Annotated in this window: 100 protein-coding genes, 3 pseudogenes and 1 riboswitch (2 of these 104 only partly in view); of the genes and pseudogenes, 48 read left to right on the top strand and 55 right to left on the bottom strand. The window is 64.0% G+C overall.

The genetic code is table 11. The features are described 5' to 3' along the window. From trpB to QQZ18_RS18640, 3 genes are all read right to left on the bottom strand, one after another. Window positions 1-569, bottom strand: partial view of a tryptophan synthase subunit beta gene (gene trpB / locus QQZ18_RS18650; protein WP_284542458.1) — the start only. 655 nt of this gene lie to the left of the window's left edge; 569 of the gene's 1224 nt are visible here — the first part of the coding sequence; the start codon lies at window positions 567-569; its stop codon lies off the left edge, out of view. Next, a complete protein-coding gene (locus QQZ18_RS18645) occupies window positions 566-1222 on the bottom strand; it encodes a phosphoribosylanthranilate isomerase (RefSeq protein ID WP_284542579.1) in 657 nt (218 codons plus the stop codon). The genes trpB and QQZ18_RS18645 overlap by 4 nt, the downstream gene beginning before the upstream one ends. 69 nt (window positions 1223-1291) lie before the next feature. Then, window positions 1292-2548 carry a penicillin-binding protein activator gene (locus QQZ18_RS18640; RefSeq protein WP_284542457.1) on the bottom strand — a complete coding sequence of 419 codons (1257 nt, stop codon included), beginning with the start codon at window positions 2546-2548 and terminating at the stop codon, window positions 1292-1294. A 182-nt stretch (window positions 2549-2730) separates the two neighbouring features. Between QQZ18_RS18640 and QQZ18_RS18635 the strand changes: the two genes are divergently transcribed. From QQZ18_RS18635 to gshB, 5 genes are all read left to right on the top strand, one after another. Next, window positions 2731-3036, top strand: a complete 306-nt coding sequence (locus tag QQZ18_RS18635) for a Dabb family protein (RefSeq protein ID WP_284542456.1) — start codon at window positions 2731-2733, stop codon at window positions 3034-3036. Further along, the gene (rsmI, locus tag QQZ18_RS18630; RefSeq protein WP_284542455.1) at window positions 3033-3980 is read left to right on the top strand and encodes a 16S rRNA (cytidine(1402)-2'-O)-methyltransferase; all 948 of its coding nucleotides are present in this window, start codon (window positions 3033-3035) and stop codon (window positions 3978-3980) included. Before QQZ18_RS18635 ends, rsmI begins: the two co-directional genes overlap by 4 nt. A gap of 18 nt (window positions 3981-3998) precedes the next feature. Further along, window positions 3999-4628, top strand: a complete 630-nt coding sequence (locus QQZ18_RS18625) for a LysE family translocator (protein ID WP_284542454.1) — start codon at window positions 3999-4001, stop codon at window positions 4626-4628. A gap of 2 nt (window positions 4629-4630) precedes the next feature. Beyond that, on the top strand, window positions 4631-4987 hold the full coding sequence (locus QQZ18_RS18620; protein ID WP_284542453.1) for a YraN family protein: 357 nt from the start codon (window positions 4631-4633) through the stop codon (window positions 4985-4987). Window positions 4988-5062: 75 nt separating this feature from the next. After that, window positions 5063-6001, top strand: coding sequence for a glutathione synthase (gene gshB, locus QQZ18_RS18615; RefSeq protein WP_284542452.1), 939 nt, complete (start codon window positions 5063-5065; stop codon window positions 5999-6001). Window positions 6002-6012: 11 nt separating this feature from the next. Here the strand turns inward: gshB and QQZ18_RS18610 are convergent, their stop codons facing one another. Then, window positions 6013-6480, bottom strand: a complete 468-nt coding sequence (locus tag QQZ18_RS18610; protein WP_284542451.1) for an SH3 domain-containing protein — start codon at window positions 6478-6480, stop codon at window positions 6013-6015. Between the two features lie 259 nt (window positions 6481-6739). Here QQZ18_RS18610 and QQZ18_RS18605 point away from each other — a divergent pair, with 259 nt between their 5' ends. After that, a complete protein-coding gene (locus QQZ18_RS18605; RefSeq protein ID WP_284542450.1) occupies window positions 6740-7726 on the top strand; it encodes a 2-hydroxyacid dehydrogenase in 987 nt (328 codons plus the stop codon). Between the two features lie 423 nt (window positions 7727-8149). Here the strand turns inward: QQZ18_RS18605 and QQZ18_RS18600 are convergent, their stop codons facing one another. Next, entirely contained in the window at window positions 8150-9154 is a 1005-nt protein-coding gene (locus tag QQZ18_RS18600) for an adenosine kinase (protein WP_284542449.1), read from the bottom strand. A gap of 116 nt (window positions 9155-9270) precedes the next feature. On the opposite strand from QQZ18_RS18600, the gene QQZ18_RS18595 reads away from it, so the two are divergent. After that, a complete protein-coding gene (locus tag QQZ18_RS18595) occupies window positions 9271-9939 on the top strand; it encodes a sulfate transporter family protein (protein WP_284542448.1) in 669 nt (222 codons plus the stop codon). A gap of 7 nt (window positions 9940-9946) precedes the next feature. On the opposite strand, the gene QQZ18_RS18590 is transcribed toward QQZ18_RS18595, so the two are convergent. Together QQZ18_RS18590 and accD are read right to left on the bottom strand one after the other, a co-directional pair. After that, the gene (locus QQZ18_RS18590; RefSeq protein ID WP_284542447.1) at window positions 9947-11269 is read right to left on the bottom strand and encodes a bifunctional folylpolyglutamate synthase/dihydrofolate synthase; all 1323 of its coding nucleotides are present in this window, start codon (window positions 11267-11269) and stop codon (window positions 9947-9949) included. An 87-nt stretch (window positions 11270-11356) separates the two neighbouring features. Next, on the bottom strand, window positions 11357-12232 hold the full coding sequence (gene accD / locus QQZ18_RS18585) for an acetyl-CoA carboxylase, carboxyltransferase subunit beta (protein WP_284542446.1): 876 nt from the start codon (window positions 12230-12232) through the stop codon (window positions 11357-11359). Between the two features lie 236 nt (window positions 12233-12468). On the opposite strand from accD, the gene QQZ18_RS18580 reads away from it, so the two are divergent. The 5 genes from QQZ18_RS18580 (at window position 12469) to QQZ18_RS18560 (ending at window position 18275) form a co-directional block, all read left to right on the top strand. After that, window positions 12469-12939 (top strand): L-2-amino-thiazoline-4-carboxylic acid hydrolase, encoded by a 471-nt coding sequence (locus QQZ18_RS18580; protein WP_284542445.1) that lies wholly within the window; start codon window positions 12469-12471, stop codon window positions 12937-12939. A 243-nt stretch (window positions 12940-13182) separates the two neighbouring features. Continuing rightward, window positions 13183-14319, top strand: a complete 1137-nt coding sequence (locus QQZ18_RS18575; protein WP_284542444.1) for a LacI family DNA-binding transcriptional regulator — start codon at window positions 13183-13185, stop codon at window positions 14317-14319. Beyond that, window positions 14288-15775, top strand: coding sequence for a glucosamine inositolphosphorylceramide transferase family protein (locus tag QQZ18_RS18570; protein WP_284542443.1), 1488 nt, complete (start codon window positions 14288-14290; stop codon window positions 15773-15775). Before QQZ18_RS18575 ends, QQZ18_RS18570 begins: the two co-directional genes overlap by 32 nt. Before the next feature lie 533 nt (window positions 15776-16308). Next, window positions 16309-17253, top strand: a complete 945-nt coding sequence (locus tag QQZ18_RS18565) for a tyrosine recombinase XerC (RefSeq protein WP_284542442.1) — start codon at window positions 16309-16311, stop codon at window positions 17251-17253. A 104-nt stretch (window positions 17254-17357) separates the two neighbouring features. Beyond that, a complete protein-coding gene (locus tag QQZ18_RS18560) occupies window positions 17358-18275 on the top strand; it encodes a DMT family transporter (protein WP_284542441.1) in 918 nt (305 codons plus the stop codon). A gap of 3 nt (window positions 18276-18278) precedes the next feature. On the opposite strand, the gene lpdA is transcribed toward QQZ18_RS18560, so the two are convergent. The 9 genes from lpdA to QQZ18_RS18515 all read right to left on the bottom strand — a co-directional run bounded on the left by lpdA (window position 18279) and on the right by QQZ18_RS18515 (window position 29889). Next, window positions 18279-19667, bottom strand: coding sequence for a dihydrolipoyl dehydrogenase (gene lpdA, locus QQZ18_RS18555; RefSeq protein ID WP_284542440.1), 1389 nt, complete (start codon window positions 19665-19667; stop codon window positions 18279-18281). 56 nt (window positions 19668-19723) lie between these two features. Further along, window positions 19724-20356: a LysE family transporter gene (locus QQZ18_RS18550; protein ID WP_284542439.1), complete on the bottom strand. Its 633-nt coding sequence runs from the start codon at window positions 20354-20356 to the stop codon at window positions 19724-19726. 112 nt (window positions 20357-20468) lie between these two features. Then, complete coding sequence (gene odhB, locus QQZ18_RS18545) at window positions 20469-21689, bottom strand: 2-oxoglutarate dehydrogenase complex dihydrolipoyllysine-residue succinyltransferase (protein WP_284542438.1); 1221 nt, start codon at window positions 21687-21689, stop codon at window positions 20469-20471. Between the two features lie 61 nt (window positions 21690-21750). After that, on the bottom strand, window positions 21751-24720 hold the full coding sequence (locus tag QQZ18_RS18540) for a 2-oxoglutarate dehydrogenase E1 component (RefSeq protein WP_284542437.1): 2970 nt from the start codon (window positions 24718-24720) through the stop codon (window positions 21751-21753). Between the two features lie 135 nt (window positions 24721-24855). Continuing rightward, on the bottom strand, window positions 24856-25770 hold the full coding sequence (sucD, locus tag QQZ18_RS18535; protein ID WP_284542436.1) for a succinate--CoA ligase subunit alpha: 915 nt from the start codon (window positions 25768-25770) through the stop codon (window positions 24856-24858). Between the two features lie 4 nt (window positions 25771-25774). Continuing rightward, a complete protein-coding gene (gene sucC / locus QQZ18_RS18530) occupies window positions 25775-26971 on the bottom strand; it encodes an ADP-forming succinate--CoA ligase subunit beta (RefSeq protein ID WP_284542435.1) in 1197 nt (398 codons plus the stop codon). Between the two features lie 114 nt (window positions 26972-27085). Continuing rightward, window positions 27086-28048 carry a malate dehydrogenase gene (gene mdh, locus QQZ18_RS18525; RefSeq protein WP_284542434.1) on the bottom strand — a complete coding sequence of 321 codons (963 nt, stop codon included), beginning with the start codon at window positions 28046-28048 and terminating at the stop codon, window positions 27086-27088. A 147-nt stretch (window positions 28049-28195) separates the two neighbouring features. Further along, window positions 28196-29368, bottom strand: coding sequence for a cell division protein ZapE (zapE, locus tag QQZ18_RS18520; RefSeq protein WP_284542433.1), 1173 nt, complete (start codon window positions 29366-29368; stop codon window positions 28196-28198). 8 nt (window positions 29369-29376) lie between these two features. Beyond that, window positions 29377-29889, bottom strand: a complete 513-nt coding sequence (locus QQZ18_RS18515) for a protease inhibitor Inh/omp19 family protein (RefSeq protein ID WP_284542432.1) — start codon at window positions 29887-29889, stop codon at window positions 29377-29379. Window positions 29890-30100: 211 nt separating this feature from the next. Between QQZ18_RS18515 and QQZ18_RS18510 the strand changes: the two genes are divergently transcribed. After that, window positions 30101-30433, top strand: a complete 333-nt coding sequence (locus QQZ18_RS18510; protein ID WP_284542431.1) for a hypothetical protein — start codon at window positions 30101-30103, stop codon at window positions 30431-30433. A 7-nt stretch (window positions 30434-30440) separates the two neighbouring features. After that, complete coding sequence (locus QQZ18_RS18505; protein ID WP_284542430.1) at window positions 30441-31208, top strand: DUF429 domain-containing protein; 768 nt, start codon at window positions 30441-30443, stop codon at window positions 31206-31208. A 489-nt stretch (window positions 31209-31697) separates the two neighbouring features. Here the strand turns inward: QQZ18_RS18505 and gyrB are convergent, their stop codons facing one another. From gyrB to mutM, 7 genes are all read right to left on the bottom strand, one after another. Then, window positions 31698-34127, bottom strand: coding sequence for a DNA topoisomerase (ATP-hydrolyzing) subunit B (gyrB, locus tag QQZ18_RS18500; RefSeq protein WP_284542429.1), 2430 nt, complete (start codon window positions 34125-34127; stop codon window positions 31698-31700). A gap of 193 nt (window positions 34128-34320) precedes the next feature. Further along, window positions 34321-35472 (bottom strand): DNA replication/repair protein RecF, encoded by a 1152-nt coding sequence (recF, locus tag QQZ18_RS18495; protein ID WP_284542428.1) that lies wholly within the window; start codon window positions 35470-35472, stop codon window positions 34321-34323. A gap of 20 nt (window positions 35473-35492) precedes the next feature. Then, complete coding sequence (gene dnaN, locus QQZ18_RS18490) at window positions 35493-36611, bottom strand: DNA polymerase III subunit beta (RefSeq protein WP_284542427.1); 1119 nt, start codon at window positions 36609-36611, stop codon at window positions 35493-35495. 325 nt (window positions 36612-36936) lie between these two features. Continuing rightward, on the bottom strand, window positions 36937-38400 hold the full coding sequence (dnaA, locus tag QQZ18_RS18485; RefSeq protein WP_284542426.1) for a chromosomal replication initiator protein DnaA: 1464 nt from the start codon (window positions 38398-38400) through the stop codon (window positions 36937-36939). A gap of 331 nt (window positions 38401-38731) precedes the next feature. Next, window positions 38732-39229 carry a rhodanese-like domain-containing protein gene (locus QQZ18_RS18480; protein WP_342398932.1) on the bottom strand — a complete coding sequence of 166 codons (498 nt, stop codon included), beginning with the start codon at window positions 39227-39229 and terminating at the stop codon, window positions 38732-38734. Window positions 39230-39802: 573 nt separating this feature from the next. Next, on the bottom strand, window positions 39803-40069 hold the full coding sequence (rpsT, locus tag QQZ18_RS18475; protein WP_284542577.1) for a 30S ribosomal protein S20: 267 nt from the start codon (window positions 40067-40069) through the stop codon (window positions 39803-39805). Window positions 40070-40234: 165 nt separating this feature from the next. Further along, entirely contained in the window at window positions 40235-41110 is an 876-nt protein-coding gene (gene mutM / locus QQZ18_RS18470; RefSeq protein ID WP_284542425.1) for a bifunctional DNA-formamidopyrimidine glycosylase/DNA-(apurinic or apyrimidinic site) lyase, read from the bottom strand. A gap of 89 nt (window positions 41111-41199) precedes the next feature. Between mutM and ubiE the strand changes: the two genes are divergently transcribed. Beyond that, complete coding sequence (gene ubiE, locus QQZ18_RS18465; protein ID WP_446728680.1) at window positions 41200-41988, top strand: bifunctional demethylmenaquinone methyltransferase/2-methoxy-6-polyprenyl-1,4-benzoquinol methylase UbiE; 789 nt, start codon at window positions 41200-41202, stop codon at window positions 41986-41988. A gap of 138 nt (window positions 41989-42126) precedes the next feature. Continuing rightward, window positions 42127-43659, top strand: a complete 1533-nt coding sequence (gene ubiB, locus QQZ18_RS18460; RefSeq protein ID WP_284542423.1) for a 2-polyprenylphenol 6-hydroxylase — start codon at window positions 42127-42129, stop codon at window positions 43657-43659. A gap of 15 nt (window positions 43660-43674) precedes the next feature. Here ubiB and QQZ18_RS18455 read toward each other — a convergent pair whose 3' ends face one another. Further along, window positions 43675-44373 (bottom strand): Crp/Fnr family transcriptional regulator, encoded by a 699-nt coding sequence (locus tag QQZ18_RS18455; RefSeq protein ID WP_284542422.1) that lies wholly within the window; start codon window positions 44371-44373, stop codon window positions 43675-43677. Between the two features lie 152 nt (window positions 44374-44525). On the opposite strand from QQZ18_RS18455, the gene msrA reads away from it, so the two are divergent. After that, window positions 44526-45194: a peptide-methionine (S)-S-oxide reductase MsrA gene (gene msrA, locus QQZ18_RS18450; protein ID WP_284542421.1), complete on the top strand. Its 669-nt coding sequence runs from the start codon at window positions 44526-44528 to the stop codon at window positions 45192-45194. Next, window positions 45191-45769 (top strand): NADPH-dependent FMN reductase, encoded by a 579-nt coding sequence (locus tag QQZ18_RS18445; protein ID WP_284542420.1) that lies wholly within the window; start codon window positions 45191-45193, stop codon window positions 45767-45769. The genes msrA and QQZ18_RS18445 overlap by 4 nt, the downstream gene beginning before the upstream one ends. A 3-nt stretch (window positions 45770-45772) precedes the next feature. On the opposite strand, the gene QQZ18_RS18440 is transcribed toward QQZ18_RS18445, so the two are convergent. Continuing rightward, entirely contained in the window at window positions 45773-47086 is a 1314-nt protein-coding gene (locus tag QQZ18_RS18440) for a cobyrinate a,c-diamide synthase (protein WP_284542576.1), read from the bottom strand. Window positions 47087-47159: 73 nt separating this feature from the next. Between QQZ18_RS18440 and QQZ18_RS18435 the strand changes: the two genes are divergently transcribed. Further along, window positions 47160-48275, top strand: coding sequence for a cobalt-precorrin-5B (C(1))-methyltransferase (locus QQZ18_RS18435; protein WP_284542418.1), 1116 nt, complete (start codon window positions 47160-47162; stop codon window positions 48273-48275). Here QQZ18_RS18435 and cobM read toward each other — a convergent pair. The 3 genes from cobM to cbiE are packed head-to-tail and all read right to left on the bottom strand — an operon-like array spanning window position 48272 to window position 50648. After that, window positions 48272-49054 carry a precorrin-4 C(11)-methyltransferase gene (gene cobM / locus QQZ18_RS18430; RefSeq protein WP_284542416.1) on the bottom strand — a complete coding sequence of 261 codons (783 nt, stop codon included), beginning with the start codon at window positions 49052-49054 and terminating at the stop codon, window positions 48272-48274. The two genes, QQZ18_RS18435 and cobM, sit on opposite strands and share 4 nt — an antisense overlap. Continuing rightward, window positions 49051-49431, bottom strand: a complete 381-nt coding sequence (locus tag QQZ18_RS18425; RefSeq protein WP_284542415.1) for a cobalamin biosynthesis protein — start codon at window positions 49429-49431, stop codon at window positions 49051-49053. Before QQZ18_RS18425 ends, cobM begins: the two co-directional genes overlap by 4 nt. Next, window positions 49428-50648, bottom strand: coding sequence for a precorrin-6y C5,15-methyltransferase (decarboxylating) subunit CbiE (gene cbiE, locus QQZ18_RS18420; RefSeq protein ID WP_284542414.1), 1221 nt, complete (start codon window positions 50646-50648; stop codon window positions 49428-49430). Before cbiE ends, QQZ18_RS18425 begins: the two co-directional genes overlap by 4 nt. On the opposite strand from cbiE, the gene QQZ18_RS18415 reads away from it, so the two are divergent. Then, window positions 50647-51426 carry a cobalt-precorrin-6A reductase gene (locus QQZ18_RS18415; protein WP_284542413.1) on the top strand — a complete coding sequence of 260 codons (780 nt, stop codon included), beginning with the start codon at window positions 50647-50649 and terminating at the stop codon, window positions 51424-51426. The two genes, cbiE and QQZ18_RS18415, sit on opposite strands and share 2 nt — an antisense overlap. Here the strand turns inward: QQZ18_RS18415 and cobJ are convergent. From cobJ to QQZ18_RS18380, 7 genes are all read right to left on the bottom strand, one after another. Then, window positions 51402-52169, bottom strand: coding sequence for a precorrin-3B C(17)-methyltransferase (gene cobJ / locus QQZ18_RS18410; RefSeq protein WP_284542412.1), 768 nt, complete (start codon window positions 52167-52169; stop codon window positions 51402-51404). The genes QQZ18_RS18415 and cobJ overlap by 25 nt on opposite strands. Next, window positions 52166-52897, bottom strand: coding sequence for a precorrin-2 C(20)-methyltransferase (locus QQZ18_RS18405; protein ID WP_284542411.1), 732 nt, complete (start codon window positions 52895-52897; stop codon window positions 52166-52168). The genes cobJ and QQZ18_RS18405 overlap by 4 nt, the downstream gene beginning before the upstream one ends. Beyond that, complete coding sequence (locus QQZ18_RS18400) at window positions 52894-53520, bottom strand: precorrin-8X methylmutase (protein ID WP_284542410.1); 627 nt, start codon at window positions 53518-53520, stop codon at window positions 52894-52896. Before QQZ18_RS18400 ends, QQZ18_RS18405 begins: the two co-directional genes overlap by 4 nt. A gap of 2 nt (window positions 53521-53522) precedes the next feature. Then, window positions 53523-54734 (bottom strand): precorrin-3B synthase, encoded by a 1212-nt coding sequence (gene cobG, locus QQZ18_RS18395; protein WP_284542409.1) that lies wholly within the window; start codon window positions 54732-54734, stop codon window positions 53523-53525. Continuing rightward, window positions 54731-58057, bottom strand: a complete 3327-nt coding sequence (cobN, locus tag QQZ18_RS18390) for a cobaltochelatase subunit CobN (protein ID WP_284542408.1) — start codon at window positions 58055-58057, stop codon at window positions 54731-54733. The genes cobG and cobN overlap by 4 nt, the downstream gene beginning before the upstream one ends. Window positions 58058-58119: 62 nt before the next feature. Next, on the bottom strand, window positions 58120-59148 hold the full coding sequence (cobW, locus tag QQZ18_RS18385) for a cobalamin biosynthesis protein CobW (RefSeq protein ID WP_284542407.1): 1029 nt from the start codon (window positions 59146-59148) through the stop codon (window positions 58120-58122). Further along, complete coding sequence (locus QQZ18_RS18380) at window positions 59145-59510, bottom strand: DUF1636 domain-containing protein (RefSeq protein ID WP_284542406.1); 366 nt, start codon at window positions 59508-59510, stop codon at window positions 59145-59147. Before QQZ18_RS18380 ends, cobW begins: the two co-directional genes overlap by 4 nt. A 91-nt stretch (window positions 59511-59601) precedes the next feature. Then, window positions 59602-59803, bottom strand: a riboswitch (cobalamin riboswitch). Between the two features lie 458 nt (window positions 59804-60261). Here QQZ18_RS18380 and QQZ18_RS18375 point away from each other — a divergent pair. Beyond that, window positions 60262-62280 (top strand): transglycosylase domain-containing protein, encoded by a 2019-nt coding sequence (locus tag QQZ18_RS18375; protein ID WP_284542405.1) that lies wholly within the window; start codon window positions 60262-60264, stop codon window positions 62278-62280. Window positions 62281-62287: 7 nt separating this feature from the next. Here QQZ18_RS18375 and QQZ18_RS18370 read toward each other — a convergent pair whose 3' ends face one another. Both QQZ18_RS18370 and QQZ18_RS18365 read right to left on the bottom strand, forming a co-directional pair. Then, window positions 62288-63064: a M48 family metallopeptidase gene (locus tag QQZ18_RS18370; protein ID WP_284542404.1), complete on the bottom strand. Its 777-nt coding sequence runs from the start codon at window positions 63062-63064 to the stop codon at window positions 62288-62290. Window positions 63065-63150: 86 nt separating this feature from the next. Further along, a complete protein-coding gene (locus tag QQZ18_RS18365) occupies window positions 63151-63549 on the bottom strand; it encodes a DUF2852 domain-containing protein (RefSeq protein ID WP_446728679.1) in 399 nt (132 codons plus the stop codon). Window positions 63550-64085: 536 nt separating this feature from the next. Between QQZ18_RS18365 and QQZ18_RS18360 the strand changes: the two genes are divergently transcribed. After that, window positions 64086-64856 (top strand): cold-shock protein, encoded by a 771-nt coding sequence (locus QQZ18_RS18360; protein WP_284542402.1) that lies wholly within the window; start codon window positions 64086-64088, stop codon window positions 64854-64856. 147 nt (window positions 64857-65003) lie between these two features. Here QQZ18_RS18360 and QQZ18_RS18355 read toward each other — a convergent pair whose 3' ends face one another. Together QQZ18_RS18355 and QQZ18_RS18350 are read right to left on the bottom strand one after the other, a co-directional pair. Further along, the gene (locus QQZ18_RS18355; protein ID WP_284542401.1) at window positions 65004-65366 is read right to left on the bottom strand and encodes a cupin domain-containing protein; all 363 of its coding nucleotides are present in this window, start codon (window positions 65364-65366) and stop codon (window positions 65004-65006) included. Window positions 65367-65413: 47 nt separating this feature from the next. Next, window positions 65414-66271: an amidohydrolase family protein gene (locus QQZ18_RS18350; protein ID WP_284542400.1), complete on the bottom strand. Its 858-nt coding sequence runs from the start codon at window positions 66269-66271 to the stop codon at window positions 65414-65416. Window positions 66272-66453: 182 nt separating this feature from the next. On the opposite strand from QQZ18_RS18350, the gene QQZ18_RS18345 reads away from it, so the two are divergent. Beyond that, the gene (locus tag QQZ18_RS18345; RefSeq protein WP_284542399.1) at window positions 66454-67296 is read left to right on the top strand and encodes a fumarylacetoacetate hydrolase family protein; all 843 of its coding nucleotides are present in this window, start codon (window positions 66454-66456) and stop codon (window positions 67294-67296) included. A 14-nt stretch (window positions 67297-67310) separates the two neighbouring features. On the opposite strand, the gene QQZ18_RS18340 is transcribed toward QQZ18_RS18345, so the two are convergent. Then, entirely contained in the window at window positions 67311-68198 is an 888-nt protein-coding gene (locus QQZ18_RS18340; protein ID WP_284542398.1) for a GntR family transcriptional regulator, read from the bottom strand. Between the two features lie 721 nt (window positions 68199-68919). On the opposite strand from QQZ18_RS18340, the gene QQZ18_RS18335 reads away from it, so the two are divergent. The 3 genes from QQZ18_RS18335 (at window position 68920) to QQZ18_RS18325 (ending at window position 72622) form a co-directional block, all read left to right on the top strand. Next, complete coding sequence (locus QQZ18_RS18335) at window positions 68920-69906, top strand: ABC transporter substrate-binding protein (protein WP_284542397.1); 987 nt, start codon at window positions 68920-68922, stop codon at window positions 69904-69906. A 184-nt stretch (window positions 69907-70090) separates the two neighbouring features. Continuing rightward, on the top strand, window positions 70091-71623 hold the full coding sequence (locus QQZ18_RS18330) for a sugar ABC transporter ATP-binding protein (protein WP_284542396.1): 1533 nt from the start codon (window positions 70091-70093) through the stop codon (window positions 71621-71623). 30 nt (window positions 71624-71653) lie between these two features. After that, window positions 71654-72622 carry an ABC transporter permease gene (locus QQZ18_RS18325; RefSeq protein WP_284542395.1) on the top strand — a complete coding sequence of 323 codons (969 nt, stop codon included), beginning with the start codon at window positions 71654-71656 and terminating at the stop codon, window positions 72620-72622. Window positions 72623-72704: 82 nt separating this feature from the next. Here the strand turns inward: QQZ18_RS18325 and QQZ18_RS18320 are convergent, their stop codons facing one another. The 3 genes and pseudogenes from QQZ18_RS18320 to QQZ18_RS18310 form a co-directional block, all read right to left on the bottom strand. Further along, complete coding sequence (locus QQZ18_RS18320) at window positions 72705-75068, bottom strand: ATP-binding protein (protein WP_284542394.1); 2364 nt, start codon at window positions 75066-75068, stop codon at window positions 72705-72707. A 409-nt stretch (window positions 75069-75477) separates the two neighbouring features. Continuing rightward, window positions 75478-76383 (bottom strand): annotated as a pseudogene (locus QQZ18_RS18315) (YifB family Mg chelatase-like AAA ATPase); the annotation flags it as partial. A 312-nt stretch (window positions 76384-76695) separates the two neighbouring features. Further along, window positions 76696-77163: a very short patch repair endonuclease gene (locus QQZ18_RS18310; protein ID WP_284542393.1), complete on the bottom strand. Its 468-nt coding sequence runs from the start codon at window positions 77161-77163 to the stop codon at window positions 76696-76698. A gap of 65 nt (window positions 77164-77228) precedes the next feature. Between QQZ18_RS18310 and QQZ18_RS18305 the strand changes: the two genes are divergently transcribed. The 6 genes from QQZ18_RS18305 (at window position 77229) to QQZ18_RS18280 (ending at window position 86639) form a co-directional block, all read left to right on the top strand. Beyond that, complete coding sequence (locus QQZ18_RS18305; RefSeq protein WP_284542392.1) at window positions 77229-78770, top strand: DNA cytosine methyltransferase; 1542 nt, start codon at window positions 77229-77231, stop codon at window positions 78768-78770. 66 nt (window positions 78771-78836) lie between these two features. Next, the gene (locus tag QQZ18_RS18300) at window positions 78837-80330 is read left to right on the top strand and encodes an ATP-binding protein (RefSeq protein ID WP_284542391.1); all 1494 of its coding nucleotides are present in this window, start codon (window positions 78837-78839) and stop codon (window positions 80328-80330) included. Continuing rightward, entirely contained in the window at window positions 80327-83071 is a 2745-nt protein-coding gene (locus QQZ18_RS18295; RefSeq protein WP_284542390.1) for a Z1 domain-containing protein, read from the top strand. Before QQZ18_RS18300 ends, QQZ18_RS18295 begins: the two co-directional genes overlap by 4 nt. After that, window positions 83058-84035: a PD-(D/E)XK motif protein gene (locus QQZ18_RS18290; RefSeq protein ID WP_284542389.1), complete on the top strand. Its 978-nt coding sequence runs from the start codon at window positions 83058-83060 to the stop codon at window positions 84033-84035. Before QQZ18_RS18295 ends, QQZ18_RS18290 begins: the two co-directional genes overlap by 14 nt. Beyond that, window positions 84032-86101: an AIPR family protein gene (locus QQZ18_RS18285; protein ID WP_284542388.1), complete on the top strand. Its 2070-nt coding sequence runs from the start codon at window positions 84032-84034 to the stop codon at window positions 86099-86101. Before QQZ18_RS18290 ends, QQZ18_RS18285 begins: the two co-directional genes overlap by 4 nt. A 7-nt stretch (window positions 86102-86108) precedes the next feature. Then, a complete protein-coding gene (locus tag QQZ18_RS18280) occupies window positions 86109-86639 on the top strand; it encodes a thermonuclease family protein (protein ID WP_342398931.1) in 531 nt (176 codons plus the stop codon). 120 nt (window positions 86640-86759) lie between these two features. On the opposite strand, the gene QQZ18_RS18275 is transcribed toward QQZ18_RS18280, so the two are convergent. From QQZ18_RS18275 to dcm, 3 genes are all read right to left on the bottom strand, one after another. Then, window positions 86760-87017, bottom strand: a complete 258-nt coding sequence (locus QQZ18_RS18275) for a hypothetical protein (RefSeq protein WP_284542386.1) — start codon at window positions 87015-87017, stop codon at window positions 86760-86762. Next, a complete protein-coding gene (locus QQZ18_RS18270) occupies window positions 87017-88285 on the bottom strand; it encodes a Y-family DNA polymerase (protein WP_284542385.1) in 1269 nt (422 codons plus the stop codon). The genes QQZ18_RS18275 and QQZ18_RS18270 overlap by 1 nt, the downstream gene beginning before the upstream one ends. A gap of 300 nt (window positions 88286-88585) precedes the next feature. Continuing rightward, window positions 88586-89896 (bottom strand): DNA (cytosine-5-)-methyltransferase, encoded by a 1311-nt coding sequence (gene dcm / locus QQZ18_RS18265; RefSeq protein ID WP_284542384.1) that lies wholly within the window; start codon window positions 89894-89896, stop codon window positions 88586-88588. A 395-nt stretch (window positions 89897-90291) separates the two neighbouring features. Between dcm and QQZ18_RS18260 the strand changes: the two genes are divergently transcribed. From QQZ18_RS18260 to QQZ18_RS18250, 3 genes are all read left to right on the top strand, one after another. Continuing rightward, window positions 90292-92328, top strand: coding sequence for a hypothetical protein (locus tag QQZ18_RS18260; RefSeq protein ID WP_284542383.1), 2037 nt, complete (start codon window positions 90292-90294; stop codon window positions 92326-92328). Window positions 92329-93273: 945 nt separating this feature from the next. Beyond that, window positions 93274-93735: a hypothetical protein gene (locus QQZ18_RS18255; protein WP_284542382.1), complete on the top strand. Its 462-nt coding sequence runs from the start codon at window positions 93274-93276 to the stop codon at window positions 93733-93735. 69 nt (window positions 93736-93804) lie between these two features. Beyond that, window positions 93805-94101 carry a hypothetical protein gene (locus QQZ18_RS18250; protein ID WP_284542381.1) on the top strand — a complete coding sequence of 99 codons (297 nt, stop codon included), beginning with the start codon at window positions 93805-93807 and terminating at the stop codon, window positions 94099-94101. Window positions 94102-94922: 821 nt separating this feature from the next. On the opposite strand, the gene QQZ18_RS18245 is transcribed toward QQZ18_RS18250, so the two are convergent. Both QQZ18_RS18245 and QQZ18_RS18240 read right to left on the bottom strand, forming a co-directional pair. Then, a complete protein-coding gene (locus tag QQZ18_RS18245) occupies window positions 94923-97052 on the bottom strand; it encodes a DotA/TraY family protein (protein ID WP_284542380.1) in 2130 nt (709 codons plus the stop codon). Continuing rightward, complete coding sequence (locus QQZ18_RS18240; protein WP_284542379.1) at window positions 97049-97186, bottom strand: hypothetical protein; 138 nt, start codon at window positions 97184-97186, stop codon at window positions 97049-97051. Before QQZ18_RS18240 ends, QQZ18_RS18245 begins: the two co-directional genes overlap by 4 nt. A gap of 62 nt (window positions 97187-97248) precedes the next feature. Here QQZ18_RS18240 and QQZ18_RS18235 point away from each other — a divergent pair, with 62 nt between their 5' ends. The 5 genes and pseudogenes from QQZ18_RS18235 (at window position 97249) to QQZ18_RS18220 (ending at window position 100181) form a co-directional block, all read left to right on the top strand. Then, window positions 97249-97398, top strand: a complete 150-nt coding sequence (locus tag QQZ18_RS18235) for a hypothetical protein (protein ID WP_284542378.1) — start codon at window positions 97249-97251, stop codon at window positions 97396-97398. A gap of 463 nt (window positions 97399-97861) precedes the next feature. Then, on the top strand, window positions 97862-99190 hold the full coding sequence (locus QQZ18_RS18230) for a MobA/MobL family protein (RefSeq protein WP_284542377.1): 1329 nt from the start codon (window positions 97862-97864) through the stop codon (window positions 99188-99190). After that, window positions 99160-99255: pseudogene (locus tag QQZ18_RS23835) on the top strand (hypothetical protein); the annotation flags it as partial. The gene QQZ18_RS18230 and the pseudogene QQZ18_RS23835, both read left to right, overlap by 31 nt. A gap of 33 nt (window positions 99256-99288) precedes the next feature. Further along, window positions 99289-99663 (top strand): hypothetical protein, encoded by a 375-nt coding sequence (locus QQZ18_RS18225; protein WP_284542376.1) that lies wholly within the window; start codon window positions 99289-99291, stop codon window positions 99661-99663. Further along, the gene (locus QQZ18_RS18220) at window positions 99660-100181 is read left to right on the top strand and encodes a hypothetical protein (protein WP_284542375.1); all 522 of its coding nucleotides are present in this window, start codon (window positions 99660-99662) and stop codon (window positions 100179-100181) included. The genes QQZ18_RS18225 and QQZ18_RS18220 overlap by 4 nt, the downstream gene beginning before the upstream one ends. 11 nt (window positions 100182-100192) lie before the next feature. Here QQZ18_RS18220 and QQZ18_RS18215 read toward each other — a convergent pair whose 3' ends face one another. Together QQZ18_RS18215 and QQZ18_RS18210 are read right to left on the bottom strand one after the other, a co-directional pair. Continuing rightward, window positions 100193-101875 carry a recombinase family protein gene (locus QQZ18_RS18215; RefSeq protein WP_284542374.1) on the bottom strand — a complete coding sequence of 561 codons (1683 nt, stop codon included), beginning with the start codon at window positions 101873-101875 and terminating at the stop codon, window positions 100193-100195. Between the two features lie 49 nt (window positions 101876-101924). Next, window positions 101925-102572 (bottom strand): annotated as a pseudogene (locus QQZ18_RS18210) (magnesium chelatase domain-containing protein); the annotation flags it as partial. A 429-nt stretch (window positions 102573-103001) separates the two neighbouring features. Here QQZ18_RS18210 and QQZ18_RS18205 point away from each other — a divergent pair. The 3 genes from QQZ18_RS18205 to QQZ18_RS18195 all read left to right on the top strand — a co-directional run bounded on the left by QQZ18_RS18205 (window position 103002) and on the right by QQZ18_RS18195 (window position 105543). Then, entirely contained in the window at window positions 103002-104357 is a 1356-nt protein-coding gene (locus tag QQZ18_RS18205) for an MFS transporter (RefSeq protein WP_284542373.1), read from the top strand. A 90-nt stretch (window positions 104358-104447) separates the two neighbouring features. Next, window positions 104448-105014 carry a helix-turn-helix domain-containing protein gene (locus QQZ18_RS18200; protein WP_284542372.1) on the top strand — a complete coding sequence of 189 codons (567 nt, stop codon included), beginning with the start codon at window positions 104448-104450 and terminating at the stop codon, window positions 105012-105014. Window position 105015: 1 nt separating this feature from the next. Next, entirely contained in the window at window positions 105016-105543 is a 528-nt protein-coding gene (locus QQZ18_RS18195; RefSeq protein WP_284542371.1) for a GNAT family N-acetyltransferase, read from the top strand. Here QQZ18_RS18195 and QQZ18_RS18190 read toward each other — a convergent pair. Beyond that, on the bottom strand, window positions 105531-106358 hold the full coding sequence (locus tag QQZ18_RS18190) for a TrmH family RNA methyltransferase (RefSeq protein ID WP_284542370.1): 828 nt from the start codon (window positions 106356-106358) through the stop codon (window positions 105531-105533). The two genes, QQZ18_RS18195 and QQZ18_RS18190, sit on opposite strands and share 13 nt — an antisense overlap. A gap of 3 nt (window positions 106359-106361) precedes the next feature. Continuing rightward, window positions 106362-107297 carry a class I SAM-dependent methyltransferase gene (locus QQZ18_RS18185; RefSeq protein ID WP_284542369.1) on the bottom strand — a complete coding sequence of 312 codons (936 nt, stop codon included), beginning with the start codon at window positions 107295-107297 and terminating at the stop codon, window positions 106362-106364. 351 nt (window positions 107298-107648) lie between these two features. On the opposite strand from QQZ18_RS18185, the gene rph reads away from it, so the two are divergent. The 3 genes from rph to hemW are packed head-to-tail and all read left to right on the top strand — an operon-like array spanning window position 107649 to window position 110255. After that, window positions 107649-108371 carry a ribonuclease PH gene (gene rph / locus QQZ18_RS18180; RefSeq protein WP_284542368.1) on the top strand — a complete coding sequence of 241 codons (723 nt, stop codon included), beginning with the start codon at window positions 107649-107651 and terminating at the stop codon, window positions 108369-108371. A gap of 11 nt (window positions 108372-108382) precedes the next feature. Further along, a complete protein-coding gene (locus tag QQZ18_RS18175; protein ID WP_284542367.1) occupies window positions 108383-109048 on the top strand; it encodes a non-canonical purine NTP pyrophosphatase in 666 nt (221 codons plus the stop codon). Window positions 109049-109052: 4 nt separating this feature from the next. Continuing rightward, window positions 109053-110255 carry a radical SAM family heme chaperone HemW gene (hemW, locus tag QQZ18_RS18170; RefSeq protein WP_284542366.1) on the top strand — a complete coding sequence of 401 codons (1203 nt, stop codon included), beginning with the start codon at window positions 109053-109055 and terminating at the stop codon, window positions 110253-110255. A 53-nt stretch (window positions 110256-110308) separates the two neighbouring features. Here the strand turns inward: hemW and QQZ18_RS18165 are convergent, their stop codons facing one another. Beyond that, on the bottom strand, window positions 110309-111598 hold the full coding sequence (locus QQZ18_RS18165) for an NAD(P)/FAD-dependent oxidoreductase (protein ID WP_284542365.1): 1290 nt from the start codon (window positions 111596-111598) through the stop codon (window positions 110309-110311). A gap of 232 nt (window positions 111599-111830) precedes the next feature. On the opposite strand from QQZ18_RS18165, the gene QQZ18_RS18160 reads away from it, so the two are divergent. Next, window positions 111831-112616: a carbon-nitrogen hydrolase family protein gene (locus QQZ18_RS18160; RefSeq protein ID WP_284542364.1), complete on the top strand. Its 786-nt coding sequence runs from the start codon at window positions 111831-111833 to the stop codon at window positions 112614-112616. Between the two features lie 60 nt (window positions 112617-112676). Here the strand turns inward: QQZ18_RS18160 and secB are convergent, their stop codons facing one another. Together secB and QQZ18_RS18150 are read right to left on the bottom strand one after the other, a co-directional pair. Further along, on the bottom strand, window positions 112677-113168 hold the full coding sequence (gene secB, locus QQZ18_RS18155) for a protein-export chaperone SecB (protein WP_446728678.1): 492 nt from the start codon (window positions 113166-113168) through the stop codon (window positions 112677-112679). Window positions 113169-113303: 135 nt separating this feature from the next. Beyond that, the gene (locus tag QQZ18_RS18150) at window positions 113304-113846 is read right to left on the bottom strand and encodes an FxsA family protein (protein WP_284542362.1); all 543 of its coding nucleotides are present in this window, start codon (window positions 113844-113846) and stop codon (window positions 113304-113306) included. A 209-nt stretch (window positions 113847-114055) separates the two neighbouring features. Between QQZ18_RS18150 and QQZ18_RS18145 the strand changes: the two genes are divergently transcribed. Further along, on the top strand, window positions 114056-114462 hold the 5' portion of the coding sequence (locus QQZ18_RS18145; RefSeq protein WP_284542361.1) for a Tim44/TimA family putative adaptor protein. 295 nt of this gene lie beyond the right edge of the window; 407 of the gene's 702 nt are visible here — the first part of the coding sequence; it begins with the start codon at window positions 114056-114058; its stop codon lies off the right edge, out of view.

Below are 114462 nucleotides of genomic sequence, written 5' to 3'. Positions count from 1 at the left end.
ACCCAGTCGCGCAACGCCTCGTTCATGGCGTCCTTCAGCGTGCCGTTGCCCGCCGTCACCGGATGAACCTCCGCCCCCAGGAGCTCCATGCGGAAGACGTTGGGCTTCTGCCGCTCGACGTCGGTGGCGCCCATGTAGACTTCGCAAGGGTAGCCGAAGCGGGCGCAGACGGTGGCCGAGGCGACGCCATGCTGGCCGGCGCCGGTTTCGGCGATGATCCGCGTCTTGCCCATGCGGCGGGCGAGCAGGATCTGGCCGAGACAGTTGTTGATCTTGTGGCTGCCGGTGTGGTTGAGCTCTTCGCGCTTCAGGTAGATCTTGGCGCCACCGAGATGGGCGGAAAGCCGCTCGGCGAAATAGAGCGGGCTCGGCCTGCCGGTATATGTGGCGTGCAGCGCCTTGAGCTCGCCCTGAAAGGCCGGATCGGCCTTGGCGGCCCCGTAGGCTTGATCGAGCTCGAGGATCAGCGGCATCAGCGTCTCGGCGACGTAGCGACCGCCGAAGATGCCGAAATGGCCGCGCTCGTCCGGGCCGGTCCGGTAGGAATTCAGCGGCGTCGCCTCACTCATCGTTGCCCCTCTTCATTCGCTGCGCGTGCCGCTGCCACAAAGGCGCGGATGCGAGCCTCGTTTTTCTGGCCCGGTGCGCTCTCGACGCCCGACGAAACATCGACGCCGGAGGGGTGCACCCTCCGCACCGCATCATCAACGTTGGTAGGATCAAGCCCGCCGGAAAGCAAGAAGGGCATAGGCGCCCCCGCCAGTAGCGACCAGTCGAACGTGACGCCCAGGCCGCCGGGCCGGGTCGCGTCCTTCGGAGGCTTGGCGTCGTAGAGCAGAAGGTCGGCGGTTCCGGCATAAACGTGAGCGGCTGCCGCATCCTCGGCGGTTCCGATCCCCAGAGCCTTGATCACCGTTCGCCCGAGGCGCTGCCGCACGTCGGCGACGCGCGCCGGCGTTTCGTGCCCGTGCAACTGGATGGCGTCCGGGGCAATCGTCGCAACGAGGTGGTCGAGAAGATCGTCGCTGGCGTCGACCGTCAGCACCACCGTTTTCGCCCGTCCGGCCACCTGACGGGCGAGCGCCGCGGCGACCTCGGCGGAGACGTGGCGCGGGCTTTTCGGGAAATGCACGAAGCCGACGAGATCGGCGCCGGCTGAAAGCGCCCATTCCAGGCTTTCCGGCGTAGAAAGGCCGCAAATCTTGACGAGGAACGGAGACATCATGACAACAGCCTGACAGGAAGCGGCGGCTCGCGGCCGCCGCATGTCCGATCAAAGAAATGCCGACCGTCAGGCACCGGTGAAGGCGCGTGGAGCGGCGGAGACCAGCGACGGCGTCGAGCCAGTCACCTCGTAGACGGCCAGACCGCGATCGTTGGTGCCGAAGGCATTGAAGCGGAACAGACCGTTGACCGCCGAGAGGAAACCCTCGGGGTTGGTTATGACCGAGAGCTGGAAGCGCTGGGCGCCGGCAGTCTTGGCAAGGCCGGCGGCCAACACCACGGCGTCGTAGGCGAGCGAAGCTGTCAGTGGCGGCTCGCCGCCGTAGGTCGACCGGTAGCGACTGGCGAAGGCCGAGAAGCCGGATATCTCCGGCGAAGGGAACCAGCCGCCCGTGAGCGCCGGGTCGTTGTAGACGGAGGGATCGTTCCAGACGCCGGTCCCCAACAGCTTGATACGGGCAAGATCGACACCAGCCGTCCGCAGCGACCTGGCAATGGTCGGCGCCACGCCCGCGCCTTCGGGCACCAGGATGCAGTCGATCTGGGAGGCCACGGCGGCGATCGCCGCCACGGACTGGGCCTCGCCACCGGCGGCGAAGCGTTCGACGGCCACGACACGCATGCCATAGCGACCGGCCTCCTGGCGCAAGGCGGCCTCGGCCAGATTGCCGAAGGCGCTCTGCGACATGATGGCGGCGATCGACTTGCGACCGGACCTGGCCGCCTCAGCAACAACGCGACGCACCTGGCCATCGACCAGGAAACCGAGGATGTAGACGCCGGCTGCCGCCACGGAAGGATCGGAGGAGAAGGCAATCACCGGCACGGATGCCGCGCGCGCCACCGGGCCGACACCGCCCACTTCGGCGGCAAAGATCGGCCCGATGATCAACTCGGCACCTTCGGAGATCGCCTGACGCGCCGCTTCGGCGGCACCCTCGGCGGTACCGCGCGTATCCTTCACAAGAACGGTCAGGTCGTTGCCGGAAAAATCGTTGAGACCGAGCGATGCGGCATTCTGCATGGCGACAGCCAACGCGGCGCCGTTACCGGGCGCCGTTTTCGGCAGCAGCAGCGCCACACGCACCGTGCCGGTACCCAGCACCTCGCCCGATATGGCCGGCCCGGTCGGGGCTGGCAGGAGAGTGTCGCCGCCACTCGGCCGACTGGTCGGCGAACAAGCCGCGAGCGCCGCGCCACCCAACAGGACCAGCGCGAGACGCCGGCTCAGCCCGGCAGCCTCCAAACGCGGATCGCTCGTCTCCGGGGACACGGCCGTGCCGGCCACGCCGCTCGCAACCCTGCCATCGTCACGGGTCATCATCTTACCTTCCGCCGCAAAAGTATCCGCGCCATTTCAATGACAAACGGCCGTAGATGCAACTCCTTACATGCCATTTACCGGTGGAGAGGCGAGGAATCGGCCCGGACGGCTCGATTTTCCCGCCGAAGTGTGGTTTTGGGAGCTAGGAAACACGGTGCTCAGACGCCGTCCAAGGGAATTATATGATCAGGCACATCGTCTACTTCTCCGTCCGTTCCGCCGACGACCGCCAGCGGGTTCTCGACGGCCTTCGCCTGCTCGAGGCCAATCCGCACGCCCTGCTCCTCGAGGTCGAGGAGAATCTGAAGCTCGACAGCCTCGGCAACGAGGTCGACTTCGTCGTTTACGGCGAGTTCACTGACGCCGCCGCACTCGACGCCTTCAAGGCGCATCCGAGCTATGAAGCTTCGATCGCCTCGGTGCGGCCGCTTCGGGAACTTCGCATGGCGGCCGATGTCGTTGCGCGACGGGAACGGCAGTCGTCATGAGCGAGGCAGGCGGCAAGACCACTACGACGGGCTACGCCATCGACGGCACCGCCTTCGCCGGCAAGCCGGTCGAGCCCGGCCTGTACCCGGTGGCGACGCCGATCGGCAATCTCTCGGACATCTCGCTGCGCGCGCTCGATGTGCTGGCCAGTGCCGATCTCATCGTTTGCGAGGACAGCCGCGTCACCGCCGTCCTCCTCGACCGCTACGGCATCCGCAAGCCGCTTGCCATCTACCACGAGCACAACGCCGCCCGCGAGCGACCGCGCCTTCTGGCCATGCTCCGGGGCGGCATGCGCCTCGCGCTGGTATCCGACGCCGGCACGCCGCTGATTTCCGACCCCGGTTACAAACTGGTCGAAGAGGCGATCGCCGAGGGCATCCGCGTCATTCCCATTCCCGGCGCCTCGGCCATCCTGTCGGCGCTGGTGGCTGCCGGCTTGCCGACCGATACCTTCCTTTTCCTTGGTTTTCTGCCGCACAAGGCCGGCACGCGCCGCAATCGTCTGGGCGAGTTTCGCGCCGTGCCGACGACGCTCGTGATCTACGAGTCGCCGCACCGCGCGGCCGAAACACTCGCCGACATGGCCGAGGTGCTGGGCGGCGATCGGCCGGCAGCGCTTTGCCGCGAACTCACCAAGCGTTTCGAAGAGGTGCGGCGCGGCACGCTGTCCGAGCTGGCGGCCGGCGCCCAAGACGATCCGCCGCGCGGCGAGATCGTGCTGGTGATCGGCGCGCCGCTCGGCGACGAGGCCGGCGAAGCCGACATCGAAGCCCTTCTGTCGGCCGCCCTTGAAACCAAGGGAACCGGGCAGGCGGCCGCTGAGGTGGCGAAGACCACCGGTCGCCCCCGCAAGGAGGTCTACGCGCTCGCCTTGAAACTCAAGGCGGTGCTCGATGCCGGCAGCGACGGCGACGATGATGCCCCTCCGACGGGGACCTGAACCTGCAGGAGACATGCGATGCCGCCGCTCGACCTTCTGATCGCCTTTCTTGTGTCGACGGCTCTGTTCGCATTCGTCCCCGGCCCGGCGATGCTCTATGCCGCGGCCCGCACGCTTGCCGGCGGTCGACGGGCTGGCCTGATGGCCGCCCTTGGCGTGCATGTCGGCGGCTATGCCCACGTACTTGCCGCGACGATGGGGCTTTCGGTGCTGTTTCATGCCGTTCCCGTCGTCTACACGATCGTAAAGCTTGGTGGTGGCGCCTACCTGATCGTCATGGGATGGCGCCTTGCAACCGCCGAGAACAGGGGCGCGATCGTGGGCGACAAGAGCCCGCGGGACTCGCAGCGCGCCTTCGCCCAGAGCATCCTCGTCGAACTGCTCAACCCCAAAACCGCGATTTTCTTCCTCGCCTTTCTTCCGCAGTTCGTCAGTGCCCAAGCCGCCGCGCCGATGTGGCTCCAGTTTTTTGTCCTCGGCGTGATCACCAACGTCATGTTCTCCCTTGCCGACCTCATCGCGGTCTTCGGGGCAAGCGGCATCCTGTCCAATCTTCGGTCCTCACCGGCGTGGGGGAAATGGCTGAAGCGGGCGGCCGGGTCGCTGCTCATCGGTCTCGGCGCACGCCTCGCGCTGGAGAGAAGTTAAGAATGCCCGCCGACCGCAGGGCGGGATATGCCCGAGGCCTCGTTGCCGAAGGCATCGCCGCCTGGTTGCTGCGCCTCAAGGGCTACCGCGTGCTGGCAACCCGCTATCGCACGCCGCTCGGCGAGATCGACATCGTGGCCCGACGCGGCAAGGTGCTGGCCTTCGTCGAGGTCAAGGCGCGTCCGACCATCGAAGCCGGTCTCGAAGCCATCGCCGCCGAAGGCTACCGCCGCATCGAGGCAGCGGCGGATCTCTATCTGTCCCGACATCCGCAATTCGTGGATTTCACACTGCGCTTCGACCTGGTGGTCGTCAGACCGCGCCGCTGGCCGCACCATGTCGAGAACGCGTTTTCGTGAAGCGCTTTCCCGTTGCGCGGCGGCCGGAAGCCGCCCATAAACGGCGGCATCCCTTTCCGAAGACGAGTTGTCGCCATGAGCCTTTCCGTCGCCGTCCAGATGGACCACATCGCCTCGATCCGCCTCGCCGGCGACTCCACCTTCGCTCTTATGTTGGAGGCGCAGAAGCGAGGCCACAGCCTCTTCCACTACACCCCCGACAAGCTGACGCTGCGCTCGAGCCGGGTGACGGCGGCGATCGAACCGGTCGCGGTGCGCGACGAGCCGGGCAACCACTTCACGCTCGGTTTGCCCGAGAAGACCGACCTTTCGACGCTCGATGTGGTGCTGCTCCGTCAGGACCCGCCGTTCGACATGGCCTATCTTTCCACCACCTACATGCTGGAGCGTATCCATCCGGCAACGCTGGTGGTCAACGACCCGGCCGAGGTGCGCGACGCACCGGAAAAGCTCTTGGTGATGAACTACCCCGAGCTGATGCCGGAGACGATCATCACCCGCGACCCGGACGAAATCCGGGCCTTCCGCGCTGAGTTCGGGGACATCGTGCTTAAGCCGCTCTACGGCGCCGGCGGCCAAGGCGTCTATCACGTGAAGCCCGACGACGACAATTTCAGCGCCTTTCTCGAGCTGTTCCTGACCCAGTCGCGCGATCCCTTCATCGCCCAGCGCTATCTGCCCGCCGTCAGGGCCGGCGACAAGCGCATCATCCTCGTCGACGGCAAGTTCGCCGGCCTCGTCAATCGCGTGCCGGCAGAAGGCGATCTTCGCTCCAACATGGTACGCGGCGGAGCGGCGGCCACCACGGAGGTGAGCAAGCGGGATCTTGAGATCTGCGAGGCAATCGGTTCGGAACTCAGGGATCGCGGCCTGATCTTTGTCGGCATCGACGTCATCGGCGACAAGCTGACCGAGATCAACGTGACGTCGCCGACCGGCATCCGCGCCATCAAGCGCCTCGGCGGCCCCGATGTCGCGGCCTTGGTGTGGGACGCCATCGAATCACACTTCTGAGCCTTGAGGGATCAGAACTTCTCGTCCGGATAGACACCCCAGAGAGAGGCTTGGGCGATCCAGCCGGAAAAGCCCTTTCCGTCGAGCCGACACCAGGTGCCGTCACACTTTTCGACCGGCGCCTGGACTTTTGGCTCGACGCGCGCGGTGACGCGGGTCGTGTCATCCGGGCCGGCATGCAGATCGATCATCGTCTTGTCGGCGGCCCAGGGCGCGACGATAGCCGTGCGCGTGCCGGACAGCAGCGAATGGAACACCCAGCCCTCGCCACCCTCGAAATCGCGGATGCGACGCCAGTTCTCGAACTCCTGGGTAATTTCTACCGGCATGCCGGCACGAACATAGCGCCAGATCACCGCCTGATCGCGCGACGGTCCCTGGCGAACGTTGACGGAATCCGACTTGAGGCTGACGAAACGAGGCACCGGCAGACCGGAACTGCCGACGGTCTGCGCCAGCGAGGGACCCACGAGCATCATACCCGCGACCAGAATTGCCGCCGCCCGCCCCCACGCCGCCGTCATCGTCGTCCGCCTTCCATGCCAGAAACACCGCCGCTCGCCAAAATGGCGCTCCTCTTTATGGTTACCGGTCGGAGTTAACGTCGCGTCAACGCAGCCGCCGCATGGAATGACGCGGATCGGACCTCAGCCGGATTGACGCCCGGCAGTGGCTGGCCGAAACTTGCAGAGACAAGCTGCCGCCCGGCGGTGGCTTCAAGGAAGGACGGAACGAACTATGGCCGGCAAGAAGCCCCTGGTGGTGGTGACGCGCAAACTGCCCGACGTCGTCGAGGCGCGCATGCGCGAGTTGTTCGACGTCCGCCTCAACTCGACCGACCGGCCGATGACCCAGGCCGAACTGGTCGAGGCCAGCCGCATTGCCGATGTGCTGGTGCCGACCGTCACCGACCGCGTCGACGGCGGCGTGATCACCCAGGCCGGCCCAGGCCTGAAACTGATCGCCAATTTCGGCAACGGCGTCGACAATATCGACGTGATCAAGGCGACCGAACGCGGGATCGCCGTCACCAACACGCCCGGCGTCCTCACCGAGGACACCGCCGACATGACCATGGCCCTGATCCTTGCCGTGCCGCGCCACATGGCCGAGGGCATGCGGGCTCTCCAGGCCGGGGAGTGGCAGGGATGGTCGCCGACCGGCATGCTGGGCAGCCGCCTGCGCAGCAAGAAGCTCGGTATCGTCGGCATGGGTCGTATCGGCCAGGCGGTCGCACGCCGCGCGAGCGCCTTCGGCCTGTCGGTCTTCTACCATAACCGCCACCGCCTGCCGTCGGAGATCGAAGACAGGCTTTCGGCAACCTGGTGCGAGAGCCTCGACCAGATGCTGAACAGGATGGACATCGTCACCGTTCATTGCCCGCATACGCCGGCGACATACCACCTGTTGTCGGCGCGCCGGCTGAAGCTGATGCGCCCGGAGGCCTATCTGATCAACACCGCCCGCGGCGAGATCGTCGACGAGGCGGCGTTGACGCGCATGCTGGTTGCCGGCGAGCTGGCCGGCGCAGGCCTGGACGTCTATGAGCAGGAGCCGTCCATCAACCCGAAACTCGTCAAATGCGGCCGCGCGCTGCTGTTGCCTCACATGGGGTCGGCCACCATCGAAAGCCGCATCGAGATGGGCGAGAAGGTGATCGTCAACATCCGCGCCTTCATGGACGAGCATCACCTGCCGGATCGCGTATTGCCGGCCATGCTTTAATTTTCGGCCTCAGTCGCCGGCGGCGCTCCGCGCCTTGGCTTACGCTTCGCTTTCCGTCTTCCGAGGCTTCGCCACGGAAGAAACGCTTCGCGCGGCGCCCTTGGCGCCGGAAGCCGCGTCGCGGCTTCGACTGTTCTTGCCTCAGTCGCCGGCGGCGCTCCGCGCCTTGGCTTACGCTTCGCTTTCCGTCTTCCGAGGCTTCGCCACGGAAGAAACGCTTCGCGCGGCGCCCTTGGCGCCGGAAGCCGCGTCGCGGCTTCGATCTGTTCTTGCCTCAGTCGCCGGCGGCGCTCCGCGCCTTGGCTTACGCTTCGCTTTCCGTCTTCCGAGGCTCCGCCACGGAAGAAACGCTTCGCGCGGCGCCCTTGGCGCCGGAAAGCCGCTAACGCGGCTTCAGCTTGATTTCGACGTCGGAGAATTGACTCAGGCCGGCAGCTTCAGCCCGGTATCGCGCGCAAGCTGGGCAAGGCTGACTGCCGGACGCGGGCCGATGTGGCCGACGCATTCGCCACCAGCGAGGCAGCCGAGCCGCGTCGCCTCGGCCAGCGAGAGGCCGCGCGAGCGAGCATAGAGGAAGCCGGCGGCGAACTGGTCGCCGGCTCCGGTCATATCGACCAATTCGTCCACTTCAGAAGCCGGCGCCGATACCAGTTCGGCTCCCTCAAAGGCGAGCGCCCCGTCGCCGCCCAGCGTCACGGCCGCCGCCTTGCAATCGCGCCTGAGGCAGCTCACCGCCGTGTCGAGATCGTGCGTTTCGTAAAGCGCCTTGGCCTCTTCCTTGTTGGCGAAGACGAGATCGACCGTGCCCGAGCGCATCAAGTCGAGGAATTCGGGGCGGAAGCGATCGACACAGAAGCTGTCGGACAGGGTGATCGAGGCGAGGCGGCCGTGCGCGTGGGCAATGGCGGCGGCCTTGCGGAAGGCCTCCTTGGCCGCCGGCGGGTCCCACAGGAAGCCCTCGAGATAGGTATAGCGGGCAGCGGCCACCACCTTCTCCTCGATGTCGTCAACGGTAAGGTGATGACAGGCGCCGAGATAGGTGTTCATCGTCCGCTCGCTATCGGGCGTGATCAGGATCATGCAGCGGGCAGTGGGTGCGCCGTCGAACAGCGGTCGAGTCTCGAAATGCACCCCCTGGGAGCGGATGTCGTGCGTGAAGACCTCGCCGAAGGCATCGGTCGCCACCTTGCCGATGTAGGCGGCGTGACCACCGAACGAAGCGACGCCGGCTGCAGTGTTGGCAGCCGAACCGCCCGACGCCTCAACGGCCGGTCCCATCATGCCGTAGATGCGCTCGGCCTCCTCGGCGTCGATCAGCCGCATCATGCCCTTGGTAACGCCGAGCTTGACGAGCATATCCTCTTCGGTCGGCGAGAGAATGTCGACGATGGCATTGCCGATGGTCAGCACATCGAAATCGAGGCTCATGGGAAAAACGTCTCCTTGGTCCGGCATTGATGCGGACGGCTCTTCCATTTGGCCTAGACCATTCCCAAGTGACCGGCAAGCCGCGCCAACACGGCATCGAATGGAGAATTCCAAGAATGTTGAACGCCGTGCTGACAGCGCTCCGCGACATCCCGACGCCACCGTTCCGGACGGTGTTGTGGAAGTCGATCGGCCTGACGCTGGCGCTGCTCGCCGTCGTCTGGATCGGCACCTTCGCGGCGGCGGACTACCTCGTCGTCATGCTGCCGGCCGAATGGCAGACGGCTGCCGACTGGCTGGCCGGCCTGCTCCTGTTCGTCGGCCTCGGCTTTCTGGTGGCGCCGGTGGCGGCGCTGTTCGCCGGCCTCTATGCCGACGAGGTCGCGGACGTCGTCGAGCGGACGCGCTACCCGACCGACCGGCCCGGCGTGCCGCAGCCGCTGATGACGGGGCTCCTCACCGCGCTGCGGTTCACCGGCTTCGTAGTCCTGGTCAACATCGCCATGCTGCCGCTTCTTTTCCTGCCCGGGATCAACGTGCCCATCTTCCTGGCCGTCAACGCCTATCTCCTGGGGCGGGAGTATTTCGAACAGGTGGCCATGCGCTTTCGCCCCTTCGAGGAGGCGCGAGCGCTCCGGCGCGCCCATTCCGGAAAAGTCATGCTGGCCGGCCTTACCATCGCCGTCGTTCTCGCCGTGCCCGTGGTCAACATCCTGACGCCGCTCTATGCGACGGCATTGATGGTCCATGTGGTGAAGCTCACCGAACGCCAGAGACGGCCTTGACGACCACTCAAGCCGGCGGCGTTCCGTTGTCGGCCAGCACCTCACCGGCGAGATAGAGCGAACCGCAGATCAGAATGCGCGGTGCAGGACCGGACCAGGTGTCGCGAAGATGGGACAGCGCAGCGGGGACTCCGGTCGTCGCCATGGCCGTGACGCCGGCGCCGCGTGCCTCGGCGGCAAGCGCCTGCGGTTCGCGCGCCGAGTCCGATCCGCGAATGGGCACCGTATAGACGCGCCGGGCCAAACCGGCGAATGCCTCGAAGAAGCCGACCGGATCCTTGGTGGCGAGCATGCCGGCGATGAGGACCAGTGGCCGGGCGACGCGCTCCTCGAGATCGGCCATGGCCGAGGCGATCACCTCGCCAGCGCCGGGATTGTGACCGCCGTCGAGCCAGATCTCCGCTCCTTGCGGCGCGGCATCGACGATGGCGCCGACCGTCAGGCGCTGCAGACGCGCCGGCCATTCGACGCGCTCCATGCCCCGCTCCAGGGCATCGTGCCCAACGTGAAAGCCGGCCGCCCGCACCGCGGCGATAGCCGTGCCGGCATTGACGATCTGGTGGCTACCGGGAAGGCGCGGCCTCGGCAAATCCAGCAGACCGTCGATATCCTGGAACACCAGGCGGCCATGCTCCTCGAAGGCCGTCCAATCCTGCCCACCGATCATCAGCGGCCCGGCGCCAACCTCCGCCGCCACCCGTTCGACCACGGCCACGACGCCATCGGGGTTCGGAGACAGCACGACCGGTGCGCCCGCCTTGATGATGCCGGCCTTCTCGAAGGCGATCTTCTCGACGGTATTGCCGAGATAGGCCTGATGGTCGAGCGAGATCGACGTGATGACCGACACGGCCGGACGGTCGACCACATTGGTGGAATCGAACCGGCCGCCCAGACCGACCTCAAGTAGCAGCGCGTCGGCCGGCCGCTCGGCAAACAGCAGGAAGCCGGCGGCGGTCAGAAGCTCGAAAAGGGTGATCGCTTCGTCCCCGTTGGCCTTTTCGGTGCGGGAAAGCGCATCGGCGAGAGCGTCGTCGTCGACGAAGCTCGATATGCCGGGCCCGCCCGCAAGACGAAATCGCTCATTGTAGCGGACGAGGTGCGGCGAGGTATCGGCGTGAACACGAAGCCCCTCGGCCTCAAGGATGGCCCTCAGAAATGCCACCGTCGACCCCTTGCCGTTGGTGCCGGCGACATGGAAGACCGGCGGCAAGCGCTGCTCGGGATGGCCGAGCGCGGCGAGCAGCCGGCGAATGCGGCCAAGCGAGAGGTCGAAGCCCTTCGGCCAGCGCGCGCCAAGGCGGTCGATGATGTCGAGCGGCGTTTCCATGGCATAGATCCGAAAATGGGGAGACCCCAAAAGGAACACGCCGCCTGACGGCGGCGCGGAAGGTTGAAAGACTGTGGCCGCGAACCGTCAGGCAGGAATGAGCGCTGTGCCCTTGGCGTGGGTCAGCAGGCGAACAAGGCGGCCGATGGTGGCCCGCAGCTCGTGCCGGTGCGCCACAAGGTCGATCATGCCGTGCTCGTGAAGATATTCGGAACGCTGGAAGCCTTCCGGCAGCTTCTCGCGAATGGTCTGCTCGATGACGCGAGGACCGGCAAAGCCGATCAGCGCGCCCGGCTCGGCGATGTGAACGTCGCCCAGCATGGCATAGGAGGCAGTGACGCCGCCGAGCGTCGGATTGGTGAGCACGACGATGTAGGGCAGTCCCGCCTCGCGCAGCATCTCGACCGCCACCGTGGTGCGCGGCATCTGCATAAGCGACAGGATTCCCTCCTGCATGCGAGCGCCGCCGGACGCCGTGAACATGACGAAGGCGGCCGAACGGGCCACGGCTTCCTCAATGCCGCGAATGATCGCTTCGCCGGCGGCCGTACCCAACGAACCACCCATGAAGTCGAAGTCCTGCACCGCGGCGACCACGGCGTTGCCCTCGACACGACCGGCGCCCACCAGCACCGCATCGTCGTTGCCAGTCTTGGCGCGCGAGTCGCGCAGGCGGTCGACGTAACGCTTCTCGTCGCGGAACTTGAGCGGATCCTGCGTCACCGCCGGCGTCGAAATCGCCTCATAGTCTCCGCCGTCGAAGAGCTGCACGAAGCGTTCCTTCGGCGGCATGCGCATATGATAGCCGGAGTTGGGGATCACCCACTGGTTGGCTTCGAGGTCACGGTGAAAAACCATCTCGCCGGTCTCCGGGCACTTCACCCAGAGATTCTCGGGCACATCGCGCTTGGCGGACCAGAGGGAGCGGATTTTCGGGCGGACGACGTTGTTGATCCAGTTCACGGGGAGTTTCGACCTTTGCTCGCGGAACACCGGCCGGCCATGCCGTTCCCGGCGCGGAACCGGCCGCAGCCAAGCCTCGGGCGCCGCCGTTCCTTCGTCGAGGCTCTCATAGCACAGCCTTCCCCGGGACCAAAGCCGTTTCGCCTGACGCGGAACCGCCACTTCCGTCACTGCGGAGATGCCGCTTTTCAGCGACCGCCGATCGGATTAGCTTCGAACCGTTCCAGGAGAGCCCCATGCCGTTGCCCATCATAGAGCGCCGCCGTATCGAGGCGGAGATCGTCGGCCACCTTTATCGCGAACTCGTGGGACGCATGGGCGAGGAGGAGGCACGGGACATCATCGACGGGGCCATCCGAAAAGCCGCGATCGCCCATGGGGAGGCCTGCCGCGCCGACCTCGGCCACATGCCGGATTTCAAGGATTTCGAGGCCATTCTGCCGGCCTGGACAGCCGATGACGCCCTGACGATCGAAGTGAAGGAGGCGAGCCCGGAGCGTCTTTCCTACGACGTCACGCGCTGCCAGTACGCCGAGACATACAAGGAGATGGGACTGGCCGAGATCGGCGCGCTGCTCTCCTGCAATCGCGACGCCGCCTTTTGCGAAGGCTACAACCCGTCCATGAAGCTTGAACGCACCGAAACCATCATGGCCGGCGGCCGGCGGTGCGATTTCCGCTATCGCCTCGACCGGACACAAGACTGAACGGTCGCGACACCCTGTCGGAGCGATTTGCTTCAAGGCGTTTACCTCAAAAACGGCCCCTCGCTGAAATTGCCACCATCTTCCGTTGCCGGTCTTGCATCCACCGGCCAAATCGGATGATGAATAAGCCGTCAGATACGAAAGTTACAAACACCCGGCCACAAAGGTCTTTCTAGGCCTTTGTTGGCGTTGCTTTTGGCCTTTGGTCGTCCGGCGCATGCTGCGCAGCGCGGAAAGAGTGTGATGAAAGTCGGGGTTCGCGATATTGCCAGGGAGGCGGGCGTTGCGGTCAGCACCGTGTCGCATGTCCTCAATGGGACCGCCTCGATAAGCCGTGAGGTGCGCGACCGCGTTCTGGCCGTGGCACGCGATCTCGGCTATCTCGACCAGCGGCGAGCCAAGGCGACCATCGCCACCATGGAGCGCGTGGTCGTCGCCTTCGATCGGAACTTCGAAACTTCGGGCGACGCCGCTTTCCGCAATCGAGCCCTCTACCAGGGGCTCAAGCGGGAATGCGAACGACGGTCGCTCAAGATCACGACCTCCATTTCCGATGGGACCGGTTTTGACGCCGACAAGGTGGAAGAGATCGCCCGCACCGAGAAAGCCAGCGGCGTCATCCTGATGAGCTGCGGCGAAAAGCTCGATCTCGGCGACCTCGTCAAGACGGGCCTGTCGATGGTGGTCATGAACGGCGAGGAGCAACTGCGACGGGCCGACGCGGTCGTACCGGCCAATGGGTTCGCCGCCAGTGTCGCGGTCCGGCACCTGATCGATGCGGGACACCGCCACGTATTGATGCTGGGCACGACGGGCCGCGATCATCTGACGACACGGCGCACCGGGTTTGCCGAAGCGATCGAAGCCCACGAGCTGAACGCCCACGAGACCATCACCGCCGCCGAGGACAGCGTGGAGGCCGGCGAGGCAGCCGTGGCGGCGCGGCTTGGCGAAACCGGCGATCTCGGCGGCGCAACCGCCATCTTCTGTCTTTCGGACCCGCTGGCCGAAGGGGCCTTGAAGGCACTTTCGGCCGCCGGTCTCGATGTGCCGGCCGACGTGTCGGTGATCGGTTGCGACGGCATACGGGAAGCCCGGCCGACCGGTCTTGCCACCGTCAGTGTCGGCTACGAGCAACTTGCCGTATCGGCCTTGGCCATCATGGAATCGCGGCTCATGGTCCCCAAGCCGGCTCGTTCCTGCATCCTGGTAGAGTTCGGCACGGAACTCATCGCGGGCACCACCGTTGGGCCACCACCCGGCGAGCGCACACCACGAAAAGTCGGCGGCATGGTACCGGCGCGTGGCAGGCGAAGTCGTCGCGGCAGCATCGGCGGGGGAGGGCCGCATGCACGTCTTGTTCTTAATCGATTCCACTGATCTCAGACGCTGGCAGGCCGAAGCGATCGCGGGCGTCCTGGCCGCCACCGGCGGCAGCGGCGCCATTGCCACGGTAGCCGGCCCGCCACCTGCCAGTCTGCTCGATTTCTGTCTTGCCTTCGAGGCTCTCGCCTTTCGCCGGCCCCTCAACGAACCGCTTGCGCGGCTGTCGCCCTCCGCGCTCGGCCTGTCCGTCGGCGATGAGGATGCCGATCTCGTCGTCGATCTGGCTGCCGCGACCGATATCTCTCGCGACCGGCTGCTGATCAGCGTAAGCGGGACCGGAGTGGCGGCCGGCGCCGCGGACGCCATCATGGCCGGAGAGGAGCCGTTTCTCGATCTCATTGCGGTTACCGGCGAGACCCACCGCCTGGTCGGCCGCTGGCACATCGCCGTTGAGGACCGGCGGCAACTCGGATCGGGAATGTCCATCACCACCGGCCGGGCAATCGAGATGCTGACGCTGGCAGCCGGGCATCTGGCCGGCGGCGCCACGCTCCACGATCTCACGCTGCCGCGTGTGGAGACCGATCCGCCGCCCCGCCGAACCGGCAATCCGGGCCGCTTCGCCGCCACCACCTTCGCACGGTCGCTCGCCAGTCGCCTGGAGCGCCTCGTGCGCAACCCGCCCAACTGGGCGGTAGCCTGGCGGACCGACGAGACCGGCGACGATGCGTTGCCGACCATTGCCGGGCGTCCCTGGCGGCGGCTCGCCGATGACGGCGAGCGCTTTTACGCCGACCCCTTTCTGGTGCGACAGGGTGACCGCACCGTCCTGCTGGTGGAAGAATTTCCGTTCGCGACGCAAAAGGGCATCATATCGGCGGTTGACGTCGGTACCGGCGGCCCCATCGGTACGCCGCGACCGGTGATCGAGGGCAACTGCCATCTGTCCTACCCCTTCGTCTTCGAGGAGGACGGCACGCTCTACATGATCCCGGAAACGTCCGGACAGCGTCAGGTTCAGCTTTGGCGGGCAGTCGAGTTTCCCGACCGCTGGGAGCAGGTGGCGGTCCTGATCGACGACATCGACCTTGGGGACGCCACGTTGCTTCAGGCCAACGGCCGCCGCCATCTGTTCGGCACCGTGCGCCCGAACTGGGGCTCCAGCTGGGATGGGCTTGCCATCTTCACGGCCGAGACTCTCACCGGTCCGTGGGTTCCATTGTTCGCCGGCCCGGCCAAGGTCGACGTCGCGTCGGCGCGACCGGCCGGCCGGATGTTCTCGCTCGGCGCGAACATCATTCGGCCCTTTCAGGACAGCGCCGGCGGCTATGGCGCCGGCCTCGGCTTCGCCCGCATCGATCGTCTCGATGCCGGGGGATATGCCGAGACCGCGCTTGTGGCGTTGCGGCCGGCGCCGCCGCTTTCAGGCCTTCACACCTACAACCGAGGCGCGGGCTTCGAGGTGATCGACGTCATAGCCGGCGGCGGGACGGACGTCGTCGTCCCATAGTGCGGGCCGACGTTCAGGTTGCGATTACCAGCGGTGACGGCGCGGGCCGCAATCCATGACCTGCATCCGCTGATAGCGGACAATCCGGCCCCACGGATCGACGACCGGCCGATCGACCCAGCGCGGCCTGCACATCGGCGGCGGTCCCCAGTTGTGACCCGGCGGTCCCCAACCCGGCCGGCCCCAACCCGGCCCGGGAGGCGGGGGCGCCCCCCACCCCCAACGCGGGGGCGGGGGCGGCATGCGCGGACCGTCGTGATAGCCAAAATAGAAACCATCGGCTGCCGCGGTCGAAGCCGTGCCGGCGAGGCCGGCGGCAGCGACCAATGCCACCGCCAGAGAAGCGACAAGGGTATTGAGAAGACGCCTATGGAACATGGCAGGGCCCTCCTTGGAGCGCGGACTCACCGGTTTCCTGCCGGCGGGTCATCTTGAGCGGATTTCTACACCGTTTCCCTTGAACCAACCCTGAGGCCTGCGTTCATCGGCCATTCAGCTTTTCAGCCGACAGTCCGAAGCGAAAGCCGAAGCCGATGACCGATACCACCCCTCTTGTCACCATGGCGCCCGATCTCGCCGTTGCCGTCCTCGACTGGCAACGCTGGCTGGCCGATCTGCGCCGCCTCAGCCCACGCACCGTCGAGGCCTACGGCCGTGACGCGCACGATTTCGTTCGCTTCCTGACGGGGCACCTTGGCGCGCCTCCCGCCATTGTCGACCTCGGTCGGCTGTCGCCAGCGGATTATCGTGCTTTCCTCGCGCGCCGCCGACGTGACGGCCTCGCCGCGCCAAGCCTCGCACGCGGCCTCTCCGGCATTCGTTCGCTGATTCGGTTCCTCGAGAAGCGAGGGGAAGCAACCAGCGCCGCCGTCTCCGCTATCGCGGCGCCGAAAGCACCCCGCCGGTTACCGCGCCCGCTCGGCGTTTCCGACGCGCTTTCCATCGTGTCCGAAGCCGGAGCACTGGTGGACGAGCCATGGATCGCCGCGCGCGACGCCGCCGTGCTGGCGCTGCTCTACGGCGCCGGTCTGCGCATTTCCGAGGCTCTTTCACTGACCGCCGCCGAAGCGCCGCCGGAAGCGGGCGGCGCGGTGCGCGTCACCGGCAAGGGTGGCAAGACGAGACTTGTCCCCGTGCTGCCCGCGGTCGGTCGGGCCGTGGCGGCCTACATTCGCCTCGTCCCCTTCCGTCTCGCCCCGCAGGAGCCCCTGTTTCGCGGCGCAAAGGGAGGGCCGCTGTCGCCCCGCATCATCCAGCTCGCCGTTCAACGCCTGCGCGGCGCCCTTGGTCTTCCCGAAACGGCGACACCACACGCGCTCCGGCACTCGTTCGCCACGCATCTTCTCGGGTCCGGGGGCGATCTCCGCACCATCCAGGAACTGTTGGGCCACGCCAACCTGTCGACGACGCAGGTCTACACCTCGGTCGACGCCGAACGGTTGGTCGCCGCCTGGAAGGGCGCACATCCGCGCGCATGAGGCAGGATACCCGTTTCGCCGATCGGCTTTCCTTGGCCTGCCCGATGGCTTAAGGCTTGCGACTTAAGTCCACCTCCCGGGAGGCCCATCAGGGCCATCGCCTCTTGAACGCTTCCGCTGCTCCCTCAACCGATACGCCTTGGCTCGGCTACGGATTCGCCGCTCTCGGAGCCGTGCTGTTCGCCGCCAAGGGCATCCTCATCAAGCTCGCCTTTGCCGAGGGCGTGGACACGCTGACGCTGCTAGCGCTCCGAATGGGGCTCTCCGTGCCCGTCTACGTTGCCGTCGGCGTTCTGGCCTATGCCCGGGAGCGCCAGCGGGCGGTGCCGATGCCGGCCTATGCCAAGGCGTTGCTGATCGGGGTGATCGGCTACTGGTTTTCGTCCTATGCCGACTTCAAGGGCCTGGAGACGCTGACGCCGCAGTTCGAGCGGCTGATTCTCTTCACCTATCCGCTGTTCGTGCTGCTGCTCGGCGCGGCCCTGTTCCACATGCCGCTGCGCTGGAAGCCGCTCGCCGCCTTTGGCATCGCCTATCTGGGCCTCGCCGTGGTGTTCCTGGCCGACTTTAAGACGGGCGGTGGCGACATCGTCGTCGGCGCGCTCTGGGTATTGGGCGCCGCCGTCACCTTCGCGCTTTATCAGCTGCTGGCCGGAGGCAGCATTGCCGTCATGGGGGCGCCTCTGTTCACCTCGGTCGCCATGACCGGTGCGGCGGCGGTGATCCTGATGCTGTTTCTTCTCACGCACCCGCTATCGGCCCTCGTCGTGTCCAGCCGCGCCTTTGCGCTCGCCGTGGCGCTGGCCATCGGCGCGACGATATTGCCCAGCTTCCTGATGAGCGCCGCGCTGTCGCGCATTTCGGCGGCGGCCAACTCCACCATCGGCACGCTGTCGCCGGTGGTGACGCTGTTCCTCGCCGTGCTGATCCTGGGCGAGCCGTTGCGCGGCGTCGATCTTCTCGGCACCGCGCTGGTGGTGGGCGGCGTCGGGCTGTTCACCATCGTCGACCGGCGCCGCTGACCGTCAGGCGTGAATTGCTCGCTTGTCGACGGCGAGCGCCGCTTCCTTCACCGCCTCCGACAGCGTCGGATGGGCATGACAGGTACGGGCAAGATCCTCGGCCGATCCGGAGAACTCCATCAGCACCGCCGCCTCGGCGATCGCTTCGCCGGCGCCCGGTCCGACAATGTGTACGCCGAGCACGCGGTCGGTGTCGGCATGGGCCAGCACCTTGACGAAGCCATCGGTCTTGAGGATCGACTTGGCGCGGCCGTTGGCGATGTAGCTGAACTTGCCGACCTTATAGGGCACGCCGGCGGTCTTCAGATCTTCCTCGGTCCGGCCGACGGCGGCGACCTCGGGCGACGTGTAGACCACCGCCGGGATCACGTCGTAATTGACGTGGCCCGCCTTGCCGGCCAGGAGTTCGGCCACGGCGATACCTTCGTCTTCGGCCTTGTGGGCGAGCATGGGCCCGGCAACGACATCGCCGATGGCGTAGATGCCCGGCACGTTCGTCGCGTAATGGCCATCGATCTCAACGCGCCCCTTGCCGTCGAGCTTGACGCCGACTTCGGCAAGGCCGAGACCCTCGGTAAAGGGTTTGCGGCCGACCGCCACCAGCACGACGTCGGCATCGACGGTTTCCGCCTCGCCCCCGGCGGCGGGCTCGAAACGCACCTTTCCGCCGTCGACGCCGGTTACCTTGCGCCCGAGCTTGAAGGCAAATCCCTGACGCTCCAGGAGTTTCTGGAAGGTCTTCGCCACCTCTCCGTCGAGGCCTGGAAGGATACGGTCGAGATACTCGATCACCGTGACGCGCGCGCCCAGGCGCTGCCAGACCGAGCCGAGTTCGAGGCCGATGACGCCGGCACCGATCACCACCAGATGCCCGGGCACCTTTTCCAGCGACAGCGCGCCGGTCGAGGAGACCACGCTCTTCTCGTCAATGGCGATGCCGGGCAAGCCCGCCACATCGGAGCCGGTGGCAATCAGAATGCTCCTCGCTTCGACGACCGTCTTGTCGTCGCCTTCGCCAGTCACTTCCACCTTGCCCGCGGCGACGATGCGGCCGGTACCGCGATGGACGGTGATCTTGTTCTTCTTGAAGAGGAAATCGATGCCCTGGACGTTGCTGCGGACGGTTGCGTCCTTGTGGCCCATCATGGCCGGCAGATCGAGTTCGGGCTCTCCGACCTTGACGCCGAGCTTGGCGAAGACGTGCCCGGCCTCGTGGAACATCTCGGACGCATGCAACAGCGCCTTGGACGGAATGCAGCCGACATTGAGACAGGTGCCGCCGTGGCTCGCGCGCTTTTCGACGACGGCGACGTTCATGCCGAGCTGGGAGGCGCGGATGGCTGCCACATAACCGCCGGGACCGGTACCGATGACAACGAGATCGAAGGACATGAAGGCACTCCTCTGAGGCTGCAGCGGCTTGTGTTCAGGTGCGCAGTGCGGGGGACTCACTCGGCTCGGGAAAGAGCCAGACGGATGCTGAAGGCGATGAAGACAGCACCGGTTACGCGATTGATCCAGAGGCCGGCTCGCGAAAAGGCGTTTCTCACCCTGGGCATGGTCAGAAAGCAGGACACGGCGGAGAACCAAAGAATGAGACAGGCCGCCATGACCAAGCCGTAGCCGCCCTTTACCAGCGCCGGGGTCTGGTGACTGACCAGCGCGGAGAACAGGGACAGGAAGAACAGTATCGGCTTGGGATTGAGGGCATTGGTCAGGAAGCCGAGACCGAAGGCCCTGAGATTGCTCGTGGGCACCGCAAGCCGGGTGCCGGGCTCCGGCAACGTCGGTGCGGGCGCTCGCAGCGCCATGATGCCCATGTAGGCCAGATAGGCGGCACCGGCCCACTTGATCACCGAGAACAGCAGCAAGGACTGGGAGACGATCAGCCCCAGACCGAGGATGGTGTAGGTGAGGTGGAACAGCAGCGAGGTACCGACGCCGAAGGCCGTGAGGATACCGGCCCGCCTGCCGTGAACGAGGCTCTGCCGCATGACCATGGCGGTGTCCGCGCCGGGTGCCACGATGGCAAAGGAGAAGACCGCCATGACGCCGGCAAGCTCGCCGAGATAAGGAGACATCGGTTTCCTTTCGATTGCCGCATCGCCCCCGTCGAGGGCGGCGGACCGCAGGCGGGCGCCGACAGGCATCCTCCCTCCGCCTTGGAGGGAGGCCTGAGTGCGGCGCCGATCGTCAGAGGTCGAGAACGAGCCGCTGCGGCTCCTCGAGGTTCTCCTTGACGCGGACGAGGAAGGTCACGGCTTCCTTGCCGTCGATGACACGGTGATCGTAGGACAGCGCCAGATACATCATCGGCCGGATCTCGATCTTGCCACCCACCACCATCGGCCGTTCCTGGATCTTGTGCATGCCCAGGATGCCCGACTGCGGCGCGTTGAGAATCGGCGTCGACATCAGCGAGCCGTAGACGCCGCCGTTGGAGATGGTGAAGGTGCCCCCCTGCATCTCCTCGATGCGGAGTAGACCGTCGCGGGCGCGCTTGCCGTACTCGCCGATCTTCTTTTCGATGCCGGCGATGGAAAGCTGGTCCGCATCGCGGACGACCGGCACGACTAGGCCCTTGTCGGTGCCGACGGCGACGCCGACGTGGTAGTAGTTCTTGTAAATGAGGTCTTCGCCATCGATCTCGGCGTTGACGGCCGGGATCTCCTTCAGCGCCTGCACCACGGCCTTCACGAAGAAGCCCATGAAGCCAAGCTTGACGCCATGCTTCTTCTCGAACAGGTCCTTGTAGGAGGCCCTGAGCGCCATCACGCCGGTCATGTCCACCTCGTTGAAGGTGGTGAGCATGGCGGCCGAGTTCTGCGCCTCCTTGAGGCGACGAGCAATGGTCTGACGGAGCTTGCTCATCCGGACTCGCTCCTCGCGGCCGGCGTCATCGGCGGCGACCGACGCACGAGGTGCCGACGGAGCGGCGGGCGCCGGGGCGGCAGTGCGAACGGCAGCGACCGCGGCCAGCACGTCCTCCTTCAGCACCTGGCCGCGCTTGCCCGAACCACTCTCCACGCTGGCGCCGGTTTCGGCCATGACGCGGGCGGCGGCGGGTGACGGCGGCACGGGCGCGGCGGTCTTGACGGGCTCGGCGGGCTTGGCCGCAGCAACAGGCTCAGCCGGCTTCACCGGCTCGGCGACCTTGGGTGCCGGAGCACCCGCGGAGGCCGCGCCAAGCGAACCCAGAAGGGCGCCGACGCCGACGGTCTCACCGGCCTCGACCAGGATTTCCGACAGCGTGCCATCGATCGGCGACGGCACTTCGATGGTCACCTTGTCGGTCTCAAGTTCGACCAGCGGCTCGTCGGCCTTGACGGCCTCGCCGACTTTCTTGAACCAGCGGCCGATGGTGGCCTCTGTAACCGATTCGCCGAGCGTCGGGACGCGGATCTCGTTGCCCATTTGAGCTTCTCTCCAGATGCGAAAGGGATGGAGGCGGCCGGTTGGCCGCCCCGATGGCCGGTCAGCCGAGCGCTTCGTCGAGGAAGGCGGCGAGCTGGGCGAGGTGCTTGGACATCAAGCCCGTGGCGGTGGCGGCGGCCGGAGCCCGGCCGGCATAGCGGGCGCGGGGGGTCTTGGCGCCAATCTGCTTCAGAACCCATTCGAGATAGGGGTCGATGAAGGTCCAGGAGCCCATGTTCTTGGGCTCCTCCTGACACCAGACGTGCTCGGCGTTCGGGAAGCGACCGAGCTCATTGACCAGCGCCTTGGCCGGGAAGGGATAGAGCTGCTCGACGCGGAGGAGATAGACATCGTCGATGCCGCGCTTCTCGCGTTCCTCGAGGAGATCGTAATAGACCTTGCCGGAGCACATCACCACGCGGCGAATTTCGGCGTCCGGCTTCAGGCGCACGGTCACCGTTTCCGGATCCGACTCGGCATGATCCCAGAGCAGCCGGTGGAAGGAGGTCTCCGCTCCCATATCGGCGAGCTTGGACACCGCCCGCTTGTGGCGCAGCAACGACTTCGGCGTCATCAGGATCAGCGGCTTGCGGAAATCGCGCGTCAGCTGCCGCCTGAGGATATGGAAGTAGTTGGCCGGCGTCGTGCAGTTGGCGACCTGCATGTTGTCTTCGGCACAGAGTTGCAGCCAGCGTTCGAGACGGCCGGACGAATGCTCCGGCCCCTGCCCCTCATAGCCATGCGGCAGCAGGCAGACGAGGCCGGACATTCTCAGCCACTTGCGCTCACCGCCGGAGATGAACTGGTCGAACACCACCTGCGCACCGTTGGCGAAGTCGCCGAACTGCGCTTCCCAAAGGGTGAGCGCGTTGGGGCGGGCCAGCGAGTAACCGTATTCGAAGCCGAGCACCGCCTCTTCCGACAGCATCGAGTTGATGACTTCGAAGGGCGCCTGTTCCGGCGAGAGATTGGCGAGCGGAATATAGCGGGCTTCGGTCTCCTGATCGTAGAGCACGCTGTGACGCTGGCTGAAGGTACCGCGTTCGCAGTCCTGGCCCGACAGGCGGATCTTGTGACCGCCGAAGGCGAGCGAGCCGAAGGCCAGGGCCTCGCCAAGCGCCCAGTCGATGCCCTCGCCGGTCTCGATCGCCTTCTTGCGAGCGTCGAGGAAGCGCTGGATGGTGCGGTGAACGTTGAACGTCGGCGGCACCGTGTTGATCTTGAGACCAATCTCCTTGAGCGTCTCGATGTTGACGCCAGACTGGCCGCGCCGCTGTTCGTCGAAGCTGTCGGCCACCCTGAGGCCGGCCCAGGCGCCATCGAGCCAGTCGGCCTTGTTGGGCTTGTAGGCCTGTCCCGCCTCGTACTCCTGGTCGAGCCTCTGGCGGAAGGCGGCCTGCATGCCGATGACTTCGTCCTGGGTGACCGTACCCTCGTCGATCAGCTTCTTGGCGTAGATCTGCAGGGTCGTCGCATGGCCGCGGATCTTGGAATACATGATCGGCTGGGTGAAGCCCGGCTCGTCGCCTTCGTTGTGACCGAAGCGACGGTAGCAGATCATGTCGATCACCACCGGCTTGTGGAACTTCTGACGGTAGTCGATGGCGACCTTGGCGGCATAGACCACCGCCTCTGGATCGTCGCCGTTGACGTGCAGGATCGGCGCCTCGACCATCTTGGCCACATCGGACGGATAGGGCGAAGACCGCGAGAAATGCGGGTTGGTGGTGAAGCCGATCTGGTTGTTGACGATGAAGTGGATCGAACCGCCGACGCGGTGACCGCGCAGTTGGCTGAGGCCGAAGCACTCGGCAACCACGCCTTGACCGGCGAAGGCCGCATCACCGTGGAGCAGCAAGGGCAGCACCTTGACCCGCTCACGCAACGGGATGATGTCGCCCTCCCAGACCGTGGTGGAGACGTCTTGCTTGGCGCGGACCTTGCCGAGCACCACCGGATTGACGATCTCGAGGTGCGACGGGTTGGGCGTCAGGCTGAGGTGAACCTTGTTGCCATCGAACTCGCGATCCGAGGATGCACCGAGGTGATACTTGACGTCACCCGAGCCTTCGACGTCGTCAGGGGCGTAGGAGCCGCCCTTGAACTCGTGGAACAGCGCCCGGTGCGGCTTGCCCATCACCTGCGTCAGCACGTTGAGGCGACCACGATGCGGCATGCCGAGGACAATCTCCTTCACGCCGAGATTGCCGCCACGCTTGATGATCTGCTCAAGCGCCGGAATCAGGCTTTCGCCGCCGTCGAGGCCGAAGCGCTTGGTGCCGGTGTACTTGACGTCCAGAAACTTCTCGAAGCCCTCGGCTTCGATCAGCTTGTTCAGAATGGCCTTCTTGCCATTATCGGTAAACTCGATCTGCTTGTCCGGCCCTTCGATGCGCTCCTGGATCCAGGCCTTCTCCTCCGGCGAGGAGATATGCATGAACTCGTAGCCGATCGTGCCGCAGTAGGTGCGCTTCAGGATATCGATCATCTGGCGCACGGTGGCGTATTCGAGGCCGAGCACGTGATCGATGAAGATGGGCCGGTCCATGTCGGCTTCGGTGAAACCGTAGCTCGTCGGATGCAGCTCCTCATGGTCGAGCTTCTTGGCGACGCCGATCGGGTCGAGATCGGCATGGAGATGGCCGCGCATGCGATAGGCGCGAATCATCATGATGGCGCGCACCGAATCGAGCGTCGCCTGCCGGAGCTCCTCGGCGCTGATGCCGGCCGGCTGCGCCTTCGCCTCGATCTTCTTTTCGAGGACCTTGCTGGCTTCTGGCCAGTTGCCGTCAAGCGCGGAGACCAGTTCGCCATTGACCTTCGGCGGCCAGTCGGACCGCGTCCAGCTGGCGCCCCGCGCGCCGCGCGCCGTCGCCGGCTCGGAAAGGGCGTCGAAGAACTCCCGCCATTCGGGATCGACCGACGTGGGATCGGCAAGGTAGCGAGCCTCAAGCGCCTCGATATAGGCGGCGTTGCCGCCATAGAGGAACGAGGTTCCGGCGAAAGCGTCGTTATCGTTCTGCCGTGCCATATGCGTTTCGGAGCCGTCCGCTCCGCCCTCGCGTTCCGGCGAAAGCAGGATCGCTTCGCCGTGGGTAGATGGGGACCCCGCGGGCGGCGGCAATCGGCCCCCGCGGCGTCCTTTCGGATGGTGAGACGCTACGCCTCAACCCTTCAGGCGTTCGGCCAGCGTACGGCCGAGCTGCGCCGGTGACGGCGACACGACAATGCCCGCCGCCTCCATGGCGGCGATCTTGTCCTCGGCCCCTCCCTTGCCGCCGGAAATCACGGCGCCGGCGTGGCCCATGGTGCGGCCGGGCGGCGCCGTGCGGCCGGCGATGAACCCGACCGTCGGCTTCATGCGGCCGCGCTTGGCCTCGTCTCTCAGGAACTCGGCAGCCGCCTCTTCGGCCGAGCCGCCGATTTCGCCGATCATGACGATCGACTTCGTCTCGGGATCGGCGAGGAACAGCTCCAGCACGTCGATGAACTCGGTACCCTTCACCGGGTCTCCGCCGATGCCGACGGCGGTCGTCTGGCCAAGGCCTTCGTTCGTCGTCTGGAACACCGCCTCATAGGTCAAGGTTCCCGAACGCGACACGATACCCACAGAACCGCGCCGGAAGATGGAGCCGGGCATGATGCCGATCTTGCACTCGCCGGGCGTCAGCACGCCCGGGCAGTTGGGGCCGAGCAGACGCGACGTCGAGCGGTCGAGCCGGGCCTTCACCTTCACCATGTCGAGCACGGGAATGCCTTCGGTGATGGTGACGATCAGCGGCATTTCCGCCTCGATCGCCTCGATGATCGAGGCGCCGGCCGCCTTGGGCGGCACGTAGACGACGGAGGCGTTGGCTCCGGTCTTCTCACGCGCCTCGGCGACGGTGTCGAACACCGGCAGAACCGCCTTGCTGCCGTCGGGCAGCGTGCCTTCCCAGGTCGATCCGCCTTTTCCGGGCGTGACGCCGGCGACCATCCTGGTGCCGCAGTAGCCGAGTGCCTGCTCCGTGTGGAACGTGCCGGTCTTGCCGGTCAGGCCCTGGACGATGATCTTGGTGTCCTTGTTGACGAGGATGGACATCGCGTCAGGCTCCCTTCACGGCGGCGACGATCTTGCGGGCGGCATCGTCCAGGTCGTCCGCGGCGATGACGTCGAGACCGCTTTCGGCGATGATCTTCTTGCCAAGCTCGACGTTGGTGCCTTCCAGGCGAACGACCAGAGGCACCTTCAGCCCAACCTCTCGCACGGCGGCGATGACGCCCTCGGCGATGACGTCGCATTTCATGATGCCGCCGAAGATGTTGATCAGGATGCCCTTCACGGCCGGGTCGGCGGTGATGATCTTGAAGGCCGCCGTCACCTTCTCGCGGGAAGCGCCGCCGCCGACATCGAGGAAGTTGGCCGGTTCGGCACCGTAGAGCTTGATGATGTCCATGGTGGCCATGGCAAGCCCGGCGCCATTGACCATGCAGCCGATATTGCCGCTGAGCGCCACGTAGGCGAGATCGTGCTTGTGGGCCTCGATCTCCTTCGCGTCTTCCTCGGAAAGGTCGCGCAACGCCTCGACGTCGGGGTGACGGAACAGCGCGTTGCCGTCGAAGGACACCTTGGCGTCGAGCAGACGCAGATGACCATCCTTCAGCACGATCAGCGGATTGATCTCCAGGAGGCTCATGTCCTTGTCGGCGAAGGCCCGATAGAGCAGCGGGAAGAGGCTCTCGGCATCCTTGGCCGCCACTCCGTCGAGCTGCAGAGCGGACACGATGGCCGCCACGTCGGCGGCAGTCACGCCGGCTTCCGGATCGATGGCCACCGTGACGATCTTTTCCGGCGTATCGTGAGCGACGGTCTCAATGTCCATGCCGCCCTCGGTCGAGACGACGAAGGCGATGCGACCGACCGCGCGATCGACCAGCAGCGAGCAGTAGAGCTCGCGGGCGATGTCGGCGCCATCCTCGATGTAGAGTCGGTTCACCTGCTTGCCGGCCGGGCCGGTCTGCTTGGTGACCAGTGTCGAGCCCAGCATCTCGCGGACGAATCCCACCACCTCGTCCACCGAGCGGGCAAGGCGAACGCCGCCCTTGTCACCGGCAGAGGCTTCCTTGAACCGACCTTTGCCACGACCGCCGGCATGAATCTGGCTTTTCACGACCCAAAGAGGGCCGGGAAGAGACCGGGCGGCCGCCTCCGCCTGATCGGCGGAAAAGACGGGTACGCCAGCGGCGACAGGCGCGCCGAACCCCTTGAGCAGGGCCTTGGCCTGGTATTCGTGGATGTTCATCCGGAAGTCCTTGGCTGAGGTGGGAGAGGCTGACTGAGTGAAAATGCGGATGGATTCGCCGGAGACGAAAAGGCCGGGTCGCCGTCTGGCGGCCCGGCCCATGTTTTCAACAGATCAGGCCAGCGCAGGCGCGATGGTCTTGCAGGCTTCGATCAGGCCCTTCACCGAGGCAACCGACTTCTCGAAGCCGGCCTTTTCGTCGGCCGACAGCTCGAGATCGACGATCTTCTCGACGCCACCGGCGCCGATCAGGGCCGGCACGCCGACGTAGGTGTCGGTGACGCCGAACTCGCCCTTGAGGTAGGAGGCCACCGGCAGGATGCGCTTCTTGTCCTTGAGATAGGACTCGGCCATGGCGATGGCCGAAGCAGCCGGGGCGTAGAAGGCCGAACCGGTCTTCAGCAGAGCGACGATCTCGCCACCGCCCTTGCGGGTGCGCTCAACGATGGCGTCGAGCTTCTCCTGGGTGGTCCAGCCCATCTTCACCAGATCCGGCAGCGGCACGCCGCCGACCGTCGAGTAGCGGATCAGCGGAACCATGTCGTCGCCGTGGCCGCCGAGGGTCATGGCATGGACGTCCTCAACCGAAACGCCGAACTCGTCCGACAGGAAATAGCGGAAGCGGGCCGAGTCGAGCACGCCGGCCATGCCGACGACCATGTGGCTCGGCAGACCGGAGAACTTCTGCAGCGCCCACACCATCGCGTCGAGCGGGTTGGTGATGCAGATCACGAAGGCCTTCGGAGCATACTTGGCGATACCGGCGCCAACCTGTTCCATGACCTTGAGATTGATACCGAGAAGGTCGTCACGGCTCATGCCGGGCTTGCGCGGCACGCCGGCGGTGACGATCACGACGTCTGCGCCTTCGAGCGCCTCATAGCTGTTGGTGCCGGAGAGCTTGGCGTTGAAGCCTTCAACCGGGGCGGTTTCCGCCAGATCCAGAGCCTTGCCCTGCGGCACGCCGTCCATGATGTCGAACAGAACGACATCGCCGAGTTCCTTCTGGCCGGCCAGCAGAGCCAGCGTGCCGCCGATCTGGCCAGCACCAACGAGAGCGATCTTTTTCCGCGCCATTGATTATTACCTTTCCCTTTACGTAAAGGTTAGTTAGATCGAAATCGATCGGCATGGAATTACAATGATCGTCAGTCGCGTGCAAGCGAGACTATCGGGGAAAGTCAACTTTTCACGAAGACGATACCGGTTTGCCGGCCTTCTTCTTCATGAAGTAGGTGACGTCAACGTAACACCCTCTTTGGTTGCCTTTGGCGGCCTGCTCGCCGCCCGGCGAAGCCATGCCTCCGTGCGCATTTCGATGAGCCGAGACGCCGTGCGAGCAAACTCGAAAGCTTCGTTGCCATCCGGTGCATGATAAAGGTCGCCGGGCTCGCCGTCGGCGGTCAGCACGAGCGCGCAACCTGCGTCGTAGAGCACGTCGACCAGTGTGATGAAGCGCTTTGCCCGATTGCGCTCGCCGGCCGCGATGCGGGGTACGCCGGTCACCATCACCAGCTCGAAGTGGCGGGCTATCGTTCGATAATCAACCGCGCCGAGCGGCTGGTCGCAAAGTTCCGGGAAAGTGAAGCGCGCGCGCCGGCCGGCAGCACGCGGCACGTGGAGCAGGCGCCCCTTGACGTGAAGATCGCACGTCATCTCGCCACCATCCGACAGGCTCGCCCAAAGACGCTCGGTGGCGACGTCGGTGGCCGGCCCAAGCGGAGACAGATAAACGTCGGCCGCCGAGAGACCCTCAAGCCGATGATCGGCGCCGTCCCTGAGATGCACGATCTCGCAATGTTCCCTGAGAATGCCGATGAAGGGGAGGAGGCTGTTGCGATTGAGGCCGTTCAAATAGAGCCGGTCGGGCGCGACGTTGGACGTCGCGACCAGGGTCAGACCGAGGTCGAAGAGGCGGCCGAACAGGCGGCCGAGCAGCATGGCATCGGCGATATCGGTTACCGAGAACTCGTCAAAGCAAAGGAGCTTGACCTCGTCCGCAAGGGTCCGCGCCACGATCTCGACGGGATCGCGCGGGTCGCCGGCCGCCATGGCCCGCCGCGCCGTGGCGATGGCATCGTGCATGTCGGCCATGAAGGCGTGAAAATGCTGCCGCCGCTTCCTGCTGACCGGCGCTGCCGCGTGAAAGCGGTCCATCAACAGCGTCTTGCCCCGCCCGACGCCGCCCCAGAGGTAGAGGCCACGCACCGTCGGCGTCCGCCCCACCGGAATGAGACCGAGCAAACGACGGCGCCGACGTGGCATCGCGAGCTTTTTGAGCAACCGGTCAAGGGCAAAGGCGGCGTGCCGCTGCGCGGCGTCAGCCGTCAAACGGCCGGCGGAGACTTCGCCATCGAGCCAGAGGGCGATTTCGCCGGCCGGAGCCTCCGCCGTCATTCCCGCGATCAGCCGCGGAAGAACTGCACGCCGCGCTTGCTGACGTCGGTCTGGCCGGAATAGCGATTGGGAGCCGCGGCGTAGAGACGAGCGACAACGGCGCCGGAAGCGTCCTTCAGCAAGATCTCCTTGCCGGAGACATCCCACGCGCCCACGGCTTTCAGTTCGTCGGATACGCAACCGCGCGTCGACGCACGATAGCCGCCGCTCCAGGTGGTCAGGTTCATGGAGAGCTGGCAAGTTTCTCCGGCCGAGGCCAATGTCCATCCACCGATCAGGTCGGCCTTGCGCACATCGGCGGCAGCGGCCGGATTGGCAGGCATCGCCGTCGGCTGTCCGAGGGCCACATCGGTCGTCGGCTGCGGCATGGCGGGAGCCACCGGCGCCGGCAGTGCCTGACTTGCCACCGGATTGACCGGCTGGGGCGCCAACGGAGCGATGCGCGGCGGCGGCGGCGCGTAGCTGCCGCAGGCAGCGAGCGCGAGGACGGAAACGACGGAGACGGTGGCGGTGATGCGCATCAGGTGAGGCTCCCAAGGGACGGGAAGAGGACGCCGTGGCTCCCGGCGTGATTCTCTCCAATCATGGCGGCCGATGATAGCTGCCCCGGTCCCGAAGGGGAACCGGAGGCTGAAAAAACTTGAAAATAGAAACAAATGCCTATCGTCGACGTTGCACGGAAGACGCGAAAGCCACAAGATACGCCCCGTGTTCGGGCGGGGGAGCACTAGCATGTTGTCCTTTGTTGCGCGTGTGGTTGGGCTTGTGCTGTTTGCCATCGGCGTTGTGGCGCTGATTTCCGACGGAATTTCATCGATCGCCGCCGATACGGTGGTGATGACTCCGCTGTCCGAAAGCCTTTCTCTCATTGCTCCCGATTTCGTCGATCGGGTGGAGGGGCTGTTGAAGCCTCTCGTCGGCGACGCGGCATGGACAGAATGGGGCTCGGCGATACTTGCCTGGCCGACTCTCGCCGTTGCCGGCATTTCCGGCATCTTCCTGATGCTGGCCGGCGCACGCCGATCGCAGCGTCCGACGAGGAGACATGTCGGCTTCACCATCTGAAAAAGTCGTGCTCGGGATCGATGCGGCCTGGACTTCGGCCAACCCGAGCGGCGTGGCCCTGGCCGCCAAGACCGGCACAGTCTGGCATCTGATCGCAGCGGCAGCCTCATTCGAAGAGTTCATCGGCCTCACAGGTGACAATGTCGGCAGCGGCCCCTCCGCCCTGATCGCAGCTGCTTGTCGTCTCGCCGGGAGGGCGCCCGATCTCGTCGCCGTGGACATGCCGATGATGGACGCACCGATCCTCACGCGCCGGGCCGCCGACAATGCCGTCAATCGCGCCTACTCCGGTCGAGGCGCCGGAACCCATTCGCCCACCGCGGATCGGCCCGGCGCTGTCGGCCGCGCACTGGAGGCGGGACTTTCCGCCGCGGGCTATCCGCTCGCCACCCTCGACATCCGTCCGCCCTGTAGGGTGGAAATCTACCCGCATCCGGCGCTGATCGAGCTTCTCGGCGCGGCCTACCGCCTGCCGTACAAGGCTGGAAACACCGGCAAATACTGGCGCGGCCTGCCGCTCGCCGAGCGCCGCCTGCGGCTTTACGAGATTTGGGCGACCATCGTCACCACGCTTGACGGCATGTTGGCCGGCAGCGCCGCCGCCCTTACACTCCCGCCACTGGGCGCACGCGGCAGGACTCTCAAGGCGTTCGAAGATCGCCTCGACGCCGTCGTCGCCGCACTTGCCGGCGCCATGGCGCTTGACGGTCGGGCGCGGCCGTATGGCGATGCGGCATCGGCGGTTTGGGTGCCGCAGGGCGTCACTTGCCGTTGATGGAATAGTCGCGGCGTCCCTGGATGTCGGCGCTGCCCGGAGACCATAGTCACAGCGACAAAACCCTGCGGGACTGCCGGCGACGAAAGATGGTCCATGAATGTGAAGACTGGGTCGGGGTTTTGAAGTGGGTACGCCTCGGGCCTGAAGTTTGGGGAACCGGCCAAGCTGCCGAGCTCGTCGCCGCGGCATGACGCGTTGCGATCAACACTTCAAGCTTCGTAGGGTTTGGGTGAAGGTCCATCCGGATAGCGGAGGCCCAATCGGATTTTACGCGCCCAGCCGAGGTGCATGGCCCAGGCCCGCGCCAAAATCGCGGGCCGCCGTCTCGTTCAGGAGGGCCGCCCGGAGAATTCGGACGGCTTTGCGAGCGGGGCATGGCGGCAAGCGACAAGAATCTCGCCGAGTAGCCTCGGCAAGCCTGAAGAGCCTGCCAAGGTCACCCAATTCAGCTGCCGTACGCCGAGGTTCGGCCAGGCGGGACCGATGTCAAACGTCGAGATTGGCGACCGACAAGGCGTTGGCCTGGATGAACTCGCGACGCGGCTCCACCTCATCGCCCATCAACCGTTCGAAGATGTCGTCGGCCTCGATCGCTTCGCTGACGTGAACGCGCAACAGCGAGCGGGCGTTGGGATCGAGCGTCGTCTCCCAGAGCTGCTCGGCGTTCATCTCGCCGAGGCCCTTGTAGCGCTGCATGGCGATACCCTTGCGGCCGGCGGCATAGACAGCATCCAGCAACGTACGCGGACCGCGCACCGCGATTTCGCTGTCCCGGCGCCGGAGAGCGGCGGCCATGCCATAAGTGGCGGCCAAGTGCTCATGGTGGGCGGTCAGCTTGCGCGCATCGGCCGACGACAGCAGCGCCGCGTCGATGATGCTGGTCTCGGTAACGCCGCGCACGACGCGATGGAAGGCGAGGCTGCCATCGGACAAGGCCTCGCCCGTCCACCCCTTCTCGAACTCATCGGCGATGATATCAAGGCGGGCAGCCACGCTTTCGGCAGCGTTCTGCGCCGCCTCGCGGTTTTCCAGGAGCCGGGCGTCGAGCGCCCCGGCAATCGCCGCTTGTTCGACGACGTCATGGCTATAGCGGTGATGCAGTCCGTCAATGAGGTTCCGGACGATACGTGCCCGATCGACGATGACCCGAAGATCCTGTCCTGCCAGCGCTTCGCCATCGGCGAGCTTCAGCACCGCCTCATCGAGACCCTGCGTCACCAGGAAGTCTTCCAACGCCCGCTCGTCCTTCAGATACTGCTCGGACTTGCCGCGCGTCACCTTATAGAGCGGCGGCTGGGCGATGTAGATATGACCGCGCTCGATCAGCGCCGGCATCTGCCGGAAGAAGAAGGTGAGCAACAGCGTGCGAATATGGGCGCCGTCGACGTCGGCGTCGGTCATGATGATGATCTTGTGGTAGCGGAGCTTGTCCGGCGCGAACTCGTCGGTACCGATCGACGTGCCAAGCGCAGTGATCAGCGTGCCGATCTCGGCCGAAGATAGCATCTTATCGAAGCGCGCCCGTTCCACGTTGAGGATCTTGCCCCTGAGAGGCAGAACCGCCTGGAACTCCCTGTTCCGGCCCTGCTTGGCCGAGCCACCGGCCGAGTCACCCTCGACGAGGAACAGCTCGGTGTTGGCGGGATCGCGGTCCTGGCATTCGGCGAGCTTGCCGGGGAGCGACGCCATGTCGAGCGCGCCCTTGCGGCGGGTCAGCTCGCGCGCCTTGCGGGCTGCCTCACGGGCGGCCGCGGCTTCGACGACCTTGCCGACCACCGTGCGCGCTTCGGCCGGATGTTCCTCGAACCAGGTGGAGAACGCTTCGTTGAGGGCACTCTCGACAACGGGACGCACCTCGGACGACACCAGCTTGTCCTTGGTCTGGCTGGAAAATTTCGGGTCAGGCACCTTCACCGACAACACGCAGGTCAAACCTTCGCGGCAGTCGTCGCCGGTCAGCGTCACCTTCTCACGCTTGGAGATGCCGGCGCCTTCGGCATAACTGGTCACCTGACGCGTCAGCGCGGCGCGGAAACCGGCGAGGTGGGTTCCGCCGTCGCGCTGGGGAATGTTGTTGGTGAAGCAGAGCACGTTCTCGTGGTAGCTGTCGTTCCACCAGAGCGCGACCTCGACGGTGATGCCGTCCTTGTCGGTCGAGACCAGGATCGGCTTGGCTATCGCCGGCTTCCTCGAGCGGTCGAGGTAACGCACGAAGGCTTCAAGGCCGCCTTCGTAATGCAGTTCCTCGATGCGCGGCTCGACGCCGCGATTGTCCTCAAGGAGGATGCGCACACCGGAGTTCAGGAAAGCCAGCTCGCGCAGGCGACGCTCCAGCGTGGCGAAATCGAAGTCGGTGACCCCCTTGAAGGTCTCGTGGCTCGGCATGAAGGTCACCTCCGTGCCCTTCTCGCCGACGCTCGTTCCCGTGACGGCCAACGGACCGTCCGGCACGCCGTTCGAGAAACTCATCTCGTGCACCAGATCGTGCCGCCAGACCTTGAGCTTCAACCAGACGGACAGTGCGTTGACCACCGACACGCCGACACCGTGCAGGCCACCCGACACCTTGTAGGAGTTCTGGTCGAACTTACCGCCGGCGTGCAGCTGGGTCATGATGACCTCGGCCGCCGACACGCCCTCTTCCTTGTGGATGTCGGTGGGAATGCCGCGACCATTGTCGCGCACCGTGCAGGAGCCATCGGCATTGAGGCGGACCTTCACCACGTCGGCATGGCCGGCCAGCGCCTCATCGATGGCGTTGTCCACCACTTCGTAGACCATATGGTGCAGGCCTGAGCCATCATCGGTGTCGCCGATATACATGCCGGGGCGCTTGCGCACCGCGTCGAGCCCCTTCAGCACCTTGATGGATTCGGCGCCGTAGTCGTCGGGGTCGTAGGCTGTGGTGTCGGTCATGGAGGCCTTCGTTTCTCGTCTCGGGAACATCCCGCCTGAGCCTTCATAAAGGCTGGCGGGGGTGGCTTCAACCATCGTCGGCGAAAGGCTGAAACCCCTTATTTTTCAATGACCTCGCCGAGGGTTCATTCCAGCGGTCAAATGTTGGCGATACCATGGTCCGCCAATCGGGTGGAAATGCGGCGAATCAGGCTCAAAATTGCCGGAAATCCGGCCTGCCGTTGTCTGGAATCGCGATGATTTCCGCTTCGCCGGCAAAGGCTTCGAACGGAGCCGCGTCAGTACCCGTCATGAAGGCCTGAACGCCAAGCGCGGCGACGAGATCGACCAACGATCGCCGTCGGCGGGCATCGAGGTGGGCGGCCACTTCGTCGAGCAGAAGCACCGGAGGGCTGCCGGTCAGTTCGGTGACCAAGGCCGCCTGCGCCAGCACGAGGCCGGTGAGCAACGCCTTCTGCTCGCCCGTCGAAGACGCCGACGCCGGCATGTCCTTTTCAGCGTGGCGCACCGAAAGATCGGAGCGATGCGGACCGACGAGCGTTCGGCCGGCCGCACGGTCGCGGGAGCGACCCGCCCTGAGATCGGCTCTCAACCAGTCCTCGACGTCGGCCGCCGCCGCGCCATCGAGCGCCGCATCGACGTCGCCGGTCAGCTGAACCGAGGCACGCGGGAAGACATCGTCGCCATCCGGACGCGCCGCGATCAAGCGGGCAAGGCAATGCACCGTCTCGCGCCGAGCCGCAGCCACGGCGACGCCGGTCGCGGCGATTTCGGCTTCGACGGCGTCGAGCCAAGCAGCATCGGCATCGCGTGCCTCAAGCAGTCGGTTGCGGGAGGCAACCGACTGTTCATAGGACGACACGCGCCGACCGTGCGCCGGATCGACCGCCAGCACCAGCCGGTCGAGGAAGCGGCGTCGATCGCCCGCAGGCCCCATGAACAGGCCATCCATGGCCGGGACGAGCCAGATGAGCCGCAGATGATCGGAAAGCCGCTCGCTGCCTTTCTGGGGCTCACCATCGACAAGCAGCCGCCGCGCCGGCTCGTCCGGGCCCGACCCGGTGCCGATGCGCACCGCGCCGTAGGCACCCTCCACATTGGCCAGCACGGAAAAGCCGCCAGAACCGCCAAGCCGCGCCATCTCGGCGAGCGTCGCCCGCCGGAAACCCCTGCCCGGGGAAAGCAGCGACAGAGCCTCGAGAACATTGGTCTTGCCGACGCCGTTCTGGCCGACGAGCACCACCGACCGGCCCGGGAAATCGAGCGAGAGGTCGGCATGGTTGCGGAAATCGTTGAGGCGAAGGCGGCTCACGCGCACCTTCGCCTCCGGACGGGATTCTGTCATGGCATTCCAGCGGCGGCAGATCACACCCGCATCGGCATCAGCACATAAAGCGTGGCGCCGTCGCCGGCATCCTGGATCAGTGTCGGAGAGCCGGCATCGGCAAGATGGAACACCGCCGTCTCCGACGTCAGCTGCCCGGCAATGTCCAGGAGATAACGGGCATTGAAGCCGATCTCGAGTGGCGTGTCGGCATAGTCGACCATCACCTCCTCGGTGGCGGTACCCGAGTCCGGGTTGACGACGGTGAGAATGAGGCGCCCTTCGGCAAGTGCCAGCTTCACGGCGCGGCCGCGCTCGGACGAGATGGTGGAAACGCGATCGACCGCTTCGGCGAACTCGGCCTTGTCGACGCGCAGTTCCTTGTCATTGCCCTGCGGGATCACTCGGCCGTAGTCGGGGAAGGTGCCATCGATCAGCTTGGACGTCAGCACCACGTTGCCGACCGTCAGTCTGATCTTGGCGTCCGACAGCTCGACCTTGAGCTCAGCCTTGGGATCCTCGATGAGACGCTGGATTTCGCCAACCGTCTTGCGAGGCACGATGATGCCCGGCATGCCCTCGGCGCCCTTCGGAGCGGCGATATCGGCCCGGGCAAGACGATGACCGTCGGTGGCGACGGCCCGGAACAGCGCGCCGTCAGGGCCGTCGACCGTGTGCAGGAAGATGCCGTTCAGATAGTAGCGGATCTCCTCGTTGGAGATGGCGAACTGCGTCCGATCGATCAGCCGCTTGAGATCTCCGGCTTCCAGCGTGAACGAATGGCTGAGATCGCCGACCGTGATGTCGGGGAAATCGCTCTCCGGCAGCATCTGCAGCGAGAAGCGCGAGCGACCCGAGGAGATGGAAAGCGTGGCGCCGTCGGCCGATGCCTCCAGCGAAACCTGCGAGCCTTCGGGCAGCTTGCGCACGATGTCGTAGAACATGTGCGCCGGCACCGTCGTGGCGCCGGGGCGCTCGACCACGGCCGGCACCGACTCCTGCGCCTCGAGATCGAGGTCGGTCGCCTTCAGCTTGAGCTGGCCGTCGTCGGTCCGGATCAGCACGTTCGAGAGAATCGGAATGGTATTCCGACGCTCGACGACACGGTGGACGTGGGTAAGGGAAGCGAGGAGGTGCGACCGCTCCAGCGTAACGCGCATGGATAAACCCGTCTGTCGTGGCTGCCGCGCACAGGACGGTCGCGCTGGGCACGACCGGCGCGGCCTCCGGAAAATCTGGCGATGAACACCCGTCGATCAGGCAGGACACGCCTGACCGAAACACGGCTGCTCCCGTAAACAATCCGAAGCGCCCACCTATCGCCCGATCTTGCGGTCGGGCCGGCGAACGCTCTAGGCCGTTCTCCCCGTCGCCACCAGGGCGGCAGCGGGGAAAAGCACATTACGGCAACTGCCGATTTCCGCAAGCCAGCATGCCGTCAACGGCACGGGTTTTCGCAGGCGTTTTTCCGTACCGGCCCTGAGATCAAGCCTCGAGCATGCGCTTCAGGACCTCGATCTCCTGCGTCAGCGCCTCGTCGGAGCTGAGTATCTCCTCGACCTTGCGCACAGCATGCAGAACGGTGGTGTGATCGCGACCACCGAAGCGCCGGCCGATTTCGGGCAGCGAGCGCAGCGTCAGCGACTTGGCCAGGTACATGGCGATCTGGCGCGGCCAGACGATGGACCGGGTACGGCGCGACGACAGCAGATCCTGCTTGGAGACGTTGTAGTGCTTGGAGACGACGCGCTGGATGTCCTCGATCTTGACGCGCCGAGTATCGGTGACGCGAATGAGGTCTTTCAGCGTGGTCTCGGCCATGGCGAGCGACAGCGTCAGGCCGGTCAGCTGATTGTGGCCGGCAAGGCGCGTCACCGCGCCCTCAAGGTCGCGGCCCGACGTGGTGACGTTGCGAACGATAAAGTCGATGACGTCGTCAGGAACGGAAAAGCCGGGCATGTGCTGGGCGGTGAGCGCGATGCGGCGCTCGACGATGGAGCGGCGCAAGGCCGCGTCGGGGGCGCCGATCTCGATGAGGAGACCACCGGAGAGGCGCGAGCGAACGCGCTCGTCCATGGTTTCAAGCTCGACCGGCGGCCGATCGGCGGCGACGATCACCTGCCGGGCGCCATCGATGAGCGTGTTCACGGTGTGGCAGAATTCCTGCTGGATCTGCTTGCCGTGCAGGAACTGCATGTCGTCGATGACCAGGAGATCGATGGTCCGGAGCGCCTCCTTGAAGGCCATGGCCGACTGGGTCTGCAGCGACTGCACGAAGCGATACATGAAATGCTCGGCCGTGAGATACAGCACGCGCATTTCCGGGTGCTCGGCCTTGAGGCGATGGGTAAGGGCCTGCAGAAGATGCGTCTTGCCCTGGCCGACCGATGAATGGATGTAGAGCGGATTGAACTTCACGCCGGAGGCCGAACCGTCGGCGACCTGGCGGGCTGCGGCAAGCGCCAGGCGGTTTGAGGCGCCCTCGACGAAGTTCTCGAAGGTGTAGCGCGGATCGAGCGGTGACGAGATATCGTCGAACAGGCGGGCAGAGGCAGAATCGGCTGCCGGACGCACGGGCGTGGCGACGCGCGGCAATGACGCGCCGGTCGTGCGAGCGGCTTCCGGCGCCGCAAAGCGAGCCGGCGTCTCGACCTTGGCTCGCATGGCAGACCGTACGGACACCTCGACCTTGCGGTAAGCCGGTCCTTCAGCCTGCCAGAGAGCGGCCAGCTTGTCGCGATAGTGGGTGGAGATCCAGGTCTTGAGGAAACGGCTCGGCACCGAAAGCCAAACGGTGCCACCATCGATCTGCTCGACATTCATGCCGGCAAACCAGCAGGAGAACACCTCGTCGCCGAGATCGGCCTTGAGGCGGCCACGAACGTGCGCCCACGCATCGGCATGACCAACTGCCGCACCAGCGACGCCGCAGGCTTCCGCTTCCAACATTTCTCGGCCTCCATCCTAAACTCTATACCAGTCTTCCACGCGAAGAGCGCGCTCCGCCTGGAGCGCCCTTCGTCAGCCCCCCGGACGCAACGTCCGGAAGACCTTTCTTTTTCCGCCGCGTTCTGAGCGGCGGGCGGAACCTCCCCTGAAAGGAGGACGTTCCTTCAAACTCCGTCGGCCACAAGGCCGACGATAATACGCATGACGGGCGGGAAACCCGTCATCTACCGGAGCTGCAATCTCCGGAATTCAGCATGTGATCAGTATGACGGCTCTCCCGATCTGCGCGCACCACGTCGGCCGCATGGCCGCCCTCGTCCGACGCATCGGATCAACTCTGAATCCAGGGAAGCCCGCTCGCTTTCCAGCCATCGACACAGCCCCTGTGCCGATCCGGACCGAGCGCCCCCTCGAAACCGCCTGCCACGTTAAAGGCCCGCGCGAAACCGCCGGCCGTTGCCGCGACCGCCGCAGATCGACTGCGCGCGCCCGACCGGCAAATGAAGTAGAGCGATGCATCCATACCGGCACCGAGATCAGCAAGCGCATCCTTCAGCTCTTCGGCAAAGGCCGGGTTGACGGCCATGTCCGGAAAGCGCTGCCATTCGATGAGCAGCACGCGCTTGCCGATGCTTTCGAGATCCGGAAGGCCGACGAAGTTCCATTCCGCCACGGTCCGAACATCGATCAGCACTGACGAGGAATCGGCGGCAAGCGCCTTCCAAGTCTCGCGCACGCCAACGTCTCCCGAATAGCCTGGATCTTCGTTGAATGACCCCGCACCCAAGATTGCCCCACCACCCAAAAATGAACCAAACAGAAAAGACAAAACAGATCCATGCGCGAAATGCGCATATATACTGAATTACCTTTCCTGGATTGAGTTGGCTACTTGCCTCGGCCTTCGAATTTAATGAACTACCGACGGCTAGCCCCCTGCTTTAGTTTACTTTCGCAACCGAGTTCTTGGCTCGCTCGCGTCAACTGGGCTGACCATACACAGGCCCCATGGGGGGAGCAAGAGCCGAATCTTCCTATGTCGTTAACCCGCTTTTTACCGGAGAGGGCGCCCCGGAAGGCGTGAGCGGCGAACCCTAGGGGATTCAAAGATTTGCGGCCACCCTTCCTGCCAAACCCTCTTTGGTCGTACGCCGGCTGCCCCGCCATTCATTAGCCGCGTTTTCGTTTCCGGGGTCGCGGATTCTTCCTTGCGTAAATCTGACGTATATCTAAGTCATTGTTTATGAAATAAAAAATCTGACACCCGACTCCTGCCCCAACGAGGCCGTTCGACCTGGCCGCATGAGCCGGAAAAGCAAAAAAGGCCCAGCTTGAAGCCGGGCCTAGATAGGCTTGCAATGGACGAAATTGGAGTCAATCCGACGTCGTCAGGCGCCTAGACTCAAGCGCCGACCGACTTCAGACGGGCTGCGAGACGCGACACCTTGCGGGAGGCAGTGTTCTTGTGAACGATGCCCTTGGTGGCTGCCCGCATGATCTCCGGCTCGACGACCTTGAAGGCCTCGGTAGCGGCGGCCTTGTCGCCGGAAGCAACGGCTTCCTCGAACTTGCGCACGAAAGACCGCATGCGGCTCCGCCGGGCCTTGTTGACTTCGGTGCGAGCCGCGATCTTGCGGGTCGCCTTCTTGGCCGACGACGTATTGGCCATGCTCAAGCCTTTCTCTCTCCCAGCCGCGCTGGGACTTGTTGTGGAGCCGCCGCGGATGCCGAACCCGGCCACACGGACGACATAAAAACTTCAGGCGGCCGACGACCGCCGGCCACCATCCTTGGGGCGGGCTTATAGACGGTGAAGCGGCCGCCGTCAACGCCGTCAGCGCTGGCAGGACGGACAAAAGAAGGTTGAACGTCCAGACTGTCGGATCCGTGCCACCGTTCCGCCGCAGCCCGGCCGCCGGCAGGCTTCACCTTCGCGACCGTAGACGGCGAAGCGATGCTGGAAATAGCCGAGGGTGCCGTCGGTCCGCATATGGTCGCGCAGGGTCGAACCGCCGGCTTCGATCGCCTCGCCGATGACGGCGCGGATCGCCACCGCCAATCGTTCGGCCGTCTCCGGGTCGGCAAGCACCGAGGCTGGCCGGCGCGGATCTAGCCCGGAGCGCCACAGCGCCTCGCAGACGTATATGTTGCCGAGACCGGTGACGACGGCCTGATCCAGGAGCGCCGCCTTCAACGGTGTCCGCCGGTCGGCAAAGGCAGCCAGCGTCGCGGCCGAGAAAAGGTTGGACGTCGGCTCGACACCAAGGCCGGCGAGTCGGGGATGCCGCTCCGCGTCGACGGTTGGCAGAAGGTCCATGAAGCCGAAGCGACGGGGATCGTTATAGACGACCGCCGTACCGCCCCCGAGGTCGAAACGAACGTGGTCGTGACGGGCGTCTCGCGATCGGGCAAGGGCGAAGGCGCCGGGCGAAGACTCGGCCATGCGCGCCGCACTCGGGTCTTCGATCCTGAACGAGCCGGACATGCCGAGATGGGCGAGCAGCGTTTCGCCCCCTTCGACCTCCCATAGAAGGTATTTCGAGCGGCGACCGAGACCGAGCACCCGCCGACCGGCGAGGCGCTCGGCGAAACGTTCGGGAAAGGGGTAGCGGAGCCCCGCCCGTCCCAGCGTGACGCCCGAGATGGTCGCCCCTTCCAGCACGGGCTGAAGGCCGCGCCGCACCGTTTCCACTTCCGGCAGCTCAGGCATTCCCGGACCATCTCCTTGACACGCATTGCCACATCGCGCCGCCAACATAGCGCCCGCCGTTCTCTTCGGCTATGGTCGCGGGCGCGCCGATGGCGCGAGGATCACGGCAGACGGGACGGACGATGACGGACAACAGCACTTCCTTTGGTTTTCGCGAGGTCAATGCGAGCGAAAAGCAAGGCCTCGTCGACAGCGTTTTCCATTCGGTTGCCGGGCGCTACGATCTGATGAACGACCTGATGTCGGGCGGCCTGCACCGGCTCTGGAAGGATGCCATGGTCTCCCGCCTCGCACCGCCGCGCTCGGGGCGGCGCCCGTTCAAGGTGCTGGACATGGCAGGCGGCACCGGCGATATCGCCTTTCGTATCGCCGAGCGCTCGAACCGCACCGCCGACATCACCGTTGCCGACATCAACTCCTCGATGCTGGAGGTCGGCCGCGAGCGGGCGCGGGCGCGCGATCTCGACAGGCTGGAGTTCGTGGAAGCCAACGCCGAGGAGCTTCCCTGGGCGGATGCCACCTTCGACGCCTACACGATCGCCTTCGGCATTCGCAACGTGCCCAAGATCGACAAGGCGCTGTCCGAAGCCTTCAGGGTACTGAAGCCGGGCGGTCGTTTCCTGTGTCTCGAGTTCTCGCACGTCGACGCGCCGGTCGCCGACAAGGTGTACGATCTCTATTCCTTCCACCTCGTGCCGAAGATCGGCCGCGTGGTGGCAAAGGATGAAGAGAGCTATCGCTACCTCGTCGAGTCCATCCGCCGGTTTCCGGATCAGGAACACTTCAAGGCGATGATCGAGGCGGCCGGCTTCTCCCGCGTCGCTTACACCAACATGACGCTCGGCGTCGTGGCGCTCCACGTCGGCGTCAAGATCTGAGGCCGACCGACCAGGATGCCGAGGCATCCGCTCGTCGAAAAATCGTGGCTGCGTCATGCCGACCGACGCGTGAAACCGTCACGAATGGAATGCCGTGAGGCGCGCCTCACCAGATGACGCCATCGAGGAAATAGCCGGATGCTTCCCGTCGATATCGCCCGCCTCGTCCGCGCCGCCTGGGTGCTCGCCCGCGAGGGGGTGATCAACGCGCTGCCGCTGCCCGAGCCGCGCCCCTTCGCCGTGTCCGCCGCACTGCTTCTTGCCGGTGCGATCCGCCGGCGCGGCGCGGCCAGCCGGGCCGAACGCCTGTCCATCGCCTTCTCCCGTCTCGGTCCGTCCTACGTCAAGCTCGGCCAGTTTCTCGCCACGCGACCGGACGTGGTTGGCGCGGCGCTGGCCGCCGACCTTGCCGAGTTGCAGGACGCCATGCCGGACTTCGGCCTCGACGGAGCCCGTGCCGTGATCGGCGACAGCTTCGGTCCGGATGCGGACCGCCTGTTTCCCGAGCTTGGCGCGCCGATTGCCGCCGCCTCGATCGCCCAGGTCCACAAGGCGACGGTGACCGACCGGGACGGCCGGCGTCGCGACGTGGCCGTCAAGGTCCTGCGCCCCGGCATCGACGGGCGCATCGCATCCGATCTTGCCGGCTTCTATCTGGCGGCACGGGCGATCGAAGCGGTGGCACCTCGGGTTCGTCGCCTCCGGCCGGTCGCCGTGGTCGACACGCTCGCCCGTTCGCTGACGCTGGAAATGGATCTGCGCCTCGAAGCGTCCGCGCTATCGGAAATGGCGCAAAACACCGCCAATGACGACGATTTCCGCGTCCCGAGCGTCGATTGGCGCCGCACCAGCCGTTCGGTTCTGACCATGGAATGGATCGACGGCATCAAGCTGTCGGACGTCGCGGCCATCCGCGCCGCCGGCCACGATCTGCCGAAGCTCGCCGCGACGCTGCTGCAATCCTTCCTTCGGCACGCCCTGCGCGATGGCTTCTTCCACGCCGACATGCATCAGGGCAACCTGTTCGTCGATGCCTCCGGCCGGATCGTCGCCGTCGACTTCGGCATCGTCGGCCGCCTCGGGCCGCGCGAGCGTCGCTACCTCGCCGAGATCCTGCACGGCTTCATCACCCGCAATTACCGCCGCGTGGCCGAGGTCCATTTCGAAGCCGGCTACGTGCCGCCCGAACAGGAGATCGAGACCTTCGCGCAGGCGCTCCGAGCGGTGGGAGAGCCGCTCCACGGCGTGCCGGCTTCCGAAATCGCCATGTCGCGGCTGCTCACCCAGCTGTTCGAGACGACCGAGCTGTTCGCAATGCAGACGCGGCCCGAGCTCATTCTCCTGCAGAAGACCATGGTGGTGGTCGAGGGCGTTGCCCGAAGCCTCGATCCCGACCTCGACATGTGGAAGGTGTCCGAACCGGTGGTCGGCGGCTGGATTGCCCGCAATCTCGGACCGATCGGACGCATCGAGACGGCGGTATCGGCAGCTGGCGATCTTCTCGCCCTCGCCCCCCGGCTGCCGCGCCTCTTCGACGCCATCGAGACGATCGTCGCCCGGACGGAAGCGGCCAGCGAAAGCCGTCGCCGTCGCCGGTCGGTCGTTCTGCCCCTTTGGGTCGGCGCGCTGTCGCTCGCGGTGATCGCGGCCGCCAGTCTCGGCTGGATCTGAGCCTTTCAGGCCCGATCAGCCCCGGGCAAGCGCGGCAAGCCGTTTCTCGTCGGTGACGGCAATGCGGCGGCGGGCGCTACGAACGACGCCCTGCCCTTCCCAGGCGCTGAGCAACCGGCTGACCGTATGCAACGTGGTGCCGGTCATCTCGGCGATATCCTGGCGGGTCAGTGGGAAATCGATGAGAATGCTTCCGTCCTGCTCCTTCCGTCCGGCGCGCCGGACGAGGCGCAGCAGCGCATGGGCGACGCGCCGCTCCACTTCCTCGGTCGACAGCTCGCGGATGCGCGTATGTGCTTCCTGCAGCCGCTCACCCACCGCCTCAAGGGCGTTGAAGGCGAGAACGGGATTGAGAACGACGAAGTCCTGCCATTGCGAGGACATCCACGCCAGAACGATGCTCTCGGTCACCGCCTCGGCGGTGGCAGGATAGTCGGTGCGGCGAATCGCCTTGGCAATTCCGAACACCTCACCCGGCAGCACGTGGCGCACCACCACCTGCTCTCCGGACGGCGTGATCTGGACAACCTTGAGATGGCCATGGAGAAGCAGGTAGAACTCGTCGGCCGGCGCCCCCTGGCTGAACACCGGTTCGCCAGGCTCGACGGTGCGCACCTGCACGGTGGCGAGCACGGCGTCGAGGTTCTCTTCCGTCATGTCGCGGAACAGGTCGAAGCCACGGATCAGCGATCGGTCTAGCTTGCGGGACGCCATGGATAAACAACTCCTCTTGCCGCCCGTTATAGCAAAGCTGCCGTTGAGTGCCAGCCAGCCTGTCTTGCAAAGCAATAGCGACAGTCCCATCTTGGAAAGCCGGTTCGGGGCGGACCGTTACCGCGATTGAACGGGGAGATAAGGAAAGAGCCATGGCCTTTTTCGAGACGTTCCGGAAGCCGGCCGTTCTGCCGACACCCGAGACGGCGCTGCCGGGCCGCGACCGGCCGCTCGCTACCGCCGAGACCCATTTTGTCAGCGGTCGCCCGCTGAAGGGTGCGGTGCCCGAGGGATATGCCGTCGCCACCTTTGCTCTCGGTTGCTTCTGGGGCGCCGAGCGACTGTTCTGGCGCCTACCCGGCGTCTACCTGACATCGGTCGGCTATAGCGGCGGCTTCACCGAAAATCCGACCTATGAAGAGGTTTGTTCGGGCCGCACCGGTCATACCGAGGCAGTGGAAGTGGTGTTCGACCCGAACGCCATCTCCTATGCCGATCTCGTGCGCCTGTTTTTCGAAAGTCACGATCCGACACAGGGCATGCGCCAGGGCAACGACGTCGGCACCCAATATCGCTCGGCGATCTTCGTCCACGACGAGGCACAGCGCGCCGTGGCGGAGGCGGCACGCGACGCCTATGCCAAGGCGCTCGCCCAGGCCGGCCGGGCAGCGGCGATCACCACGACGATCGAGCCGGCGGGACCCTATTATTTCGCCGAGGACTACCACCAGCAGTATCTCGCCAAGAACCCTGGTGGCTATTGCGGTCTCGGCGGCACGGGCGTCGCCTGTCCGGTGCCCGGCGTCGGAGTGCCATCTTGAGAGGCCGGCCCAACCTGCTCGTGCTGTCCGGCTCGACGCGCGGCGGCAGTTACAACGGCCGCCTCGCGGCCCTCATGGCGCGCGAACTGGCGTTGCGCGATGCCGAGGTGCGGCTTCTGTCGCTCGCCGACTATCCGATGCCGCTCTACGACGGCGATCTCGAAGGCGCACGCGGTGTCCCCGAGCCCACGCTGAAACTCGCGGACCTCATGATGACGTCGCATGGCGTGTTCATCGCGTCGCCGGAATACAACCAGTCGGTGACACCACTTCTCAAGAACACCATAGACTGGCTGAGTCGCATCCGGGACGACCGCTATCGCGGCCTCTGGGCAGGGCGCGTCTTCGCCATCGGAGCCGCCTCGCCCGGCCATTTCGCCGGCATCCGCTCGCTGATGCACCTGAGGCTGATCCTGGAGAATGCCCTCGGCGCCCGCGTGCTGACGCAGCAGGTGGCGGTGCCCAACGCCGACAAGGCCTTCGACGAGAGAGGCAGCCTTGGCAACGACAAGGCGGCGGCGCAGCTCGAACGTGTCGTCACAGCCCTGATCGATGAAGCGGCGCGTTTCAGCTGATCCTCATTCCATCCGCGCGATGGCATGAAAGAAGCTGCCGCTGACAAGGCCGCGCCGCGACCCGTCCGGCGCCGGCGCGCCACCGTGGGCGTCGGCGACTTCGGCAAGCGGATCGTCGCCACCGGTCGTCAGGATCGAGGCATAGTGGAACTCGTGCCCGCTGAGCATGGCGCCGGCCGGCCCGAGGGGACCGTTCGAGAACAGTCTCGCCCGCCGGTAGCCGAGGTGCAGCCGTCGCCTTTCATAGCTCGTTTCGAGACCAAGCAGGCCGGCCATGGCGTGACGGGTTCCCTCGGCGTCGACAAGGCCCGTTCCCAGCACCATGTAGCCGCCGCACTCTCCATGTACCGGCTTTTCCGCCGCGAAAGCCCTCAGGCCGTCGAGGAAGCCGCCGGCGGCCGAAATGGCGCCGGCATGAAGCTCGGGGTAACCGCCGGGCAACCAGCAGACATCGGCGGTGGGATCGGGCGCCTCGCTTGCCAGCGGCGAGAAGGGCAGGATTTCCGCCCCTGCCGCGCTCCAGCCCGTAAGATGGTGCGGGTAGACGAAGCTGAAGGCTGTGTCGCGCGCGAGCGCAATGCGCTGCCCGGGCGGCTGGAGAAGCGGCGTGGCGATGGCCGCCATCGGCGATGCGGCGTCCTCACAAAGGTCGATCAGGCGGTCCAGGTCGATGTGATGTTCCACGAAATCGGCGAGGGTGTCGAGCCGGCGGCGAAGATCATCGGTCTCCTCGGCCTGGACCAGACCAAGATGCCGCTCCGGCAGTTCGACCGCCGTCTCGCGCGGCAAGGCGCCGAGCACGGGGAGGCCGAGTGCCTCGACGGCCTCGCTGCAGAGCCGACGGTGCCGCTCCGACCCGACGCGATTGAGGACGACCCCGACAATCGTCAGGCGCGGATCGAGGAGCTTGGCGCCGAGCGCCACCGCGGCTGCCGAGGTCGATTGCCCCGTCACGTCGAGAACCAGCAGAACCTTGAGACCGAGAGACGCGGCAATATCCGCCGACGATCCGGTGCGGCCGGGCTCATGGCCGACGCCGTCGAAAAGGCCCATCAATCCCTCTGTCACCAGGAGGTCGGCACCCTTTGCCTGATGCAGGGCGAGGCCCGCCACCTGATCCGGCGTCATGGCCCAGCTATCGAGGTTGACGCCGGGCCGGCCGGCGGCGACGGCATGGAAGGCCGGATCGATGTAGTCGGGCCCGCATTTCGCCGGCGCCACCTTCAAACCGCGCCGCGCAAGCGCCGTCATCAGGCCCAGCGACAGCGTCGTCTTGCCGGCGCCGGAGCGCACCGATGCGATCAGAAAGCCCTTCATCGCCGCCTCACCTTTCCCCTTGACCCGATAGCAGACAGCGTCGACCTTGTCGCCCGAAAGGATCGGCGGATCGATGGCGGACAGTGACAAGGAAGCGGATGGCGGAACGCCGCATCTGAGGCGTGGCTGGACCACCGGCAGCTGCGCCACCGCCGCAACCCGCGCCGCCTTCGAGCGCCTCGTCAGCGGCGACTTTCCCGATCCCGTCGCGGTGACGCTGCCGGGCGGCCAGACGCCTTCCTTTGCATTGGCCGTCACGGCGGCCGGCGACGGTTGGGCGCGAGCCGGCGTGGTCAAGGATGCCGGAGACGATCCGGATGTGACCCATGGCGCCCTCATTCTCGCGACCGTTCGGCCGGCGACACCGGGCGCGGGCCTCGTCTTCCGCGCCGGACCGGGTGTCGGCACCGTGACGCGCCCCGGCCTGCCGCTTGCCGTGGGCGAGCCGGCGATCAATCCGGTGCCGCGCGCCATGATCGCCCGCACGCTCGACGAGGCGCGCGCCATCGTCGGCGGCCCCGAGGATGTCGAGGTGGAGATCTCGGTCGAGAATGGCGAGAAACTGGCCGAGCGGACGCTTAACGGTCGGCTCGGCATCATGGGCGGCCTGTCCATCCTCGGCACCACCGGCATCGTGGTGCCCTTCTCCTGCGCCGCCTGGATCGCCTCGATCCAGCGCGGCATCGACGTGGCACGCGCCTCGGGCTTCGCCCATGTCGCCGCCTCGACCGGCAACACCTCCGAACAGGCCGTCAAAAAACTTCATGATCTGGACGACGTCCAACTGATCGATATGGGTGACTTCGTCGGCGGGACGTTGAAGTACCTGCGAAAAGCGCCTGTTGCCCGCGTGACGCTGGCGCTCGGCTTCGCCAAGGGCGTGAAGCTCGGCCAAGGGCTTCTCGATCTTCATTCCAAGCGCGGGTCGGTCGATCTCGCGGCGCTGTCTTCGATCGTCGCCGACCTCGGCGGCAGCGACGAGCTCATTCGGGCCGTGGTTGACGCCAACACGGCCCTTGAAGCGCTGACGCATTGCCGCGCCGCCGGCATTCCCATTGCCGACGCGGTGGCCGAACGCGGGTTTTCGACCGCCGCCGCGCTGATCGGCAGCTGCGGCATGATGCTGGAAGTGGCGCTGTTCGACCGAAACGGTGGCCTGCTGGCGAGCACGGGCTTCCGACAGGTCTAGTCTTCGCCCTCACCTGCCCGCGAGTCACGTCCCCGGAAACGGCGCTGATAGTCGGCCGAGTAAAGCGCGCTCGCCCGGAAGTCCTCGGCACCGAGCACCCGGCCGACCAGGATGAGCGCCGTTCGCTCCATCGGCGCATTCTGGAGTTCGCCGAGAATGGTCGCCAGCGTTCCCCTGACGATCCGCTCGTCCGGCCAACTCGCACGGTAGATGACGGCGACCGGGCAGTCGGCACCATAATGAGGAATGAGTTCCTCGACGATGCGATCGACGACGTGAATGGAGAGATGGAGAGCGAGGGTCGCGCCGGTTGCGGCGAAGGCCGAGAGCTTCTCCTTTTCCGGCATTGCGGACGCGCGGCCGGAGGTGCGCGTCAGCACCAGGGATTGGCCGACCTCCGGCAGCGTCAGCTCGCGGCCGAGCGCCGCTGCGGCCGCCGCAAAGGCCGGAACGCCGGGCGTCACCGTGTAGGGAATGGCGTGCCTTTCCAGAAGCCGAATCTGCTCGCCGAGGGCGCTCCACACAGAAAGGTCGCCGGAGTGCAGTCGTGCCACGTCCTCGCCATTCCGATAGGCTCGGAGATACTCCGCCTCGATCTCTTCGAGCGACAGCGGCGCCGTATCGACGATGCGGGCGCCTTCGGGGCAATGGGCGAGAATGGCCGGCGGAATCAACGAGCCGGCGTAAAGGCAGACGGGACAGGCGGCGATCAGGTCGCGGCCACGCAGCGTCAGAAGATCGGGCGCGCCGGGGCCGGCGCCGATGAAATGCACGGTCACTTCAAAATCTCCTCGGCCACGGCGATGGTGACGCCCTCTTCGGCACGGCGCGGAACGACAAGGCGCGCCCGGCCGCCAAAAGCGGCGAGCGCGGCGGCTTCCGCCACCGATGGGACGCCGAAGCGGGCGAGCGCGGCCGGTGACGGCGTCGCGACGCGGTCGGCCATCGCCGAGAGGACGTCGCGAGGCAGAAAGACGAGCGGCAGTGCAAGACGCTCGGCTGCCTCGCTCAGTCCGGCTTCGCCGCGCTTGTCCTCGATGGTGAAAAGGCCAATGGCCGGCGCGAGCCTTGCCGTCGCCTCACCGACCAACCGAGTGATCGTCACAGCCGAAGCGCCCTGGCGACAGCCAACGCCGATGGCCAGCCGGCCGCTCACGGCTTCACCCAGATCCACTGGACCACCGGCAGCGCCGGCCGCAGCGCATGGAACCCGCCGATGCGGTCGAGCCGGGAGACGGCGATTTGCGTCAGATCGCCACCCAGCCGGGCTTGCAAGGCAAAAACCTCGGCTGTCGTTTCCACGGTGACCGCGTTGATCACCAGCCGACCGCCCGCTGTCAGCCGATCGACGCAGGCGTCGACAACGCCCGGATCGCCCGAGCCTCCACCAATGAAGATCGCGTCGGGATCAGGAAGCGCCTCGAAGCCGGCGGGCGCCTTGGCTTCGACCACGCGGAGATCGGGAACACCGAAGGCCAGGGCATTGCGAGTGACGCGGGCGGCGCGCGTCGCATTTTCTTCGATGGCGCAGGCACGCAGCGAGGGGTCGCACAGCATCCACTCGATGGCGACCGAGCCAGAACCGGCGCCGACGTCCCACAGCGTCTCGCCGCGCGTCGGCCTCAACGCGGCGACGGTGAGCGCCCTGACCTCGCGCTTGGAGATCTGCCCATCATGCTCGAACCAATCGTCCGGCAGACCGGGCGTAAACGGAATGACGCGAGCGTCCCGTCCACCCTCGACCTCAAGGGCCACCAGATTGAGAGGATCGATATTGTCGATGTCGAAGGCCCCGGCAACGGCGGATCGGCGACGCTCCCTGAGGCCGCCCATCGCCTCCAGCACGGTGAGGCGGCTGTTGCCGAGACCGCGCTCCGTCAGCAGCGCGGCGAGCTTTGCCGGGGTCGTGCCGTCCCAGGACAGTGCCAGCAGGCGCGCGCCCGGCTGGACATGCGGCAGCACGCGTTCCAGCGCCCTGCCGTGCAGGCTGACGCGAACGACATCCTGCCCCGGCCAACCAAGCCGGGCAGCGGCCAGCGCAAAGGCGGACGGCGCCGGCAGCACCGTCATTTCGCGGGGATCGACGATTTCGGCCAGAAGCGAACCGACGCCATAGAAGAAGGGATCGCCGGAGGCGAGCACCGCCACCGGACTACCGCGCCGGGCAAGAATGGCCGGAAAGGCGTCCCCAAGGGGCGAGGGCCAAGCCAGGGCGATCGCCGGATCCGCCTTGATGAGATCAAGATGGCGACGGCCACCTACGATGAAACCCGCTTGTGCGATTGCCGAAACTGCCGCAGGAGAGAGACCGTCGAGACCGTCCTCTCCGAGGCCGACGATCGTCAGCCAGGGTGAAAGGGAGGTTTCAGCCATGGGGGACTCCGCAAGACCGATGCGCATTCTCGTCCTGGGCGGGACCACCGAGGCTTCGCGCCTCTCCGAGCGGCTGCAGAAACGCCAGGATATCTGGGCACTGCTGTCGTTGGCCGGCCGCACCCACGAACCGGCGGCGCAGGCCCTCAATACCCGCGTCGGCGGCTTCGGCGGCATCGAGGGCCTTGCCGCCTTCCTGCGCGACCAGCAGATCGACCTCTTGATCGACGCCACCCACCCCTTCGCCGCCCGCATCTCCGCCAATGCCGTGGCGGCCAGCGAGATGACCGGCGTGCCGCTGGTCCGCTACACGCGCGAGCCTTGGAAGCCGATGCCGGGCGACAATTGGCTCGAGGTGCCCGACCTCGACGCCGCTTGCGCCGCGCTCGGCCCCGAACCGAAGTGCGTGTTCCTGACCGTCGGCCGGCTTGGCCTGTCCGCCTTCGAGGCGGCGCCGCAGCATCACTATGTCGTCCGCTCCATCGACCCACCGCATGAGCTGAACCTTCCGGACTACCGGCTGCTGCTGGAGCGCGGACCGTTCGACGAGGAATCGCAGGCCCGGCTGATGCAGGCCGAACGGGTGGAGATCATGGTCACCAAGAACGCCGGTGGCGACGCGACCTATGGCAAGGTGGCCGCCGCGCGCCGCCTTGGCCTGCCGGTGATCATGGTGGCGCCGCCGGAGCCGGTCACCGTCACCACCTATCACGAACTCGACGACGTGATGGCCGACATCGAGACGCGGCGCGTTCATGTCGCCCCTCCCCTCGCCTGACGCGGGCTGAGAATCCACGGCGTTCCGCCGGGACGGTCGATCAGCCGGCTTTCTGATGAGCCGATGATCACCATCGTCGCCATGTCGACGATCGAGGGATCAGCGGCGGCGAGCGTTGTCACGACGAGCCGCTCGTCCGGACGACCGACGGCGCGGGCGAAGGCAACCGGCGTCGGGCCGGCCTTCAGGCTCCGCAGGAGATCGAACGCTTCGAAGATACGGTTCGGCCTGGCTTTCGAAGCGGGATTATAGAGAGCGATGACGAAATCGCCCTCGGCGGCGGCCCGCAACCGTCTCTCAACAAGATCCCAGGGCTTGAGGTTGTCGGACAGCGAGATGGCGCAGAAATCGTGACCGAGCGGCGCACCGAGCCGGGCGGCGGCAGCCTGCATGGCGGAGACGCCGGGCATCACCGTCACGGGCAGATGGCGGGCCGCGTCATCGGCCTCCACCGCCTCGACAACGGCCGCCGCCATGGCAAAGACGCCGGGATCGCCGCCCGAGACGACCGCGACGATGCGGCCGGCGCGGGCAAGATCGATGGCGAGGCGCGCCCGTTCGAGTTCGACCCGATTGTCGCTGCCGTGACGCGTCTGGCCGGGCCGCTGCGGACAGCGGGCGAGATAGGGCTCATAGCCGACGAGGTCGGTCGCCCGTTCGAGGGCGGCGCTCGCCTCCGGCGTCCGCCAGTGTTCGGGACCGGGCCCGAGACCGACCACCAGGATCTCGCCCGCGTCGCTCATGGCCGCCGCCCTTCGCCACCGATCAGGATCAGGGAGAAATAGGGGGAGGTATCGTCGGTCTTGTCCGACAGGGGCAGCACGACCTCGCCGTCCATGGAGCCGCGCTCGATGTAGATGGCGCGATGGGCAAGACCGGCGCTGACAATCGCCCGCCGGACCTTGGGGAAGTTGGAGCCGAGCTTCATGATCACCGCGGCATCCGCGCCTCCGAGGCGGGCGGCAAGGTCCTCCTCGGCGAGGGTGCCAGGCAGCACGGCGAGGACATCGTCGCCCCAAGTCATCGGCAAGCCGGCGGCCGAAGCGCAGCCGGAGAAGCCGGTGACGCCGGGCGTGATCCTGACCGGGAAGCGATCCCTGAGGCGCACGTAGAGGTGCATGAACGAGCCGTAGAAGAGGGGGTCGCCCTCGGCGATCAACACGACATCGCGGCCAGCCGCGAGATGGGTCGCCAGCGTCTCGGCCGCCTCGGCATAGAAGCCGCCGACCTCACGGACATAGAGCGGATCGGCAAAGCTCATCTCGGTGGTAAGCGGATAATGAAGCGGCAGCTCCTCGGTATAAGGGCGGACATAGGGCTCGACGATGGTGCGAGCATGACCGCGCCGGCCCTTCTTGGCGAAATAGGCGAGGACGGGCGCCGACCCGATCAGCCTCGCCGCCCTGACGGTGACGAGTTCTGGGTCGCCCGGGCCGACGCCGACACCGTGAAGCGTTCCCGGACCGATCATTCGCGATCGCTCGCCAACGCGTTGACGGTGGCGGCGGCCATGGCCGAGCCCCCCTTCCGCCCACGCACCACGATGTAGGGCACGCGGCCGTCGGCGATCAGCGCCTCCTTGGATTCGGCGGCGCCGACGAAGCCGACCGGCATGCCGATCACCGCCGCCGGTCGGGGCGCGCCGGCATCCAGCATCTCGAACAGGTGGAAAAGAGCGGTGGGCGCGTTGCCGATGGCGACGACCGCGCCCTTGAGACGCTCGCCCCACAGCATCATGGCGGCGGCCGTGCGGGTGTTGCCGATGGTGAGCGCCAGCGTCGGGACCGAGGGATCGTCGAGCGTACAGACAATCTCGTTGCTGGCCGGCAGACGGGCGCGCGTGATGCCGTTGGCCACCATGCGGGAATCGCAGATCACCGGAGCGCCGGCTTCGAGCGCGGCCTTGGCAGCGGCGACGGCGCCAGGAGCGAAGGCGAGATCGGCGGCCACCTCCACCATGCCGGCGGCATGGATGACGCGCACGGCGACCTTTTCCTCCTCGGGCGGGAAGCGGGCAAGATCGGCTTCGGCGCGGATGATGGCAAAGGAGCGGCGGTAGATTTCCGCGCCGTCGCGGATGTAGTCGTGGCTCATCTTCAAAATGTCCCGGAACGGAAAAGCGACTCGATCGCCTCGGGCGAAAGGCCCGTGTGGCGCGGTGGATCGGTTGGCCCGCCGTCTAGCACGACGTCGACGCCCCCGTCACGGCCGACCAAGGTGACGGCATGGGCGACGGAACTGGCACAGCTCTTTTCGCAGCCCGAGATGTGCAGCCAGACGCCGCGAGCAGCCTTCAGTGCCGCGAGACGACGGGCCAGGCTGCGCGTCTCGATTTCGGCCGAGCCGCAAGCAGGCGCGCCCGGGCAGGCGGCGACCGCGAGGAGCGGATCGTCGAATCTGGTAATGAAGCCGGCTTCGGAGAGACGTGGCAGGGCATCGGCGGAAACGCCGGGCAACAGGACGGCGCGAAAGGGTGTCAGCCGAATGTCGGACGCCGCGAGGTCGGCTAGGGTGCGAAGCTGGCCGGCAGAGAGCCGGCCAAATGGTAAAGCAACGCCGACATGAGCGGGGAAGGCGCCAACCAGCGGAGGAGGTTCGGACCGATCGGGCGACGCGCCGTCGGTCGGTTCAAGCCCGGCGGCGGCAAACACGGCCTCGACGCCGATGTGGCCGACCAATGCCGCCATGCGACGCGGCTGCGGATCGACGGTCGGCGCAAGATCGAGAAAGGCGCGCGCAAGGCGAAGGACGGCACCGACCGCCTCCCCAGGCTGGATCCTCGTCGTTGGCGCACCGCCATCGAGCGAGATCGCTACACCGCCGCGCACGAACTTCAGGCGGACGTCGGCCGGCACGGCGCCGAGGCCGATGCGACCACTATCGTCGACCGAAAAGCCGAACTTGGCCGGTAGATCCCGGAGAGAGCCCTCCGCGACGAGCGCTGCCTCCAGCTGCCCTGCGAGGCCGAAGGCATCGCCCTCGGCCGCCTCGTCGAGATCGGAGAGAGGCGAGGCAACGACATTGCGGATTGCCTCGGCGCCGGCATCCGCGTCGAGCAGCCCGAGGGTGGCGACTTCGGCGAGAAGGGCGGCGAAGCCGTCTTCCCGGACTCCCCGAAGCTGCAACCCGCCGCGCCGGCCGAGGTCCAGCTCGCCGTTGCCATGGCGAAGCGCGATGTCGGCAATGGCCCGCGCCGTCTCCGGGACAAGACGCCCCCCGGTTATCCGCAGACGCAGGATCAGACCGTCGCCGCTCCGCATGGGGCGGCGCACGCCAGGACACCAACCGCGAATGAGGGGCTGGTTCATCGAAGGCGCGCCTCCGTCTCGGCGAAGCGAGCCGCCACCGAATTGCGGCGAAGCGACCAGGCGCCCCGATCGATCACCACCCGCAGCCGCAGAAGCGCATCGCGTGCCGCTGCGGGGTTGGCTTCGACGAGGAAGTCGCGCACTCGATCGTCGCCGAAGGTAGCGTCGAACAACCGGTCGAAGTATCGGGGGTCGACGGCATCCGACAGGGCCGCGAAGGCGCAGAGATTGGCGACCGCCTCGCAGATTTCCGCCGCGCCACGATGGCCGTGGCGCATCTGTCCGGCGATCCAGCGCGGATTGGCGGCGCGGCCGTGGATGACGCGGGCGATTTCCTCACCGAGCGCGCGCGCCTTCGGCGCATCGCCGGTGGTATCGACGTGGTAGAGCGCCGCCTGCCCGCCGAGCGTTTCCGAGGCCGCCGCAAAGCCGCCTTCGTGGGAGGCGAAGGCGTCGTTGGAGAGAAGGTCCTGGCCGTCGAGGTCCTGCACGTGGACGAAGGCATCGGCGGAGGCGACGCGGGCGGCAAAGCCCTCGGCGTCTGCGGCTTCCCCGTCGACTGCATAGGCATAGCCGGAGGCGGCGAGATAGGCGCCGGCCAACGTGGTTCTGTCGGCGGCCAGATCCTCCGGCCTCATCTCGCCGAGACCGCTGCCGAAGGCTCCAGGCGCGGCACCATAGATGCGGGACGGCGACGAATCGCAGCAAGCGGCAAGCGGGTTGGTCTCCGCGTCCTCGTCGAGCGAGGCCACCGCCTTCACCGCCTGATCGAACAAGGCGATCTGTCCGGGAAAGACGTCGCGGAACAGGCCGGAAACGCGCAACGTCACATCGACACGCGGCCGTCCGAGGCGGGCAGGGCTCAGAACCGTGAAGCCGGACACCCGGCCGGAGGCGGCATCCCAGGTCGGCCTGACGCCGAGGAGGGCCAGACCTTGCGCGATATCGTCGCCGCCGGTGCGCATCGATGCCGACGCCCAGACGTCGAGCACGATGGCTTTCGGCCAGTCGCCGTGGTCCTCGACGTAGCGCGCGACGACCTCCTCGGCCGTGCGGGCGCCGATTTCCATGGCGGTGCGGGTCGGCACGGCGCGCGGATCAATGGCATAGAGGTTGCGCCCTGTCGGCAGCACATCGAGCCGCCTCGGACCCGGTGCCCCGGACGGCCCCGGCGCCACGCGCCGGCCGTCGAGAGCGGCCAAGAGCCCCTCCCGTTCGGCGTGGGCCGAGGCAAGGAAAGCGCCGGCGGCCGAGACATCGCCGCCGAGCGCCTCAAGGTGAGCGGCGATGCGGCTCTCACTGGGCGCCCGGCCGAACACGTGCAGACCGTCGGCAATGCGCATGTCCTTGACGTCGCAGATCCAGGCATCGAGCCGCGCCAGCTTGTCGGCCGGATCGAGGTCGGCGGACAGGCCAGCCGCCTCAGCGATGCCCGCAGCCTCCGCCTTGTCGGTCAGCACGGCGGCAAGATGCTTAGCCCGCCTTGGATCCAAGGCCTGGGCGTTGGCGAACTCGTCGACCAGCATTTCGATGTCGGCGATGTCGCCATGGACACCGGCACGGGTCAACGGCGGGGTCAGATGTCCGAGGATGACGGCCGCGATGCGGCGCTTGGCCTGGGCCGCCTCGCCGGGATTGTTGACGATGAACGGATAGACGACGGGCAACCCGTCCGTAAGAGCTGCGGGCGCGCACTCGCCTGAAAGACCAGCCGCCTTGCCGGGCAGCCATTCGAGCGTGCCATGAGTGCCGAGGTGAACCATGGCGTGGGCGTCGAAGCCGTGCCTGAGCCAGAGATAGAAGGCGGCATAGGCATGGCGCGGCGGAAGATTGGGATCGTGATGATCGGCAGCGCGGCTGTCCCGCCGACCACGATCGGGTTGCACCGCGATGACGAGATTGCCGGCGACGATGGCGGCAAGACGGAAGGCACCGTTCTCGACCAACGGGTCCGCGTCCGGGACGCCCCAAGCTCCGGTCATCGACGCACGGAGTGCCTGCGGCAGACGGGAGAACCAAATTTGATAGTCCGCAAGCGGGATGCTGACGGTGGCGTTCCCGCTTTCCAGCGCACCGATCAGTGCTTTCTCGTCGGGCAGCGGCCCAACATCATAGCCCGCCGCATTGAGATCCTCGGCAATGGCGACGAGCGAGGCCGGTCCGTCGAGACCGACGGCATAAGCCGTACGACCACCCTTGCCGGAATAGTTGGAGAGCACGAGACCGATGCGCCGATCAGAGCGCGGCATCCGTTTCAATCGCGTCCAGCCGTCCGCGAGGCGCACGAGGCGATCGATGCCGTCCCCGTCGGGCCTGTGACGGATCGGCGTGTACTCCAGGGCTTCGGCGCGATCGGTGGGCGCCTTGAAGCTGATGGCGGGACCATCGAGGCGCCCGTCCACCTCCGGCAGGACCACGCTCATAGCAAGATCGGTAGCCGACAGGCCGCGCGACGACGACGTCCAGGCTTCTCGCGACAGGGTGGAAAGAGGCGCCTGGATCACCGGCACGTCGGCAGCGTCGAGAAGCGTCGTTCCGTCGTCGCGGCGGGCGGAGAAGGCCGTGCAGTTGATGATGATGTCGGGCTTGAAGACGGACATCGCTTCGCCGAGTGGTCCCGCGACCTCCGGATCTTTCAGCGACGTAACCCAGACCGGCAACACCGCGAAACCGGCCGTCGCCAGTTCCTCGGCCACCGCCTCGATCGGCGCGGCGTCACCGGCATTGACCAGCGCCCGGTAGCCGACGATCAGCACGCGCCGGTCGCCGCTGGCACAGCCTCCTGGAAAATGCCCGAAGGCCGGCTGGGGCGCCGGCTGGCGCCAAGCGGTATCGCGTCCCAGACGCGCGGCAATGAAGGCAAGTGCTGCCGATACGTTGTCGGGGCCGCCAAAGGCGAACCAGCGCTCGAGAAGATCAAGATCGTCCGGCGGCAGGGTCGACGCCATGGCAAGGCGCGGATCGGGCCTGTCGTCCCCTGGGATCAGCGCCAGATGGATGCCCTTGGAGCGCGCCAGCATGGAAAGCTCGTCGACGCCGTAACGCCAGTAGTCGGCGCCACCCAAAAGACGCACCAGCACGAAGCGCGCCTTTGCGGCGACCTTCTCAAGGTAGAGATCGACGGAATAGGGATGGCGCAAGGCGGCGAGCGAGGCGAGGCGGAGGCTCGGCGCATCTGGACCGAGCCGTCCATGCACGGCGGCGACGAGACCGAGATCGCTGTCCGAAAAGGACAACACCACGACTTCGGCCGGCGACTGGCCGAGATCGACCGCCGCGACGCTGTCGTCGAGCGAGCGAATCTGTTCGGCCAGAATATGCAAGCCTGCCTCCTTGCTTCGTTCTTCCGCTTATCCGAAAGGTCTGCAACTTTTCGGGCGGGTGCTCAGGCGAGAGCCGCGCGAATGGCTGCCTCGTCGATGTCCTTTTCGCCGATCACCACCAGCGCGCTGCGGCGCGGACCGGCCGGCCAGGGCCGATCGAAGGCATGGCGGAAGCGGCCGCCGACGCCCTGCACCAGAAGGCGCATCGGTTTGCCGGCAATTTCAACGAAGCCCTTGATGCGCAGAACGTCGTGCGCCTCGGCGACCGCCTTCAGTCGGGCGATCAGACTGTCCGGGTCGCTGGCCGCGCCGATCTCGACGGCGAAGGTCGAGAAGTCGTCGTGATCATGTTCGCCGAGACCATCGTGATGGCTCGGCCGGCTGGAGAGATCGTCCTCGGCGGCGGCAGCCAGCCCGAGCAGGATTTCCGGCGCAATCTCGCCCTCCGAGGTCGGCACGACGCGGACCGCCTTCGGCAACGACGCGGCTATGTCGCCCGAGATGCGCCTCAGTTCGTCGTCGGTGAGAAGATCGGCCTTATTGAGGACCACTAGATCGGCCGCGAGAAGCTGGTCCTCGTAGACCTCTTCGAGCGGGTTGTCGTGATCGACCGATGGATCGTCCTGTCGCTGGGCAAGCACCGCTTCCGGATCGTCGGCGAAGCGGCCGGCGGCGACGGCCGCGGCATCGACCACCGCGATCACGCCGTCGACGGTGAGGCGGGCGCGCACGTCGGGCCAGTCGAACGCCTTGATCAGCGGCTTGGGCAGCGCAAGGCCCGAGGTCTCGACGATGATATGGTCCGGACGGCGGGCGCCCTTGGTCAACGCCTCGATGGCCGGCAGGAAATCGTCGGCGACGGTGCAGCAGAGGCAGCCATTGGCGAGCTCGACGATAGCGTCTTCCGGACAATCGGCGGCACCGCAGGCCTTGAGGATGTCGCCATCGACGCCGACGTCGCCGAACTCGTTGACGATGAGCGCGAGGCGGCGACCGCCGGCCCGCTCGATGACATGGCGGATCAGCGTCGTCTTGCCGGATCCGAGAAAGCCGGTGACGATGGTGACGGGGATCTTGGGCTGGGCGTTCATCGGTTGGGCTCCGGCTGTGGCGGGATGCGGGCGACGAGGCCCGACTTCAGAAGCGGCGGACGCTCTCGCCATGGCACGCGGCCATCGTCGCTCGCCGCGTAGCGCTCGGCGGCGGCGATCACCTCGTCAGGATCAGAGGCGTCGGCAGCGACATAGGTCCACCTGTCCGGCGCGGCGAAGGCGACGGTAACGGGCCGTTTGCAGACGGAGAGGCACTCAACACCGGAAAGACGGATGTCGCTCCGTCCTTCGAGGCGAGCGGCAAGAGTGGCGTGGAGACGGGCACCGGCCCGGCAAGCCTCGTCGTCGCCCGCTGCGCGGCAGGCAAGACAGACATGCAGTGTGATCGGATGAGCCGTCATGGCCGGCTCTCCGTAAACGTCGACAAACGGCGGCCGGAAGCCGCCGGGGCATGCGTCATGATCTGGTCCTTCCCCGCCCCACCGGCGGTCTTGACATCCGTGCGCGGCGGCAGGTCTCCTGGCTCGCGGTTCGTCGCCGGATGCAGCCTTCCCGATCTCAGATCAGTGGCATACGGGGCATCAGGCTCGCCGCTCACAGTTGCGGGGGCAGCCACGGCTTTCGGGATCACCCGATTCCGCGTTCCCTCTTGCGCCCTCCTCCATGAGGAAGGACCGTCGCGCCTGACCATTTGCGGCTTGTTGCGAGGCAAAGTCAACCAAGCGGCACGCCGTCATCCTTTACGCCCCCTTAAACCGCCGGTTTTCTTGCCCCTCAAGCGCCGGCGGGCCTCCGGCCCTCGGCTTCCGCTTCGCGCGGCGCCGCTTGGCGCCGAAGTCGCGACGGCGCGTGCCCAGGCGGCCTCATCCTTTACGCCCCCTTAAACCGCCTCATTTAGGGTGAATCGGATGCTCCACGGGCGTGTGGCCCAGACCTCAGGAGTGGCGGCGAACGATGCGGAGCGACAGACGGGATATCCGACGCGAGCGGGCGGAGCCGACTTTCGAGGCGCCCTCCCAAGACGGCGATTTTTCCGCGCGCGACGGCGACCGCTTTACGCCCCCGAGGAGCCTGCCGAACTCGCGCAGCGGCCGAGCGGGACGAGTCGAGCGGGTGGAGCCCCGCTTCGACGATGATGGCGAGGAGGCGGAGATGACCGAACGCCGACCGCGCCGCAAGCCATCCAAGCGCCAGTCGAGACGAAACCGACGGTCCGGCATGGGTCTGCTCGGTCGCCTCGTCTATTGGGGCGTGGTGCTCTGCATCTGGGGGCTGATCGGCGTCGCCGGAATCATCGGCTACACCGTTGCCACCATGCCGCAGATCGACGACTGGAAGGTCCCGACCCGACCACCCAACGTCGAAATCGTCGATGCTTCCGGCACCATCATCGCCAACCGTGGCGACACGGGCGGCGAAGAGGTGTCGCTGTCCGACATGTCGCCCTTCCTGCCCGAAGCGGTAGTGGCTATCGAAGACCGCCGCTTCTACCACCATTTCGGCGTCGACCCGATCGGCCTCTCCCGCGCGCTGGTCACCAACCTTTTCGCGGGCTCGGTGGTGCAGGGCGGCTCGACGCTGACCCAGCAGCTCGCCAAGAACCTGTTCCTGCAGCCCGACCGCACGCTGGAGCGCAAGCTGCAGGAGGCGGTGCTGGCGCTCTGGCTGGAATGGCGCTTCTCCAAGGACGAACTCCTGGAGATGTATCTCAACCGCGTCTATCTCGGGGCCGGCGCCTATGGCGTCGACGCGGCGTCACGACGCTATTTCGGCAAGTCGGCCCGCGAGGTCAATCTTGCCGAGGCCGCCACCATCGCCGGCCTCCTGAAGGCGCCATCGCGCTACGCGCCGACCAACTCGCCCAAACTCGCCGCCGACCGCGCCAAGGTGGTGCTCGCCGCCATGGTCGATCAAGGCTATGTCAGCGGCGACGAGGCGGCGCGGGCCACCGCAGTCGGGGCGCCGTCCCTGCCTGCGAAAAACGGATCGGCCGCCAACTACGTCGCCGACTGGGTGATGGATCTCCTGCCCGGCTACGTCGCCCGCTACCGCACCGATCTCGTGATAACCACCACGATCGACGCCCGCCTTCAGGCAGCGGCGGAAAATGCCGTCCGCACGACACTCGACAAGGAGGGCGTCAAGTACAAGGCAAGCCAGGGCGCCCTGGTCGCCATCGACAACGACGGCGCCGTCAAGGCGCTGGTGGGCGGCAAGGACTACGCGGCCAGTCAGTTCGACCGGGCCATCGAAGCAAGGCGCCAGCCGGGTTCGGCGTTCAAGCCCTTCGTCTATCTCACCGCTATCGAACATGGCTTCTCGCCCGATTCCATCGTGGTCGACGAACCGGTCTCCATCAACGGCTGGTCGCCGAAGAACTATGAGAACGAGTACCTCGGTCCGGTGACGCTGACGACGGCCCTCGCCCGTTCGCTCAACACCGTGGCCGCGCGCCTCACCGCCACGCTCGGGCCGGACAATGTGGTGCAGACCGCCCGGCGCGTCGGCATCGTCAGCCAGCTGCATGACAATCCATCGATCGCTCTCGGCACGGGCGAAGTGACGCCACTCGAAATCACGGCTGCCTACGTGCCCTTCGCCAACGGCGGCTGGGGCATCATTCCCTATCTCGTCGAGGACATCCGGACCAAGGACGGCAAGGTGCTGTTCCACCGCCAGGGCGATGGTCCGGGCCGGGTGATCTCGGAGGTCGCCGTCGGCACCATGAACCGCATGATGTCGACAGTCGTCACCGACGGCACAGGACAGAAGGCGCTTCTTTCCGACCGGCCAGTGGCCGGCAAGACAGGCACCAGCCAGGATTTCCGCGACGCCTGGTTCATCGGCTACACCAACGGGCTCACCGCCGGCGTCTGGCTCGGCAATGACGACAACACACCGACGAAGAAGGCGACCGGCGGCGCGTTGACCGCGCTGCTGTGGAACCGCTTCATGACCGACGCCACCCGTGGCCTGCCGGCCCGTCCGCTGCCCGGCGTCGAACTGGTACCACCGCCGACGAATGTCGGCGTCAGCTTCGCCGAAACGGACGGCTTGCCCATGCAGGGACCGCAGTTGCCCGGAGCAACGCCGGCACCGCCGCTCAACGTTCCGGTCACCGAGGCGAGCCCGGCGGAGAAGGGACTTCTCCAGCGTCTGTTCGGCAACTGACGAAAGATCAGGGCAGCCGGTGCAGGCCGGCGCCGTTCTTCTTCAGCCAGTCCTTGGCCGCCTCCGTGGCCGGGCACAGGCGCTCGCAGATCGTCCAGAAGCGGTCGGAATGGTTCATTTCCTTGAGATGGGCGACCTCATGGGCAGCCACGTAGTCCAGGACGAACGGCGGGGCCATGATCAGGCGCCATGAAAAGGCGAGCACGCCCCGCGCGGACGCCGATCCCCAGCGGGACGTGGTGTCCTTGAGGCGTATCGCCGTCGGTCGGACGCCGAGCGTTGCCGCGTGCCGTGCCACGGCGGAAGCGAGATCGACACGCGCTTCCTTTTTCAGATGATCGACGAGGCGGCGACGAACATGCGGCGCCTCGCCGGGCACCTCAACCGTCGGGCCATCCTCAAGAGCGAGAAAGCGAATGCGGCCGCGCGGCGATCCCGGGGCCTCAACCCGATGGACAACGCCGCGAATTGGCACCGCGACGGGCACCTCGGCCATTTCGGGTCGGGCCGCGAGCCGTTCGGCAATCCAATCGGCATGTCGTGCAACGAAGGCCTTGGCCTCGGCGATCGTGCCGCGACGCGGAATGGTCACCACCGCGCCGTCGCCGCGCCGGTCGAGCCGCAGCGTGTAGCGTCGGGCGCGGACGTTCCGCCGCACGGTCACCTCGACCATGCTGTCGCCGGCCAGAATCGGAAAGCTGGCGGGCGCCGAGCGCTTCTTTTCGGAAGTTTGCAGGAAGGGCAGACGAATCGGCATGTCGAGAGTGTAGGGGCGGTGGCGCATATGACAAAGCCTCCGCATCCGGTCGGGGATACGGAGGCTTGTCGGCCTGCCGGTCGTGGAGGAGAACCCGGTTCAGGCGCCCTAAGTCAAACCGACGGGTTGCGGCCTGCCTTGAAGCGATCGAACTCTTCCTGATCCTTGGCACGACGCAGGTTGGCCAGGAACTCGTCGAACTCGTCACGCATCCGGTCGAGGGCCGCGCGTTCTTCCTCAAGCCGCTTCAGTTCGGCCTCGCGATAGGAATCGAAGGCGGTATTGCCGGTCGATCCGGCGCGATAGTGTTGGAAACCGCCCCGTTCGAAGCCAGCCCGACGGGCAGCACGTTCGAGATCCGGGCGAAAGTCGTTCCAGCGGGCGCGCATGCGATCCCCCCAAAGTATATAGGCAAGTACTGCCAGGCCGATCGGCCAGAAGATCACGAAACCGACGATCATCGCCGCGATGGATAGCGGATGAAAGCCGGGTCTCATCACGCAGCTTCTCATTTTTCTTCCCTTTCGGAGTGTTCCGAGCAACGATACCGAAGTGGCCCCGGTCAAAGCCGCCTTCAAGGGTGGGTGAGGACTTTTTTGGAATGGGGTCTGGAACCATTCTGATCTTGCGTCAATACACGAAGTGACGGGCAAGACGATTCGGCCGACCGGTGCCGGGCCGCACCGGCTCTGTCTTCCTTGCGCGTTTCGCTCCGAACGGCAGCGACATCGGCGATTCGCTCCAGGCATCGCCTTTGGTCGGCGCACAGGGTGCGTCAAGCACGTAAAAAAACGCAAAAAATGATCCGCTGACCACCCTCCGCGCGATTTTCAAGCAGCAGAAACGCTAACATCTGTGGTAAGACTAGGGGTGGAGCGGTTCTGAAGTGCGGGCGGTCTGGCGTACCATTGCCTAGGTGATGGTGCGATGTGCCGGGTAAAGAAGACGAATTCTGCGGTGGAATAGCTCTCTAGAAACAAACTGGCTCGATGCAGCTCTCCGCGGGCATCGGTCTGGAGCTATGTTTTGGCGGAGACGAGAAGACAGAATGGGTAAGGGTAAGGATTTCCGCCCGCCGCGGCGGCGTGGCGGATTTGATGACGACATGATGCCGTCGTTCGACATTCGTCCCGAGCGGCCGGCGCGCAGTTTCGGCGGTCCTTCGCCGTATGACAGCGCCCCCCCGGCCGGTCCGGTGGTAGAAGCGACGGTATCCTGGTTCAACCCTGAGAAGGGTTTCGGCTTTACCGCGCTTACCGACGGTTCGGGCGACGCCTTCCTGCACATCGGCCAGTTGCAGGCGGTGGGTCGTGACAGCGTGCCGCCGGGTGCGACGCTGAAGGTTCAGGTGGCCCAGGGCGCCAAGGGCAAGCAGGTTGTCAAAGTGCTCGAGGTCGATGAAACGACAGCGACGCCTCAGGCACCGCGTGCTCCGCGTCCGGGTGGCTTCGGTGGTGGCGACCGTGGTCCGCGTCCGGGTGGCTTCGGTGGTGATCGTGGCGGCTTCGGCGGTGACCGCGGCGGCTTCGGTGGCGATCGCGGCGGCTTCGGCGGTGGCGGGTTTGGTGCGCCGCGTCCTCCGCGCCGGTCGGTCGACACCTCTTCGGCGACACCGCTCGACGGTACCGTCAAGTGGTTCAACCCCGAGAAGGGCTTCGGCTTCGTGGCCGGCGAGGATGGCGGCAAGGACGTGTTCGTCCATATTTCCGTCCTGCAGTCGGCCGGCATGGGACCGCTGACCGATGGCCAGCGCGTTGCCATGAAGATCGTCGAAACCCCGAAGGGGCGCGAGGCGGTCGAGATCAGCCTTCTCGACTGATCGCAACGAAAAGCCATAGTTCACGGGCGGCGGCACACAGCCGCCGCCCGATTTTTTTGTCGCGAACGCCGTTGTCTTGCCTTACCCGCCGGCCTGCCGACAGAGATATCTGACAGATTTCCAGGGCCCGTCGGTCATCATGACCAGTCAGGGCAGGCGCATGACGAACAGTTTGCGCGTTGTCTCCACCACCTCCCAGATGCCGGAGAACCCTGGGCGCAGGATGAAACTGTCGCCCGTTCTCAGTATGCGTGGAGTTTCCTTGCCGGTCTCGTGCACGATCGAGACGCCGGAGAGGATGGAGCAGAATTCCCACTCGTCATAGGAGATGCGCCAGGCGCCGGGCGTCGATTCCCACACACCGGCGTAAAGCTTTTCGGCATCGCGCTCCTCGACGAGCCAGGTCCGGCTCCTCGGATTGCCCTTGATGATTTTGTCGGGATCGGGGCCGCCATCCTCCGGCTCGACCGCAGTGAGATCGAAACCGAGAAACAATGCATCGTCTTCCATGGCGAGCCTCCCTTCTGCCGGCAAACCGCCGGACTTTTGGGCTTCCCTCAACCTATCCCGTAGGTGCGGGTAGCGTTGCGGTGAAACAGCTTCTCCCGTTCCGCTTCGCTGGCGCCTTCGACAAGGCGGTATGTGGCTTCGATCCAGTCGGAAAGCGAGGCGCGCTGCGCGGACCAAGGCCAGTCGCTTCCCCAGACCACCCGATCCCACCCGAACGCCTCGATGGTCGTCTCGACCACCGGCCTGAGATCGTCCACCGTCCACCCCTCGCCAACCGTTCCGATGACGCCGGATACCTTCGCGACAACGCCGGGGCGACGCGCGAGCTCGAGGAGGGCCGTTTTCCAGGCCGCAAACCTCTCCGGCCGCGAGGCCGAACCGCCACCGCAATGATCAAGCACGAAGGTGACGCCAGGGCAGGCATCGACAAGTTCGGCGGCTATACCCAGTTGATCGAAGCGCACGCAGATATCGAAAGTGAGTCCGGTGCCGGCGAGGCGGCCGACATTCTCGCGAAAGATCGGCGCCCTGGAGACGTCATCCGGCACGACATGCAGGATCCGGCGGAAGCCTCGGATGAACGGATCGGCGCGCGCCCGATCGATCCGGTCGGCAAACCCGGCCTGTTCGGGCCGAGCGTTGGAAATGCCGGCCCGGATGCGGCGAGCGGGATCGCTGGCGAGATCGCGTATGAACTCGGTCTCGCGATCGAAATCGGCCTCGATGACGTCGACTTCCATATGAAGGCAGTCGGTGACGCCGAGCGGATGCGCCTCGGCGGCGTAGAGCTCGTAGGTCCAATCGTGCGCGGCGAGCACCGGCTCGCTCCCCAGCCAGGGATAGGTTAGGCCACCTCGATAGACGAGGTGCAAATGGGTATCGATCAGGCGCGTCGGAACACTCATCGGTAGCCTCGAGCGGGCGGGGGCGATGGTCGGCTATGGCCGAACAGTAAAGGAAAAAAACGACCTCAGGACCCCGACGAAGGTTGCAAGCGCGGCCGATGGGCCGGAGATCGATTGGCGCTTTCCCGGCATGGCCCTCCTGGGATAGAAGCGGACACCGCATGTTTTACGGGATGCCCCTCATGAAACTCATTCGACATGGTGCCGCTGGCGCCGAAAAGCCGGGTCTCGTCGACGCCGCCGGCCGCCACCGCGATCTCTCCGCCCATATCGACGATCTCTCCGGCACCGTGCTCGCCAAGGCCTCGCTCGCCAAGCTTGCCGCCATCGATCCCGAAAGCCTGCCGCTGGTGCCGGAGGGGACGCGCCTCGGTGCGCCCGTGGCCGGCACCCGCAACTTCATCGCGGTGGGTATGAACTATGCCGATCATGCCGCCGAGACGGGCGGTACGGTGCCACGCGAGCCGCTCCTGTTCAGCAAGGCGCCCAACTGCATCGTCGGTCCGAATGACGACATTCTGATCCCCCCTGGAGCCACCAAGCTCGACTGGGAAGTGGAGCTCGCCATCGTGATCGGCGAGACCGCCTGGCAAGTCGAGGAAGCTAACGCCTTCGACCACGTTGCCGGCTTCGTGCTGTGCAACGACGTCTCCGAGCGTGCCTTCCAGATGGAAGGGACCGGCCAGTGGCTGAAGGGCAAGAGCGCCCCGACCTTCGGTCCGCTCGGCCCGTGGCTGGTAACGCCCAACGAGATCGCCGACGTGCAAGCTCTCGCCATGGAGCTCGACCTCAATGGCGCGCCGCGCCAGCGCGGCAACACTGCAACCATGGTGTTCGGCGTCCGGACGCTGGTGTCCTACGTATCCCGCTTCGTCAGGCTCGACCCGGGCGATGTCATTACCACCGGCACGCCGCCGGGCGTTGGCATGGGCCGAAAGCCGCCGGAATTTCTCGCGGCGGGCGACGTGCTGCGGCTCACCGTGGAAGGACTGGGCGAACAGCGCCAAAGGGTGGCGACCTATTGAGCGACGCCAGTCTCTCACGCGGCGTCCGACAGCGACTGCATCAGTGACAGACGCGCCGATGAAAGATGAAGCCGGCAGGCAGCCTCGACGGCTTCCGGCCGGCGCGTCTTGAGGGCCTCGATATAGTCGAGATGCTCCAGAATTGCCTTGCCGTTGCGCTCGCGGGCGTTCGCCTTGTTCCACTGGTAGTGATAGTGGAAGACGATGGCGATGATGTCGTAGAAATCGATGATGAAGCGGTTGCCGGAAGCGTGCTGGATGAGTCGGTGAAGACGGTCATCGAGCTCGGAAAATTCGAGATAGCGGCTATCGATGTCGGCCAGCACCTCGATGTGGGAGAGACGAAGGGCCTCAAGCTCGCTCCAGGCCGGATCTTCCGGGGGCAGGCTGACGAAAGCTGCGGCTGACTTCAGCTCGAACATTTCCCGCACGTCGATCAGTTCCTCGGCGAATTGACGCGTAAAGCCTTTCAGCACCCAGTGGCTGTTCGGCCGCTTCTCGATCAGCCCGAACCGGCTGAAGCGGATCAGAAACTCCCGGACGGACGTCGTGCCGACGCCGATTTCGCGCGCAAGTTCCAGTTCGTTGATCTGCATGCCCGGTTCGGCGCCGCCCATCAGGATGCGTTTCATGAAGGTCCGCTCGATCACCTCCGACAGCGAACTCGTTTCATGCTCGGGAAAGTGGTCGGCCTTGACCGGCGACCGTTGCACCGCCTTTGAGCGCTTGTTCCACTCGATGAGGCCGGCTTCAACCATTTGCGAAAGAATGGAACGCACCGTCGTCCGCGAAACGCCGAGCAGGTTGCACAGTTCCGGCTCGGACGGCAGGCTTTCGCCCACCACGAGCAACCGCAAGCACCTGTTATAGGCATCCTTGAAGACGGTATTCTGCTTCGGCATGTTCACCTCATGTCCGGCCTGCCTGTTCGCGGGGCATGGCCGGCGGCCCTGTCGTCCGACGTATCCTGTTTTCTCGCCGCAAGCCGGCGCCGCGCGCCAGATGGCTCGATACCTTTCTATCGCTCGGCTCGGTTCGACGGGCTGCACATTATCGACAAAGAACACGGAACGAAACTGATCTTTCGGAACCCATGGGCCCTCGAATCCGGTCAGCGATCCGCCCCCCAGCGGGGCCGTGCCCTGGTGGCCGTGTGACGCCAAGACCCATGGGCACCGCCCCCACATTTGCCGCCTCAACCCGCCTATGGAATATATATAACCACAGCGCCAAACAAGTGAACATATGTTCCAATCTTGATATTCGCCAAAAGTCGATACTTACTCATAACTCATTGATAAAAATTGGTTTGGTCTAAATTGAAACGATGTGAAGCGTTCTGAGAACTAGAAAATACAAAGGATAGCTCGGACGCCGAAACAAGTTCGTTTCATTTTTACCTGAAGTGAGATAAGAAGCAGCTGTCCAGCTTCGGTAAGCGACGGCATTGGGGAATGTGGGCGGTGTCGACCAAAGGGTCGGTCGCTCAGGGCCTGCGGGCCTTGCGTCGTACGGGAGTTTCGGCTAGTTGTCATTTGTCGCTGTTTTTTATCGATAAAGTCCGATGGCTGAGGAGCAATGATCGGGCCTTGTCGAAGCGACGCTGATCTCGGGAGGATCACCATGAAAGCTGTTGGCATTACACGTCGCACGCTTGTCGCGTTGGCTGGCGCCGTTGCGCTGTCGGCCGTTGCCCCGGCCGCCGCTCAGGCGGAAGACTACACGATTCCGATCATCGTCAAGGACACCACCTCCTTCTACTGGCAGATCGTTCTGGCCGGCGCCCGCAAGGCCGGTACGGATCTCGGCGTGAACGTGCCCGAGCTCGGCGCCCAGTCCGAGGCCGACATCAACGGTCAGATTTCGATTATCGAAAACGCCGTTTCGTCCGGCGCCAGTGCCCTTGTCGTCGCGCCGACGGAGTTCAAGGCTCTCGGCAAGCCGATCGATGAAGCCGCCAAGTCCGTGCCGGTGATCGGCATCGACTCGGCCGCCGATTCCAAGGCCTTCACCTCCTTCCTGACCACCGACAACGTCCAGGGTGGCCGTATCGCCGCCGACGGTCTCGCCGCCGCCATCGGCGCCGCCAATGGTGGCAAGGTGGAAGGCGATGTGGCTCTGATCACCAACCTGCCGGGTGCGGGTTCACTCGAGCAGCGTGCTCAGGGCTTCAAGGAGCAGTTGGCCGCCAAGTATCCCGGCCTGAAGCTGGTGGCGGACAAGGTCGGTGACGGTCAGGCGACCACCGCCCTCAACATCATGACAGACCTGTTGACCGCCAATCCGGACCTCAAGGGCGTGTTCGCCTCGAACCTGATCGCCGCCCAGGGTGCCGGCCAGGCCGTCGCCGAGAACAAGCTGGGCGACAAGGTGTCCCTGATCGGCTTCGACAACGACGACAAGCTCGTCGGCTTCCTGAAGGACGGCGTGATCGACGCCCTCGTGGTTCAGGATCCCTATCGCATGGGCTACGACGGCATCAAGACGGCGCTCGCCGCCGTCAAGAAGGAGAAGGTCGAGGCCTTCGTCGACACCGGCGCCAACCTGGTAACCACGGCCAACATGAATGAGCCGCGTGCCCAGGAACTTCTGTACCCGAAGGTGAAGTGATCCCGGCTCCGGCGTTCGGGTGGTTCCAGATGGACCGTCCGGACGCCGGAGACGTCACGCCGGACTTTCTCCGGCGCTCCCGCATGCCGGGCCGTGCCCTGCCGCCGTTGCCGGTCGATACCGGCGCCGCGGACGTGGCCGTGGCGGCCGCATGCTTTGCATTTTCAACTGACGCGGGTCGATCATGGTTGGAACCAATCCCCACGGGCAGGCGGCCGAGGCCGCCATCGCCGCCGCGAGCGTGCCAATTCTCGAGCTGCGCGGTCTCGAGAAACGCTACGGCGCCACCCACGCACTCAAACCGGCCGATCTGGCCTTTGTCCGTGGCGAAATTCACGCCATCGTCGGCGAGAACGGCGCAGGCAAATCGACGCTCATCAAGCTTCTGACCGGCGTCATCACGCGCACGTCCGGCGATGTGTTCTGGGAGGGCCAACCGGTCGCCTTGGCAACGCCGCACGAAGCCATCGAGTTCGGCATCAACGCGGTTCACCAGGAAGTGGTGCTCTGCCGTCACCTGACGGTCGCCGCCAACATGTTCCTCGGCGATGAGGATGTCGGTTTCGGCTTGCTGCGCAAGGGCGAGATGACCCGAAAAGCGCAGTCGATCCTCGACGATCTGGGCTTTCAGCTGCCGGCGCACGTGTTGCTGGGCGACCTGACCATCGGACAGCAGCAGTTGATCGCAACTGCCCGCGCCTCCATTCGCGGCACCCGCTTCCTGATCTTCGACGAACCGACCGCCTACCTTACCCGGACCGAGGCGGCACAGCTCTTTGCGTTGATACGTCGCCTCAAGGAGCGCGGCGTCACCATCGTCTACATCAGCCATCGCCTGGAAGAGGTTTTCGAGCTGTCGGATCGCGTGTCCATTCTTCGCGACGGCACGCTGGTTGGGACGCGCGTCACGTCGGATACCAACGAGACCGAGCTGATCTCCTTGATGATCAACCGGTCGCTCGAGCAGATTTATCACAAGGAGTTTTTCCCGGCCGGGGAAGTGCTGATCGAAACCAAGAATTTCAGCGGCCCCGGTTTCCATGACGTGTCGCTCAGCGTTCGCGCCGGCCAGATCGTCGGTCTCTACGGACTGATCGGCGCCGGCCGCTCGGAATTCGTGCTGTCGCTGTTCGGCCGGCATCGCAAGACCGGCGGCAGCATCTTCTGGCAGGGCAAGGAGGTCGACATCCGCTCCGAACGCCAGGCGATGGACCTCGGCATCGCGCTCGCGCCGGAAAGCCGTCGCGATCAGGGCCTTTGCATCAACCTGCCGGTCGGCTTCAATCTCAATCTGCCGATCTTCCCGCATATCACCATGGCCGGCCTCGTGCCGTTTTCAGCCGATCGGCAGCGAGCCGAGAGACAGATCAACGACCTTCAGGTGAAGACGTCCGGGCGCGGTGCCTTGGTGTCGTCGCTGTCGGGCGGCAATCAGCAGAAGATCGTCATCGGCAAGTGGCTCAATCACGGCGCCCGACTGTTCATCTTCGACGAACCCACGGTCGGAGTCGACGTCGGCACCAAGGCGGAGATCTATCGCCTTCTGGCGCGTCTGCTCGCCGAGGGAGCCGGCATCATCCTGATCTCGTCCTACCTGCCGGAGGTCTACGAGCTCGCCGATGAGCTGCATGTCTTCCGACGCGGTGAGGACATCGCCCAGCACGCCTATCATACGGCGAGCCATGAGGAAATTCTGTCCGAAGCGATCGGTGTGTGAACGGGGAGCGTTCACCGGGGGGAAAAATACATGTCCACGGATACCAAGTCGGCGACAGTCGCCCGCAAAAGCAGCGCCAACTGGCTGTTTGGCCTGACGCTGCTGGGACTTCTGCTCGCCATGTGCATCGTGTTGAGCTTTACGACGAAGAGCTTCATGACCGAAGCCAACATCATGAACCTGATGCGCCAGGGGTCGATGATCGCCATTCTGGCCGTCGGCGAGACCTTCGTCATCATCACCACCGGCATCGACCTGTCGGTCGGCGCGGTGGTCGGCTTCTGCACCGTGATCGCCGCCTGGCTGCTGACCCACGACTTTTCCATCTTCACCACGGTGGTCATCACTTTGGGCGTGGGCGTCGCCATCGGCATGTTCCATGGCTTCGGCATCGTGCAGATGGGACTGCCACCTTTCATCATAACGCTGGCAACGCTGACCTCCCTGCGCGGTATCGGTCTTCTGATCACCAACGGTGCCACCATCAACATCGTCAACGACACCTTCACCGAGTTCTCGCGCAACGACTTCGTCGGGTTACCAAATCTGTTCTGGATGGTGATCCTGGTCGGCGTACCCGCCTACATCTTCCTCCACCACAGCCGCTACGGCCGTTACATTTTCGCCGTCGGTTCCAACATGGAGGCGGCACGCCTCTCCGGCGTCAACGTCAAGTTGACCGTCTATCTGGCCTATACCCTGTCCTCGACATGCGCCGCATTCGTCGGACTGCTGCTGGCCGCACGCATCGGCGTCGGCAACGCCATGCAGGCCGACGGTTGGGAGCTGCAGGCCATCGCCTCCTCGGTCATCGGCGGCACGTCGTTGTTCGGTGCCGTTGGCTCGGTGCACGGTCCGCTGATCGGCGCCTTCATCCTCGCCACCATCAACAACGGCGCCAACCTCCTGAACGTCAACTCGTTCTGGCAGCGCATCATCACCGGCCTCCTGATCATCCTGATCGTCTACTTCGACCAGTTGCGCCGCCGCCGCGGCTGAGGTCCGAGCAAGAGCACTGCCGAAAGCAGCGAGGCGGAGCCGTTGGCTCCGCCTCGTTTTTTCAGATCGTTGCCGAACCGCATCAGGAGGCGTGGGCCACCGCTCCGCTGGCGCTCGCTTCAAGCAGCGTCTCGAGATCGGCAGGTCTCAGCGGCTTGGAGAGCCAGGCGTCGAACAGTCCTTCTTCGCAACGCGCCCTGGTTTCCGGCAATGCGTCGGCCGTCAGCGCGGCGATCACCGGCTGTCGGCCATCGCGGTCGGCGATCATCGCGCGTATACGGCGCGCCGCCTCGATGCCATCCATTTCGGGCATGTGCAGGTCCATCAGCACGACGTCGAAGCTTCCACCCGACGCCAGCATGGTGGCCGTGGCCGTCAGGGCCTTCTGGCCATCCGCCCCCAGCGTGACGGCGTGACCGGCGCGTTCGACCAGGGCTCGGCCGAGCAGCAAGTTGATCTCGTTATCGTCGCAGAGCAGCACCGAAAGCCGATGCTCCGGCGGTGCCGGCTCCATGGCGATCGGCTCAGCGGCGGCGGCGAACTGACCGTGACCGAGGAGCGTTTCGATGACGGCGGAGAGAGAACGCGCCCTGACCGGCTTGACCAGATAGGCGCCGTAGCCGGCAGCTTGCAGTTCCGGCAGCATCGGCCGTTCGGCCGCACTGATCAGTATGCCGACCGGTGTCGTCGAGAAGGCGCGGATTCGCTCGATGACGGCGAGCGGATCGCCGGCGGCCGCGTCGATGAGAACGGCATCGGGCTGCCACGAACCGACGACTTCCTGTTCGATGTCCTTCTGGGTGGCGAGGGTGACGTCGGCGCCAGCATCGAACAGGCGGCGGATCAGGAACGGCCCCTCGATCAGCGCGTGCGACACAACGAGAATACGGCGGCCGGCGAACCGGCGGTCGGCCGAAGGAGAGGCCGCCAGCACGGGAAGCGGCGTCTCGTCCTTCGCCGCGAAACTGGCGGCGAGCAGGGCCAGAGCGGCTCGGGCGCCGACGACGCCATCGGAAACGGGCGCCTCGGCGGTATCGGCCACTTCGTGCGGAGGCAGTTGGACCGGAGCGTCGGAGCCGATGGAGGCACTAGCCTCGATCAGCGGAAAATGAAGCGCAAAGCCGAAGCTTGCCCCTTCGCCGGGCGCCGACACCAGGCGAATGTCGCCCCCCATCAGCCGTGTCAGCTCGCGAGCGATGGCGAGCCCGAGACCGGTGCCTCCGTGGGAGCGGGCCGGGCCGGGATCGGCCTGTTCGAACTCGCCGAAGATGCGCTGCTGGTCCGCCTCGGCGATGCCGATGCCCGTATCGCGCACCAGGAACGACACACCGACCGCACCTTCCGCTGCCTCCATCATTTGCAGTTCAATGGCGACACCGCCCTCGGCCGTGAACTTGATGCCATTGCCCGCAAGGTTGAACAGCACCTGGCGGACGCGGGTCGGATCGGCCAGGACAAGGCGATCGAGTCGCGGATCGATATAAGCCGCAAGTTCGATGCCCTTCATTTCGGCACGCGGCGCCATGAGCTCGACGAGATCTTCGACGATGGCGACGAGCGAAGTCGGCTCGAGCTGCAAGCTCAGGCGGCCCGCCTCGATCTTCGAGAAATCCAGAAGGTCCTCGATCAGCGTGAGCAACGCTTCGCCGGACGTCTCGACGGCGCGGGCGTAGGTTCGCTGCTCGGCGGACAGAGGCGTTTTCTGCATCAGCGCCGTCATGCCGAGTATGCCGTTGAGCGGCGTACGAATCTCGTGGCTGACCATGGCGAGGAAGCGGCTCTTGGCGGCGCTCGCCGCCTCCGCCTCGTCGCGGGTCTTTTCAAGCGCCGCTTCGATTGCCTTGCGTTCGGTGATGTCGCGGCCCAGCGTGCGAGTTCCGGTGATCCTGCCGTCCTCGACGATCGGCGCTTCCGAAAAGGAGAACCAGCGGGGGCCATCGACCGTCTCGATGCGGATATCGCCAACGAGGCGATTGGGGCCTTGGTGGACCACCGCATGGCCGGGCAGGGCGGCGAGTGCCGTCAACCGGCGGCGCAACTGCTGCCAAGGATCGGCACGAGGACGCCTGACATCGTGCGAGACGATGTCGGACGGCTCGAACAACTCACCGGCAGCGAGGTCTGCGGCAAAGGCGGAGTAGTCGAGGCCGACAAAAGCGCCGGGCGGCTGACCGAGCCGGGCGGTCGTCGCGGGGCTGGTGGATGTGATGCGGCCTGCCGTATCGCACCGGATGACAAGATCACCAAAACCGTCGCCTTCCTCGGCCGAGCCTACGGCGGCGTCATAAAGACGGCCGATGTCGCGCCGGGCCGATCGGCGCCCGATTTCGAACAGCGCACCGCCGCCAGCGACGGCCGCGATGCCCACCAGAAGCGACGGTGATGCAACAAGCGAAACGAGAACGGTACCGGTGGCAGCGGTCAGCGCCAGTGCTGCCGCGGTCACGAACAAACGGCGTCGCCAGCAAGCGCGCGACTTGGACAACCACCCGGCGGACGGGCGTGGCGACGAAGGGGCGTCAGGCGAGGCGTGCGGTTGGTCGGTCATGTCCGTCCCGAAGGTGCGGCGCGATCGTGCGACGCTCCCGGTTCGGAATGCGCCCACCCGGCCGCTTTCGACAGGGCACGCAAAGGCTAGGCTGGCAAGGTTGCCAATCGGTTGATGGCCAGCCGAAATTCGAGAATTTGCCAAGAATGAACCGGCTTTGCGGCTGCGGCGGCGCCACCACTGCAGGCATTCTGTCTCGGACTCGGCAATAACGGACGACCCTAACCCCGGAAGCCAATCACCCCGGCCATGCTGACATGCGACGGGATGCTTTCGGCCAGGCCCACCTTGGCTTGCTGCGGGCGGGTCAGGCGGCCCGAGCCTTTCGGTCGGAACCGGTACGATAGGCGAGAGCTTCCCCGACATGAAGGCGGCTAACACTGTCCGAACCGTCGAGATCGGCGAGCGTTCGAGCAACCTTGAGCACGCGGTGGTAGCCGCGCGCCGAAAGAGACAGCCGCTCTGCGGCCTGCTTCAGCAACGCCAGCCCGGCGCCATCGGGCTCGGCAACGCCGTCGATGACGGCCGCCGGCGCCGTGGCGTTGGTGACCGAAGACTCGAGACCGAGCGAGAGATAGCGTTCGGACTGGATGGCGCGCGCCGCCGCGACGCGGGCCGCGACCGTTGAAGATGGCTCGCCGGTCCGCCGCGCGCCGATCAGGTCGGATGCCGAGACGGCGGGCACCTCGACCGTGAGGTCGAAGCGGTCCAGCAATGGCCCGGAGATACGCTCCTGATATTCGGCGGCGCAGGCCGGACCACGACGGCAGGTGTGGCCGGGTGTGCCGGCAAGGCCGCAGCGGCAAGGGTTCATCGCGGCGATCAACTGGAAGCGGGCCGGGTAGGTGACGCGGTTGTTGGCGCGGGCAATGACCACGTCGCCCGTCTCAAGCGGCTGGCGCAAGCTGTCAAGCACGGCCGGATTGAACTCCGGCAGTTCGTCGAGGAACAACACGCCGCGATGGGCCAGCGAGATCTCGCCGGGTTTCGCCCGCACGCCACCGCCGACCAAGGCCGCCATGGAGGCCGAGTGATGTGGCGCACGAAACGGCCGCCGATCGGTCAGCCGTCCGTCGGCGAGCGTGCCGGCAATCGAGGCAATCATCGAGATTTCCAGGAGTTCCTGCGGCGTCAGCGCCGGCAGGATGGACGGCAGGCGGCTCGCCAGCATCGACTTGCCGGAACCGGGAGGACCGACCATCAACATATTATGTGGCATAAAAGTCGTTAGAGTGCCTCATAATGGCAGAAGGTTATCTCGCATGTTACCCACAGTGACGTTGCCCCTAGGAGTTATCCAGTTCTGAGTTCGTTTCCGGCGTTGGGTTTGTCCTGACGGACAGTGATGTCGGGCGTCGGCGCGGAGCCTTTCGTCTGGCGCAGCGCCAGAGCCCAACGGGGCGGGAAGGTCGCCGCGAACTCGGCCGGCATACGCCATCCGATCTAGGAATGAGGGATGATTCTACTTGCCACCTTCCTATGTGGTGAGCACAAAGCCGACCAGATGATGTGTTTGTTTTATATTCTAGTGCGGAATATCACCTTCGCCGAGGCTAATGCTGGCGCTCCCATTTCCGTCACGCAGCCAACTACACAGCGTATCAACTACCATTGCTCGCATGGTTGGCTTTCGGATTGCGCACTCCCAAACCACTGCCACTCTCCAGTGGGAGGCTTGAAGTGCCCTCTGGACGGTCTCGTCTCGCTCAATGTTTGCCTCGAACTTGGCATTCCAGAAATCCGTTCGAGTGGATGGAGATGTGGCGTAGCGACATCCTTCGTGGCGATGCCAGAAACATCCGTGCACGAAGACAACCGCGTTGTATTTCGGGAGGACAATGTCGGGCTTGCCCGGCAGTTTGCTCGAATGCAGGCTGTAACGGAAGCCGCGAGCATGGAGTGCCTTGCGCAACAACAGCTCGGGTTTGGTATCCTTGCCCCGGATTCCAGACATCATCCTTGAACGGATTGTCTGATCGACAATATCGGCCATTTGCCTCCTAGCCTTCCCTGACGGACCTGGTATACAGCCGCAGTTCAGAATTCGAGAGGCCCGGTATGCCCGCCATTTTCGGCGTTGTCGATCTTTTCGCAGGCCCTGGTGGACTGGGAGAAGGTTTCTCGTCCCTTGAAATCGAAGATCATTCGCCGTTTCGCATCGGTATTTCGGTCGAGAAGGAAGAGTCGGCTCACCGAACGCTGAGGCTGCGGGCCTTCTTGAGGCAATACCGTATTCGTCACGGACGGCTTCCAGACAGCTTTCTGGACTTTCATGCGGCGATCGGACGTGAGCCTGACTGGGTAGATGTAGACCGGGAGGCTTGGGAGAGTGCGGTCAGCGAAGCGCGATGCATCGCGCTGGGAACTACCGATGCGCGCGACGCCGTCGACAAGGCCATCCAAGATTTACGCCGGAGGGTTGACGACACGATCTTGATCGGTGGCCCACCCTGTCAGGCTTACTCTCTGGTAGGTCGCGCGCGTGCCAAGGGAAAACGCGACTACGTGCCGGAGAACGATGAGCGGCACTATCTGTTCAGGGAATACATTTCTGTACTTGATAGGCTGCGCCCGGCTGTTTTCGTGATGGAAAACGTCAAGGGCATGCTTTCATCGACCATTGAGAGCCGCCTCGTATTCGAAATGCTGATGGAAGATCTCGCATCGCTTGGCTCCGGTTCTGGGCGAGTTTACGAACTGCGCGCCATCCGGGTTCAGGATAGCCGTGCAAGTTTGTGTGAGGCACTTCAGCCGTCCGACTTCATTATTCAGGCCGAAGAGTTTGGTGTTCCCCAAAGGCGCCACAGGGTGATCATTGTGGGAATCAGATCCGATGTTGCTTCTGGTATCGAGGGAGCAAGCATTCCGGTGGCCCAGCGACTAAGGACCGTAGCCGATGTCATTGGAACGCTGCCGCGGGTACGCAGTGGCTTGAGCAGGATCGAAGACGGAGAAGATGCCTGGAGCTTGATTGTCGCCGCCGCAGCCGATGAGCTCGCGCGAGTACACGAAACGGACGGCGAGGCAGGCATAACTCTCGCTTTCAATCTAGTCGCAGCCCAAATGGAGGGAGAGATTCCCGCCCGCACCTCGTCGGCATTGCCGGACGGCTACGGAACTTCCTCTGATGCACTGTTGCAATGGTTAGAATGTTCGGAACTTCGGGCACTGGCTCAACACGAGACGCGGGCACATATGGCTTCCGACCTCGGTCGGTACCTGTTTGCAGCGGTATTCGGCAAGGTCAGGGGAGTTAGTCCGAGGGCTGCGGAGTTTCCGGCAATGCTGAGCCCAAATCATCGGAACTGGATGAGCGGGGACTTCAACGACCGCTTTCGCGTGCAGCTGGCAAACGAACCATCAACGACCATCACCAGTCACATTTCCAAGGATGGTAATTACTTTATCCATCCTGACGCTTCGCAATGCCGCAGCTTGACCGTACGCGAGGCCGCGAGACTGCAGACTTTTCCAGACGACTATCTTTTTCTGGGAAATCGCACGCAGCAATATGTTCAGGTCGGCAATGCCGTTCCGCCATGGCTGGCGCGGCAAATTGCAGGGCTCGTCTGGCAGGTCCTGAATACTCGACATCTCTGAATTTGTCCTGCTTGTAAAGCATTCAGGTTCGCGCCAAGGTGGAATCAATCCGCTGCGAATATGACGATGCTAAACGAGAACAATGTGCGCCGGGCTGACGCCACACCTCACGCAAGTGCGCTGATCGAAGGCCTTCGGGATATCGGTTATTCGCTTGATACCGCCATTGCCGACATCATCGACAATTCGATCACTGCAAACGCCCGGACCGTTCGGATCCTAACGGAGGTGTTTTCAGAGGAGCCTTATATCGCCATCATCGATGACGGCGATGGGATGTCTGAAGTAGAGCTCGTTGCCGCGATGCGACCAGGCAGTCGCAACCCGCTCGCGACTCGTGACGAACCTGATCTTGGTCGGTTCGGTCTTGGTCTGAAGAGTGCGAGCTTCTCGCAATGTCGACGGCTAACGGTCATCTCGCGACGATCGGGTGGCACATCAGTCGCCGTTTGGGATCTGGACGATGTGGCAAGGCGGAACGATTGGGCCATTCAGCTCCCGGACAACCTGCCTGAGATTTCTGCGATCGATCATCTGGGAGATAGCGGCACGCTTGTTCTCTGGCAGAAGCTCGATCGATTGGAGGGGAGCGGTTCCTTCAGTCCAGAGAAGCGAGCCGAACTCATCAACCAGAGAGTCGCTGAGGCCGAGTACCATCTTCGCCTCGTCTTCCACCGCTTCATGGAAGCGGCGAAGCCGCTCCGCATTCTTCTGAACGGGCGCCAGATTCGTCCGCTTGATCCGTTTGCCCGCAAGAACCCAGCGACGATCCACGGTCCTGACGAGTCGCTGACTCTGGGGGGCAGAACGGTAGAGATCCAGAGCTACACCCTTCCGCACCACAAGCAGATGAGCAAGGCGGAATGGGATGAGATCGGCGGGCCAGAAGGGCATCAAAAATCCCAGGGTTTCTATTTGTACCGGGGCAATAGGCTGATCATTCACGGGACGTGGTTTGGCCTCTGTAGGCACTCCGAGATCACGAAGCTATCGCGCGTCAGGATCGACATATCGAACCAGATGGATGCTGACTGGAAGATTGACGTCAAGAAGTCATCCGCGCAGCTACCACCATTAGTGCGGGAGCGACTGAAGAAAGTGATCGAGCGTATTCAGGACGGCTCGAAACGCACATATCGCAAGCGTGGGCAGAAGCTGGTCGACCAGGACCGCCTGCCAATGTGGCATCGCATTCAGGCGGAAGGCCAAATTCGATATCGCCCTAATGTCGAACACCCCGCGTTCGCCGAGTTCGCCACACGCCTGCCGGAACATCTCCGTCGAGAATTCTTCAACTGCATTGTTCTGGTGGGCGCATCGCTTCCTGTTGAAGCACTTCATGCCGACATGGCCGGTTCTGCCGAACAGATCGTTCCGGACCGCGTGGACGAAGACACCCTGGCTCAGGCGGTGAGGGCGACGCTTTCTGTCTTGATGACCGCTCGAAAGAGCATCGATGAAATCATGGCACTCATGAAGGACGTTGATCCTTTTCGGTCCGCTTGGGAGGATACCCAGCGCCTCGTCGAGACTACCTTGGAGGTCAGGGAGGACGAATGACACCCGAGCTTAGCAGCCTTGAAGGCATGACCGCCATGTACATGGCTTCACAGGCGGGGCCGCACACCGCCCAGTCGATAAGGGATATCATAGCGCAACTGCGTACGACGCCCATGTTTGCCGGGAAGATCAAGGATGGCGAAGCCGAAGAGCTCGCGCGTCTGATCGAGGAAAAATACGGCATCAGCATGGGGCTGGGAGCGATCGTTGACGCGGAGGATTTTCGCCCCTGGCTCCATGACGCCCGGATCAATGGCAAGGTGAGGGATTATTACTGGAGTCGCTACAGGAGCCTGCTGAATCAGAAGGGCTTGCCAAAGTCTGTGATCGACGCGACGGACGAGGTAACGGACCGCATCCTCGATCGTCTGGGAGATCCAGACAACAAGAGTCGCTGGAGCCGAAAGGGCATGGTTGTCGGGCATGTCCAGAGCGGGAAGACGGCGAACTACACCGGCCTGATCTGCAAGGCTGCGGACGCCGGATATCAAGTGATTATCGTCATTGCCGGCATCCACAACAACCTGCGCAACCAGACGCAGATGCGAATCGACGAGGGGTTCATCGGTCGTGATACCGGAAGGCTGGCCAGTAGCAACAAGGCCCAAAGACAGAAGATCATTGGCGTCGGGAAATTCGATCAGCGAGAGTTTCCTGTTTCCTTGACCAACACGTTCAAGGACTTCAACAAGGCGACTGCTACGACCAACACTAGTCAGGTGGGGCAGTACAAGGCTCCGGTCGTTCTGGTGATCAAGAAGAACTCGAACACGTTGAAGAACCTGCTGGAGTGGCTGAAGGAGCACTCGCTCAGCCAAGGTTCGCAAATGGTCAAGGAGCCGATGCTTCTGATCGACGACGAGGCCGACAACGCGTCGATCAACACGGGCTATTCCCGTGACGAGGTCACCCGCATCAACGGGCAGATCCGAGAGCTTTTGCAACTTTTCGAGCGGAGTTGTTACGTCGGATACACCGCCACTCCGTTTGCCAACATCTTCATCGATCCTGATACCGACGACGAGGTCTTCAGTCAGGATCTCTTCCCGCGCCACTTCATCATCGGGCTCGACGCGCCATCGAACTACTTCGGCGCTCAAAAGGTGTTTCTCGATGCTCGGAATCAGCATGTCCGGTTGATTGACGACAACGAGGATGTCCTCCCGATCAAGCACAACATCAACCATCCGGTCGACGCGCTGCCTGGGAGTCTCGTGAGAGCGGTCCGTTCCTTCATCGTTGCGCGAGCGATCCGGAACGTCCGTGGGCAACAAGCAGCCCACGCTTCCATGCTGGTCAACGCCTCGCGCTTTACCAGCGTGCAGGGAAGGCTGCGGTCGCGGATTTCCGATCTGGTCGGCCGCATCCGGGATGCCGTCAGTGTTGATGCGGGGAAGGGGACATCTGCTCTCCGAAACCCCGAAATAGCGGCGTTGCATGCTGTGTGGGAGGAGGAGTTTGGCGAAGCCGACGGCGGCGGCTGGTCAACCGTTCAGGCGCGACTGCATGAGGTGATGGTCGCCCTTCGCGTAATCGAGGTGAACGCCTCCAGACGTTCTCAGGCTCTCGATTACGATCAAGGTGGCGAGCATGGGGTTACCGTCATCGCGGTAGGAGGTTTTTCACTGTCGCGTGGGCTTACGCTGGAGGGGCTGATGATCAGCTACTTCCTTCGCAACTCGATCATGTACGACACATTGATGCAGATGGGCCGCTGGTTCGGATATCGAATGGGATATGAGGACCTCTGTCGAATCTGGATGCCGGCTGCCGGTGTCGGTTGGTATGCCCACATCCACGAGGCAATGGATGACCTGCAGGCCCAGCTCAAGCGCATGGAGCTGGCAAAGGCCACTCCGGAGCAGTTCGGCCTTGCCGTACGCAGCCATCCAGAGTCCCTCATAGTGACTGCCCGCAACAAGATGGGAAGCGGCAAACCCTTGCCAATGAAAGTGGGGCTCGCCGAGAGCTTGGTAGAGACGACGCGGATTGTCGTGGACGCCGCGCAGCTTGCCCGCAACATGCAGGCAGGCATGGACCTTCTTGAGGGGATGCAGGCAGAGGGATACGAGTTTGAACCGCGTTCGCGAGGTCACCTTGTGCGCGGTGTTGCAGTGGGCCTCATTGATGCTTTCCTTCGTGCTTTCAGGGCAGATTCGGCAAGTCCGCCAGCTGACCCACTTACAGATCCGAAGCTGATACGCGACTACATAGAGGCTCGCGCCAATTCCGAGCTGAAGAGCTGGGACGTATTCATCGCGAGTTCCACGCGAAGCGAGTTTGATCCGGTTCCTTTGGCACATCTTAGTCTGGTTCCGTTCGAGCGCTCTGTCGACGCAGACGACCACGCCCGCGGTGTGTTCACGATCAGTGGCGTGAGCCGCCGCGTCGGGTCTTCCGAGGACGAGCGCGAAGGACTTACGGAAGAGCAGATCAAGGCTGCCTTGGACAGATACAAGAATGAGCGCGCCGACAAGACGCTGCCCAAGACGATATCGCCGAGGGTCTACAGATCGGTTCCCGGGCGACGGCCCCTGATGATCCTGCGTCTGGTCAGGCCGAAGATCGGTGAGGTCGATGGCCGCCCCCAGTACGCTCCCGATATCCTTGCGTGGGGGCTTTCCTTCCCGTCCAGCAGTATCACCGGTGGTACCGTAGAGTACGTCGTCAACACCGTGCGCATGCGCGAGATGTTCGGCGAGGAAGAAACTGAGGAGGAGGCGCAGGGTGATACCGAGTGATACTCCCTGGTCTGGTCTCGAAGCTGGGCAAACAGATACGCGCCGTGTTTCCGTCGCCGCTCGCTGGAACTGGTTCTGGGCGGTCATGCCGCGCGCCGATGCGACGCTCGTCTTGCAGCTATCTCAACTGCCTGATCCGCCCCTCGATTTGCCTCGACTGGGAAATCTGGAGATCCGGTTTCAGACGTTGCCTGGTGGACCAATCCTTTATATCCGACTGAGAGACAGAGCCCAGATCGAACTGTTCGAAACATTTTGCCGCGATTTGATGGCCGCAGCCGAACCTGCGCCAACTGAACGGGAAGCGCTGGAGAGGGCGATCGGTCGTTCATTCCGCTGGCATTATCTGCTGCGCGGCGGCAAATCCGAGGTCCTGTCTGAGGAAGCGCAGAAGGGTCTGATCGGCGAAATCGAGGTCCTCCAGCTGTTGATCGCCGAACTCGGACCGAAGGCAGCGCTTGCCGCGTGGACAGGCCCGTCCGGAGCACCAAAGGACTTCGAGTTCGAGGCCGATTGTATCGAAGTCAAGGCACGGAGGGGGGCGTCGCAGCCGTTCGTGAAGATTTCCAGCGAATTCCAGTTGGCCGATGTCGCCGGGCATCATCTCTGGCTTGCGGTCTTGGCCATCGACAGGGTTCAGCTGCCGCACGGTCGAACGCTGACGGATATTGTGGCAGAAGTGACCGGCGTGCTCGAAAGGGTCGAGCCGTCAGCCATAATGCAGTGGGACCTGCATCTCGCTGACGCAGGCTACGATGCCATGCACGACTACTCAGCTTGGCGGTGGATCGCTTCCGTACCCGAGTTTCATTCGGTATCAGATGGCTTTCCGAGGATCGCAGGCCCAGTGCCGCTCGGAGTCTCTGACGTCACCTATGCAATTGCGTTGTCGGCTTGCAGTCCCTTCAGATCCGATTGGGCCAGTGTGTGTGCAAGTCTTGGGGGGATAGGACCGCGGTCATGAGCGATGAACTGGAAGAATATCACCAGAACCTGATGGCTGACATTCGGCGGGAGGCGGACGCGAGTGGCATCATGATGGTCGAGGCATTCTTCGACCGCATGGCCGAGCGTTTGACGGCTGCCGGGGAGCTCGAAACTGCGGACAGGGCGTTTCATCAGTCTGGTGACGGGAACAAACGGATACGGGTAGACGGTTATGCGGGCGATCCCCGCGAAAGCGAGGGCGTCCTCGGTCTGATCGTGTGCGACTTTCATGATAGCGATGAGGTGCAGAGCTTTAGCAAGGGGGATGTTCCCTCAATCCTGAATCCCCTGATCCGCTTTCTCAAGCAGGCACGCAAGCCGGAATTCCGGGATGCACTGAACGAAGTCGATCCTGGCTTCCAGATATCCGACCTCATAATTGCTACTTGGCCGCACATCACCAAGGTCAAGCTGGTTCTCGTTTCCAACCGTCGCTACAGCAGCCGTGACGATGTGGTGAAGCTGGCAGATGCGGGGGAAGTGCCGATAACCTGGTCGGTGTGGGATCTGGCCCGTTTCGAGCGTTTCGATCGCTCCGGGTTGGCGCGCGAGGACATGGTCATCGACTTCGCCGCAGATTTCGGTGGTGCCTTGCCGGCTCTCAAGGCTTCGCAAAATGGGGCGGCATTGGAAAGCTATCTGATGATAGTGCCCGGGCGGCAACTGGCCGAAATCTATGATCGGTGGGGAGCGCGACTGCTTGAGGCTAACGTCAGATCCTTCCTCCAGGCTCGGGCCAAGACCAACAAGGGTATCCAAAAGACGATCCGCGAAGAGCCTGAGCTCTTCTTTCCGTACAATAATGGATTGTCGGCGACGGCTGACGAGGTCAGTCTGATCCAGTCGGATTCTGGATTGGCCGTTGCAGCGATCAGCAACCTGCAAATCGTCAATGGAGCACAGACTACAGGCTCAATTCATGCCGGGCTGAAGTTGGCGGCCGAGCAGCTTGATCGCGTCTTTGTCCAGATGAAGTTGACGGTGGTGCCACCCGAGCGGTCGGAAGAGATCGTTCCCAGGATTTCGGAGTACGCCAACACTCAGAACAAGGTGAACGCTGCTGACTTCTTCTCGAACCAACCCTTTTATGTCCGTATGGAGCAGCTCTCCCGGACCGTCATCTTTGCGGCGCGTGACGGCGAACGGCATGACAGCAAGTGGTTCTACGAGCGCTCGCGTGGGCAGTTCATCAATGCTCGTAGCAAGCTGACAACACCACAACAGAAGAAATTCGATCTGGAGTACCCGAAGGCGCAATTCGTCAGCAAGACCGATCTGGCCAAGTTCGAGTTTTCCGCGACCGGGATGCCATATCTTGTGTCTAGGGGCGCGCAGAAGAACTTTGCCGAATTCGCGAAGGCCATCGGTGAAGCCTGGTCGAAGAGTGACACGAAGTATGACGAACTCTGGTTCAGGCGCCTGATTGCAAAGGCAATCATATTCCGACAGCTTGAGGCAGATATACCGAAGCAGCCTTGGTACGAAGGCGGTTATCGCGCCAACATAGTTACCTATGCCATGGCTAAGGTGTTTCACGACGCCGAAAGCGAAAAGGAGGTGCTGGACCTCGATTCCATCTGGCGCCGCCAAGCGGTTTCCGAGCCTTTAGCCCGTGCGCTGATGGTTGCCGCGGAAGCAGCTCACGATGCGATTACCCATCCTCCGGCCGGCATTCGCAACATGTCCGAATGGGCCAAGCAGCAAGCTTGCTGGAATGGTCTGAAATCCAGACATCTCGATTACGACGACGATTTTGACAGTTGTCGCGCGCTGATCGACGCCACGAAGGCGGCAAAGCGTGAAGCTCATGCGGCGAAGAGTCTGACAGACGGCATCAATGCCCAGACAGAAGTCGTTACGCTCGGCGCGGACCACTGGAATCGCGTACTTGAATGGGGGCGTCTCAAGAAGCGTTTGACGCCGAAGGACATGCAGATTCTACAAGTCTGCGCCTCAATGCCTCGTCAACTTCCAACGGATGGTCAATCGAAGCACGCGCTTGGGCTGCTAGGCCGTCTACGTGACTTAGGCTTCCCGAGTTGACGCGTCGATGGGCATTTCGTTGCCTGGGAGTAAGGGAGCGCCTATGCGGCTGATAAGAGCATGGCTGCCGACTTGTTGCATCATTGGCACGCTGTTCCTCGCAGCAAACGCCACATCGGCTGAAATCATCGGACGCGCTTCTACAGTCGATGGCGATACGATCGAAATTCACGGCGCGCGCATTCGCTTGGATGGCGTAGACGCACCAGAGAGTTATCAGATTTGTTTGGCTAATTCGGGTAGGACCTATCGTTGCGGACAAGCTAGCGCCAGTGAGTTAGCCGCTTTCATGGCTTCAGCGCAGCCCGTATCCTGCCTACCGACGGGCCGCAGCTATGACAGGATCGTTGCGATATGTCGCCGTGCTGATGGCGTTGAAATCAACCAATGGCTCGTCGCCAGTGGCTACGCGGTCGACTGGCCGAAATATAGTCAGGGTCGTTACGCCGACGTGGAGCGAAGTGCACGTAACAGCCGGCTGGGAATCTGGAGCGGTAGCTTCCAGATGCCATGCTCGGTGCGTAGGACTAAATGTTAATCTTCGAAACCATAGAGCTAATGCGAGACTGAGACGCGATCAGATTTGCGCACCGCCTCATGGCATCGTCCTTCACCCGCCAGTGGTTCTGGAATAGAGTCTGACCGCAGTCGCACTAATCTAGGCCATCCCACCCACAAAACCGCTCAGTTCGTCCGTCCGAACGAACACAATCCGAACCGGGCCACCGCAGCCTCGCGCCCAACACTTCTCGGTGGCCTGGACTTCATCAATGTAATCCTGCTCACGTCCTGTCAAAGTCGCTTTGTAGAGATAATGCACATGACCGCATTGCCGGCAGGTGCACTCAAGTTTTTGCGTATCTGCCAGATCTTGAACCTGGATTTGGGTTTGCCATCCGGTCTTTGTCTTCACCATCACCAAAAGTCCTCGGAACTTGGAACACGCGTGTAGCTGATCTTTCCACCGGCGTTGCCATTCTTGGGGGGCTTCCACGGACCGAGGCTCACAACGGTCGCTGAATATTTTGCGTTTAACTCGTCGATCGCGATGGTCGCGGCTTCCCATCGCCGACGTTGTTCATCGTCTGCCAAGAGAAAATCTAGCTGCCTTTCATTTGATGGCGAAAGGTCCAAAAGCGTCACGCCGACGCGAAAGATCGACACACGTTCCGGGTGGTCGGCGTCAAAGTACTGCCAGAGCAGCTTCAGCCCAGACAGAATGGCCTGATCATCGTTGACGACGGGCAACACAAGCTGCTTGAACCAAGACTTATCTTGTAAGGCGAGCCAGAGCCAAAGGGCACTCGCATAATAGCCGTCCCTTCGAAGACGGCGGGCAGCTTTGACCAACAACAGACGTGAGATCTCCTTTGCGTCCGACCTAGTGCGAGATCCCGGAGAGAGCACCCTGCCGTGCCCAAACATCCCCCTTTGGCTCGATGGAGCTTGAACATCGTAGCCATGCAGCGCGTACCACATTCGCTCGCCGACCACTGAATGCCAGATCCGACGCATGTGCTTCGGTTGGAGGTTATAGAGATCCTCCACGGAGTAGACGGCCATTGCTCGAAGTTTCTGAGCAAGGCGAGAGCCAACGCCAGGGATGTCGTCTAGGGCGACTCTAAACAATGGCGCCGGCATGTCGCGCGGATGCCAAGTTGCGAGGCCATCGCCGTATTTGCCCCCACTCCATTTGCTCGCCTTGCAAGCCATCTTCGCCAACTGCCTGTTGGCTGCAAAGCCGACGCTGCATGTGATCCAGGGTGTGACGTGATCGCTGATTGCCGCCTTAATTCGGTGCGCAAGAGCTTCTGGATCACGCCTAGCATCTTCGTCCAAGACGCAAGTGAGCTCGTCAATGGATTTAGCCGTGTCGATCGGTACGATAGTCTCAATCTCGCTCAGGAGAACATTGTGCGCACGACGATAAAGGTCCGGTTTTTGCGGCACCGCGACGAGATCAGCGCATCGGCTCATGGCGTCCCGGACTGACATCATGCCCTTAATGCCGGCTTCCTTGGCTTCCCTCGAAACTGCAATAAGCATGGCCCTGTCGCCGCCATTCTCATATGGAACCACCCCTACTGGGCGCCCACGAAGGCGCTTGTCCGCCGATTGCTCCACCGAAGCGAAAAAACCGTCGAAATCCAGGTAGAGCCTTTCTGGTTCGGTTGGTCGCCTCATTTCCCGCACTCTCGGTCGATATTTGTTCGTGTTATGTTCCGATGAAGAAATGACGTCAATCCTGACAAACGTGAGTCAGTTGCCAACATGAGTCAGGAAGTGATCTGGTATCTGAGTGGCTTTCATGTTGCGCACTGGTACAACCCCCGAGCTCCTATTTTTTAAGGACACGGCCATTACTAGGTTTGAAACGCCACTTCACTAGAGGAGATGACTAGAGCATAGTGATCTTTAGAAGGAAGCCGCACATTGTGTAGTTTTTCCGTCTCGTAGTGACGGGGCCGATCGCAGAACGAGCAATCAAACTTGCCTATGGTGGCCTCTAGGCGCTTTTCTTCTAACGGGTTCTTCTTTCTTAGAGGCTTTCCAATCAGCGTGCATCCGCAGCGCTGCACGCAGATCCGACCGCGTCGACGGCGACAAATCCGCGAAACCATTGGCTTCTTCCAGTGCCCGCAGTTCCTCGCCGATGTCGGCGTAAAGACGTCCGCCGAGAAGGCGCCGCGCCCGTCCGAGCGCGTGACGTCGGTTCCTCAGTACCTGCCCCCCCACACCTTGAGCCTTGAGCCAATCCGAGAATCCATCGGCGGTCGCTGGGACGCTTTCTCCCCTGTGTCGTGCGAGTATCACTCTTCCGATGGCCTCCGCCAGCGCAACTGGGACGGCATTTGCGATCATCTGATCGATATCCCGGACACGCCGAGCGGGACTCCAATCCCAGTCCTTGGGGAATCCCTGCAAAAGCGACGTCTGCTGCTGACTGAGATGCGGTACTTGGCTCACTGGCACGAGATCCAACCGCGAAGGATTCAACAGATATCCAGGCGCGGGCGGCTCACGTGATGTTCGCACCAGAGCTGGCGCCGGCTCGTCGATTGACCTTACGCCCCGACCGCCGCCGAACGGGCGCACGAATATGTATTGCTGGTCGCTCACCCCTGAGCTTTGCGATGCAGTCCGTGGCGCGCGACCAGGTACATCCGTCGGCCAATCAGCAGTGCACCCATATCGACTAGGGTGGATGTCGATCTGTCCTCCGATGTCTTCACCGAGGATGTCGCGGATTGTAGTTTGGCGGGCTTGTCGTGCAGCATCGATTTCCGCAGCGAGGAATCCATCAGCTTCATCACGCCGTCCGACGACGATCAGCCGTTTCCGGGTTTGAGCTACTCCGTACCACGAAGCATCGACGACGATTTCCGTGATTCCATATCCCGCCCGTTTCAAAATTTCCCGCGATCGCGCCCACGTCAGGGACTTCTGCGCACGGGCGACATTCTCCATCAGACACCATTGGGGTCTCACCACCGCGACTGTCATCGCGAATGCGGTCATTAGTTCGGCGCGCTCACCTTCGACACGTAACCCAGCGGTCGAGAAATCTTGGCATGGCGGACCACCAGTGATGAGGATAGGCCGCAGATCCATGACCATGGGTGCGACGGCGACGACGTCCCGGATGTCAGCGTGGCGAACATGGTCGCCAATATTCCTGCGGTAGATCTCGATGGCCGCATCCCAGCTATCAATAGCCCCGACGATCTCCATTCCAGCCCGCATCGAGCCTAGCGACAGTCCTCCGGCACCGCAAAAAAGATCGACAACACGCACGCCAGTATCCCAAATCCCAGTTTATTGAAGGAAATCGTAGCGGATCGGCGTAACGAAAAAGTTCATGACGAATTGTCCCCTCCACCGGGTGCAGAATGTCCCGTCCACTCGCCTTGCGGCTCCCTCCCTCTTTATGCTGCCCTTTTAACCGTCGGCGGGGCCGCGAACGGCCTCCCGGAAGTCCGGTCGGCTTGTACGCTGCTGATTTCATTGAAGATGTTTGTTTCGGATGCGGAACGGCTCCGTCGGCGGCTTGACGCTGAAACCGCGCGGTGGGTCCAATAATAACAAGACCCCCGGTCTTCGCGCTTCGCAGGCGCTCGCGGGGGTCATGTCAAGGACAGGATCATGATCAGCCCGTTCCGCATAGTCGTCAAGACCGCCGCCGATAGCAGGTGATCCCGTCGCTGGGATACGCACCCAGCCAGACGGCGCCCTTCTCTACCCAAACTTGTCAACAAATTTGGCCCCGTCCTGTTCGCACATGGACGGATGGTGCGGCAGGTTCCATCGGCACGGGGACTGTCGATTTCATCGGTGTTGCCGATGCCGCCCGCTTGAAAAAGGCTGACTGTCGCCGCGCCCGCCGCCAAAATGTTCGTCTTGTGCAAGAGGCCGAAAGGGCTATCCGGGAACCTCTCATCCGTGAGGCGGCGCGCGAGTTGCTTGCATCGGGAGCGGCGGACTCGATCTCGGAAGCTTGGCATCTCGCCAGCTACGATCTCCTAAAAGCCGATCTCGCCGCCGAAGCCCGTCGCAAGCTTCCGATGGCGACGGATGAGGGCATCCGACGCCGCGTAAATAAGGAACTCGATATCCGCGACGCGTTAAGGGATCGCCGCGAGGCCGTCGTTGACCGCCTAACGGAGGGCTACCGTTGGCCGGGCGGCGAGGACCCCGCCACGAGGCGGGAGCGGTCGGCATTCGTCTATCAGGGTCTTCGGAGCGACGAGCATCCGCTTCTAAAATTATTCGCTAGCTGCCTGCCGAAGGCTCGCCCCGGCAAGCGCGATGCGGATGAAACAGAGTTAAAACAATCGCTTATGGTCGGTACCAAGGAATTCACGCGGGCCGTCGGAAGCAAGTTGTTGGGGCTCGACCAAGTCTACGTCGAGGGACAGAAAAGTGTGAGGGGCTTCATCCGGATCGATTGCGATCGTGTTTTTGCATCATGGGATGGGATGCGCCTCACCCTGATCGACGCGTTCGAGTCCGTGGATTTGCTACCTCATCTCGTCGTCGGGGATGAGCTATTGGACGGCAGAATCGTCCGGCCGCATTTCATTTGGTTGCTACCCGAGAAGTCCAGAATTCGATTTGATTCCAAGGCATTACCGGGTCCTCAGCGCCTTTATCATGCGGTGGCCCGCGCGCTGACGGCCGCTTGCATACCTGTCGGCGGCGATGTCGGTGGTTTGAGCAATTCCATGCGCGTCAAGAATCCATTGTCGCCGCATTGGTCGGTTGCCGTCCTGAATTCGCGTGATCCATTGTGTCTGTCCGATCTTATGGTGCTGCTTGAACCTTGGCTTGGCGAGGACGAGACTGCCATGGCCGAACGGCAAACGGCCGTTCGCGGCGCGGCGGTCGGCATCGATCAATGCCAGAGCAACGCTTTTTTCAAAGAGGCAACGGCGGCCTGTTGGTCCCTCGCTCGCCAGTGGATCGCCGAGGGAGACAAACGGGGCGCGCTGACAGGCGACGACCTCGCACAAGCGTTTGCCACCGCGCTAGGGCACGATGCTCGCCACGCAATGACAAACGTCCCGCCACGCAAAGCAATGGGGATGCTGCACTCCGTTTGCCGTTGGGCAGCGCTTCATTTCGATCCGTCTGCACGCCGTCGGACGGCAAACCCGGGAGTTCTCAGGGGGACCCTTGGTGGCCTATCGCTCCACGACCGCCAGGCTGCGGGTGGTCGGCATGCGGCAGGCACTCGTCGGGATGCCTCGCTCAACGCGATACGGGAGGCCGTGGCCGCCCTTCGTGCCGAGGGCGCGGAGATCACCAAGGCGGCCGTTGCACGTCGTGCAGGCATTGCTTATCGCACGGTTCTCCGACATTTCGAGGCGGCGATGTCCGACGTTAGCGAGGTTTCCGAGGCCTGTAAGACCACCGTGACAGACGGTCTTAGAAAAATAGCAGGCCTTTTCACGGCTCGCTCCTCATCCCATCACACCACAGCGCTGGATGAGGGTTCAGCTAGTCACGATGCTCCGGAGGCTGTCTCGATACCCACGGTTCTTCCGTTCCACACTGACTCGGATCGATCGCCGCCGTCGTCTCATGCTGTCCGTCAGTCATTGGACGACGGAGAGTACGAAGAGGATGTCGTCTCGTTGATCGAACATGAATTGTGGTTGTCGTCAGTGGACGGTAGTCCATCCGAACCGCCCCAGTGGGACGACGACTCGTGGTCCGTTGCCGCCTAGCCACTCAATCCGCAACGCCGAGGCCCGACCCTGTCGGACCAAGGCGGAGAACCGAAGTCGCCCCGCGTGGCGGCGTGAGGTCCCCAGGGGGACCGCAGCCGGACCGTAGGGCCGGAGGGGGATTGGAATCCTGCCCCCTTTTCCCGTCATAGCTGTAAATTCGTTCGTTTCTGCCATCACACCCTTTTGACGCGATTCTAAAACGGCCCTGCGAGGCCGCCAGAGGCCTTCGGCAAGTCGGACTGTATGATTCCCTACCCCAAAAAGTCCGCTCAGGTTTCCCTCGTCGCGCCCATCGTCGATGCTCCAGCGCTTCCGGAAGAGTCTTTTGCCTCTTCCGGATCGGCTTCGCCGACCACGCCTCACGCATAGACGACGGGACCCTACTCCTCGGTGACCGCCGGGGCGGCGGCTTGCACACGCGCCGTTGGCGCTGGGTCCACCCCCATGTGAGGGCAGGACCTAGGGCAAGCCTATGCCGCCACCCCGGCCGTCAACCCGTCGCTGGCTCCTGGCGCAACGAATTCGGACGCCTTAATTCCGTGAGGCACGAAATTCCTAAATCAGCGCCGTTCCGAACTCGCAGCTCGAAAATCAGCTCTAGTCCCCACTCCATGGCGAAACAAACAAAAAAACAGACGAAATAAATGAAATACTGAATTCGTTACGTGCGCAATAAAAAATATAAATTACCGGAATCAGCGATGAAATATGCCGAGAAGACGTATTCAATATTCCTTTCTCGATTGAAGCAGAAATAACGTCCGGAAGTCTGTTAGTTATCGAGATAATGTAGCAATATCTTAACTAACAATTTGTCTCTCAATAGGTATTGATACCGATAGATAGTTCTCTTCTAGTCTGCCTACGATAATGAGTTGCTTGAGAGGGCAACGTGAAAGGCGAGGCCGAGAGCGGCAAAGCCGAGCACAAAAGGAGAATGACATGAGTGAGATCCAGACCGCCGACGCGGCGGACGAGACGACGGGCGGCGATGGCCGCTGCGGATGGCCCATGGACGGTGGATCGGTTGAGTCGCCGTGCTACTGCACTCACAAGCGCGGAGGAAATTGGGCCGCGCAACTGACCGGTCCGAACGCCGCTCGCATGACGCGCACATACCTGCCACAGCGCGGTCGTATCGTCGATTTGACGACCGTCAAGGCCGGCGATGTGCTTGAATTCGGCGGCGATTACACGACGGGTAGCGGCCGCCGGGAGCCGGATCGCGAGTACTGGCACGTCATCAAGATCGACTTTGATGTCGATATGATCTTTTTCGACAAATACCCGACGCCGGCGAAAGCCCTCCGCGCGGCTCGTGAAGCCCTCCGCGCGGCTTCCACTGTAGCGGTTGCCGACATGGTGACGCCGCTCCCGGACGACGATGAAGAGGCAATCGTCTGACGCACATGAGACATATCCGCCCCTTGAGCGGCGGGCTCCGTACTTCAGCTTGCAATCCTGGGAGTTTCCATGAATAAGATATTGAAAATACTCAGTGATAGCTCAGTGGCGTCATTCAGACTCTTGCACGAACAGGCCGCAACCCGTGCCGGTCTTCTCTTGTGCGTGATGGCCGCTGAATGGGTTGCCATTCTCGTATCGCACGATGATCGCTGGCCGCTGCTGATCGCGACGATCGCCGGTATCGCCTCAATTTACGTGTTGTGCCTCAACGGCCGATATCGCCGCTCGTGGCCGCTTCTCGTGGCGGTTGCCGGTGCGATGGTCGTCGGCATCTACGCCGGCGGAAACAGTCTCCTGACCTGACCTCCAGAGCAGTCATCAGGTTTTTCCCTTACATCGAATCCGGACGGGCACGCTCATGCCCAAGCGCAAGCGTCCGCCGTGGCGGAGGCAGCTACCCGACCGGATCGATGTTGGCGGACGCCATGATGACCGCCACAACGGCGGCCAGGAACAGGAGAACACCGATGTCCTACCGCCTCCGCCACGCCCTCTACGCGACCCTCTACGCTCTCTCGCCCGTGCTCGTCCTCGGATGGTTCCTCGCAATTTTGGCCTTCGTCGCCTTCCTCAACCATTGAGGAGGCCGCCATGCACTATCGCATCCGCGATCACTGGGCCGAAATCGCAGCCCTCCTGCCGATCACCTGCCCTACGGCGATTGTGATTGCCCTTCACCTCGCGGGCGCTTTATAGCGCTCGCTACCCTTCGCGAGCCCCAATGCGCGTTTCAATTTTCCCATCGCGATGTCTCGATTGCCCTGTCACGCACCGGCTGAAGCACGCCGCCCGTTGCTTATATTTCCTGGATCGAGGTGAGGAAATTGACCTCGCCCTCGACATTGAGGACATGGCGGCGATGGCATGCGCAGTCGCCGAGAATTGCGGCGATCCCATGGACCTAATGGTCGAGATCGTCGACAACGAGATTCAAATCTCACTGTGCCCCGTCGACCATTGAGATGTCGAATAACGTGTTTAAGATCAAATAGATCGCTAGTCCGCTTCCCCGCAGAGGGCGGGTAAACCGCTCTATACCGCTTGTGCTGCGGCAAACGTCCTAACCGCCCCTTGAGCGGCGGGTTTGAATAGAATGGGCGGCCCCGGTTGGAACCGCCCTTTCTTCATCCCCTCGGTCTCGATGCCCCAGGCCCGGCCGACGCCCCCGCGCCGCCGGCATGAATCGGCGTCTCCCCCGCCGACCCCTTGCCGCCGATCCCCTTGACTCCCGGAACCCCTCCGTGCCCCATCCCGCCAAGCCGCCCGCCAACTGCGGCCATGATCACCGCGCCGCCCTCCGACTCTCTCCACGATGAGATCGTCAACCCAAGCCACGGCCCGATCCTTTCCGGCGCGGATGGTATCGACCGGAAAATGAAATGGAACGCCATGAACTGGATTGCAATGGCGAGTATTCCATAGACTAATACCCCCGATACACCAAGCGTATAGCCGGATATTGCCGCATCGGATGCAAACGAGAACGAAAAACGCAAGAAATTCAAACCGACTATACCGATTGCAATTGCCGCCGCATATGCAATCACGATGATGGCCGGACGGAGTAGAATCGACACGAACAGGCTTCCGTAGCCGAACACCTGCGCACGATCCACGAAGGCACCGCCATCAAGCCGCAGGTGCGAAAATGCCCAAACCAGCACCGCAATTGATGCCACCAGCAATTCGAGAGCCCATGCAAAAAACGCAAATGTCACATAAATCCATGGCGTTAGTGGGAGTACATAGAGCAGCATGACCCCGGCACCATACGCCGCTGCAATCGCAGGCCATCCCGCCCTCATGAAGAAATCGAACACCGCACCCACCGCGGACCCGAAAAAGTGGGACCCTCCAGACGCCGCCGCGCCAACGCCGAACGCCGTTTCGGATGCCACCAATAGGTGATTACCGGTATTCATGAGATCTGAAATCGGGTCCGCCGAAAAACCATCATAACTCGTAAAATAGTCTTTCAGTGGTTGAGTAATACTTCCCGTTATTTTGGAGAATGTGGTTTCCGCGTCATCATCCGCCTCCGTCCGCAGATCATTTGCCGTCAACCGGACTTCCGTTCCCTCAATAAGTATTTGATTATCCAAGAGTTTCAGCGCTGCGCCAACAGTGGACGAGTAGAGCCCCCACGATTTCGCGTCCGGTGCCGTCACCGTTGCATTTTCCGCCGCGGTCGATGATGCCGCGAGATTCAGAGTGCCTAGAATCCTGTAATACCCGCCGACGCAAGGCCAGCCACACGACCGCACATGCTCAACGAGTTTTTGCCGGAGGCCGGAGTCCGATGCTGTCGCGGCCGATCGGGCGGCTTGTGAAATCGTGCGATCATAACTTTCCGCAATTTGATTCAGCCGCTCAACGAATTGGGTTACAAGCGTTCCGTTGTCTCGCCATGCAGAAACTATTGATTTCACTAGCGTTTCGGAATCCGTTGATGTTGCGCCGGGAGTCCGACCAATCACATTAGCGATGTTGTCGCCGATTTTCATATCTCGGATAGCAGCCACAGCCCCAGCGACAGCCTGTCGCCGCGTTTCGCCGAAACCTCCGAAATTTTCAGGATTCGAAACCGTTATGCTCCCGCACGCTGGACCGTAATCCCATGCAAACCCACTGGTTTTCCCGGCCTCGGTGACCTCGCCCGTCCACCACGACCGCCGCTCCCCCGACTGGATCACCGATCCGGATGCAGCCGGAATCCGTGCGGCTGTGATCGTGGTTTCGCCGAGTGTTCGCCCAGCCTGAATCCGGACTGCCGAGCAAACCTCCGCGCGTGTCAGTCCATAAACGAGAGCCTGACCCGCTCCGCTGATCGGCAACGAGGAATTTCCGGAAACCGTCGCATTTTCAACGTATTGCACGGCGACCGCGTTGCCGAGATTTGCGGAAATAATTGCCACTTCTTTTACAAGATAGTGCACACCGGATAGCCCCACCGCGCCGATCGGAACGAGCATTCCGAATCCGACGACGGGTCGTAACGCCACCCACACGCCGCTTGTCGAATCCGACAACGGCCGCCCTGTTCTCGCCGCTCCCACAATCGCACTGAGTATGCCGTAACTCAAAAACAGAGCGCCGATGAGCACCAGAGCCGAGGCAATTATTTCGAGCAGCGTCGACACCGAGGATGCTTCCGACGCGGTTCCGAAAATGCCGTCGATCATCCTCCCTGACCAATCGGAGGCTGGGAGCGATCTGAACAGGTCCGGTGCAGCGGTGATGTCGATTATGCTCATTGCCTCGCCCCCCCGATATCCACTCGGCGAACCGCTTTCGGAGCGTTTCTCGGCACGCACACAATCATCAATGCGCTGATGATTCCGAACAGTGTCGCGAGGAGTTCGGCGACCGCCATGATGTCGAAGCTCACTGCGCTGTCTCCCCGATCGAGAGTGCCGAGCCGCTGAACAGCCTCTTATCCCGGTCGGTGACATGTCGGCCGAGGATACCGCGCAGGACCGATCCGTCGATTTCGCCGTTCCGGAGCGCCGCCAAAACGGCACCGCCAAGGACGATTTTCCGGCGGCTGTCATCCGCCCGGCGAGCCGACTTCAACGCCTGTTCCGTCTGCGCGAGTCTTGATTCCAGGTCGGCCTTTCGCTGTCTCAGTGCGCTCAAATCGACCATGTATTCCTCCCCAATCTGCTTTTCTCTTTGAGATTATAATTCGCTTGATATTGCGCCGGCGCAAGTACGGTAGGAAGATGAAAGCGAAAAGTTCTTCCCTGAAAGGCGCGCTTAAGCGTCACAGGTGACGCAGCTTGCCTGTCTGGAGACTTCGGGAGGCGGATTACATGTTCCGTAGGCGCTTAAACTCTATCATCGACGCGAGTGATACGCCCGATGTCCGTTTTGGAGGCCGTTTTATACTCGCGAGTCCGTGCGTCGATTTCATGCCAGAATTTACGCCGACGCTTAAGTGCCCCGCCGTTTTCCCCGCAGTCCAACACCGCACCGACTGCCCCTCGAACGGACGATTTTCGCGTTCTTCCAACCGCTCGAATCCGTCATCGGCTGTCATGGGCCGACGCTTAAGTGCCCGCCCATGACGAGCCTCCCCGCCAGCGAGACTCTTTTCCATATGAGCGTGAAGGTCCTTCAGCGCTCGAAAGGCAGGTCTGCCGTCGCCGCCGCCGCCTACCGCGCTGCAACGGCAATGACCAACTCCCAGACAGGCCGCGAATTCGACTTCAGCCGCAAGCGCCACGTCGTCGAAAGTTTCATCCTTGCCCCTGCCGACGCCCCAGCTTGGGTTCACGACCGCTCTGAACTTTGGAACCGGGTCGAGGCCGCAGAACGAAGAAAAGATGCGGTCACCGCCCGCGAGGTCGAGTTGTCCATCCCTCGCGACCTGCCCCGCGATCGATGGCGCGAGTTCGTCGAATCCGTAACGAAAAAATACATTATGGCGGGGGCTGTCTGTGATGTCGCGATCCACTGCCCCAAGGGAGCGGATGGCGAGCCGCAACCTCACGCGCACATCATGCTCACGCCGCGCATGCTCGATCCCACAACCCAAACTGGATTCGCGGCCGTCCGTAACGCCGACCTTGGCCACCTATTTGAATCCGGCGGTCGGCAGGGCGGCACGAAGGGCGAGGCGCTGAAGGCGGAGCGATCCCGCGTGGCGACGATCGTCAACAACATGCTCCGCAACACTCGCTCCGAACGCCGAGCCGACGCCCGGAGCTACGCCGCTCGCAATGACCCGCGCGAACCCGAACCGCAAATTGGAGAGCAGAGGATGGCGTCGGTTCGCCGTCGCCGGATGCACGACCGTCGAACTGCCGTTGTCACTTCAATTCGTGAGCAACGAAAAACCCTGAACGAACTGCAAAAACTGGAGGAAGAGATGTCTCAACAAAAACGCGGTTTCCCCAAGCTTCCTACCGAGGCAGCGAAAACGGATTACAAGGTCGGCCTGCTGAAGAGCAGGTTCCCAGACTTTGATCCGGCCCCCTACGCCTCAAACATTAATTTAGTCGACGTGCGCCGCCGTGACCGCACCCGCATACAGTGTACCGACGGCGGTTGGGTTGAGGCGCGCGGCCGAGAAATCACCATCTGGGGTCCAGACCGTCTAGCCACGCCGCTCGCCCGAGCCCTTGCCGAGGACATCGGCGTCGGCGAGAGCGGCATCCAGCATCTGAAAAAAGCTGCTGTCGTACGCCGTAGGGCCGACTGCCGCCCTGTTCTCTCACCGAATTCGCAATCACGAGGATTGCGGATTCATGGAGAGAACGCGGCTACGAAGATGTCACCGAAGCACCCGACGGCGCCTGGGTTTCAGTTGCGGAATCCCGGCTGCACGACACGGGCGACTATGTCACCGTCCACGGTTCTATCAGTGATGAATCCGTTCGGGCGCTCGTAGAGAAAGCGGCGGACGAATGGGGCGCGCAGCTTGAATCTCATGGTCCAGACGAGTTTCGCGAGCGCCTTTGGCTCGAATGCCAGCGCCAGAACGTGGCCGTGATAGGCTACATCGCACCCGACGTCCTCAAACAGCAGTGGGCCGCCGAGGTCGCTCAGAAGGCGGCCGACGAGCAGATTTTAGCCGGTGTGCGCCGGGTTGCGTCCGAGTCCGATTTGCTCATCAACGCCGCGAAAGGCGACCTCGAATCTCTGCGAAAACTAGAACCGGGTTTGCGGAAATTCGTCAGCTCCTATCTCGATGACAATCAGCGTGCCGAGCTGGCAAAGCAACGCCCTATCGACATCGTCGCCGAACTCGACGGCTGGCGCGCGAAAGGTCATGCCGAGCCTGATGCTGATCCGGAAGCACTCGCTTCGATCACCAGGCCGACGGTCGAGGCCGCCCCGGACGAGCAGCGGAGACCGACGTGAAAAAGCCGACGCCTGCCTCCGACGATATGGTCCGAATCTATGTCGGCCGCCGTGCATCCGGACGGCCCGTTTCAGGCTGGGAGCGAGCCGTTCTGTTTCTCGACGGCGGCTGGGTTGGCTGGACGACGATCACCGAATCGGACGCTAAAAATTCCGCCCCCGACGAACTTGTTCGCTGTCGCCGAACGCCATCGCAGCCGTGGTGCGACTGGTGTGGATCGAATATGAGTGTAGCCCGCGACATCGAACTCCAAGCATTTTTCACTACGATCGATGACGATGCTTGGCCTCGCCTTGCCATCGCGATCCGTAATTCGCAAAAGCGCACCGTCACTGAATGGCGCGCTGCAGGTGCCCGCCTAATCGCCGCCGCGACTAAGGATCGCCGCTACCCCGCTTCCCCTGCGTCTCGCTTATTTCGTGCGCGAGGCATTGGAACACGGTCTCTCCTGAAATTGCTCTCATCGGATCGACTGCCGGCCGTCGTCGATCCTAAACAAAATGTCTCTGAACAATAGAGCCAATGTGGTCACTCATCTTTTTCGGCGTCCACTCTATTTGACTCTTCAATAACTTCCCATGTATTAATTCGTGGCGGAATAAGCTTAATTCCTCTCGACGGTACTCCCGGAATATCCGGGTTCATCCTAGAGAATCTGTTAATAGCTAAATTGAATACACCGGCATAGCTTAGATTAACAACCCCCTCAATTACTGTGGTTTCGTCAGCTAGTAATACTCTAAGTTTGTAGGGTGATAGAGTTATGGTCTTTATGACAGCGCGGATTCGAGAAGCTACCTCGGCCCTATACTCTCTGTCGTCAGGTCGCTCTCTAAGGGCTATTGCCACCTTTGCGGAGTCGATGTGGATCCGTCGCAGGGGTTGCAAAGCAGCGAGTGCGCGGCGTTCCTCAGCCTTAGCGAGTGCCGTTTGCGCGATGGCGAGGTCTGCCTCGGCCTTTGCAATTCGGCGCGCGACGGCTGCTCCGGACGTCACACCTGTCGCCACGAGGTCTAGCAAGCGCTCGACCGTTGCCTGCGCGTCAGTGACCGCTCCCATAAATGGCGCGACATCGACGGTCTCGTCACGAACATCGACAGCGTTCGTAGCGAGCGTCATAAGCAAGGCCGACTCGGTAGACTCGTAGTTATATTTCGCTTTCTCGGTACAGCCCCCCTTCATGAGGCTGTTTCCGCATTGCAAATAGGGAGCGCCTGCCTTCGGCCCCCGGCCTTTATCAATATAATGAAGTCCCCCGCCACAAGCATGGCACTTGAGCAAGCCACTCAAAACGTTGCGGTGAAGTCCGGCCGGAGCACGCACCGATGACGTCGCACGCGCCCTCATAGCTGCGCGTGCCGATAACCACGTTTCGCGGTCGGTGACCGCCGGATAGTAGCCGACAAGCGTTGCGCCCGAAGTCGCTTCCGTGCCGCCGGCGCGTGGAGAGCGAGGGGTGTACTCACCAACGAGAGCCGGGTTTTCGAGGATTTTCTTCACATAGCTGTCGTGCCAATGTGAACCCTTCTTGCCGCCGACTCCCCATGTCTGAACTCCGTCGGAGTTGAGCCCGGAGGCAATCGAGCGAGTGCCTGAGCCTCCTATGCACTCGCGCAGAATCCGTCTTACGATATCGACACGCTCAGGAATGAGTTCATATCGACCTTCCTTTAGCTGCATCCATCCGGGGCAGATCCGGGTCATCGCACGACCTTCGGTTTCCGCGAGAATTCGTTTGTTTGCCCACGCGGCACCTACACGCTTTCCCTTTGTTTCCGACTCCTCATGCGCACGCATCATTACTACAATCGAAATGATGAGCTCGGTGGGATTTGCTTGGAGCGACGCGTCACTATAAACGCGCTTGTCGGCGAGAGTGACTATCGTCAGTCCGAGTTCAATAAGGTGCAAAAAGAGCCGGAGAGCTACTGTCACTTGTTCACGGCTAAGACGGTCGAGGCTTTCAACGAGCAGGTAGCTGCCGCGCTCAACCCGTCCCTTCTCGACCGCTTTCAGAAAGGACCCGAGAGCAGCCTTGTCATCGCGATGTTTGCCTTTGTACGCCGAACGACCTTCGTCTCTTAGACTCTCGTCCAGCTCCAGCCCTTGCTCCGCTGCATAGTTGCGCGCGGCTTCTAGCTGGCGCCGGAGGCTGTCGCCGAGACGTTGTTCCGGAGTCGAAAATCTGATGTAACTATAGGCCTTTGGCATGACGCGACCATAGCCGGCGCACCACGCCTTGTCGAGGTTATGTGCCGTATATGACTAACAGGTTATGTCCGCCGGCCGCCGCCACTTCGAGCGCCCGCCGGGCACTCTCCTGACCCTTGACGTCGGCGAGGTCGGGAAGGATCGCCATGGCATCGGCCACCTTCGGTTCGGGCCGCGACAGCACTTGGGTACCCTTGAAGTGGTTGACGACGGCGATCAGGCTGATGGGCGCAAGGATGGGCATCTCGCCGTCGGCCCAGGCCGCTTCCGGCCCGGAGGCGCGCGGGCACATCAACCCCAATCCTTCGGCGTTGGCGGCGATTGCCGCCGGCAACACGCCGGCCACCGGCGCGATGGTCCCGTCGAGGGAGAGTTCGCCGAGCACGATATAGTCGCCAAGAGCGTCGGCCGGCAGGGCACCCATCGCCACCATGAGGCCGAGCGCTATGGGCAAGTCGTAGTGACTGCCTTCCTTGGGCAGATCGGCGGGCGCCAGATTGACCGTGATCCGCTTGGCAGGCAGGGCGAGGCCGGAAGCGGCCAGAGCGGCACGGACGCGCTCGCGGCTTTCGGTGACGGCCTTGTCGCCAAGACCGACAATGTTGAACAACACCCTACCCGGCCCCATGTGGACCTGAACGTCGACGGGCGTGGCCTCGACGCCTTGAAAACACACGGTCCTGACGTGCGCGACCATCGCTTTACTCCCGAGCCGCTACAACCTAAGCGGATGGTCCGCCGCCTGTCAAGAACGAGAAGGGAACAAAGAGGGGCCTTCTGTTCCTATGAAGCTGGTATGGCTGCGTCGGGATGCCCCGGCAACCATTTGCTTTCTTTCAAAAGCACCGTCGATCACGAACGGTTCGGTCTCAACATGGCAGCCATGCGCAACATAATTGCTAGAGCCGCTTGTTGACCGCTTAACATGAGCACGACCTTCGTCTAATAAGCGCGCTTCCAAACGATGCCTGTTCGGCTTGCCAACGCCAGTCGCAGACATCGCAAAGAAGGGAGCAGAAGCTGACTGGCCCGAAGAAGCTTTCGCTCCCCGTCCTTGTTTTCGTGCATCTGCCGTCGCCGAGGGATCTCAACCTTTCGGGTGGATGCCTCTGACGAACGGAAAGTCATGTCCAGTACCACTCTCGCCGGCTCGTCCGGCGCCGTCCGCACCGGAAATTCGCGCGCGCGCGTCATCCTCGCCAGTCTCGTCGGCACCACCATCGAGTTCTACGACTTCTACGTCTACGCCACGGCAGCCGTGCTGGTGTTCCCGCATCTGTTCTTCCCGGCCGGCAACGACACCACGGCGCTGCTCTCCTCCTTCGCCATCTTCGGCGCCGCCATGGTCGCCCGGCCGCTCGGCGCGGTGTTCTTCGGACACCTCGGCGACAAGCGCGGCCGCAAGGTGACGCTGGTCGCCGCCCTCTTGACCATGGGTATCGCCACCTTCCTGATCGGCTGCCTGCCCACCTACGCCTCGGTCGGCTGGTTCGCGCCCTTCCTGCTGGTGGTGATGCGCCTGACCCAGGGCTTTGCCATCGGCGGCGAGTGGAGCGGCGCGGCACTGGTCGCCACCGAGAACGCGCCGAAAGGTAAGCGGGCCTTCTACGGCACCTTCCCGCAGCTCGGTGCACCGATCGGCTTCATCATCGCTAACGGCCTGTTCCTGATCATCTCGGCGGCGCTGCCGTCCGACGATCCGACGCGGCCGTCGCTGGCCTTCCTTGACTGGGGCTGGCGCATTCCCTTCCTGTTCTCGGCGGTGATGGTGATCGTCGGGCTCTGGGTGCGCTTCAGCCTGGTGGAAAGTGCCGCTTTCGAGAACACGGTGAAGTCCGGCAAGTTGCGCAAACTGCCGATGGCCGATGCCGTGCGCCACCACTGGCGCGAGTTGATCCTCGGCACGTTCTACATGCTGGCGACCTACGTGCTGTTCTACCTGATGACCACGTTCTCGCTGAGCTATGGCCGCGCCGCCACCACGGCGCCGATCCCAGGCCTCGGTTATGACTATCGCACCTTCGTCATGATGATGATCGTCGGCGTGGTGTTCTTCGGCATCTTCACCATGGCGTCCGGCCCCTGGGCCGACCGCTGGGGCCGCCGACGGACGCTGCTCTGGGTCACCGCCGCCATCATGCTGTTCGGCCTTATCTGGGTACCGATCCTGTCGCTCGGCGGCTTCGGCGTCATGGCCTTCCTCATCATCGGCTTTACGCTGATGGGCATGACCTTCGGCCCGATGGGCGCCCTGTTGCCCGAGCTGTTCCCGGCCAACATCCGGTACACCGGCTCTGGCATCTCCTACAACGTGTCGTCGATCCTCGGCGCCGCCGTGGCGCCGTTCATTGCCGTGGCGCTCTGGACCTATGGTGCGGGCAGTCCGTTCTGGGTCGGCATCTACCTGACGGTGATGGCTGGCCTCACCTTCATCTCGCTGGTGCTCGGCAAGGAAACAAGCGGCGTCGACATCAACGCCTGATGGGTAGCGGCCGAAGAGTTGCGAAAGCGGTCGCCGGTGGCGGCCGCTTTTTTCGTTGTCTTTCATCCATTCGTCTCCTAAAAGAGACGAATGGATACTTTTGAAGACGAAACCGGTGCCAGACTTGCCGCTCGCATCCGCCTCGAACGGGAGGGACGCGGCTGGTCTCTGGCCGACCTTGCCTCGCGCTCAGGTGTCGGCAAGGCCACCATTTCCAAGATCGAACGCGGTGATGCCTCGCCGACGGCGGGCGTGCTGGTTCGCTTGGCCGCGGCCTTCGACCTGACGCTGGCAAGCCTTCTGGTCCGGGCCGAGGCCGGGGCCGACCGTCTCGTGCGGGTAGCCGATCAGGCGGTGTGGCGCGATCCGGACACCGGCTATCTCCGCCGACAAGTGTTTCTGCGCCCCGATCATCCTCTGGAGATCGTCGAGGTGACCATGCCGCCCGGTAAAAGCGCGCTGCTGCCGGCCGCTACCTACGCCTTCATCCGACAGGTGGTCTGGCTGATCGAGGGCGAGCTCATCATGACCGATGCGGACGGGCGGCACGTTCTGGCTGCCGGCGACTGTATCGGCTTCGGGCCGCCGGCTGATGTGACCATTTCGAACGAAAGCGACGCGCCGGCCCGCTACGTGGTGGCGCTTGCAAGGAGCTGACATGTCGGACATCACCATCCATCCCCTCGGCCTGAATTCAGCGACCGTCGACGCGCTGGCGGCGCTGATCGTCGAGACGGTCGCAGGCGGCGGCTCGGTCAGCTTCATGCATCCGTTTGCCATGGACGACGCCCGGGCGTTCTGGCGCGGCTCGCTAACCGCCGCCGACAAGGGCCAACGCGTCGTGCTCGGCGCCTTCGAGGGCGAGATGCTTGTGGGCACGCTGACCTTGCTGCTCGACTGTCCGCCCAACCAGCCGCATCGGGCCGAGTTTGCCAAGATGATGACGCGCCCCAGCCATCGCGGCCGCGGCATCGCCACGGCCTTGATCGGAGCGGCCGAACAGGTGGCCCTTGCGAAGGGGCGTCAGCTGATCGTCCTGGATACCGCGAGCGACGGCGGTGCCGGCCCGCTCTACGAACGCTGCGGCTTCCGCCTCGCCGGCGAGATTCCCAATTACGCGCTGAAGCCGCACGGCGGCTATACCGGCACGCTCTATTACTACAAGGAGCTGGCTCAGGTCAGTTGACCGCGCCTAAGTTCGTAGAGCATGACGCCGGTTGCCACCGCCAGATTGAGGCTGTCGGCGCGACCGGCCATCGGGATCTTGACGCGGACGTCGCAAGCCCCGGTCATGTCGTCGGTCATGCCCGCCTGCTCGTTGCCCATCACCAGCACAGTCGGCGCACGGCTTTCGACGTTGCGATAGTCGTGCGTCGCCTTCAGATGGGTGCCGACGAGACGAACCCCCGTGGTCTTGGCCCAGGCAAGGAAAGCGTCGCGCCCGGTTTTTACCAGTGGCACATGGAACAGCGAGCCCATGGTGGCGCGCACCGTTTCGAAGGAGAAGGGGTCGCAGGTCTCGCCGACCAGGATGACGCCTTTGGCGCCCACGGAATCCACCGTGCGGATGATGGTTCCGAGATTGCCAGGGTCGCGCACCTGTTCGAGCGCCACCCAGACCTCGCCCTCGCCCGGCTTGACCTCGGCAAGCGGCTTCAGCCTCTGCCCGAACACGCCGACCACCATCTGCGGGTTGTCGCGATGGGTGATCTTGGCAAGCACAGCCTCCGACATTTCGAGCACATCGCCACCGCGCGCCCTGACGGCGGCCGCGGCTTTGGCGACATGCGGCTGGTCGCGTACCGCCGGCGCATAGGCGATGGCAGCGATCGGCCAGTTCTCTTCCAACGCATCGGTGACGAGCTTCAAACCTTCCCCAATGAAGCGGCCCGTTTCCTCGCGGGCCTTCTTCATGGCCAAGGCCCGGATGTCCTTGACCAGCGGGTTGGTGAGCGAGGTGATCTGCCGGACGGCGCCGGGCGCTCTTTCCCTGTCGGCCATGGCTCAGGCTCCGATAAAACGTGAAAACATCGAGGTGGCGAGCAGCCGGCCCGGCCGCTCCGCGTCGCCGGTCTCGCGGACAGCAAGTTCACCCGAGGCGATCGTGCCCGGACGGTGTCCGAGAAGATCGGCGGTGATCTCGTGAATGGACAGGAAAGAAGCGCGGATGGCGTAGGCCGTCAGCACCGCGAAGGCGGGTCCCGGCGCCAGGATCTGGCGCGTCAGATCGAGAAGATGGGGCAGGTCGGCTTCCAGCGACCAGACCTCGCCGTCCGGACCGCGGCCGAAGCGCGGCGGGTCGAGCAGAATGCCGTCATAGCGCTTGCCGCGACGCACCTCGCGTTCGGCAAACTTCACGGCATCATCGACGATCCAACGTATGGGGGCGGCGTCAAGACCGGCGAGCGCCTGGTTTTCCCGCCCCCAGGCCACGGACTTCTTGGAGGCGTCGACGTGCGTCACCTCGGCACCGGCCTCGGCGGCGATCAGTGAAGCAATGCCGGTGTAACCGAACAGGTTGAGAAGCTTCGGTTTTTCCGGTCCGCGATGGGCCTTGAGGCGCTCGACCATCCAGGTCCAGTGGGCGATTTGCTCGGCAAAGATGCCGACATGACGAAAGGCGGTCAGTTGGCAGACGACGGGCAGTCCCATCACCCGCATTTCCCAGGCGGTACCGATACCGGGCTCTGTCCGCCAGCGACCCGGGCCATCCTCCTCGACGTCGCCGGTGAAGGCGGCGCCGGCCGCTGCCCACACCGACGGCGCCAACCGGCGCGGCCCCATGGCCTGCGGCTCGGGCCTGATGACGGTGAGCGCGCCGTAGCGTTCGAGTTTCTCGCCCTCGCCCATATCCAGAAGGCGGTAGTCGTCCCAACCCTCGGTGACCAGCAGCGAGCTCACCTGCTCGCTGGCGAGACGCGGGCCGAGAACGGCCGGCATCGGCCGTTTCGGCGCTGCGGCTCCCGATGGACGAGCCGGACCGCGCGGTTCGCGACTGCGCGCTTCCTGTCGTTCCGTTTCTTTCCCGGCGGCCTGGGACCGGTCCGGTTTGCGGAATGGAGGACGGCCGGCATGAGAAGCGGGCTTTGCGGGGGAGGGCGGCTTTGCCAAGGCGGTTTGTCCGGCAGGAAAGGGATCTTCGGCCCCTTATACACGCCCCTCGGCCGGAATGAAGCGCCGCTTTCCCGCCGGTTCATCGATCACCGCCCTTTACGGAGCTTCCCCGAGAGGGCTACAAGGGCGCAACCTTGCGGAGCCGTCGCTACCGCATCCGATTTCTATGGAGAACCCATGCGCCCTTCCCGTCGTGCTCCCGACGAACTGCGTCCCGTCAGCCTTGAGCGCGGCGTGTCGCGCCACGCCGAAGGTTCCTGCCTCGTCAAATTCGGCGACACCCATGTGCTGGTCACCGCCTCGGTCGACGAGAAGGTGCCGCCGTGGCTGCGCGGCGGTGGCAAGGGCTGGGTGACCGCCGAGTACGGCATGCTGCCCCGCGCCACCGGCGAGCGCATGAAGCGCGAGGCCGCTGCCGGCAAGCAGTCTGGCCGCACGCAGGAAATCCAGCGACTGATCGGCCGCAGCCTGCGCGCCGTCGTCGACCTGATCGCTCTCGGCGAGCGGCAGATCGTGATCGACTGCGACGTCATCCAGGCCGATGGCGGCACCCGCACCGCCTCGATCACCGGTGCTTTCGTAGCGCTCTATGACGCTATCGAGTGGATGCGCCGGCGCAATCTGGTGCCCGCCAATGCTAAGGTGCTGCGCGACCATGTCGCCGCCATTTCCTGCGGCATTTCCGATGGCGTTCCGGTGCTCGACCTCGACTATATCGAGGACTCCTCCGCGGAGACCGACGCCAACTTCGTGATCACCGGTTCCGGCGGCCTTGTCGAGATCCAGGGCACCGCCGAAGGTGCTCCCTTCTCGGAAGCCGAGCTGCAGCAATTGCTCGGCTTGGCCAAGGGTGGCATCGCCCAGCTGATCGAGCTGCAGAAAGCGGCCATCGCGTCCTGAAAGGGCTTGATATGACCGAACAGCGCCGCATCGACGGCAAGCGCCTCGTCGTCGCCACGCATAACAACGGCAAGCTCCGCGAGTTCTACTTCCTGCTGGGCGGTCTTTCCATCGAGCTGGTGTCGGCGGGCGATCTTGGCCTGCCGGTGCCGGTCGAGGATGGTCAGACCTTCGTCGACAATGCCCGTATCAAGGCACTGGCCGCCGCTCGCGCCGCCGGCGAGGTGGCCCTTGCCGACGATTCCGGCCTGTGCGTGGAAGCTCTCGACGGTCGTCCCGGAGTTTACACGGCCGATTGGGCCGGGCCGAACCGCGACTGGTCGATGGCCATGCGTCTCGTCGAGGAAGAGCTTTTCAAGGTTGGGGCCGCGACGCCTGACAAGCGGCGGGCGACGTTCGTCTCCCTCCTTTGTCTCGCTTGGCCTGACGGCCATACCCAGGAATACCTCGGCACGCGTGACGGCACGCTCGTCTGGCCCCCGCGCTCGGGCGACTTCGGCCATGGCTATGATCCGGTCTTCATGCCGGAGGGAGAAACCAGGACCTATGGCGAGATGACGGAAGCCGAAAAGCACGGTTCCATCTGGGACGCGCCAGGTCCGTTGTCGCACCGATCGCGGTCGCTGAAGCTGCTCGTCGAAGGCGCCTTCCCCATCGGCTTCGGGCCGCGCGGGTGAGCCTATGAACGATCGGGATCTCCTTTCGGGGGTAGAAGCGGCGGCCTCAGGCACGCCGGACATCGGTTTCGGCGTCTACGTCCATTGGCCCTTCTGCGCTCGCAAATGTCCTTATTGCGACTTCAACAGCCATGTCCGGCCGAAGGGGATCGACGAGGCCGGCTATCTCGCCGCCATGGAGCGGGAAATAGCCGCCCACGCCCGCCTGACGCCGGGGCGTACCGTGACTTCGGTGTTTCTCGGTGGCGGTACGCCATCGCTGATGAAACCGGAGAGCGTCGGCCGCCTGCTCGATCTGATCGGTCATCATTGGCAGATGTCTGCCGAGGCCGAGATCACGCTTGAAGCCAATCCTTCGTCGGTGGAAGCCGAGCGCTTCCGGGGCTATCGCTCGGCGGGCGTCAACCGCCTGTCGCTTGGTGTGCAGGCGCTCAACGACACCGATCTCAAATTTCTCGGCCGGCTGCACAATCTCGACGAGGCATTGCGCGCCCTCGAGCTGGCCCGCGAAACCTTCCCGCGCCTCTCCTTCGACCTGATCTACGCCCGCCCCGACCAGAGCCTCGACGCCTGGGAGGCGGAGCTTCGGCGCGCCATCGGTTTCGCCGCCGACCACCTGTCGCTCTACCAGCTCACCATCGAGCCGGACACCGCCTTCGAGAAGCTCTACATTGCCGGCAAGCTGGTGGTGCCCGACGCGGATGCGGCTGCCGATCTCTACGAGTTGACGCAGACGGTCGCCGGAGCGGCCGGCCTGCCGGCCTATGAAATCTCCAATCACGCCACGCCGGGCGGTGAAAGCCGGCATAACCTTCTCTACTGGCGTTACGGAGAGTACGTCGGCCTGGGGCCGGGAGCCCATGGTCGCATCGTTCAGGAAGACGACCGCGGTCGCCTTGCCACCATCGCCGAGCGCAACCCAGAAGCCTGGATGCGGCGTGTCGCCGAAACCGGCAACGGTGTGATCGAGACCGAGGAGATTTTCGGCGAGACGGCTGGTGACGAAATGCTGCTGATGGGACTTCGCCTCGTCGAGGGCATCGACGCGGCCCGCTATCGGCGGCTGTCCGGCCGTGGCTTCGATCCGGCCCGGATTTCCGACCTCGTCACTCACGGCATGGTGGAAGTGCTGCCCGATGGCCGCATTCGCACCACGCCGGCCGGTGCCTTCGTTCTCGACGCCGTGGTCGCCGATCTCGCCGCCTGAGTCCTTTGCGTATCCGCTTATCCGAAAAGTCTGCAACTTATCGGGCGGATGCGTCAGAGCCGCGACGCCGGTTTCGGCTTCGATCCGTCCGAAAAACGCGACAGGCGGAAATGGGTCGGGTCGACGAAGGGCGTCGTTCCCGTGACGAGGTTGGCAACCAGCCAGCCAGCCCCAGGCCCGATACCGAAGCCGTGACCGGAAAAGCCCGTGGCGACAACGAGGCCGGCAAATTCGTCCACCTCCGAGATGACCGGCACCACGTCAGGCGTCACGTCGATATAGCCGGCCCAGGCCTGGACGATGCGCGTATCGCGGAAAGACGGAAACCGCCGCTTCAGCTCGCCCATGGTACGTCGCAGGAAACGGACATCGGGCTTCGGATCGAGAACGCGCATCTTTTCGTAGGGCGAGACCCTGTCGAGTGGCCTTGTCGGCCAGTCGTCGATCTCGCGGAAGAAACGCGACCCGAAGGATAGCGATACGTGCTTCCAGTCGGCCATCAAGGCCGGCAGGAAGTTCAGGGCGAAGCGAACATGGTCCGGCGTGAGATCGGCGACATTGGCAACGCCGTTGGCCACGGTGAGGCCACCGTCGGCGCGCTTGCGGATACCGATCGCGTCATCCCAGATGCCGGCATCGGGGCCGCCGGTCACCGGATGGGTGCGCGACACGGTCGACCGCATCTTGAGCTGCGGCAGCGTGACGCCGAGATCCTTCAGGAAACGGCGCGACCAGGCGCCGGCTGCGAGGACCACCCGCTTTGTTTTGATGGTGCCTCGCTCGGTGACCACCGACACGATCTCGCCGATGGCCGTTTCCAGGCCGCGCACCGCGCAATCGGTGATGACGACGGCGCCCTTGGCACGAGCGGCGAGCGCGATGGCTGGAGCCGCCTTCTGCGGCTCGGCGCAACCGTCGCTCGGGCACCACAGGCCGGCCGGGGGCGGCGACAGATCGTCCTTCATGACGGCCTTGACGGCCTCGCCCTCGATCACCTCGGCGCCGATGCCGTGCCCGGCCGCCGCTTTGGCCCAGTCACGATAGCCATCGATCTCGCGTCCCCGACGAGCGGCGAAGAAAATGCCGGTCTCCCGGAAGCCGGTATCGCCAACGCCATGGGCGCCCAGCTCGCGCCACAGGCGCATCGCCTCGCGGATGAGGTCGAACTCGCGCGGATCGCGATCGGCCTGCCGGACCCAACCCCAGTTGCGGCTCGACTGCTCGCCGCCGATATGTCCCTTTTCGAGGAGCACCACCTTGAGGCCCCGTTCGGCCAGATAGAGCGCCGAGCTGGTTCCAATGATTCCACCGCCGACGATGACGACGTCGGCCTCCTTCGGCATGGCAACATCTGACGGAACGGGATCGACCTGCGGACCCATCTTCAAGACTCCCCGGAAGGCGCCGGCCATCGCCGGCAACACACCCCGTTTTACGCCAAAACCTGGGTCGATCCAGTCCGGCAGCTTCCCAAGTCCGCCTATATATGGGGCTTTTCCGTCCCAGTCGCGGCTTGAGCGGCAGCTTCCAGGTCTGTATCCCTCAAGGGGATCCTCTCTCCACGCGGAGCAGCCGATGCGTCTCGCCGCCCTACAGATGCAGTCCCGTTCATCCGACCCGGCCGCAAATCTCGAGCGGATCGACAGAGCCGCCGCTGAGGCTGCGGCCGGCGGAGCCCGTCTCCTGATAACGCCAGAACTCGGCCTCGTCGGTTACGGCGCGGGACCCGATCTGCCACTTCTGGCGGAGCCGGCGGATGGACCACTTGCCGAAGGCCTCGCGACGATAGCCCGTCGGCACGCACTGGCCATCGTTGCCGGTTTTGCCGAACGCGATGGCGATGCCGTATACAACAGCGCCCTGTTCGTTTCGGCCGATCAACGGGTGGTCTATCGAAAGAGCCACCTGTACGGCTCCTATGAGAAGCGCTGGTTTCACGCCGCGCCGCCTTCGGCGGTTCTCGTCCGCCACGACGGGCTGACCCTCGGCCTGCTGATCTGCTACGATGTGGAGTTTCCGGAAAACGTCCGGCGTCTCGCCCAGGTCGGGGCCGATGCGGTGCTGGTGCCGACGGCCTTGCCGGCAGGCGGATCGGGCGAATTCATCGCCGCCCACATGATCGCCGTTCGCGCCTTCGAGAACCAGATATTCGTCGCCTATGTCGACAACTGCGGCAGCGATGGCGATTTCGCTTATGCCGGCCTTTCCCGCATCGCCGCGCCGGACGGCACCATTCTTGCAGCTCCTCACGACCGGGATGAGGCACTGCTTTTCGCCAACCTCGAGCCGGCGGCCTATACCCGGTCGCGCGCCGAAAACACCTATCTCTCCGACCTCAAGGCCTTAGGGCCAGCGGCCTGAAATGCAAACGGCGCGTCCCTTTCGAGACGCGCCGTCGGCCGATCCAAAAAAGCGTCCGCCTCAGTTGGCGGCAGCACCCTGCTGCTGCTGCATCTGCTGAAGCCGCGAGAGATACTGCTGGTAAAGGGCGACGAAGTCGATCGGGTCGATCAGGAGCGGGGGGAAGCCACCGCGGATGACGGCGTCGGCGATGATCTGGCGCGCAAACGGGAACAGAAGGCGCGGACCCTCGATATTGACGTAGGGGTGAAGGTGCTGGGCCGGAACGTTCTGCACCGTGATGAGACCGCCGTAGGTCAGCTCGACGTTGAAGAACACTTCCTCGCCGAGCGCCGCCTTGGCTTCGAGATGCAGCTCGATCTCATAGTCGCTCTGGCTGCGCTGGCGCGAGTTGACGTTGACGCCGATGGAAATCTGCGGCGCATTCTCGCGAGCCCTGAGGCTGTCGGGCGCCTTCGGGTTTTCGAAGGACAGATCCTTGACGTACTGGGCGACGACGCTCATCGACGGCTGGGCTTCAGCGGCCCCATTCTCGGGCTGAACCGAACTCATTCTCCGCACTCCTCCGGCCAGCCTGGGCGACGACGCCCTCGAGGTGACCCATTGTTTTGGTGGAACCGGCGGCGATTGATGGCCGTTTCCCGGTTTTTCCGCGGGTCCGAGCGCTATCAGGCTTGAGAGACGAGATCAAGACCGATCGCCGTCGCGATCGGGCGGCGAGAGGGGTGGGCGATCCGACCACGGCGAGCTGCCGCCACCGCGACTTTCCCATTCGTCTTCATCAAGGTCGACGACGCCGTCCTCTTTCCGACGGCCGTAGCCCGATGAAACGGTCGATACAGTAAGCCGGGCGGCGATCACCGTTATGATGAATCGCCGGACGGGAGCGAACAGCAGCAGCAACGCCAGCACATCGGACAGGAATCCCGGCAGAATCAACAGCACGCCGGCGATAAGAACGATAAGGCCCTCCAGCAGCGTACCGGCCGGCATGCGGCCGCCCGAAAGCTCGGCCTGCACACGGCGCAGGAGACCAAACCCGGCATAGCGAAACAGCGCCAAGCCGCCAAAGGCCGCGAGCAGGACAAGGCCAACGGTGTTGATGACGCCGAGATAGCCGCCCACCCAGACGAACGTCGCGATCTCGGCGATCGGCCAGGCAATGAGAAGAAGAGGCAGATAGGGCGAAAGGCGCATGGCGATCCCGGTTTCATCGGTTTGTTCGGTCATGATGCGCCGGCTCGTCAGTTCGGCGCAAGGGACCCTCCGTCCCATATGGTCGAGGCAATGTCGATCGCAAGCGGCGGTCCTATCGTCGAAATCGCCGTAAAATCACCGCATGTCCGTCTTTCCCTCGCCGCCGCCGTCGCCTACATAGGCAGACGATACAAACGCGATGATGCGCCCCTTCGGCGCCAACTGAGGGAAACGATGCTCGGATGAACGCCTTCCTCGATCTCACCAGCCTCATCTTCCTCGTGATCGCCGTCGTCATCTTCTGGCGTCTCAGAAGCGTGCTCGGCACGCGTACCGGCAACGAAAAGCCGCCGTTCGATCCGTTCGCCGGCCGCAAGGCGGAAATCGAGCCGCCGTCGGCGGGCGACAACGTGGTGACCCTGCCGCGCGAAGGCCGGCCCGACCCGCGCGAGGCAATGCTCGCCCGCATCGATGAGGCGGTCCCCGATGGCAGCGCCAACGCCGGGCTGAAGGCGATCGCCGCAGCCGACCGAAACTTCGACCTCGACGGTTTCATGAGCGGCGCCAGCGCTGCGTATGAAATGATCGTCTCGGCCTTTGCCGCCGGTGACCGGGCGGCGCTGAAGCCGTTGTTGTCGCGCGAGGTTTT

This window comes from Pleomorphomonas sp. T1.2MG-36 (genome assembly GCF_950100655.1).
In the GTDB taxonomy this organism is placed as follows: Bacteria; Pseudomonadota; Alphaproteobacteria; order Rhizobiales; family Pleomorphomonadaceae; genus Pleomorphomonas.
This window is presented reverse-complemented; position numbering and strand designations above follow the sequence as displayed.

Excerpts from the sequence above, each read along its gene's own strand:
- QQZ18_RS18645 (WP_284542579.1), bottom strand. The coding sequence starts at position 1,222 with ATGTCTCCGTTCCTCGTCAAGATTTGCGGCCTTTCTACGCCGGAAAGC.
- QQZ18_RS18640 (WP_284542457.1), bottom strand. The coding sequence starts at position 2,548 with ATGATGACCCGTGACGATGGCAGGGTTGCGAGCGGCGTGGCCGGCACG.
- QQZ18_RS18635 (WP_284542456.1), top strand. The coding sequence starts at position 2,731 with ATGATCAGGCACATCGTCTACTTCTCCGTCCGTTCCGCCGACGACCGC.
- rsmI (WP_284542455.1), top strand. The coding sequence starts at position 3,033 with ATGAGCGAGGCAGGCGGCAAGACCACTACGACGGGCTACGCCATCGAC.
- QQZ18_RS18625 (WP_284542454.1), top strand. The coding sequence starts at position 3,999 with ATGCCGCCGCTCGACCTTCTGATCGCCTTTCTTGTGTCGACGGCTCTG.
- QQZ18_RS18620 (WP_284542453.1), top strand. The coding sequence starts at position 4,631 with ATGCCCGCCGACCGCAGGGCGGGATATGCCCGAGGCCTCGTTGCCGAA.
- gshB (WP_284542452.1), top strand. The coding sequence starts at position 5,063 with ATGAGCCTTTCCGTCGCCGTCCAGATGGACCACATCGCCTCGATCCGC.
- QQZ18_RS18610 (WP_284542451.1), bottom strand. The coding sequence starts at position 6,480 with ATGATGCTCGTGGGTCCCTCGCTGGCGCAGACCGTCGGCAGTTCCGGT.
- QQZ18_RS18605 (WP_284542450.1), top strand. The coding sequence starts at position 6,740 with ATGGCCGGCAAGAAGCCCCTGGTGGTGGTGACGCGCAAACTGCCCGAC.
- QQZ18_RS18600 (WP_284542449.1), bottom strand. The coding sequence starts at position 9,154 with ATGAGCCTCGATTTCGATGTGCTGACCATCGGCAATGCCATCGTCGAC.
- QQZ18_RS18595 (WP_284542448.1), top strand. The coding sequence starts at position 9,271 with ATGTTGAACGCCGTGCTGACAGCGCTCCGCGACATCCCGACGCCACCG.
- QQZ18_RS18590 (WP_284542447.1), bottom strand. The coding sequence starts at position 11,269 with ATGGAAACGCCGCTCGACATCATCGACCGCCTTGGCGCGCGCTGGCCG.
- QQZ18_RS18580 (WP_284542445.1), top strand. The coding sequence starts at position 12,469 with ATGCCGTTGCCCATCATAGAGCGCCGCCGTATCGAGGCGGAGATCGTC.
- QQZ18_RS18575 (WP_284542444.1), top strand. The coding sequence starts at position 13,183 with ATGAAAGTCGGGGTTCGCGATATTGCCAGGGAGGCGGGCGTTGCGGTC.
- QQZ18_RS18570 (WP_284542443.1), top strand. The coding sequence starts at position 14,288 with ATGCACGTCTTGTTCTTAATCGATTCCACTGATCTCAGACGCTGGCAG.
- QQZ18_RS18565 (WP_284542442.1), top strand. The coding sequence starts at position 16,309 with ATGACCGATACCACCCCTCTTGTCACCATGGCGCCCGATCTCGCCGTT.
- lpdA (WP_284542440.1), bottom strand. The coding sequence starts at position 19,667 with ATGTCCTTCGATCTCGTTGTCATCGGTACCGGTCCCGGCGGTTATGTG.
- QQZ18_RS18550 (WP_284542439.1), bottom strand. The coding sequence starts at position 20,356 with ATGTCTCCTTATCTCGGCGAGCTTGCCGGCGTCATGGCGGTCTTCTCC.
- odhB (WP_284542438.1), bottom strand. The coding sequence starts at position 21,689 with ATGGGCAACGAGATCCGCGTCCCGACGCTCGGCGAATCGGTTACAGAG.
- QQZ18_RS18540 (WP_284542437.1), bottom strand. The coding sequence starts at position 24,720 with ATGGCACGGCAGAACGATAACGACGCTTTCGCCGGAACCTCGTTCCTC.
- sucD (WP_284542436.1), bottom strand. The coding sequence starts at position 25,770 with ATGTCCATCCTCGTCAACAAGGACACCAAGATCATCGTCCAGGGCCTG.
- sucC (WP_284542435.1), bottom strand. The coding sequence starts at position 26,971 with ATGAACATCCACGAATACCAGGCCAAGGCCCTGCTCAAGGGGTTCGGC.
- mdh (WP_284542434.1), bottom strand. The coding sequence starts at position 28,048 with ATGGCGCGGAAAAAGATCGCTCTCGTTGGTGCTGGCCAGATCGGCGGC.
- zapE (WP_284542433.1), bottom strand. The coding sequence starts at position 29,368 with ATGACGGCGGAGGCTCCGGCCGGCGAAATCGCCCTCTGGCTCGATGGC.
- QQZ18_RS18515 (WP_284542432.1), bottom strand. The coding sequence starts at position 29,889 with ATGCGCATCACCGCCACCGTCTCCGTCGTTTCCGTCCTCGCGCTCGCT.
- QQZ18_RS18510 (WP_284542431.1), top strand. The coding sequence starts at position 30,101 with ATGTTGTCCTTTGTTGCGCGTGTGGTTGGGCTTGTGCTGTTTGCCATC.
- gyrB (WP_284542429.1), bottom strand. The coding sequence starts at position 34,127 with ATGACCGACACCACAGCCTACGACCCCGACGACTACGGCGCCGAATCC.
- recF (WP_284542428.1), bottom strand. The coding sequence starts at position 35,472 with ATGACAGAATCCCGTCCGGAGGCGAAGGTGCGCGTGAGCCGCCTTCGC.
- dnaN (WP_284542427.1), bottom strand. The coding sequence starts at position 36,611 with ATGCGCGTTACGCTGGAGCGGTCGCACCTCCTCGCTTCCCTTACCCAC.
- dnaA (WP_284542426.1), bottom strand. The coding sequence starts at position 38,400 with ATGTTGGAAGCGGAAGCCTGCGGCGTCGCTGGTGCGGCAGTTGGTCAT.
- rpsT (WP_284542577.1), bottom strand. The coding sequence starts at position 40,069 with ATGGCCAATACGTCGTCGGCCAAGAAGGCGACCCGCAAGATCGCGGCT.
- mutM (WP_284542425.1), bottom strand. The coding sequence starts at position 41,110 with ATGCCTGAGCTGCCGGAAGTGGAAACGGTGCGGCGCGGCCTTCAGCCC.
- ubiE (WP_446728680.1), top strand. The coding sequence starts at position 41,200 with ATGGCGCGAGGATCACGGCAGACGGGACGGACGATGACGGACAACAGC.
- ubiB (WP_284542423.1), top strand. The coding sequence starts at position 42,127 with ATGCTTCCCGTCGATATCGCCCGCCTCGTCCGCGCCGCCTGGGTGCTC.
- QQZ18_RS18455 (WP_284542422.1), bottom strand. The coding sequence starts at position 44,373 with ATGGCGTCCCGCAAGCTAGACCGATCGCTGATCCGTGGCTTCGACCTG.
- msrA (WP_284542421.1), top strand. The coding sequence starts at position 44,526 with ATGGCCTTTTTCGAGACGTTCCGGAAGCCGGCCGTTCTGCCGACACCC.
- QQZ18_RS18440 (WP_284542576.1), bottom strand. The coding sequence starts at position 47,086 with ATGAAGGGCTTTCTGATCGCATCGGTGCGCTCCGGCGCCGGCAAGACG.
- QQZ18_RS18435 (WP_284542418.1), top strand. The coding sequence starts at position 47,160 with ATGGCGGACAGTGACAAGGAAGCGGATGGCGGAACGCCGCATCTGAGG.
- QQZ18_RS18415 (WP_284542413.1), top strand. The coding sequence starts at position 50,647 with ATGGGGGACTCCGCAAGACCGATGCGCATTCTCGTCCTGGGCGGGACC.
- cbiE (WP_284542414.1), bottom strand. The coding sequence starts at position 50,648 with ATGGCTGAAACCTCCCTTTCACCCTGGCTGACGATCGTCGGCCTCGGA.
- cobJ (WP_284542412.1), bottom strand. The coding sequence starts at position 52,169 with ATGAGCGACGCGGGCGAGATCCTGGTGGTCGGTCTCGGGCCCGGTCCC.
- QQZ18_RS18405 (WP_284542411.1), bottom strand. The coding sequence starts at position 52,897 with ATGATCGGTCCGGGAACGCTTCACGGTGTCGGCGTCGGCCCGGGCGAC.
- QQZ18_RS18400 (WP_284542410.1), bottom strand. The coding sequence starts at position 53,520 with ATGAGCCACGACTACATCCGCGACGGCGCGGAAATCTACCGCCGCTCC.
- cobG (WP_284542409.1), bottom strand. The coding sequence starts at position 54,734 with ATGAACCAGCCCCTCATTCGCGGTTGGTGTCCTGGCGTGCGCCGCCCC.
- cobW (WP_284542407.1), bottom strand. The coding sequence starts at position 59,148 with ATGAACGCCCAGCCCAAGATCCCCGTCACCATCGTCACCGGCTTTCTC.
- QQZ18_RS18380 (WP_284542406.1), bottom strand. The coding sequence starts at position 59,510 with ATGACGGCTCATCCGATCACACTGCATGTCTGTCTTGCCTGCCGCGCA.
- QQZ18_RS18375 (WP_284542405.1), top strand. The coding sequence starts at position 60,262 with ATGACCGAACGCCGACCGCGCCGCAAGCCATCCAAGCGCCAGTCGAGA.
- QQZ18_RS18370 (WP_284542404.1), bottom strand. The coding sequence starts at position 63,064 with ATGCGCCACCGCCCCTACACTCTCGACATGCCGATTCGTCTGCCCTTC.
- QQZ18_RS18365 (WP_446728679.1), bottom strand. The coding sequence starts at position 63,549 with ATGAGAAGCTGCGTGATGAGACCCGGCTTTCATCCGCTATCCATCGCG.
- QQZ18_RS18360 (WP_284542402.1), top strand. The coding sequence starts at position 64,086 with ATGGGTAAGGGTAAGGATTTCCGCCCGCCGCGGCGGCGTGGCGGATTT.
- QQZ18_RS18355 (WP_284542401.1), bottom strand. The coding sequence starts at position 65,366 with ATGGAAGACGATGCATTGTTTCTCGGTTTCGATCTCACTGCGGTCGAG.
- QQZ18_RS18350 (WP_284542400.1), bottom strand. The coding sequence starts at position 66,271 with ATGAGTGTTCCGACGCGCCTGATCGATACCCATTTGCACCTCGTCTAT.
- QQZ18_RS18345 (WP_284542399.1), top strand. The coding sequence starts at position 66,454 with ATGAAACTCATTCGACATGGTGCCGCTGGCGCCGAAAAGCCGGGTCTC.
- QQZ18_RS18340 (WP_284542398.1), bottom strand. The coding sequence starts at position 68,198 with ATGCCGAAGCAGAATACCGTCTTCAAGGATGCCTATAACAGGTGCTTG.
- QQZ18_RS18335 (WP_284542397.1), top strand. The coding sequence starts at position 68,920 with ATGAAAGCTGTTGGCATTACACGTCGCACGCTTGTCGCGTTGGCTGGC.
- QQZ18_RS18330 (WP_284542396.1), top strand. The coding sequence starts at position 70,091 with ATGGTTGGAACCAATCCCCACGGGCAGGCGGCCGAGGCCGCCATCGCC.
- QQZ18_RS18325 (WP_284542395.1), top strand. The coding sequence starts at position 71,654 with ATGTCCACGGATACCAAGTCGGCGACAGTCGCCCGCAAAAGCAGCGCC.
- QQZ18_RS18310 (WP_284542393.1), bottom strand. The coding sequence starts at position 77,163 with ATGGCCGATATTGTCGATCAGACAATCCGTTCAAGGATGATGTCTGGA.
- QQZ18_RS18305 (WP_284542392.1), top strand. The coding sequence starts at position 77,229 with ATGCCCGCCATTTTCGGCGTTGTCGATCTTTTCGCAGGCCCTGGTGGA.
- QQZ18_RS18300 (WP_284542391.1), top strand. The coding sequence starts at position 78,837 with ATGCTAAACGAGAACAATGTGCGCCGGGCTGACGCCACACCTCACGCA.
- QQZ18_RS18295 (WP_284542390.1), top strand. The coding sequence starts at position 80,327 with ATGACACCCGAGCTTAGCAGCCTTGAAGGCATGACCGCCATGTACATG.
- QQZ18_RS18285 (WP_284542388.1), top strand. The coding sequence starts at position 84,032 with ATGAGCGATGAACTGGAAGAATATCACCAGAACCTGATGGCTGACATT.
- QQZ18_RS18280 (WP_342398931.1), top strand. The coding sequence starts at position 86,109 with ATGGGCATTTCGTTGCCTGGGAGTAAGGGAGCGCCTATGCGGCTGATA.
- QQZ18_RS18275 (WP_284542386.1), bottom strand. The coding sequence starts at position 87,017 with ATGGTGAAGACAAAGACCGGATGGCAAACCCAAATCCAGGTTCAAGAT.
- QQZ18_RS18270 (WP_284542385.1), bottom strand. The coding sequence starts at position 88,285 with ATGAGGCGACCAACCGAACCAGAAAGGCTCTACCTGGATTTCGACGGT.
- QQZ18_RS18255 (WP_284542382.1), top strand. The coding sequence starts at position 93,274 with ATGAGTGAGATCCAGACCGCCGACGCGGCGGACGAGACGACGGGCGGC.
- QQZ18_RS18250 (WP_284542381.1), top strand. The coding sequence starts at position 93,805 with ATGAATAAGATATTGAAAATACTCAGTGATAGCTCAGTGGCGTCATTC.
- QQZ18_RS18245 (WP_284542380.1), bottom strand. The coding sequence starts at position 97,052 with ATGAGCATAATCGACATCACCGCTGCACCGGACCTGTTCAGATCGCTC.
- QQZ18_RS18235 (WP_284542378.1), top strand. The coding sequence starts at position 97,249 with ATGTCGGCCGAGGATACCGCGCAGGACCGATCCGTCGATTTCGCCGTT.
- QQZ18_RS18230 (WP_284542377.1), top strand. The coding sequence starts at position 97,862 with ATGACGAGCCTCCCCGCCAGCGAGACTCTTTTCCATATGAGCGTGAAG.
- QQZ18_RS18215 (WP_284542374.1), bottom strand. The coding sequence starts at position 101,875 with ATGCCAAAGGCCTATAGTTACATCAGATTTTCGACTCCGGAACAACGT.
- QQZ18_RS18205 (WP_284542373.1), top strand. The coding sequence starts at position 103,002 with ATGTCCAGTACCACTCTCGCCGGCTCGTCCGGCGCCGTCCGCACCGGA.
- QQZ18_RS18200 (WP_284542372.1), top strand. The coding sequence starts at position 104,448 with ATGGATACTTTTGAAGACGAAACCGGTGCCAGACTTGCCGCTCGCATC.
- QQZ18_RS18195 (WP_284542371.1), top strand. The coding sequence starts at position 105,016 with ATGTCGGACATCACCATCCATCCCCTCGGCCTGAATTCAGCGACCGTC.
- QQZ18_RS18190 (WP_284542370.1), bottom strand. The coding sequence starts at position 106,358 with ATGGCCGACAGGGAAAGAGCGCCCGGCGCCGTCCGGCAGATCACCTCG.
- QQZ18_RS18185 (WP_284542369.1), bottom strand. The coding sequence starts at position 107,297 with ATGCCGGCCGTTCTCGGCCCGCGTCTCGCCAGCGAGCAGGTGAGCTCG.
- rph (WP_284542368.1), top strand. The coding sequence starts at position 107,649 with ATGCGCCCTTCCCGTCGTGCTCCCGACGAACTGCGTCCCGTCAGCCTT.
- QQZ18_RS18175 (WP_284542367.1), top strand. The coding sequence starts at position 108,383 with ATGACCGAACAGCGCCGCATCGACGGCAAGCGCCTCGTCGTCGCCACG.
- hemW (WP_284542366.1), top strand. The coding sequence starts at position 109,053 with ATGAACGATCGGGATCTCCTTTCGGGGGTAGAAGCGGCGGCCTCAGGC.
- QQZ18_RS18165 (WP_284542365.1), bottom strand. The coding sequence starts at position 111,598 with ATGCCGAAGGAGGCCGACGTCGTCATCGTCGGCGGTGGAATCATTGGA.
- QQZ18_RS18160 (WP_284542364.1), top strand. The coding sequence starts at position 111,831 with ATGCGTCTCGCCGCCCTACAGATGCAGTCCCGTTCATCCGACCCGGCC.
- secB (WP_446728678.1), bottom strand. The coding sequence starts at position 113,168 with ATGAGTTCGGTTCAGCCCGAGAATGGGGCCGCTGAAGCCCAGCCGTCG.
- QQZ18_RS18150 (WP_284542362.1), bottom strand. The coding sequence starts at position 113,846 with ATGACCGAACAAACCGATGAAACCGGGATCGCCATGCGCCTTTCGCCC.